86 protein-coding genes and 2 pseudogenes (2 of these 88 cut by a window edge) are annotated in these 115,343 nt (G+C 45.0%); 55 read left to right on the forward strand and 33 right to left on the reverse strand.

What is annotated here, in order from left to right:
- Window positions 1–43: pseudogene (locus tag AC6H3C_RS01600) on the forward strand (IS630 family transposase); it begins 1,110 nt to the left of the window's first position.
- On the opposite strand, the gene AC6H3C_RS01605 reads toward AC6H3C_RS01600, so the two are convergent.
- Entirely contained in the window at window positions 15–1,589 is a 1,575-nt protein-coding gene (locus AC6H3C_RS01605) for an IS1634 family transposase (protein WP_497516599.1), read from the reverse strand. The pseudogene AC6H3C_RS01600 and the gene AC6H3C_RS01605 overlap by 29 nt on opposite strands.
- 119 nt (window positions 1,590–1,708) lie before the next feature.
- On the opposite strand from AC6H3C_RS01605, the gene AC6H3C_RS01610 reads away from it, so the two are divergent.
- Window positions 1,709–2,170: a hypothetical protein gene (locus tag AC6H3C_RS01610; RefSeq protein WP_497518815.1), complete on the forward strand. Its 462-nt coding sequence runs from the start codon at window positions 1,709–1,711 to the stop codon at window positions 2,168–2,170.
- Window positions 2,171–2,192: 22 nt separating this feature from the next.
- Here AC6H3C_RS01610 and AC6H3C_RS01615 read toward each other — a convergent pair whose 3' ends face one another.
- Both AC6H3C_RS01615 and AC6H3C_RS01620 read right to left on the reverse strand, forming a co-directional pair.
- Window positions 2,193–2,648: a VOC family protein gene (locus tag AC6H3C_RS01615; RefSeq protein WP_497518816.1), complete on the reverse strand. Its 456-nt coding sequence runs from the start codon at window positions 2,646–2,648 to the stop codon at window positions 2,193–2,195.
- A 243-nt stretch (window positions 2,649–2,891) separates the two neighbouring features.
- Window positions 2,892–3,824 carry a hypothetical protein gene (locus AC6H3C_RS01620; RefSeq protein WP_497518817.1) on the reverse strand — a complete coding sequence of 311 codons (933 nt, stop codon included), beginning with the start codon at window positions 3,822–3,824 and terminating at the stop codon, window positions 2,892–2,894.
- Window positions 3,825–4,593: 769 nt separating this feature from the next.
- Between AC6H3C_RS01620 and AC6H3C_RS01625 the strand changes: the two genes are divergently transcribed.
- The 4 genes from AC6H3C_RS01625 to AC6H3C_RS01640 all read left to right on the forward strand — a co-directional run bounded on the left by AC6H3C_RS01625 (window position 4,594) and on the right by AC6H3C_RS01640 (window position 13,249).
- Window positions 4,594–7,755 carry a SusC/RagA family TonB-linked outer membrane protein gene (locus tag AC6H3C_RS01625; protein ID WP_497518818.1) on the forward strand — a complete coding sequence of 1,054 codons (3,162 nt, stop codon included), beginning with the start codon at window positions 4,594–4,596 and terminating at the stop codon, window positions 7,753–7,755.
- Between the two features lie 21 nt (window positions 7,756–7,776).
- Entirely contained in the window at window positions 7,777–9,375 is a 1,599-nt protein-coding gene (locus tag AC6H3C_RS01630; protein ID WP_497518819.1) for a RagB/SusD family nutrient uptake outer membrane protein, read from the forward strand.
- Window positions 9,376–9,397: 22 nt separating this feature from the next.
- Window positions 9,398–10,225 (forward strand): hypothetical protein, encoded by an 828-nt coding sequence (locus tag AC6H3C_RS01635; protein WP_497518820.1) that lies wholly within the window; start codon window positions 9,398–9,400, stop codon window positions 10,223–10,225.
- 141 nt (window positions 10,226–10,366) lie between these two features.
- Window positions 10,367–13,249: a M16 family metallopeptidase gene (locus tag AC6H3C_RS01640; RefSeq protein ID WP_497518821.1), complete on the forward strand. Its 2,883-nt coding sequence runs from the start codon at window positions 10,367–10,369 to the stop codon at window positions 13,247–13,249.
- Between the two features lie 28 nt (window positions 13,250–13,277).
- Here AC6H3C_RS01640 and AC6H3C_RS01645 read toward each other — a convergent pair whose 3' ends face one another.
- Both AC6H3C_RS01645 and AC6H3C_RS01650 read right to left on the reverse strand, forming a co-directional pair.
- Window positions 13,278–13,472 (reverse strand): hypothetical protein, encoded by a 195-nt coding sequence (locus AC6H3C_RS01645; RefSeq protein ID WP_497518822.1) that lies wholly within the window; start codon window positions 13,470–13,472, stop codon window positions 13,278–13,280.
- A gap of 55 nt (window positions 13,473–13,527) precedes the next feature.
- The gene (locus AC6H3C_RS01650; protein ID WP_497518824.1) at window positions 13,528–13,875 is read right to left on the reverse strand and encodes a DsrE family protein; all 348 of its coding nucleotides are present in this window, start codon (window positions 13,873–13,875) and stop codon (window positions 13,528–13,530) included.
- A gap of 254 nt (window positions 13,876–14,129) precedes the next feature.
- Here AC6H3C_RS01650 and AC6H3C_RS01655 point away from each other — a divergent pair, with 254 nt between their 5' ends.
- Window positions 14,130–15,032, forward strand: a complete 903-nt coding sequence (locus tag AC6H3C_RS01655; protein WP_497518825.1) for an OmpA family protein — start codon at window positions 14,130–14,132, stop codon at window positions 15,030–15,032.
- A gap of 113 nt (window positions 15,033–15,145) precedes the next feature.
- On the opposite strand, the gene AC6H3C_RS01660 is transcribed toward AC6H3C_RS01655, so the two are convergent.
- The 8 genes and pseudogenes from AC6H3C_RS01660 to AC6H3C_RS01695 form a co-directional block, all read right to left on the reverse strand.
- Window positions 15,146–15,937: a T9SS type A sorting domain-containing protein gene (locus tag AC6H3C_RS01660; RefSeq protein WP_497518827.1), complete on the reverse strand. Its 792-nt coding sequence runs from the start codon at window positions 15,935–15,937 to the stop codon at window positions 15,146–15,148.
- A gap of 365 nt (window positions 15,938–16,302) precedes the next feature.
- A pseudogene (locus AC6H3C_RS01665) lies at window positions 16,303–16,707 on the reverse strand (carbohydrate binding domain-containing protein); the annotation flags it as partial.
- Window positions 16,708–17,187: 480 nt separating this feature from the next.
- Window positions 17,188–18,576, reverse strand: a complete 1,389-nt coding sequence (locus AC6H3C_RS01670) for an alpha-amylase family glycosyl hydrolase (RefSeq protein WP_497518828.1) — start codon at window positions 18,574–18,576, stop codon at window positions 17,188–17,190.
- A gap of 6 nt (window positions 18,577–18,582) precedes the next feature.
- Window positions 18,583–20,427, reverse strand: a complete 1,845-nt coding sequence (locus AC6H3C_RS01675; RefSeq protein ID WP_497518829.1) for a glycoside hydrolase family 13 protein — start codon at window positions 20,425–20,427, stop codon at window positions 18,583–18,585.
- Window positions 20,424–22,742 (reverse strand): family 65 glycosyl hydrolase domain-containing protein, encoded by a 2,319-nt coding sequence (locus tag AC6H3C_RS01680; protein WP_497518831.1) that lies wholly within the window; start codon window positions 22,740–22,742, stop codon window positions 20,424–20,426. The genes AC6H3C_RS01675 and AC6H3C_RS01680 overlap by 4 nt, the downstream gene beginning before the upstream one ends.
- Before the next feature lie 35 nt (window positions 22,743–22,777).
- Window positions 22,778–23,431: a beta-phosphoglucomutase gene (gene pgmB, locus AC6H3C_RS01685; protein ID WP_497518832.1), complete on the reverse strand. Its 654-nt coding sequence runs from the start codon at window positions 23,429–23,431 to the stop codon at window positions 22,778–22,780.
- A 9-nt stretch (window positions 23,432–23,440) separates the two neighbouring features.
- Window positions 23,441–24,958 (reverse strand): MFS transporter, encoded by a 1,518-nt coding sequence (locus AC6H3C_RS01690; RefSeq protein ID WP_497518833.1) that lies wholly within the window; start codon window positions 24,956–24,958, stop codon window positions 23,441–23,443.
- A gap of 370 nt (window positions 24,959–25,328) precedes the next feature.
- On the reverse strand, window positions 25,329–26,342 hold the full coding sequence (locus AC6H3C_RS01695) for a LacI family DNA-binding transcriptional regulator (protein WP_497518834.1): 1,014 nt from the start codon (window positions 26,340–26,342) through the stop codon (window positions 25,329–25,331).
- Between the two features lie 333 nt (window positions 26,343–26,675).
- Here AC6H3C_RS01695 and AC6H3C_RS01700 point away from each other — a divergent pair, with 333 nt between their 5' ends.
- The 4 genes from AC6H3C_RS01700 to AC6H3C_RS01715 are packed head-to-tail and all read left to right on the forward strand — an operon-like array spanning window position 26,676 to window position 34,370.
- On the forward strand, window positions 26,676–29,645 hold the full coding sequence (locus tag AC6H3C_RS01700) for a SusC/RagA family TonB-linked outer membrane protein (RefSeq protein ID WP_497518835.1): 2,970 nt from the start codon (window positions 26,676–26,678) through the stop codon (window positions 29,643–29,645).
- Window positions 29,646–29,663: 18 nt separating this feature from the next.
- Window positions 29,664–31,229, forward strand: a complete 1,566-nt coding sequence (locus AC6H3C_RS01705) for a RagB/SusD family nutrient uptake outer membrane protein (protein WP_497518836.1) — start codon at window positions 29,664–29,666, stop codon at window positions 31,227–31,229.
- Window positions 31,230–31,248: 19 nt separating this feature from the next.
- Entirely contained in the window at window positions 31,249–32,337 is a 1,089-nt protein-coding gene (locus AC6H3C_RS01710; RefSeq protein ID WP_497518837.1) for a SusF/SusE family carbohydrate-binding protein, read from the forward strand.
- Between the two features lie 2 nt (window positions 32,338–32,339).
- Window positions 32,340–34,370, forward strand: a complete 2,031-nt coding sequence (locus AC6H3C_RS01715) for a DUF8037 domain-containing protein (protein ID WP_497518839.1) — start codon at window positions 32,340–32,342, stop codon at window positions 34,368–34,370.
- Window positions 34,371–34,541: 171 nt separating this feature from the next.
- Here the strand turns inward: AC6H3C_RS01715 and AC6H3C_RS01720 are convergent, their stop codons facing one another.
- Entirely contained in the window at window positions 34,542–35,789 is a 1,248-nt protein-coding gene (locus AC6H3C_RS01720; protein WP_497517007.1) for an IS4 family transposase, read from the reverse strand.
- A 111-nt stretch (window positions 35,790–35,900) separates the two neighbouring features.
- Between AC6H3C_RS01720 and AC6H3C_RS01725 the strand changes: the two genes are divergently transcribed.
- Window positions 35,901–38,651 (forward strand): alpha-amylase family glycosyl hydrolase, encoded by a 2,751-nt coding sequence (locus AC6H3C_RS01725; RefSeq protein ID WP_497518840.1) that lies wholly within the window; start codon window positions 35,901–35,903, stop codon window positions 38,649–38,651.
- A 170-nt stretch (window positions 38,652–38,821) separates the two neighbouring features.
- Entirely contained in the window at window positions 38,822–40,021 is a 1,200-nt protein-coding gene (locus AC6H3C_RS01730) for a PAS domain-containing protein (RefSeq protein WP_497518841.1), read from the forward strand.
- 105 nt (window positions 40,022–40,126) lie between these two features.
- Here the strand turns inward: AC6H3C_RS01730 and AC6H3C_RS01735 are convergent, their stop codons facing one another.
- Entirely contained in the window at window positions 40,127–41,497 is a 1,371-nt protein-coding gene (locus AC6H3C_RS01735; RefSeq protein WP_497518843.1) for an NAD-dependent succinate-semialdehyde dehydrogenase, read from the reverse strand.
- A 159-nt stretch (window positions 41,498–41,656) separates the two neighbouring features.
- Here AC6H3C_RS01735 and AC6H3C_RS01740 point away from each other — a divergent pair, with 159 nt between their 5' ends.
- The 19 genes from AC6H3C_RS01740 (at window position 41,657) to AC6H3C_RS01830 (ending at window position 70,010) form a co-directional block, all read left to right on the forward strand.
- A complete protein-coding gene (locus tag AC6H3C_RS01740) occupies window positions 41,657–42,253 on the forward strand; it encodes an RNA polymerase sigma factor (RefSeq protein WP_497518844.1) in 597 nt (198 codons plus the stop codon).
- 90 nt (window positions 42,254–42,343) lie between these two features.
- Window positions 42,344–43,360 carry a FecR family protein gene (locus AC6H3C_RS01745; protein ID WP_497518846.1) on the forward strand — a complete coding sequence of 339 codons (1,017 nt, stop codon included), beginning with the start codon at window positions 42,344–42,346 and terminating at the stop codon, window positions 43,358–43,360.
- A gap of 93 nt (window positions 43,361–43,453) precedes the next feature.
- Window positions 43,454–47,029 (forward strand): SusC/RagA family TonB-linked outer membrane protein, encoded by a 3,576-nt coding sequence (locus AC6H3C_RS01750; protein WP_497518847.1) that lies wholly within the window; start codon window positions 43,454–43,456, stop codon window positions 47,027–47,029.
- An 18-nt stretch (window positions 47,030–47,047) separates the two neighbouring features.
- Window positions 47,048–49,207, forward strand: a complete 2,160-nt coding sequence (locus AC6H3C_RS01755) for a RagB/SusD family nutrient uptake outer membrane protein (protein WP_497518849.1) — start codon at window positions 47,048–47,050, stop codon at window positions 49,205–49,207.
- Between the two features lie 159 nt (window positions 49,208–49,366).
- A complete protein-coding gene (locus AC6H3C_RS01760) occupies window positions 49,367–50,470 on the forward strand; it encodes a glycoside hydrolase family 88/105 protein (protein ID WP_497518850.1) in 1,104 nt (367 codons plus the stop codon).
- A 168-nt stretch (window positions 50,471–50,638) separates the two neighbouring features.
- Window positions 50,639–51,214 carry an RNA polymerase sigma-70 factor gene (locus tag AC6H3C_RS01765; protein ID WP_497518851.1) on the forward strand — a complete coding sequence of 192 codons (576 nt, stop codon included), beginning with the start codon at window positions 50,639–50,641 and terminating at the stop codon, window positions 51,212–51,214.
- A 58-nt stretch (window positions 51,215–51,272) separates the two neighbouring features.
- Window positions 51,273–52,295 carry a FecR family protein gene (locus AC6H3C_RS01770; RefSeq protein ID WP_497518853.1) on the forward strand — a complete coding sequence of 341 codons (1,023 nt, stop codon included), beginning with the start codon at window positions 51,273–51,275 and terminating at the stop codon, window positions 52,293–52,295.
- A 102-nt stretch (window positions 52,296–52,397) separates the two neighbouring features.
- Entirely contained in the window at window positions 52,398–55,886 is a 3,489-nt protein-coding gene (locus AC6H3C_RS01775) for a TonB-dependent receptor (protein WP_497518854.1), read from the forward strand.
- A 10-nt stretch (window positions 55,887–55,896) separates the two neighbouring features.
- Entirely contained in the window at window positions 55,897–57,366 is a 1,470-nt protein-coding gene (locus AC6H3C_RS01780) for a RagB/SusD family nutrient uptake outer membrane protein (RefSeq protein WP_497518855.1), read from the forward strand.
- Between the two features lie 98 nt (window positions 57,367–57,464).
- Entirely contained in the window at window positions 57,465–59,594 is a 2,130-nt protein-coding gene (locus AC6H3C_RS01785; protein ID WP_497518856.1) for an MGH1-like glycoside hydrolase domain-containing protein, read from the forward strand.
- 144 nt (window positions 59,595–59,738) lie between these two features.
- On the forward strand, window positions 59,739–60,698 hold the full coding sequence (locus tag AC6H3C_RS01790; RefSeq protein WP_497518857.1) for an IS110 family RNA-guided transposase: 960 nt from the start codon (window positions 59,739–59,741) through the stop codon (window positions 60,696–60,698).
- Between the two features lie 74 nt (window positions 60,699–60,772).
- Window positions 60,773–60,976, forward strand: coding sequence for a hypothetical protein (locus AC6H3C_RS01795; RefSeq protein ID WP_497518859.1), 204 nt, complete (start codon window positions 60,773–60,775; stop codon window positions 60,974–60,976).
- A gap of 395 nt (window positions 60,977–61,371) precedes the next feature.
- Window positions 61,372–62,847, forward strand: a complete 1,476-nt coding sequence (locus tag AC6H3C_RS01800) for an IS4 family transposase (RefSeq protein ID WP_497516226.1) — start codon at window positions 61,372–61,374, stop codon at window positions 62,845–62,847.
- A gap of 112 nt (window positions 62,848–62,959) precedes the next feature.
- On the forward strand, window positions 62,960–64,825 hold the full coding sequence (locus tag AC6H3C_RS01805; RefSeq protein ID WP_497518861.1) for a glycoside hydrolase family 172 protein: 1,866 nt from the start codon (window positions 62,960–62,962) through the stop codon (window positions 64,823–64,825).
- 65 nt (window positions 64,826–64,890) lie between these two features.
- On the forward strand, window positions 64,891–66,093 hold the full coding sequence (locus AC6H3C_RS01810) for a hypothetical protein (RefSeq protein WP_497518863.1): 1,203 nt from the start codon (window positions 64,891–64,893) through the stop codon (window positions 66,091–66,093).
- Window positions 66,094–66,214: 121 nt separating this feature from the next.
- Window positions 66,215–66,832, forward strand: a complete 618-nt coding sequence (locus AC6H3C_RS01815; RefSeq protein ID WP_497517310.1) for a DUF4372 domain-containing protein — start codon at window positions 66,215–66,217, stop codon at window positions 66,830–66,832.
- The gene (locus AC6H3C_RS01820) at window positions 66,804–67,379 is read left to right on the forward strand and encodes a transposase (protein ID WP_497517312.1); all 576 of its coding nucleotides are present in this window, start codon (window positions 66,804–66,806) and stop codon (window positions 67,377–67,379) included. Before AC6H3C_RS01815 ends, AC6H3C_RS01820 begins: the two co-directional genes overlap by 29 nt.
- A gap of 28 nt (window positions 67,380–67,407) precedes the next feature.
- Window positions 67,408–68,286 carry a hypothetical protein gene (locus AC6H3C_RS01825; protein ID WP_497518864.1) on the forward strand — a complete coding sequence of 293 codons (879 nt, stop codon included), beginning with the start codon at window positions 67,408–67,410 and terminating at the stop codon, window positions 68,284–68,286.
- Between the two features lie 257 nt (window positions 68,287–68,543).
- Entirely contained in the window at window positions 68,544–70,010 is a 1,467-nt protein-coding gene (locus tag AC6H3C_RS01830; protein WP_497516513.1) for an ISNCY family transposase, read from the forward strand.
- Window positions 70,011–70,252: 242 nt separating this feature from the next.
- On the opposite strand, the gene AC6H3C_RS01835 is transcribed toward AC6H3C_RS01830, so the two are convergent.
- The 8 genes from AC6H3C_RS01835 to AC6H3C_RS01870 all read right to left on the reverse strand — a co-directional run bounded on the left by AC6H3C_RS01835 (window position 70,253) and on the right by AC6H3C_RS01870 (window position 83,896).
- Window positions 70,253–71,599 (reverse strand): IS5 family transposase, encoded by a 1,347-nt coding sequence (locus AC6H3C_RS01835; RefSeq protein ID WP_497517013.1) that lies wholly within the window; start codon window positions 71,597–71,599, stop codon window positions 70,253–70,255.
- A 407-nt stretch (window positions 71,600–72,006) separates the two neighbouring features.
- The gene (locus AC6H3C_RS01840; RefSeq protein ID WP_497518865.1) at window positions 72,007–75,150 is read right to left on the reverse strand and encodes a glycosyl hydrolase; all 3,144 of its coding nucleotides are present in this window, start codon (window positions 75,148–75,150) and stop codon (window positions 72,007–72,009) included.
- Between the two features lie 77 nt (window positions 75,151–75,227).
- Window positions 75,228–76,763: a RagB/SusD family nutrient uptake outer membrane protein gene (locus AC6H3C_RS01845; RefSeq protein WP_497518866.1), complete on the reverse strand. Its 1,536-nt coding sequence runs from the start codon at window positions 76,761–76,763 to the stop codon at window positions 75,228–75,230.
- Window positions 76,764–76,795: 32 nt separating this feature from the next.
- The gene (locus tag AC6H3C_RS01850) at window positions 76,796–80,116 is read right to left on the reverse strand and encodes a TonB-dependent receptor (RefSeq protein WP_497518867.1); all 3,321 of its coding nucleotides are present in this window, start codon (window positions 80,114–80,116) and stop codon (window positions 76,796–76,798) included.
- A gap of 188 nt (window positions 80,117–80,304) precedes the next feature.
- Window positions 80,305–81,345 (reverse strand): FecR family protein, encoded by a 1,041-nt coding sequence (locus tag AC6H3C_RS01855; RefSeq protein WP_497518868.1) that lies wholly within the window; start codon window positions 81,343–81,345, stop codon window positions 80,305–80,307.
- A gap of 84 nt (window positions 81,346–81,429) precedes the next feature.
- Window positions 81,430–82,128, reverse strand: coding sequence for an RNA polymerase sigma-70 factor (locus tag AC6H3C_RS01860; RefSeq protein WP_497518869.1), 699 nt, complete (start codon window positions 82,126–82,128; stop codon window positions 81,430–81,432).
- A gap of 11 nt (window positions 82,129–82,139) precedes the next feature.
- Window positions 82,140–82,988, reverse strand: a complete 849-nt coding sequence (locus AC6H3C_RS01865) for an endonuclease/exonuclease/phosphatase family protein (protein ID WP_497518871.1) — start codon at window positions 82,986–82,988, stop codon at window positions 82,140–82,142.
- Window positions 82,989–83,182: 194 nt separating this feature from the next.
- On the reverse strand, window positions 83,183–83,896 hold the full coding sequence (locus tag AC6H3C_RS01870; RefSeq protein ID WP_497518872.1) for a hypothetical protein: 714 nt from the start codon (window positions 83,894–83,896) through the stop codon (window positions 83,183–83,185).
- Between the two features lie 47 nt (window positions 83,897–83,943).
- Here AC6H3C_RS01870 and AC6H3C_RS01875 point away from each other — a divergent pair, with 47 nt between their 5' ends.
- Both AC6H3C_RS01875 and AC6H3C_RS01880 read left to right on the forward strand, forming a co-directional pair.
- Window positions 83,944–84,657, forward strand: coding sequence for a M48 family metallopeptidase (locus tag AC6H3C_RS01875; RefSeq protein WP_497518873.1), 714 nt, complete (start codon window positions 83,944–83,946; stop codon window positions 84,655–84,657).
- A complete protein-coding gene (locus AC6H3C_RS01880; protein WP_497518874.1) occupies window positions 84,641–86,032 on the forward strand; it encodes a deoxyguanosinetriphosphate triphosphohydrolase in 1,392 nt (463 codons plus the stop codon). The genes AC6H3C_RS01875 and AC6H3C_RS01880 overlap by 17 nt, the downstream gene beginning before the upstream one ends.
- Before the next feature lie 27 nt (window positions 86,033–86,059).
- On the opposite strand, the gene AC6H3C_RS01885 is transcribed toward AC6H3C_RS01880, so the two are convergent.
- Window positions 86,060–86,719 (reverse strand): hypothetical protein, encoded by a 660-nt coding sequence (locus tag AC6H3C_RS01885; RefSeq protein WP_497518875.1) that lies wholly within the window; start codon window positions 86,717–86,719, stop codon window positions 86,060–86,062.
- 126 nt (window positions 86,720–86,845) lie between these two features.
- Between AC6H3C_RS01885 and AC6H3C_RS01890 the strand changes: the two genes are divergently transcribed.
- On the forward strand, window positions 86,846–88,021 hold the full coding sequence (locus AC6H3C_RS01890) for a carboxypeptidase-like regulatory domain-containing protein (RefSeq protein ID WP_497518876.1): 1,176 nt from the start codon (window positions 86,846–86,848) through the stop codon (window positions 88,019–88,021).
- Between the two features lie 147 nt (window positions 88,022–88,168).
- On the opposite strand, the gene AC6H3C_RS01895 is transcribed toward AC6H3C_RS01890, so the two are convergent.
- Window positions 88,169–90,454: a family 20 glycosylhydrolase gene (locus tag AC6H3C_RS01895; RefSeq protein WP_497518877.1), complete on the reverse strand. Its 2,286-nt coding sequence runs from the start codon at window positions 90,452–90,454 to the stop codon at window positions 88,169–88,171.
- A 5-nt stretch (window positions 90,455–90,459) separates the two neighbouring features.
- Window positions 90,460–91,302, reverse strand: a complete 843-nt coding sequence (locus tag AC6H3C_RS01900) for an ROK family protein (protein WP_497518878.1) — start codon at window positions 91,300–91,302, stop codon at window positions 90,460–90,462.
- A 150-nt stretch (window positions 91,303–91,452) separates the two neighbouring features.
- On the opposite strand from AC6H3C_RS01900, the gene AC6H3C_RS01905 reads away from it, so the two are divergent.
- Complete coding sequence (locus AC6H3C_RS01905; protein WP_497518879.1) at window positions 91,453–92,574, forward strand: Sb-PDE family phosphodiesterase; 1,122 nt, start codon at window positions 91,453–91,455, stop codon at window positions 92,572–92,574.
- Window positions 92,575–92,615: 41 nt separating this feature from the next.
- Here AC6H3C_RS01905 and AC6H3C_RS01910 read toward each other — a convergent pair whose 3' ends face one another.
- Entirely contained in the window at window positions 92,616–93,527 is a 912-nt protein-coding gene (locus AC6H3C_RS01910) for a helix-turn-helix domain-containing protein (RefSeq protein ID WP_497518880.1), read from the reverse strand.
- A 186-nt stretch (window positions 93,528–93,713) separates the two neighbouring features.
- Between AC6H3C_RS01910 and AC6H3C_RS01915 the strand changes: the two genes are divergently transcribed.
- The 12 genes from AC6H3C_RS01915 to AC6H3C_RS01970 all read left to right on the forward strand — a co-directional run bounded on the left by AC6H3C_RS01915 (window position 93,714) and on the right by AC6H3C_RS01970 (window position 106,024).
- Entirely contained in the window at window positions 93,714–94,916 is a 1,203-nt protein-coding gene (locus AC6H3C_RS01915; RefSeq protein ID WP_497518881.1) for an alpha/beta hydrolase, read from the forward strand.
- 30 nt (window positions 94,917–94,946) lie between these two features.
- Window positions 94,947–95,999, forward strand: coding sequence for an alpha/beta hydrolase (locus AC6H3C_RS01920; protein ID WP_497518882.1), 1,053 nt, complete (start codon window positions 94,947–94,949; stop codon window positions 95,997–95,999).
- A gap of 65 nt (window positions 96,000–96,064) precedes the next feature.
- Window positions 96,065–96,511, forward strand: a complete 447-nt coding sequence (locus AC6H3C_RS01925; protein WP_497518883.1) for a nuclear transport factor 2 family protein — start codon at window positions 96,065–96,067, stop codon at window positions 96,509–96,511.
- 25 nt (window positions 96,512–96,536) lie between these two features.
- Complete coding sequence (locus tag AC6H3C_RS01930) at window positions 96,537–97,736, forward strand: aldo/keto reductase (RefSeq protein ID WP_497518884.1); 1,200 nt, start codon at window positions 96,537–96,539, stop codon at window positions 97,734–97,736.
- A 35-nt stretch (window positions 97,737–97,771) separates the two neighbouring features.
- A complete protein-coding gene (locus tag AC6H3C_RS01935) occupies window positions 97,772–98,503 on the forward strand; it encodes a carboxymuconolactone decarboxylase family protein (RefSeq protein WP_497518885.1) in 732 nt (243 codons plus the stop codon).
- 109 nt (window positions 98,504–98,612) lie between these two features.
- The gene (locus tag AC6H3C_RS01940; protein WP_497515887.1) at window positions 98,613–100,010 is read left to right on the forward strand and encodes an IS1380 family transposase; all 1,398 of its coding nucleotides are present in this window, start codon (window positions 98,613–98,615) and stop codon (window positions 100,008–100,010) included.
- 251 nt (window positions 100,011–100,261) lie between these two features.
- Entirely contained in the window at window positions 100,262–100,777 is a 516-nt protein-coding gene (locus AC6H3C_RS01945; protein WP_497518886.1) for a cupin domain-containing protein, read from the forward strand.
- Window positions 100,758–101,876, forward strand: a complete 1,119-nt coding sequence (locus AC6H3C_RS01950) for an aldo/keto reductase (protein ID WP_497518888.1) — start codon at window positions 100,758–100,760, stop codon at window positions 101,874–101,876. The genes AC6H3C_RS01945 and AC6H3C_RS01950 overlap by 20 nt, the downstream gene beginning before the upstream one ends.
- 14 nt (window positions 101,877–101,890) lie before the next feature.
- Window positions 101,891–102,418 carry a flavodoxin gene (locus AC6H3C_RS01955; RefSeq protein ID WP_497518889.1) on the forward strand — a complete coding sequence of 176 codons (528 nt, stop codon included), beginning with the start codon at window positions 101,891–101,893 and terminating at the stop codon, window positions 102,416–102,418.
- Complete coding sequence (locus AC6H3C_RS01960) at window positions 102,418–103,422, forward strand: aldo/keto reductase (protein WP_497518890.1); 1,005 nt, start codon at window positions 102,418–102,420, stop codon at window positions 103,420–103,422. The genes AC6H3C_RS01955 and AC6H3C_RS01960 overlap by 1 nt, the downstream gene beginning before the upstream one ends.
- A 10-nt stretch (window positions 103,423–103,432) precedes the next feature.
- A complete protein-coding gene (locus tag AC6H3C_RS01965) occupies window positions 103,433–104,599 on the forward strand; it encodes an iron-containing alcohol dehydrogenase (protein WP_497518891.1) in 1,167 nt (388 codons plus the stop codon).
- 108 nt (window positions 104,600–104,707) lie between these two features.
- Entirely contained in the window at window positions 104,708–106,024 is a 1,317-nt protein-coding gene (locus AC6H3C_RS01970; RefSeq protein WP_497518893.1) for an outer membrane protein assembly factor BamB family protein, read from the forward strand.
- Between the two features lie 28 nt (window positions 106,025–106,052).
- On the opposite strand, the gene AC6H3C_RS01975 is transcribed toward AC6H3C_RS01970, so the two are convergent.
- Both AC6H3C_RS01975 and AC6H3C_RS01980 read right to left on the reverse strand, forming a co-directional pair.
- The gene (locus tag AC6H3C_RS01975) at window positions 106,053–106,946 is read right to left on the reverse strand and encodes a helix-turn-helix domain-containing protein (protein WP_497518894.1); all 894 of its coding nucleotides are present in this window, start codon (window positions 106,944–106,946) and stop codon (window positions 106,053–106,055) included.
- A 154-nt stretch (window positions 106,947–107,100) separates the two neighbouring features.
- Complete coding sequence (locus AC6H3C_RS01980; protein WP_497518895.1) at window positions 107,101–107,445, reverse strand: winged helix-turn-helix transcriptional regulator; 345 nt, start codon at window positions 107,443–107,445, stop codon at window positions 107,101–107,103.
- Window positions 107,446–107,668: 223 nt separating this feature from the next.
- On the opposite strand from AC6H3C_RS01980, the gene AC6H3C_RS01985 reads away from it, so the two are divergent.
- The 4 genes from AC6H3C_RS01985 to AC6H3C_RS02000 all read left to right on the forward strand — a co-directional run bounded on the left by AC6H3C_RS01985 (window position 107,669) and on the right by AC6H3C_RS02000 (window position 110,724).
- Window positions 107,669–108,085, forward strand: a complete 417-nt coding sequence (locus AC6H3C_RS01985) for a hypothetical protein (protein ID WP_497518897.1) — start codon at window positions 107,669–107,671, stop codon at window positions 108,083–108,085.
- A 32-nt stretch (window positions 108,086–108,117) separates the two neighbouring features.
- Window positions 108,118–108,720: a Crp/Fnr family transcriptional regulator gene (locus AC6H3C_RS01990; RefSeq protein ID WP_497518898.1), complete on the forward strand. Its 603-nt coding sequence runs from the start codon at window positions 108,118–108,120 to the stop codon at window positions 108,718–108,720.
- A 191-nt stretch (window positions 108,721–108,911) separates the two neighbouring features.
- Entirely contained in the window at window positions 108,912–109,721 is an 810-nt protein-coding gene (gene ygiD, locus AC6H3C_RS01995) for a 4,5-DOPA-extradiol-dioxygenase (RefSeq protein ID WP_497518899.1), read from the forward strand.
- 160 nt (window positions 109,722–109,881) lie between these two features.
- Window positions 109,882–110,724, forward strand: a complete 843-nt coding sequence (locus AC6H3C_RS02000) for an SDR family oxidoreductase (RefSeq protein WP_497518900.1) — start codon at window positions 109,882–109,884, stop codon at window positions 110,722–110,724.
- Window positions 110,725–110,822: 98 nt separating this feature from the next.
- Here the strand turns inward: AC6H3C_RS02000 and AC6H3C_RS02005 are convergent, their stop codons facing one another.
- From AC6H3C_RS02005 to AC6H3C_RS02015, 3 genes are all read right to left on the reverse strand, one after another.
- The gene (locus AC6H3C_RS02005; protein ID WP_497518901.1) at window positions 110,823–111,365 is read right to left on the reverse strand and encodes a DUF4405 domain-containing protein; all 543 of its coding nucleotides are present in this window, start codon (window positions 111,363–111,365) and stop codon (window positions 110,823–110,825) included.
- 68 nt (window positions 111,366–111,433) lie between these two features.
- Window positions 111,434–111,694 (reverse strand): 4Fe-4S dicluster domain-containing protein, encoded by a 261-nt coding sequence (locus AC6H3C_RS02010; RefSeq protein WP_497518902.1) that lies wholly within the window; start codon window positions 111,692–111,694, stop codon window positions 111,434–111,436.
- A gap of 67 nt (window positions 111,695–111,761) precedes the next feature.
- Window positions 111,762–112,307 carry a Crp/Fnr family transcriptional regulator gene (locus tag AC6H3C_RS02015; protein WP_497518903.1) on the reverse strand — a complete coding sequence of 182 codons (546 nt, stop codon included), beginning with the start codon at window positions 112,305–112,307 and terminating at the stop codon, window positions 111,762–111,764.
- Between the two features lie 323 nt (window positions 112,308–112,630).
- On the opposite strand from AC6H3C_RS02015, the gene AC6H3C_RS02020 reads away from it, so the two are divergent.
- The 3 genes from AC6H3C_RS02020 (at window position 112,631) to AC6H3C_RS02030 (ending at window position 114,754) form a co-directional block, all read left to right on the forward strand.
- Window positions 112,631–113,779, forward strand: coding sequence for an iron-containing alcohol dehydrogenase (locus AC6H3C_RS02020; protein ID WP_497518904.1), 1,149 nt, complete (start codon window positions 112,631–112,633; stop codon window positions 113,777–113,779).
- Between the two features lie 110 nt (window positions 113,780–113,889).
- Window positions 113,890–114,030: a hypothetical protein gene (locus AC6H3C_RS02025; RefSeq protein WP_497518906.1), complete on the forward strand. Its 141-nt coding sequence runs from the start codon at window positions 113,890–113,892 to the stop codon at window positions 114,028–114,030.
- Window positions 114,031–114,073: 43 nt separating this feature from the next.
- The gene (locus AC6H3C_RS02030) at window positions 114,074–114,754 is read left to right on the forward strand and encodes an NAD-dependent epimerase/dehydratase family protein (protein ID WP_497518907.1); all 681 of its coding nucleotides are present in this window, start codon (window positions 114,074–114,076) and stop codon (window positions 114,752–114,754) included.
- A 256-nt stretch (window positions 114,755–115,010) separates the two neighbouring features.
- Here the strand turns inward: AC6H3C_RS02030 and AC6H3C_RS02035 are convergent, their stop codons facing one another.
- Window positions 115,011–115,343 carry the 3' portion of a sugar phosphate isomerase/epimerase family protein gene (locus AC6H3C_RS02035; protein WP_497518908.1) on the reverse strand. The gene runs 666 nt beyond the window's last position, so 333 of the gene's 999 nt are visible here — the last part of the coding sequence; the start codon falls outside the window, past its right edge — the gene reads right to left on this strand; the stop codon is at window positions 115,011–115,013.

The following is a 115,343-nucleotide window of genomic DNA, read 5'->3' on the forward strand; positions in this document are numbered from 1 at the left end:
GGGACACCTAAATTTCAATTTACAGTTTTGGATTGGATTATAATATCATATAGTTCCTGTTGCTCGCTATCCATTCTTAACATTCGAGCTTTGGTATCTTTCGAGTAGGGTAATTGATAAAGGATTTGGTACATATTGTGCGTTATTTCTTGTGCCCTTTTCAAACTAATGACCGATTTTTTGGCCTTGAGCAATCTTTCCAATTCGAGCATTACCGTATATGCAGTGAAACAGATGCAAATGTGGGCTTCGATCCTGTTATATAGCCGATGGTATATTGGACGTACCCTAAGATCGGTTTTGTTCATACGAAAAGCACGTTCAATAAACCATAAGTTCCTGTAATTTGCGATCACCTGTTTTGCCTGAAGGGCAGTGTTGGTCAAGTATCCTTTTATGCCATCCCAGGCGGCATCGGCATTGAACTTTTCCAAATCAATAGAGATGGTAACTATCCCTTCCATCTTTAAATACTTGTTGTATCCCTTGTTGTTGATGTTTGATTTGGTCAGTTTTCCGCTGTTCAGGCGCTTGGTCAGCCTGTCCAATCCACGTTTGCGGTTATGGGCATCTTTGGACATCCGCTTGTTTGTCCGGGACAAAACCAACCGGGTGGCCCCTGTTTTCTTTATCGTCCGCACATCACCGTCTTTTAAATCAAAGGCAAGAATCTTTTGCTTGATCAAGTCGTTTTCGTTTTTGGGGCGTGCCCCAAGGATATATTCATACCCGTTCTCTTCCAATGCCAAGATGTTTTTCTTAGACAAAAGGCCAGAATCGGCAATGACAACGGGTTTTCCAAGGTTATACCGCTCTTCCATGCGTTGCAGTACCGGGATAAAAGTATTTCCCTCGAAAATATTCCCTTCAAACAGTTCATAACCGATGGGGTTCCCGCCCTGGCCAACCAACAAGCCAAGAAAAATCTGGGGGCATTGATGTTTGCCGTCCTTTGAGAAACCGGTTTTCCGAAGATCGTCTTCGTCGCTTGATTCAAAATAGAGCGTGGTCATGTCGTAGAAAACCACATCGATCTTCCCTCCCAGCACACGAAGCGTATGGGAATAGGAGATATCTTCCACCTGCTTTTTTATGTCGGGGATCCCATCTGGTTGGCTTTCCACTGCCTCCCTGCGGAAGCACAGGTTGTCCAGAAACCGGTAAATCTTACTGATGTTATAGACAACGCCTTGATAACGGAAAAGGTAATCGATCGTTTTCAGCTTGCTGCCCGGATTAAACAGCCGGGTTATAACCAGGTGCCGGAACAACTCATTGTGGATACGGCCATAGCCGATCCGGTCATAAAGTGTCCCAAATATGATTTCAGGGCCTATGACTTGTATCTGTGAGTTGGAAATGGTTGATAGGAAGTCCTCCAGCTTGATTTCATCTTCATCCTCAAAAAGAGACCTGTTTGTTCCGGTAAGTTCGCGTACATGTTGGCGAGCTTTCTCTTCTAAACGGACAACTTCCGCCTCGGTCCTCCCTGCACCCAAACTTTTGATTACCCGGTAACGCCCATGGCTCTTGTCAACAACCTGGACACTGACCGATCCCGTTTTATTTGCTTTGCGACGAACAAACATGCAACAAAAATAGCCATGGGACACCCAAAATCAAAATAAAACAAGCCTATTTTATTCTGCTTCAATTAGATATAAATTATCGGAAAAAAAGTGACGAAAACAGGAAAAGTCTGCTTCCTTTGCTGACCGGAAAGGAAAACAACCGGCACGAACTGATATTTGCAAGCCACACCGGCGATGGCGCAATTAACCAGGCGCCGATGAGGATGATCCGCAGCAGTCGTTACAAATACATCCTCAACCTGGCGCCCGACCTGCTTTATAATACACACATTAACCTGGCAAAAGATCACGATGGCGGCCGCCAGTACTGGCCCTCCTGGTTAAACCGCTCGTTTGCCGACGAACATGCCTCGGCTGTTCTGTGGAGGTATCATCATCGTCCGGACGAAGAACTGTACGATATCCTGTCAGATCCGAACGAGCTGCACAACCTGGCTTCCAATCCCTCTTACGAAAGTATCATGAATGATTTTCGGTCGCGGATGACCGGGTGGAGAGTCCGGCAGGGAGATACCGAAACGGGAGTTTATACCGAGACCCGGAACCCAGGTGAAGGTTTGCAATACATCTTCAAATGATTTTATTTTTATGAAACATTCGCTACTCGTCATGACCGAGTTGTTCGGCCAGCCCGATGAGAATTCCTTCGGGACCGCGGATGTAGCAAAGCCGGTACGAGTCTTCGTACTGAACCACCTCGCCGACGAGCTGCGCGCCATGCTTGCCGAGCCTGGATACCATCTCGTCAATGTCTTCAACAGTGAACATGACGCGTAAGTAGCCAAGAGCGTTCACCGGGGCGTTCCGATGATCGGCAATTACAGGCGGGGTGAGAAATCGCGAAATCTCGAGCCGGCTGTGGCCATCGGGGGTCACCATCATGGCAATCTCGACATGCTGGGAGCCCAGTCCGGTGACACGCCCGGCCCATTCTCCTTCGATTGTGACCCGCCCTTCGAGCGTCATGCCAAGCTCGGCGAAAAAAGCGATGGCCTCATTGAGGGATTCTACCACGATGTCGACATTGTCCATCCGAACTAATTCATTCTTTTTCATCGTTTTATCTCCTTCTGAACTAAAAGTATATAAACCTTCCTCAATTAAGTTTACGTCTAAGCGTTTCTGTCATAAAATTACCCGGTAGCTTAGCCAGCCCGTTCAATGTTCAGTGCATGTAAATATACAAATTAAGGGTTTACTGTCATTTCTGTTATCTTCCTCCTCTCCCCTGCAACCCGCCGTCAGCTCTTGCCGGGCGCTGCATGTTTTACGGAGAGAGGGTTATTATAGCAGGCGCTTCTATCTGCCAGGTTTGCTTGCAGGTTTTATTGTCAGTTTTTTATCTTTAAGAATGAACAAGATCCAAACCCATATAAAGAAAGCTAGGACAAATGAAATCATTGTATTCTTATAAAGTAAATCCTTCGCAACTTCGTTTGTTTGAATTTCTGCCAACGATTGGTTAAAGGTCAGTCCTTCGTTAACGAGCAATACAATAATTGTTGTAATGTTGGCAATTAAGATGCATGCCATGTTTGAAAGAACAATGACATACTTTGTTAATTTGCCGCGTCGTCCTTTAAAATAATCATAACCTTTAAGGCCCAGGAATGCGATTACAATTGCCATGGCAGAAGCAAGTCTTTCCAAATAAACGGCAACTAACACCCAAGCAATTATTCCGGGAATTGAAAAGAGGACAGAACCAAAAAATCCTGTCAGATAATTTTTCTCTTCCAAAAATTTTTCTCTTTCAATCTCGTAGTAATTGGTCTCTGTTTGGCGAAAGCATGAATTACAAAGTAATACCCCGCTGTCATTCAGCTCATAATACCAGATATCGTCTTTTGCTCCGCAGTTGTGACATTTGTTTTGTTCGGGAATACTAAGTTTTTTAAATATGTCCACCAAAAAGTCAAACAACGAGTATACGGTCTTGAGTTTTGTAAAAGTCAGGTTTTCGAGGAACTGAAAAAAAATGTCATGGTCTCCGATTTCAAAGCTTGAGAACTTTAAAGATTTCTTATTGGCTTCCAACTTTGTTTTGATTTGTAATTTTTGTTCTTCGGTTAAGATGTCGGTTGTCGCAGTCACGTACTTGAATTGAGGATTGCTTAATAAACTTCCGTCGCCTACGTTAAAAAAGTAACCTTTGTAAAGTCCAAATACACCGTTCTTTGTTTTGTGCCAGTCAAGTTCTCTGGCTATTTTTTTAGCTTTTGGAAAAATCATACTTGTCTGTATTTTAGCATTTGTCGTTTGGGTACTGCCCGTTCAAAAATGATTGACCGTAAATGTACAAATTTATTCTCCTCCTCATTCCATTCTCCCGCCAACTGCTTCTGCCGGTCGCTGCATACGGTAATAGCTCCTGGTTATTAGGCACAGATATTTTATTTCTGAGATATAAAACGCTCGATTGCCTGATTAAACGCGTTCATTTCTAAATACATCTTTTTTACACCGGCTGGTACGGGTCTGTGCCCCATGTCTTGTTTTGAAAAAGCAAAAATTTGCCCTGATGCGCAAGGCACAAATTGTAAATTTGCGCCAACGGAGGTGTCTTCCCACCCCCGATCTCCCGTTAGACTGTGAATCTGCCTCCCCCGCTGCGCGGGTACTCCCCGACCGGAGGAGAAATCCAGGCAAAGCCTCCGGTGTCAGGAAAAAGATCCCGTGAATTCTAGCTCTACCTGGCCAAAGTCTCTGAAGCAGAGAAAATAATTTCCGCCTCCCTGGTTATTTTTAAAATATCTTTCAGGAATGTAGTAAATCACTTTTCTGATTCAACAAAATTCTTATTTTTGTGTAAGTTAGTATATTTTAACAATTGTGTTAAAAATATTAAAATACAAGGGGGACTTATTAAAACATTCCACAGGAACATCAGATCAGCAAGGGGAACGATCTTATGTTTTAATATTCCGATTATTTAACAAAAACTGACTTTAGAAGAGAGAAGTCTTAATACGTTTTTTAAAAATTGTTTAAAATTATTTCTATGAAAAAAATCACATTACTACTTGCAATTTTTGCAATTGGTTTGCAGTCGGTACTGGCTCAAACCAAGGAAATTACAGGTGCTGTAACTTCTGCGGACGACGGGAGTCCAATTCCCGGTGTTGCAGTATCGGTAAAAGGTACGACCATGGGTACCATCACTGATATCAGTGGTAACTTCCGGCTGCGTATTCCGCAAGACGCGCAAACGCTGGTATTCTCTTTCGTAGGTCTGGCAACCCAGGAAATTACAATTGGCGACCGTACCTTCATTAGTGTTGTTATGGAAAGTGATGCTGTGAATGTAGAAGAAGTCATGGTTGTTGCATATGGAACAGCGAAAAAGGCGTCTTTCACTGGATCAGCTGCAACCATCAAAAACGAAACACTTCAAAAACGGACTGTTGCCAGTGTAACGAAAGCTCTCGACGGAACAGTTGCCGGGATTCAGAGTACTTCAGGGGGAGGACAACCTGGATCCAATGCCAGCGTAATCATTCGTGGTTTTGGTTCAATCAATGCCAGTAACTCACCATTATACGTTGTCGATGGAATTCCGTACGATGGTGCATTAAATGCCATTAACCCCAATGATATTGAGACTGTCACCGTTCTAAAAGATGCTTCGGCTGCTTCATTGTATGGTTCGCGGGCTGCTAATGGGGTTGTGATGATCACAACGAAAAAGGGTCTGGAACGGGGAGACACAAAACCGGTTATTAATCTAAAAGCATCATGGGGCGTTGCTTCCCGGGCAATAAAACCTTATGATACCGTAGATGAAAAAGGTTTCATGGAGGTGATGTATGATGCCTACAAAAATGATTTGATTTATGAAGAAGGTATGGCGCCATCTGCTGCCGCAGTCGAAGCACTTAACCGGATGGGATCTGCATCGGCCGGATTCTTGGGTTCTGGTCAAAGATACAATCCGTTTAACTATCCTGTCACAGAATTGATCGATCCGACCACCGGAAAGGTTCGTTCAGATGCCCGTTTATTATACAGTGAAAGCTGGTTGGATGAAATAACTGCCGACAACCCATTGCGTCAGGAATATCAACTACAGGTTCAAGGAGGAAATGCTGAGAAAACAAAATATATGACCTCTCTTAGCTATTTAAGCGAAGAAGGTTTATTAAAAACAACTGCATTCGACCGTATCGGTGGCCGTGTTAGCGTTGATCATAAACTGACAGATTGGGCAAAGTCAGGTTTAACGGCCAACTTCAGCCAAACAAAAAGCAACTACGCTTATGGCACCGGATCACAAACGGCTAATGTTTGGTACTCTGCCCAGTTTATGGGGCCTATCTATCCTGTTTATCTAAAAGACGCAGAAGGAAAAGATGTTTATGATGCTTTAGGTGCCAAACAATTTGACTATGGTATTTCCCGTCCGGGTGGCGCTCAGCCCAACTGGAACTCAATTGCTACTTTATACGACGACAAGGCAGAACTGGTATCTGACGGAGTTGGCGGACGTACATTCTTTGAGTTGGCCCCTGTTGACGGTCCGCTAAAAGGATTAAAATTTACCACCAATCTTGGTTTTGACTATACTACCCAAAACCGGATGGTTTACTACAATCCCTATAACGGTAATGCCTCTTCGACCAACGGGCGCCTGACAAAATCAAACAGCCGTACCATGAGTTATACGTTCAACCAATTATTGAATTACGTAAAAAAAGTAAATGATTGGGAATTTGATGTATTAGCTGGTCATGAATATTATGCTTATAAATATAATTACCTGACAGCTCAAAAAACAGGTTTCCCCTTTGGAGGTTTGTATGAATTGGCAGCCGCTTCAACCATTGCCGATGCTAACTCTTTCGAAGATAACTACAAAATTGAATCATACTTGAGTCGAATCAACGTTAACTTCCGCGAAAAGATCTATTTAAGCGCCAGTTATCGTACTGACGGTTCCTCTCGCTTCCATGAAGATGCCCGTTGGGGAGACTTCTGGTCAGTTGGCGCCAGCTGGAGAATAAGTGAAGAATCATTCATGGATTCATTCGACTTCATTGATAACCTAACACTAAAGGCCAGTTATGGAGAATCGGGTAACGACAACCTGTTAGACAGTGACGGCAACCGGATTCTATATGCCTGGCAGTCCCTTTACGACCTGGGGTACCCGAATGCTAATATGAGTGGCGCTGTCATTTCCTCGTTGGAGAATAAAAGCCTGAAATGGGAAAAGAATAAAAGTTTGAATATTGGCTTTGAAACCCGATTATTCAGTCGCCTTGATGTTAGTTTAGATTATTACGAAAAAAAGACTTCTGATTTGTTGATGGAAGAACCAATGGCTCTTTCTACCGGTTTTGCTTCGTTCCTCAACAATGTGGGGGTTATGAAAAATTCAGGTGTTGAATTTAATATTGGTACCGACCTGATCAAAACCAACGATTTTGAATGGAGAATCAATCTGTTAGGAACAACGAATAAAAATGAAGTCCTTGAACTGGCCGGTGGTAAAGAAGAAATGACTACCGCTAACTACATTACCAAGGTTGGCGAGACTCTCAATTCTTTCTATGTGGCTAAATCAGCAGGGGTAGACCCCTTAACCGGTGTTCAACTTTACTATGGACTCGATGCCGATAAGAATGAGTATGTGACCAGCGACATCAACGTTGCTGCAAATAGCCGTCAGATCGCCGGAAGCCGTATTCCTGACATTTACGGCTCAATTACAAATGATTTCAAAATCATGAAACATTTTGATCTGTATGTATTAACAACGTATTCAATCGGTGGAAAAGTACTCGAGGGCATGTACTCCGGATTAATGAAACCGATGTATCCGGGAACATCATTCCATTCGCATATCGAAAGGAGATGGAGAGAACCGGGAGATATTACAGACGTTCCCAGGGCAAAGGTAAATAGCACCGACCGGATAACCGATCGTTATTTGGTAGATGCATCCTATTTCTCCATTAAAAACATAACCTTTGGATACACACTACCTCAGCGGTATGCCCGGAAAGCTAGTTTTGAGTCAGTCCGCGTATTTGTAACCGGCGATAACCTGAAACTTTTCTCTCACCTTGACGGAATGGATCCTCAGTATAACTTCACCGGAGGTGTTGATTATGTTTACTCTCCGAACAGGACTATTTCATTAGGTATCGATATTAAATTTTAACCACAGGAAAGAATTATAAGTATGAAAAAGTATATAAGTCTATTATTAATAGTTGGAATCATTGTATTTAGCTTCTCTTCCTGCCAGGATGAGTTGGATACTTTTCCAACGGAAAGTGTTGGTGGGCCAACCATATTCACCGATGTTGACGGCGCCTTTGTTGCACTTAACGGATTATACCGGTTAATGTATTCCACCGGATGGCAGGCAACAGGCAACCACCATCAAAACTTTGGTGTAAAATCTCAGGTACTCACAGCAGAACTTATGGGTGATGATTTTGTTCAGATGGCCCAAGGTAGCGGTTGGTTCTGGTACGATTACACATTTAATGTCCGCACACGTTACACAGCCTCAACCTGGAGGTCATATGCTACCTGGAATTATTATTACAAGCTGATCTCCAATGCAAACAATATCATTGCAAATGAAGATGTGATTACAGGCGATCCGAAACGGATCAATTCAGTTATCGGCCAAGCCTACGCCCTGCGCGCCATGAGTTATTTTGAACTGGCTCAATTCTTCCAGCAAACATATGTCGGAAATGAGAATGCTCCCGGCGTTCCTCTTTATACCGAACCTTCAACACCAGAAACTGAAGGTAAACCCAGAGGAACCCTAACAGACGTATATAATCAAATCAATGATGATATTACAAAAGCAATTGAATTGCTTGATGATGCACCTGCTCAAGAACACAAATCGCATATCGACTACTATGTAGCCAATGCGCTTGCTGCCCGTATTTATTCTGTTCAGGAAAGATGGACAGATGCTGAGAATGCAGCAAAAGAAGCGTTGTCGAAATATGGTTCTATCAGCGGAGCAGTTGCTGAAAATTCTACATTAGTAAGCGGATTTAACTCGTTAACAGGAATCAGCACGGTGATGTGGGGAGCTGAAGTTATTGAAGATCAAGCCGGTATTTATGCCAGTTTTTTCTCGCATATGGATGCCCGTATTGCTGTAGGACGTTATGCCAGAACCTCGCGTAAAGCAATCAGCACCTTCCTCTATACCCAGATCGGTAGTTCTGATATTCGGAAACAATGGTGGAGAGCCCCTGATTTCCCGGTTGGCGCTGACCCGACAATAGGAGACTCCATTGCTTACAATCAGATCAAATTCAGATACGTAACTCCCGGTGTTGAAGCCGCAGATTACATTTATATCAGGGCAGAGGAGGCCTTGCTAACATTAGCTGAAGCCCAGTGTCGTCTGAAAAAATACGGCGAAGCAAGGACTACACTTACAGCATTAGGTTTAAAACGTGACCCGAATTACGAAACACGTTTAGGTACTGTTTCTGATTCAGACATACTTACGGTCGATGCTAATCAGACACAATCGGCTGTTTCTCCTGTTACCTTGCTTGACGAAATTATCATGCAACGTCGCATTGAGCTTTGGGGCGAATTTGGACGTCTATTTGACATCCAGCGCTTAAAGATAGGTTTCACCCGGAAATTTGCAGGAAGCAACCACCCCACTGGAGCTCAGGAAAATACAACGAACAGAAACTTCTCGAAAGCCAGTAAGGAATTTATTATGACCATTCCTCAGGCTGAATTTGACGGCAATGTAAATATGAGTAGTGAAGATCAGAACCCAATGTAGAAACGATTAAAGAAATCAGACGATGAAAAAATTAATATATCTTTTAATTATCGTTATCGGAACCGGTCTCTTGTTACCCTCCTGCGATAAAGATCAGGAAGGTTCAACATATATCCCCTCCGATTTTGAAAATGGATTAACCTTTCAGGTAGCAACTTCCAGCGTTGCTATTCAGCCTGAAGACCCCGAGTCATTAACTATATCTGTCTACCGGATTAATCCAACAGGTTCATTCTCAGCAAATTTTGACGTTACAATTTCTGATGAAAACGTATTTTCGACAAGTACTGCATCGGTAAATTTTGCTGTAGGAGAAACCGAAACCAATATCGTGATTGACTTTGACTATGAGACAATGCAGTTCAACACCGATTATGTGATTGACATTGAACTTAGCACTGAGTCAAAAAACTATATTCCGGAACACACGCTAAATGGTACAACCGTTGCTGCCGCTAAAAAGTTAATAACGACAACCAAATTAAACGTTACCAAGGCGCTCACCTGGACTAATATCGGTAAAGTATATTGGATATCGGAATGGTGGGAAGACGAAGGTTTGCGGAATATTTGGCGGGCCGATCAAATAGAAGCATACCGGGTTGAAGACATTTTTTTTGTTGATAATGGAAAAATGTTTGAGTTTACGGTAGCTGCAGATGGCTCAATATCAGCGGTTCCATCGCAGGAAATTTGGTTTTATTCTTCATACAGCGCCTGGGTTTGCGCCGAAAATATCTCAGGAACAAAAGTAGGTAATACCTTCAATATCCTTGTTGGCAGATATTACATGCCAAATGTTGGTGGATGGAATGGTCCATGGAAAGAAACCGGAATTTTGCAAGATTAATTGCGACATATATTTTCTTATAAAAAGAGGCTGACACAATGGGGTTCAGCCTCTTTTTTTACAATTCTTCCATATTCAGAAAATAATTGGTCATCATAAACAGATTAGTTAACTTTGGATAAAACATTATCCTAACCTGCAATGAAGACAACAACAACTTTACTCTTTGTATTATTCCTTTTTTTACCGGCTTACCTGGCTGCTCAGGGTCTGAAGAGTTTTCAACTCAATAACGGCCTCACGGTTTTTGTGTGGGAAGATGCCACTCAACCTGACATTTTTGGCATGGTTAGCGTGAAAACCGGTTCGGTAAACGATCCGGCCGAATTTACCGGTCTGGCACACTACCTGGAACATTTGATGTTTAAAGGGACCAACCGCATCGGTTCGCTGGATTGGAATAAAGAACAGGCCGTGTATGAGCAAATTATTGCCAAATATGATGAACGCGCCCTTGAAACCGACCCGGCAAAAAAAGCCGCGATAGACCGGGAAATTAACCGGCTGACCGTGGAGCAATCACAGATCAGCCTGCCAAATGAATTTTCAAACCTTGTTGAATCGATTGGCGGTACCGGTTTAAATGCCGGAACATCATACGATTACACGGTTTACCTCAATGCCTTCCCGAAAAATCAGCTCGAGAAATGGCTCGACTTATACTCCGTGCGTTTAATGAATCCCGTATTCCGGACCTTTCAAACGGAGCTGGAAACAGTGTATGAGGAGTACAACATGTACATGGACAACCGCATGAGGCAAACCAGCAACTTCATCCTCGAACAAGCTTTTCCCGGCCATCCGTATGCCCGCCCGATTATCGGACTCGGAGATCACCTGAAAAATCCGCAGATCAGCAAACTGATTGAATTCTATAACAACTGGTATGTTCCCGAAAATATGGCTCTCATCCTGGTGGGAGATCTGAAGACCGAAGAACTGGTTCAACTGATTAATCGTAAATTCGGACGCCTTCCGGCGGTTTCAGTCCCCGAAAAGCCAACCTATGTAAAGGAAGAACTGAAAGGGAGAAAACAAGTAACTGCAACAGTAGGACAATTTCCAAGAGCTGTTCTTATTTATAATGGTGTAGCTTCCGGCCACAAAGACAAGATTGCGCTCGAAATCGTCGGCGAAATGCTTTCGAACCGAAACAAAACCGGTTTGTTGGATAAATTAAGTCTCGACGGCGATCTGATGTATGCCTCGGCCAGCCTAGCTTCATTTGCCGACATGGGACGTTTTATCATCGAAGCGGTTCCGGCATTCGATTACAACCAGCGCCGTTTTGAGTCGCACCGTATGGTAGAACGAATGTTGCTTGACCAGTTAAAAAAACTGGCCGATGGCCAGATTGAAGACTGGTTACTGGAATCGGTGAAAAACAACATGATCAGAACCTATGATCTGATGCTGGAATCATCGCGGGGAAAAGCCAACGTGCTGTCGAATGCTTTTGTTTCAGACCAGGGAATTGACCAGGTCCTCGATTACGAAGAACTCGTCCAATCGGTGAGTATGGACGACATTAACCGGGTGCTGAAAGAGTTCCTCAATAACAATTACCTGGCCCTGCATATCAGCGAAGGGAAAAATGCAAAAACAGAAAAAATCAGCAAGCCGAAATTCGAACATACTGTTGATATGGCCCTGAACGAAAAGTCGCTTTACGCCTCTTGGCTGCAAAATGTTCCTACCAGTGAGTTAGAGGTAAACTATGCCGATTTTAACGACGTAACCATTAAACCGGTAAACGAAAAATCACAACTCTTCTATTATCCCAATCCGGCAAACCAGGTATTCAGCATGACCATTAAGTACGGCATTGGCGAACGGGAACTCCCCAAATTGGCTTATGCCACGCAATTAATGAACAATGCCGGCGTATTGGCAGCTTTCGACCCGCAGGAATTCCGCAGCGCTTTAAGCCAGCTTAACGCCGTTTGCTCTTACAGTTCGGACGACGATTACACTTATGTGCGCGTGGAAGGGACAGAGGAACAACTCAGCCTTATTTGCAACCTGATTACGCGCCAGATACTTATGCCAAAACTGGATGAGAAACAATTGAATAACCTGAAAGGACAGCTCGTCCAGGCAAGGCGGATTGAAAAAGAAGAGCCGGACGCCATGCAGGACGCCCTGAGCCAATATATCCGCTACCAGGACCGTTCCGATTATATAAACCGGATAAGTGAATCAGAGGTTACCGGCCTGACCATTTCAGAATTGACGGGTGAATTTCAACGCGCAACCGACTATGCGGCAGAAATTCATTATACCGGTAAGTTGTCATTTGACGAGGTGTACGATATTTTAAGCAAGAACCTGCCCTTAAAGGCGAACGAACTCGACAGCCGTTCTCCGCAGGTAAAAGAACCTGTCAATTACAAGGAAAGCAAAATCTTTTTTCTGCCAAATTCGGATGTACAGCAAAGCCGGATTGTTTTTTATGCCGAAGGGCCGGTGTTCTCGCCCGGAAACCACCCGCAATTGTATGCCTTTAACCAATATTTTGGAGGCGGTTTTGGCGGTTTGGTCATGACGGAGATCCGCGAAAAGAATTCGATGGCCTATACCGCCACCGGTACATTGGTCACTCCCCCTTTAACAGAAAATAAATCCTACTTCAGCGGGTTTATTGGCACACAAGGCGACAAAACGGTTGAGGCTGTTGAACTGTACATGAAACTACTGACTAATATGCCTGAAAATCCGGATCGGATGGGGAACATTCAAAGCTTTATCCGACAAGCTCTCATGACCCGGCAACCAGGGTTCAGGAATGCCAGTCAAACCTACGAATCATGGAAACGCCAGGGATATTCAACCGACCCGGCACAAACCATCATTCCGGCAATCGATCGGATGACCTTCAACGATATTGTGAAATTTTATACAGAGAATTTGAAAAACAGCCCGGTGGTCATCGGCATCGTGGGCGATCCGCGCCAGATCGACCTGAAAGCCCTGGAGAAGTTCGGTCCGGTTGAGCGGATAAATACGGCAAAAATTTTCAAGTAAGCCAAATAAGGATCATATGAAACAGATGCTACTGATTTATTTTCTCCGACACGGCCGTTACGGCAACAACCGGTTCAACCGGTTCGAAGCTTAAGCAAAGTTTATCCGGCTTTTCCTTCATCCGGCAGGTGTTCGGGTTATGTTGCACGTACTGCAATACCCGGGTAAATGTTTCCGACTGGTAGTAAGCCGACTGCTGGTCGGAAATAAAATAGCAAAACATCTTTTTGTTTTTCAGGACGTCGTTTAAAAAAGAAGGGTCCACTATGGAATATGTTTTACAGGTTAATGACTTTTCCGGCTATTTTTTGAAGCTCGATGATGTCGATCATGGTTCCGGCAATGCCCACTTCTACCCGATCGGTTAAGCCAAAATAGTTCAGACAGGTTTTGCAGGCAAGCAGTTTAACTCCTTTCTGCTCAATTGTTTTAAGAATATCGACAACGGGGGATCCGGTACAAATTAGTTTTACTCCGCCATTGTAAAAGGCAATAACTTTGGGCAATTCGCTTTCCTCGTTTAACAGCCTCAGGTAGTTTGTAAACAACTGAAGGCCCAGGGTTTCGTCGCCTGTTCCCATGCCGTATTGTGTAATCTGAAGTAATACGTTTTTAAAGTCTTTCATATAGATGCGCATATTGTGTCACGGGCAACAAAGATAGCAGTAAACACCGGCAAGCTGAACGGCAGATGAACGATTTTTGCCGGAAATAAAGCTACTGCTTCCGTTTTATCCGGGAACCAAACCTGTTTTTCCCGGTTATTGGTCAACCGATAAACAGATGGTGCGAAATTTGTTATGAATGGCGGGAAAAACTGAATTCTGAAACCCGTGATAAATTTTGAGCGTAATTTTATGAAATCTTAATCCACATGAAAATGAAAACAAACAATCTGATTCTGATTATTAGCGTATTTGCCTTAATAACCAGCTCATGCAACCCATTTTACCAGTGCGGACAGGCCAGGCCGGAGAAAAAGCTTCTGGTGTCGAAGCGGGTCAACGCGGTGATCGATGAACGAGATAACCTGTGTCAAACACTCGATCAGAAAGAACGCGAGATTAATTCGCTGAATAAAAATATCTCGGATCTGAACGGAGAAATTGCCAACCTCAACCAGTCAGTTAAAGACATTGAACGCAGGTATAACGACCTGGTTGGAGAAAATCTTTCGCAGTCGGAACAATTTAATATGGCGCTGAAACAAAAGTCGGACGAGCTGGCAGCAAAAGAAAAGCTGATTGAAGAAAGAGAACGGGCATTAAACGAGCTTCAGCAAGTGATTGCACGGCAGGATTCGATTACCCGACGGTTGAACGATATTTTGCGAAACGCCTTGTTGGGTTTTCAATCGGATGAACTTTCGGTGGAAATTAAAAACGGAAAAGTTTATGTTTCCATGTCGGATAAGCTCTTGTTCAAATCGGGCAGCGCTGCCATCGAATCCAAAGGAAAGGAAGCCATCAAGCTTTTGGCCGATGTGCTGGATAAAAACCGCGACATCGACATTCTTGTTGAAGGGCACACCGACAGCATTCCTATCCGTACCGCTGTTTACCGCGATAACTGGGACTTGAGCGTAGCCCGCGCCACCTCCATTGTGCGGATTCTGACCGACGAGTACAAAATTACCCCCACCCGCTTAACCGCATCGGGCAAAGGAGAATATGCACCCAAAGCTTCCAACAAAACCCCCGAAGGAAGGGCCGTCAACCGGCGGACAGAGATTATCCTGTCGCCAAAACTCGAAGAAATTATGCAGTTGCTGAAAACGAACTAAAGCAAATCAGCCCGGCAGAAAATCTTGTCAGAGATTGGGCTCTTACCAACAGGTAAGCCTGGTATAACCAGATTTTCTGCCGGGTTTCTTATGACATTAATCAACCAGCTACCTTATTGTTTCACCAGTTTAATTTTGTCCGCAAATTCTCCCTGCCTGATGGTAAGCAGGTATATTCCGGGCAACAGGTTATCGCCGAAAGTAAACAACTGCCTCTTCGTCCCGGTCAGTTCAATCATCACCCTCCCGGGCATGTCCATCACCGACAGTTTAATTATTTCAGCCGAATTACTTTCAACCTGAACATTAAAATTCGCTGAACTTGGATTTGGCCATAATTTTACATGAAATGGTAAAGTAAGCGGGTTGTCTTCTGTTTTAGCCGACTTGGAAGTTGAAGCGTCGGTTTTAGTCAATATTTCAACTGTACCAATCTTTCTCGCCCGGTTCCGCTGATCGTGCGGAATGGTTACCAGGGCTGACTCAAAGGCATAATTATAAGATGCATCATGGCACACAAAATAAATGTAATACGACCTGTCCTCTCCGAAACCGGTTCGTTCGGCCCTTAAAAGCACCTGGTGTTCGTTTAGGATCTCCCAAACGTCCGTACGCCCGGCACCCGTCGTGATAGAATCCTGATTGCTGAATACATAAATTTCGGGAATAATCATTGTGTCGCAATTATCTGAAATCGTGTAATTCAGGTTTAAAAGCGCCATCTGATGGTTTGGCGGCCACGGCGATTCAAAAACAGCTGTAAAGTTTTCAATCACCGGCGGTTCGATATCGTAAACAAAAACATCGGAACTGCATGCCGACAGTTTACCGGTTGAGTCTGACAGGATTTCACATAAGCGCCGCACAAACCCGGCGAACTGGCAGCCCATAGCTGCTCCGGACATTCAATCCGGCATTCGGTCGACTCAAAGAAGTATTCTCCCGAATACAGGTTAAACGTTACCTGATAATTACCGGCAGGAACCGGGATATTGGGCCCCCCCTGATAACCGTATCCCGAAGGAAATGTGTAATTTCCCCAGTTCACATTCCAGGAATCGTCCTGCCTGAATTTAGCCGAACCATGAAAAAACAGCTGATTTGACAGGGAATAGGTCACGCCGTCGGTCGTATTCATGTCCACATCCGTATTCCAGTCGAAAAAAGGAGAGACTGCTGTTCCGATAATTCCGATACTTGGGTACAACCCCAGGTCTTCCAGAAAGATGTGATCAAAATACATCCCCACAGCTGAACCACCCACTTCAAAACTGAGTTTGTGGGAATCAAAAATGCTGTCTGCCTGAAAATCGACCGACTTGATTTGCCATTCAATTGTTGCATTCTGATAATAACTTTCGTATCCGACCAGATTGGTCCCACCGTTTCCTTCTTCACCCAGAAAAAGGCCAAACCACCGGCCGGCATCCGCCTTTACCGCAAAGGACAAGCGATACCAATGCCCTAACGTAAGCGGGAAATCCCTTTGAATTAACTGAATTTCCCACATTTCAAGGCCTCCATCACTTATTTGCAGGCGACAGGTTCCGTCAGTTACGGTTGCGTTTACTGCAGCAACATCAGACTGCCAAAAGCTCCATACATTGGAAGCGCAGTTTCCGTTTATACAAGGTAAAATTTCGGTGGTCGTGCTAAAGTCGCCATCGGTTAAGATGTTTTGGGCCTAACTAAAATTAAAGGCCATAAACATAATCCCCAGAATGAGTGGTGTAAAGATTTTTGATTTCATTGGTTTTTTTGATTTCTGATCCGGGACATCAATGTATACACGTACCTGAATTAATTTTTACATCCAGTAAGAAGATCGGATTAAAAATCCGGATTGAATCTGAACTGCCTGCGCATTCAGTTGAAAGTGCGGAAAAAAGTTTCATTCGTATCGAAAGCAGAGGTTGATTCGGCTGAGGATCATGATGCGATACGAAAATGTACCTGCAAACTGAATGAACGCCAATCAGATAAGGTAATAAAATAAGCACATACAAATCAATCCGTTATATCCCTGATTTTTTTCGTCTTTTTCGGTCCGGAGAGATAAAAGGATTGATTCGGAGAAATTGTATCCACAAAAAAAGGGCCGCCAAAGCGAACCCTTTTAACTAATAAACCAACTAAACCTAAACTAACCTGAATCTTATCTGCTTATGTAAATTTTATATTCCCAAGAAAGAAGTTCGACATTCACCTTCTCTCCGCTAACCAACTTATCTTTTCCTAACCAATCTTCAAACTCATCGTGAACATCGAACTCAACCAATCCAACAAGCGGATCGGGTGAAAGGTTCATCATGATAACCAAAACATTATTATTTTTTTCACGAACATATGCCAACAACCGGTCATCGTGACTGGTTTCGAGAAACCGGATGTCGCTGCCAGCCAAACCATTCCAAAGGGCAGGGTTATTTGTTTTCAGGCTAACCAGATTTTTATAAAAATCCTGTTTTTTTAAATCCGACCAGTCAATTTCATCTTTTTCAAAAAATAACAGGCGTTTGTCGAGTCCGGCTTCCTGTCCGCTGTAAATTAACGGAATGCCCGGCACGGTAAACGAAAACACAGCAAAAGCATCGGCGGCAGCGCCCATTCGTTCGTTAAGGGTGCCAGCCCACGAGTTTTCGTCGTGGTTGGTGATAAACTGCATCGGGAATGAACCTGCTGCATATTTACCGGTAGCATTCTCAAAATAAGCCTTCAATTCTTTCGCGGTTTTATTTCCCCGGGCCACGTCGTTCATGATGTGATGCAGTTGCCAGGCATAATTCGACTCGAAGGCCATTTCGAGCAAGGCAGGGTGATCTTCGTCCTCGGCCAGCATATACACCGGCTTGATTGAGTCGAACGAAGCGCGGGCTTCCTCCCAGAAATCCTGAGGAACCCCCCAGGCCACATCGCAGCGGAATCCGTCAATATCCGTTTCTTCCAGCCAGTAATCCATCGCATCGATCATGGCCTGTCGCATGTGCCGGTTATCAAAGTTCAGGTCTGCAATGTCCGACCAATCCGGGTTAGGGGAAATAATGGTCCCGGTTGAATCGGTAGTGTACCATTCCGTATGGTCAAAAATCCACCGGTTGTCCCAGCCCGTATGGTTCGCTACCCAGTCGATAATTACTTTGAAACCCATCCTGTGCGCCTGATTGACCAGGTGTTTGAAATCGTCGAGCGTACCGAACTCGGGATTGATGCCGGTATAATCCTGTACCGCATAATAGGAGCCCAATGTCCCTTTTCTTTTTTCTTCTGAAATCGGATGAATGGGCATCAGCCACAGCACATCAACGCCCAGTTCTTTCAGCCGGGGCAAGTGCTCAACAAAAGCGTTGAATGTGCCTTCGGGAGTATATTGGCGAATGTTCACTTCGTACAGCACGGCGTCTTTCAGCCATTCCGGCTGAAGGCGGCTGCCGGTTTGTTCGGCCTGCTCCGCCGCTTTTTGTTTGGGTTGACAGGCAACCAGGCCCATCCCGATGACTGCCGGGATGACGAACGCCAGTACTTGATATTTGAGTTTGTTGATCATGTTCTCTTATTTTTCCAGTTGAATAATCATGGCCGAGCGGGCCGGAACGGCAATCGCAGTCAAATCATTAATCCGGGAGGCCGAAATAATTTCAGTCCCGCTGCTGTAAGCTTTCATCACCCCGGCAAAACGTTTGGCCGACAGGTTTTTAGCTTCCCGGTTTTTGTTGAGGACAACCATCACCGCACCATCGTTGTTATAGCGGAAATATACGTAAATGCCGTCCTGCGGAACAAAGTGCATGAGTTTGCCCGAGTGGATAAGCTCGTTGTTTTTACGCCAGTTTTGAATGGTGCGCAGGTAATGCTGCATGTCTTTTTGTTCGGCCGAAAGTCCCTCGCCGGTAAAAGCATTCACCCGGTCGCCGTCCCATCCGCCGGGAAAGTCACTTCGGATCAGGCCATCGTCTTTCGGTTCAGGACTTGACATCAACACTTCTGTTCCGTAAAAAATTTGCGGAATACCGCGAATTGTGAGGAAGTAGGCTAATCCCATCTTCAGGAGGCTGATGTCTTCATTCACCTGGGTGAAAAAACGGAGCATATCGTGATTATCGGGGAAAACAACCAGGTTCCCGGCGTCGGGGTACAAAAAATCGTTTGAAAGGGCATCATACAACTCCTGTAATCCTTTTTCCCAGCTCTCTTCGTTCTTCAAAGCTTGTCCGGCCGCATGCTGCAACGGAAAATCCATCAGGCCGGGCAGGAAACACCGATAACCGTCCGCATTGATTTTTCCTTTCTGCCAGTACGACACAATCGCCGGGTTCAGACTCCACTCTTCGCCCACAATGTTGAAATTCGGGTATTCGTCCAGTACCCGCTTCGTCCAGACAGCCATCATCTCTTTGTCGGGATACGGCCAGGTATCCTGCCGGATGCCCTCCAATCCGACCAATTCAATCCACCAGATGCTGTTTTGAATCAGGTAGTTGGCCATGAATGGATTCCTCTGGTTCAAATCGGGCATCGTGGGAACAAACCAGCCGTCGGCCATGTCTTGTTTGTCAGCTTCAGCGGCATAAGGATCCTGATTAACCGTGCGCCGGTGCGAGGTGATCTTGTACTCCGGGTAATTGTTGATCCAGTCGGTCATGGGCATGTCATCCATCCACCAATGTTCCGACCCGCAGTGGTTAAATATCATGTCCATGATGAGTTTCATGCCGCGTTTTTTCAGTTCGTCCGAAAGCTCCCGGTACTCTTCATTGGAGCCGTAACGCGGATCGACCCGGTAAAAATCGGTCGTTGAATAGCCATGATAAGAGGTCCGGGTCATGTTGTTTTCGAGCACCGGGTTCAGCCAAACGGCCGTGAAACCAAGGTCGTACAGATAATCCAGGCTATTGATAATGCCACGCAGGTCTCCGCCGTGCCGTCCGTCTTTATCGTCGCGGTTGGGTTGTTCTTTCATGCCGGGCATCGCATCGTTGGTTGGATCGCCGTTTACAAACCGGTCGGGTGTAATCAGGTAAATCACGTCTGAACTGTTAAAACCTTCCCGCCCGGCCGAACCATCTTCGCGGGCTTTCAGTTCGTACACATAACGGGCTTCTGTTTTCTTTTTCGAATTGAAATAAATCGTGAATGATCCGGGCCGGGCCTCTTCCGAAATTTTCAGGTCGATAAACAGGTAATTCGGATTTTCGACCCGGGTAACGGCCTGGAGCGTCACACCCGGGTAGGCCAGTTCCACATTTGTTCCGGCAATGTTTTCGCCGTGTACCATCAGTTGCAGGTTGGGGTTCTTCATACCTGTCCACCAGAACATCGGTTCCACGCGGTCGACGCCAATCGCGAACAAGCCGGCAGTATGGATAAAAAGAATGGATAGAAAAATGAATCGTTTCATACGTGTTGTTTTCTTTTTAAGGTTAGTTCCCGGTTTCCGCCCAGGGTATATTCGTCGCCCCAAATCATGAGGTTTACGCCCCCGGGATTGTGATTAATGATCTGCAATACATCTCCCATCCGGATTTCGAGGTGCGATTCGTGGAAGTTAATCCGGAACGAATAGGCTTCCCACGATTGGGGCAGAAAGGGGTTCAGGTGCAGTTGCCCGTTAATCACGCGCATTCCGCCAAAGGCTTCCACGAAAGCCATCCAGGTTCCGCCCATGCTGGTAATATGCAGGCCGTCAGCCGTATCGTTGTTATAGTCGTCCAAATCGAGGCGAGCCGTGCGCAGGTACATCTCATAGGCTTTTTCCTCCCGCCCGATACGGGCCGCCAAAATCGCGTGAATACAGGATGAAAGCGAAGATTCGTGCACCGTAATCGGTTCGTAAAAATCGAAGTGACGGCACAAACTATCGCTGTCGTAATGATCCTGAAACCAATACATACTTTGCAGAGTATCCGCCTGTTTGATGTAACACGATCGCAGGATCCGGTCCCACGACCAGTTTTGATTAATGGGCCGTTCAGCCGAATCGAGATGGGCCGCGGGGATAATTTCCTTATCGAGGAAGCCGTCCTGTTGCAGGTAAATGTTAAGCTCTTCATCATAGGGAAAGTACATGTTTTCAATGATGTCTTTCCAGTTGATGGTTTCCTGTAATTCGTTGAACTTCCATTTTTCCACCAGCTCTTCCCACAAATAAGGATGTTCCTTCTTCACGTAAGCAATCGCCTCCAGGGTATAGTTTAGCGTCCATACCGCCATGTTGTTGGTATGAAAGTTATTGTTGACGTTGTTTTCGTACTCATTCGGACCGGTGACGCCCAATAGCACATAGGCCTGTTTCGCATCGGACCAGTTGACCCGTTGCGCCCAAAAACGCGAGATGGCCAGTAAGACCTCGAAACCGTAAGGAGCCAGATACGCTTCGTCGCCGGTATAGTTAATGTAATTGTAAATGGCGTAGGCAATGGCCCCGTTCCGGTGAATTTCTTCGAAGGTAATTTCCCATTCGTTATGACATTCTTCGCCGTTAATCGTCACCATCGGATACAGGGCAGCGCCATGGTTGAAGCCCAGTTTTTCGGCATTCTCAATGGCCTTTTGCAGGTGTTTATGACGGTAAATCAACAGGTTTTTGGCCACCGTCTGCGGGGCTGTTCCGAGAAAAAAGGGCAGACAGAAGGCTTCGGTGTCCCAGTAGGTTACGCCGCCGTATTTTTCGCCGGTAAAGCCTTTGGGCCCGATGTTTAGTCGTTCATCATCGCCGCTATAGGTTTGCATCAGCTGGAAGATGTTAAAGCGGATACCTTGCTGGGCGGCCACATCGCCTTTGATCACGATGTCGGCTGTTTCCCACTTTTCGTCCCAGATTTTGCTGTGTTCTTCAAACAGCCGGTCAAAACCCGCGGTCAATGCTTTTTGGATTGATTTTTCAGTTTGCTGCATCAACTCATTCCGGCCCAAATACAGCGATGAATTGATGGCGGCAAATTTTTCAATCAGCAGCTCCTCCCCTTCCTTTAAGTCAACGACAAAGACATTTTCCACATACTTTTCTTTTTCAACTCCAGGGCCGGATACGAACTGCTCTTCCCGGCTTTTATACAAACGGGTGGCCATACCATGACAAACCTGGAAAGCGGTTTTCCGGGTTTCCATCAGCAAATAGGCCTCATTTCTACTTGATTTTTTCTCCAATTCCACCCAGAACTTCTCGTCGTAGTTGGAATCTTCGTTTTTCACATCGCCGTCAATCAGCGAGGTAATCTTTACCGGGGCCGAAAAATTCAGGCTTTTTAGCTGGTAGCTGATGGCGCCCAGCTCTTTATCCTTCATGCTTAAGAAACGCCTGGCATGTACTTCAACCTTCTTACCTGATGGGAGCGATGCCGTAAACGACCGGGTCAACAGCGCATTTTTCATGTCCAGCTGACGCCGGAACTCATGTACCTGCGCTGTTGCCAGATCGAGTTCTTCCCCCCCAATTTCAATGCGAATGCCAATCCAGTTAGCGGCATTCAGTATTTTGGCAAAGTATTCCGGGTAACCGTTTTTCCACCAGCCCACCAGGGTTTTGTCGGGATAGTACACCCCGGCTACATAGTTTCCGGAAAGGCTGTCGCCCGAATATTTTTCTTCGAAATTTGCCCGTTGACCGGTATGCCCGTTACCAATGCTGAACAGGCTTTCGGAAATCCGGTTATACTCCGGATAAAAGCTGTTTTCAATGACCTTCCACTCGCTGTGAATAATATAATCTTTCATATCACTCTCTCATTAAAAATGTAGATAACATCCTTTTACATGCTGCTAATCAGATTTTCAAACCTGAAATGCTCAAATCCGGGGATAACCAGATCGGCTGCTTTCAAGGTATTTTTATCCCCTACACCGATGCAAAACATCCCGGCATTTTTTGCCGCTTCAATGCCGGCGATGGCGTCTTCAAACACCACACAAGCATCCGGGGATACGTTTAGTTCTTCAGCTCCTTTCAAAAAAACCTCCGGATCGGGTTTGGCTTTCGAAACTTTATTGCCGTCGACTACCGCATCGAACAAATCTTCGATTTCCAGTTTTTGAAGGATCAATGCTGTATTTTTACTGGCCGAACCCAGAGCCACCAGCATGTGGTTGTTTTTCAGTTCGCTGATAAAAGATCTCACCCCGGGCAAAATCTCGCTTTTTTCCATTTTCAGGATCTGGCTGAGGTAGATTTCATTTTTTTTATCCGCGTAAGCGATCTTTTGATCGTCGGTCAATGTCTTTTTCCCCAGTTCGAGTAGGATATCCAGCGAACGCATGCGGCTTACCCCTTTAAGCAATTCGTTATGTTCTTCGGTAAAATCAATCTTCAGTTCGTCAGCCAATTGTTTCCAGGCCAGGAAATGGTACTTCGCGGTATCTACAATCACCCCGTCCAAATCAAAAAGACATGCTTTAATATTTTTCATTCAACTTAATTATTTAGGACTGTCAACATCATCAACAAACAACACGGCAACCGCAGCAATCAGCATGGAGGCCCCTCCCACTTGCAAAGCCATGATTGCCTGACCTCCAAATAAATGGCGCATAAAGAAACCCAGGATACTGGCTGCCAGAATTTGCGGGATGACGATGAAAAAGTTGAAAATTCCCATGTAAGTCCCCATTTTATCGCCCGGCAACGACCCGGTGAGGATCGCGTATGGCATCGACAAGATACTGGCCCAGGCCACCCCCACGCCAAGCATGGAAAGAACCAGCAAATTCGGGTCGCGCACCACATAGAAGGAAGCTAAGCCGAATCCGCCCAGCGCCAGCGAAATGGCATGGGTTGTTTTCCGGTTGGTATGCTTTGCCAATACAGGCAGCAGGAAGGCCACAATCGCGGCAAAACCATTGTACACCCCGAACAAAACACCCACCCAGTTGGCGCCCTCGTTATACAGTTCCGAAGTCGTGTCGGAAGTCCCGTAAACATGACTGGTTACCCCGGCTGTGGTGTAAATCCACATGGCAAAAAGAGCAAACCACGAGAAAAATTGTACCACCGCCAGCTGCCCCATGGTTTTGGGCATATTCAGCATGTCGGTAACAATCTCGACCAGCCCGTTTTTGGTTTTGTTGATTTTTGCAAGCCCGGCCGTCAGCAACAGGATGAAGCCGAAGATCAGCAGACCGCCACTCAGGATGTACAGTTCTTTTTCGAGATCGAAATGAAAAAAGACATAACTGAGCACGGCCCCGGCCGTAACAAACAGGAGCCCGTTGCGCGTAAACTTACCGGTCAGTTCGACGACCGTCCGTAACAGTAACCTGGCCGATGGATTGGATGCTATTTTTTCCTCTTCAAACGATTGTAGTTCCTCGGGCCGGTACTCTTTGGTGCGGATCACCGTCCAAAGCACCGCCAGAAAGAAAACCCCGCCGCCAATGTAAAACGATAATTTTACCGATGGCGGAATCAACCGGCCGGCTTCAGCAACATTTGCTACCCCGAACCAGTTGGTCATGATGTAAGGTAAAACAGATGCAACAATCGCTCCCGCCCCGATGAAGAAACTCTGCATGGCAAAACCCTGGGTTCGCTGCTCGCTGGGCAGCATATCGCCTACAAATGCCCGGAATGGTTCCATCGAAATATTGATGGACGCATCCATGATCCAAAGAGTACCAACGGCTATCCATAACACGGGCGAATTGGGCATGATAAACAAAGCCAGGGATGCAAGGATGGCGCCTGCCAAAAAATAAGGACGGCGGCGCCCTAAGCGGCTCCAGGTTTTATCGCTGTAGTGTCCGATGATGGGCTGGACAATTAAGCCGGTAACCGGAGCTGCCAGCCAATACAAGGCCAAACGGTCGACATCGCCGCCAAGACTTTGGAAGATACGCGAAACATTGGCATTCTGGAGCGCGAATCCAAACTGGATCCCCAAAAAACCAAAGCTCATATTCCAAATCTGCCAAAAACTAAGAACAGGCTTCTTTTTCATACGTTTATTTTTTCAATTTAACTAACTGCAACTTGCGTATCACACGTCATCACTTTGATGACACTACCAACGGTATGGAACTCGCCAAATAAACATTCTCTTGTGCAAAAGCTGAACCTTTCACGGCTCGTTTCATAAAAAGTAATTTTAAGATACGACAACGGAAAGCGCCTGAGAAAACCCAGACTAACATGGAGTAATTTCGGAGTAAAAAATCGGATGATCAATGCAAATATAGGGAGGTAATTCTGATAATTACAAGTTTTCCCGTTTGTATTTGGATGACCAAACCACAGGAAATAAGGCAAAAAGACGCTGAAGATCTCGTTTCAAACGTTTGCAGAAGAAATTTAAAAAAATGAAAAAAAATTTACATGGATGATCCCCGTACAATCAGGTTGGCATTCAACACCTTTATTTTAGGAACATAAATCTCTGCCGGGTCAATCAGTCGGTCGAGCAAAATCTGCGTGGCGATGGTCCCCATCTCGTAGCCGTGCTGATCGACTGAAGTCAGATTGGGCTCGGTAATTCCCGAAAAGCGTCCGTCGCTAAAACCAACCACTGCTACTTGTTTCGGTATTTTAATTCCTTTCTTCAGCAGGGTTTGCATGGCTCCAATGGCTGTCAGGTCGTTGGTGGCAAAAATACCGTCGGGCGGGTTGCCGGATTCCAGCAAATGGTTGGTCGCAATTAAGGCCTTTTCAAACGTATCGGCGTCAACAATCAGTTTCGGATCGACTGGTAAACCGGCCTCTTTCAGCGCTCTCAGGTAGCCGTCTTTCCGGTGGCGGCCGATCAGCAGGTTTTGCGGCCCTGCAAAATGAGCAATGCGTTTTTTGCCATTCGCAATTAAATGTTTGGTGGCCTTGTAGGCGGCTTCTTCATCGTCAATAATCACCTGGTCGGCCTGAATCTCGGGCACAATACGGTCGAAAAACACCAAAGGCAGGCCGCTTTCCTGCAACATTTGCAGGTGTTCGAAGGAGGTAGTTTCTTTTGAAATTGAAACCAGAACCCCGTCAACCCGGTGAGACAGCAGCATTTTGGCATTGGCCACTTCGCGGTCGTATTTTTCGTTCGACTGACAAATCACCACCGTAAAACCGGCGTCATAAGCCACATCTTCAATACCGCTGATTACTGAGGAGAAAAAGTAATGCACAATTTCGGGGATAATCACCCCGATCGTATAGCTGCGGCTGTGTTTTAAGCTAAGCGCCACCGCATTGGGCTGGTATTTGAGTTTGACCGCCAGTTCATTAACGGCCATTTTGGTCTCCTCACTGATATCGGGGTGATTTTTCAAGGCCCGCGAAACCGTAGACGCCGAAATCCCCAATATTCGGGCAATATCTTTTATGGTAACCTGATTGCTTCTCATAGTATGAACAATGATACTTACAATAATAAAAATAAATGTATGAATAATATCTGACAACATCGTGTGGGATGTATCTGAAACAGGTAATTCACTGAAAACAAACCCACCGGTAACCACCTGTTTTATAACATGTTTGATGCAAACGTCACCGCAAACGTTTGCATTTGAACACATGTTAAAAAACAAAAACAAATCTTAATAAAAACGATATCATTGTCCCATCGGATCGAAAAATATGGAGTAAAAACGGATTAACGTGAAATTAAACTATGAAAGAAATCGTGTAAAAAACGAGATGACTTAATTGAATTAAAGAACTAATAACCATGTAAAATGAAGATTATTCGCAAAAACTTGAAAGTCCTGCTAATGGTCCTGGGATTGATGCTGACTTCAGTATCCTACGCCCAGGTAATTAGCCTGTCCGGCAGGGTAACCGATCATTCTACCGGAGAACCGCTTCCGGGGGTAACTGTTGTTGTAAAAGGAACAACAATCGGCACCATCACCAACTTCGACGGAGAGTATACCCTTGTTGTTGACAAAGAGGCCATCATCCAGTTCTCTTATATCGGTTATGCCACCACGGAGCAACGCGTCGGAGCGGCCACACGACTTGATATTGCCTTAAAGGTTGACATTGCGCAACTGGAGGAAGTAGTGGTCATTGGCTACGGTCAGGTGAAAAAAGGCGATGCCACCGGCGCTGTTACATCGGTATCATCAGCCGATTTTAACCAGGGAGCAACAAGCTCGCCCCAGGATTTAATTATGGGCAAGGTGGCCGGTTTACGGATACAAACGGAAGGCGGCGCTCCCGGTTCAGCAGCTAAAATCCGCATCCGCGGAGGTTCATCCATGTCGGCCAGCAACGACCCGTTAATTGTTATCGACGGCATGCCGATTGATAACCGGACCATCGACGGGATGAGCAATGTGCTGAGCTCGATCAACCCAAATGATATCGAAACATTCACTGTTCTGAAGGACGCCTCATCAACTGCCATTTACGGATCGCGCGCTTCAAACGGCGTCATCATTATTACCACAAAGGAAGGTTCGAAAAGCCGCGATCTGAAAGTTCAGCTTGATTCAAAAGTAACCATCAATGAAGTGACTGATTACATCGATGTACTTTCAGCCGGTGAATACCGCGCCCTGGTTAACCAGCGAGCTACGGTCAGTTCGTCTGTAAATCCGGCATTGATGGGTACCGCCAATACCGACTGGCAGAAAGAAATATTTCAGACTTCGGCCGGACACGACCACAATCTGAGCGTTTCAGGCGCCATCCAGGATGTTCCGTTCCGCGCTTCGGTGGGTTATACCGACCAGTACGGGATCCTGCGGACCTCTTCCATGGAACGAAAAACGGGAACCTTCAAGGTCACTCCAAGCCTGTTTGATAATCATTTAAAAATTACCGCCGGTATCAAATACATGAATATCGACAACCGGTTTGCCGACAAAGGAGCCATCGGCAGCGCACTACGCTATGACCCCACCCAATCGGTTTTTAACAAAACCGGAATTTACGGCGGATACACCACCTGGCTGATGAGCGACGGCTCCCGTAACGTAAACGGAACCCGTAACCCGGTGGCCCAGCTCCAGCAAAAAAAGGATATCTCTGATGTTGACCGTTATATTTTGGATGCACAGGTGGATTATAAACTGCATTTCTTCCCCGACCTCACCGCCACCCTGAAAGTGGGCCTGGATAAATCGGACAGTGAAGGCAGCGTTGACACCGATCCGAAAGCAGCCTGGGTGCAGACCGCTTCTTCGGGTGTTGCCCGGGATTATACCCAGGAAAGGAAAAATGAGCTTTTCGATTTTTATCTGAACTACAAAAAAGATCTGCCCGGAATCAGCAGCAAAGTGGATGTGATGGCCGGCTACGAATGGCAGCATTTCTGGTCAAGCGCTTCGGCCTACGAAGTTGACCGCTTCAATACCGCTATTGAAGATTCGAAAGATGAAACGGAAAACTATCTTGTGTCGTTCTTCGGAAGAGCAAATTATTCTTTCAAAGACAAATATTTACTGACAGGAACGCTTCGGTACGACGGTTCGTCCCGGTTTCACAAGGACAACCGCTGGGGCTTCTATCCTTCAACGGCGCTTGGCTGGCGCATGACTGAAGAACCTTTCATTAAAAACCTGAATGCCTTCAGCAACCTGAAACTCAGGCTGGGATACGGGATCACCGGACAACAGGAATTAAACAGCGGCGATTATCCCTACATGGGAATTTACCAGCTAAGCGACAACAGGACGCAATACAAAATCGGCGATCAATATTACACCCTCATCCGCCCCAATGGTTACGACCAAAGTTTGAAGTGGGAAAAAACCACCACCTATAACATTGGTCTTGACTTTGGCTTCCTGGACAACCGCCTGACCGGAACCATTGATGCCTACAAACGGGTTACAAAAGACTTGCTGAACACCATTCCGGTTCCGGCAGGTACGAACTTTACCGACCGTCTGCTAACCAACGTGGGCGACCTTGAAAACACCGGGATCGAGTTCTCCGTAAACGCGATTCCCGTCAGCAGAAAAGACCTAAACTGGGAAGTGAGCTTCAACCTCACCCGGAACATCAATGAAGTGACCAGACTGACCAATTACGACGATCCTTCGTACAGAGGCGTTGAAACCGGCGGCATCAGCGGCGTTGGTGTTGGCAACAACATCCAGATCCATGCCGTAGGCCATGCCTTGAATACTTTCTACGTATATGAACAGGTTTACGACGCCAACGGGAAACCCATTGAAGGCTTGTATGTGGACAGAAACAAGGACGGCCAGATCACGGTTGACGATAAATATTACGCCGACTCGCCGGTTCCGGATGTGTTTATGGGCTTTTCGTCGATGTTGAATTACAAAAATTTTGACTTTGGCTTCAACGCGCGGGCAGCCATTGGCGGACAGATTTACAACAACGTGATTGTTGGCGCACGTTACCAGGAAATGACGGTGAACGAATACCTGACCAACATGCCGTCTGAAATCAAAAAATCGAAGTTTGAAACGGCCCAGCAGTATTCGGACTATTTTCTGGAAGATGCCTCCTATTTCAAACTCGATAATGTGACACTGGGATACAACTTTAAAAAAATGCTGAAAGAAAAAGCAGGAATTGATCTGAACCTCCGGCTTTATTCGTCGGTACAAAATGTATTCGTCATCACCAAGTACGGCGGGCTGGACCCGGAAGTTGACAATGGCATCGACAACGATATTTATCCGCGCCCGCGGGTTTACCTGTTTGGGCTAAGCGTGAACTTTTAACCAATAACCTTTTACATCATGAAAACGAAATATATTTTCAACTATAAAATCCTGGCCGTGGTGATGATGCTTTTTGTCTTTGCGTCCTGCATCAACGACCTGGACACCTTGCCTCTTGATGAAGACATGCTAACAGAGGACAAACTCACCAATGACGCGTCGTACAAAGGCATGCTGGCCAAATGTTACGCTGCCCTCGTTGTGGGAGGACAAACCGGCGTGGACGGCAATCCCGATATCAGCAGTATCGACGGCGGCTTTTCATCATACCTGCGCCAGCTCTGGAATCACCAGGAACTGACCACCGACGAGGCCATTTGTGCCTGGAACGACGGTAACCTGCGCGACCTGCATGATATGGACTGGACGGCGTCCAACGAGTTTATCACGGCCATGTACTACCGCATTAATCTGGAGATTGCTTATTGCAACAACCTGATTAAGCTGACAAACGATAAAGAAGAATTTGAAGCCTACAACACCGAAGCCCGCCTGTTACGGGGCCTGGCCTACTGGCACCTGCTCGATATGTTCGGAACCGGCCCGTTCGTGACCGACGAAGACCCGATAGGATCTTTCTTCTTTCCGGAACAGGCAACAGCCCGGCAACTTTTCGATTATATTGAAAGCGAGCTGACAGCCATCGAAGATTTGCTTGCTGAACCACGTACCAACGAATACGGGCGGGCCGACAAAGCCGCCGCCTGGATGATTTTGGCCAAACTGTATCTGAATGCTGAAACTTACGTCGGCACCGCACAGTACACGGAAAGCATTACCTACATCAAAAAAATCATTGCCGCCGGCTACAGTCTCGAACCGAACTACCTGAATCTGTTTCTGGCCGATAATCACCAGCGCACCAATGAGATCATTTTCCCCATCGTTTGCGACGGCGAACGCACCCAAACCTGGGGCGGGATGACTTTCCTGATCCATTCAACAGTAGGAGGCGACATGCCGGCTTCGGAATCGGGCATTGACGGGGGCTGGGGCGGAAACCGCACCACAAAAGCATTTGTCAACCATTTCCAGGATATCACCGGGGCCACAGATAGCCGCGCCCTGTTCTGGACGCAGGGACAAAACCTCGAAATCGGCGATATCTTTAACTTCAGGGATGGTTATGCCCTGCGTAAGTTCAGAAACATCACCTCCGGCGGTGTAACAGGCAGCAACCTGTCGCACCCCGATACCGATTTCCCGCTGTTCAGATATGCCGATGTTTTATTGATGTACGCTGAAGCTGTCCTCCGCGGCGGATCCGGCGGCGACCTGACTACAGCGCTTAATTACGTCAATTTGATCAGAGCAAGGGCCTATGGCAATGATTCCGGCAACATCGCTGCATCTGCCCTGACCCTCGACTTCATCCTGGCTGAACGCGGACGCGAACTGTATTGGGAATGCCACCGGAGAACGGATTTAAGGCGTTTCGGGAAACTTGCCGGCGGCGATTATACCTGGCCCTGGAAAGGCGCAGTTGCTGCCGGAACTTCAGTTGACGCCAAATTCAACCTGTTCCCGATTCCCGCTTCCGATATTAGTGCAAATCCAAACCTAAAGCAAATTGGAGCTTATTAACCTCATTAATGTGAACCACATGAAAAAACTAAGATATATACTCATGATATTCATCGCTGTGCTGATTTTCTCCTGCGAAGACGATGATATTGTAAAGTTAAATGATTCAAACTATGTCCCCGCAACCAACATTCAGGGGTTTGGTACCACCTTGGAAATATCAAAGGCTAAAAAAACCGAAACGATTACGGTATCGTATGCTCCTGCATCGTACGGAGTGGATATTGTGAAAACCCATAAAATTCAATTTTCCACGACAACCGACTTTACAAATCCGGCTACTTTTGATGTGAATGCATCCAACAATTCGTTCGCGTTCACCGTGGGCGCATTTAATGAATTCCTTACGGAGACATTGGAGTTGCCCGTTGACGAAGAAGCTACGGTTGCAGCACGGATCATGACCTATTCGCTTAAGGGTGTCGACACCTTGTACTCTTCCGTAATAAGCTTTAAAACAACTCCTTATCTGGACATTTTGTTTGCTCCGAACACCTTCTACCTGTTTGGCGATGGCGTAGGACGCGTTGCACAAAACAATAAACTCAAACTTAGAAAAGTTCACACCGAACCGGACGATTCCTGGATAATTGTATGGATGGAAGCTACCGGAACCTTCAGGCTTTGTTCGGATGTTGACTACAAAGGAGTTATCGGAAAGATTGGAAATCCTGTGAACGGCGAGTACACGCTGGGAGACGTTACGAATCGGGGTGAAGATATTCCGGTGCCGGGAACCGCCGGATACTATACGGTTGGTGTCAACCTGGCAACGAATAAACTACTGATTGAACCAGCCAATATTTATATCACCGGACCTAACGTGAATGCATGGCCTGTGAGCTCTGTTACCGAAGATAACAGGTTCAAACAGAATACGGAAAACAAGACCATGTATCTGACCAAAAGCCTTTTAGGTGGCGAACTTCGGCTTCATGTAACGCATCCGTACATTTCGGCTGCTGACTGGTGGCATGCCGAATTTATATTCCTTGACGGCAAAATTGCATACCGCGAAGATGGCGGCGATCAGGACCGGCTTAATATTAGCGGAGGTGAAAAAACGATTGAGCTTGACTTCATTAATCAAACTGGTAAAATCAAATAGATATGAAAAATATAAGCTATTTCCTGGTTCTGATTCTGGCGGTTTTTGCCTTCTCCTGCGAAGAAGATTTTATGACTCCGCCGGTCACATCCGTCGTTCAGGGGACAGCCCCGGTTTGGGAAACCACTCCCCCAGCTGATCTTGATACGGTTCTCTTCAAACGTTACGAGAATGAAACCCTGTTTTCACTAAGCTGGTCGGCTGCAACTTATGCGGATAAAATGGGTGTCAGGTATTACCTGCAGGTTGATACCAAAGGCAGTAACTTTGCCAACCCGCTCGAGTTTGCACGTATTTCAGCAACAGAAATGAATGTAACTATTGGCGGCCTTAATGCTGTTTTATCCAATCGTTATCCGCCTGCCGAAAAGGTTGAAATCGAATTGCGCGTCAGGGCCGCGGCCAATGAGGACCTGGCAAATCTTTACACTTCGGCCTTTTCAATGAAAGTGACGCCCTACCTCGACGTTCCGGTTCCTGCTGATTTGTTTATATTCGGAACTGCAACTCCGGTCGGGGCTAACAGTTCCGGTGCGTTGGCAACAATGAAAGACGGCGATGTATTCCTCAAATACCTGAAGTTGACGAAAGACGGCTTGTTCCGTTTTTCCGACAAAACAAGCGACGGATACAATTATAACTTTGGAAAATTCGCTACGGTTTCAAGCAACATCTCAGCCGCCGGCGACGACGACGGAAACTTCAAATTCACGGGCGAAACCGGTTGGTACGAAGTAAAAGCCGACTTTACCAACAGCGAATTGACCATTGCACCGTATGTGGAGGGAGCCACAACCTATACCTTCAACCCGGCAAATGTTTACCTGGTGGGCGATTATAGCGACGCCGTAGCAGGTTGGAACCCGGAGAATTCGCCGGCGATGATTAAAAAGTCGGAAGGTGTGTTCACGCTTGAAACGACTATTAAAGACGGTGCCATGCTCAAATTTGTCGGCCAGCCAAGCTGGGGCGACCTGGATTGGGGCAACCTCGGAGGCGACGGTTCCAGTGGCATCGTCGGCCCCAAAGGCAAAAATGGCAACATCACGTTTGACGGCGGAGACAAAACTTACTTCGTAACGCTTGACCTGAATAAAGGCACCTACAAAATCGAAGAAGCCGCAATATACCTGGTGGGCAGCGCAACTGAAGCTGATTGGAATATCGACAACGCGATTGAGTTAAAATGGCGTCCGGGGCACAATGCCTACATGGGATATGTTCCGTTAAAGAGCGGAGACTTTAAATTCTTCCCGGTAAAAGGTAGTTGGGATAACGGAATGGGCAGGATCAACGATTCAGAAGATCCCAAAGGCGGTTCGCTGGGAGGAGAAAACAAAGATATTCCAAGCAGAAATACTTCATCTGACTTTAAATTATACAGAATCGCTGTTTGGTACGACACAAGCGTCAGCTCTTATAAATATTCAGTTTTAGATGCTGAGATGACCCTCGTTGGAGATGCTACCCCCGCAGGCTGGTCTATCGACAACGGTTTTAACATGGTCTATGCAGGAGAAGGGAAATGGGTAACTTATGTTGACATGAATGCTTCCGGAGGATATAAATTCTTCTATGAAACCGGGAACTGGAACTCAGGTTATAAAGAGTTTGATGCAGCAGGTAAACCTGGCGAATTATCTCTTGAAGGTGGAGATCCAAATATTTCAACTCCGGGAGAAGGATATTATAAGTTGACCATCGATACGTATAATATGGCTTACACCAAAGAACTCATTGCGACCAGAAAAATGTATCTGGTTGGTTCTCCCAACGAATGGAATATCAATGCAGGTATTGAAATGACCTGGAACGATACCAACAAAGAATGGACCCTCACTACAAATTTGTCGGCCGGCGATGCTTTCAAAATTTTTGCTGAGGCCGGCAATTGGAATAGTGGGTTTAAATTCAAATACGGAATGCTTAATTTCGAAGGTGGCGACCCGAACATGTCAACTCCGGATGGCGCCGGAAACTACACCATAAAGTTTAGTTTGGCGAAACGCACTTTAACGTTTACAAAAAACTAAGCTTGCGAAATTTCTTTTATCAAGGTTGCCCGGGATTTTCCGGGCAACCTTTTATTTCAGCTTCTGTATAAACAATCACTATTATCCGACTAACATGCAGATTTGAGATTTTTGATCTTTAATTGCATGATAATCAATTGTTATTATTTCTATTTCAAAAGTCACCCCCTGCTAAAAAGCAAGACTGGTTTGCATATTTGATATTGGTGACCCTCTTTGTTTCAAGTATTCTCGGTTAGTACTTCGAAGCAATTCAAATACATCAAGCAAACTAATCAGATGTATGCGAACTAACGAAGCCACAACTGAAAATGCTTTTTTTGTTTGGGCCATCTTTTGAATCACTGTCATTAGCAATTGTGCAATTAAGGTGCACCAAACCTGTGTGCGAATGGCATTCTCGTTTTCCCCGTAAAAGTAATGAAGCTGAAAGTTCTGTTTCATTTTTTTGAACAGCAGCTCGATGCCCCACCGTTTTTTGTATAAGAACGCTATTTCTTCGGCCGTACTATCCATGCTATTGGTGATAAACTCATAATACCGGTTCTTTTCATCCTGATAGCATACTTTTTTCAGGCGAAGGGTTTTCTTCTGCTTTGTTTGTTTTTTGCCATTTTCATCTTCAGGAGAGTACTCAATTTCTATGATTTCCTCCCGAAGTACCATTGCTTTTCCTTTCTGTTTTTGATGTTCCTGCAACACTTCAATGACCGTATAAAGGGCATTTTTCTTGATCCGGGTAACAAAAAAGACCGATTTACTTGTCCACAAGGCAAACTGATGGTAATAGTTATAGGCCCGGTCGAAAACAACCATACTGTACGAGATCAGTTCCAGTTCCTTCAAAAAGTTTTTGTCGTGTACTTTGGCTTCGGTTATTTTAATAAACCGTCCAACCGATTGTACTGCATCAATGAGCATATGAACCTTTAGCCCGCCTTTCTTTTTGCCATCGTTCTTGGGATTGCGTCCAACTCCTTTCAGAATATCACTGAATAACCGGATCGTGGTCGAATCGATCAGTAAGACTTCTTTAAAGGTGAGGCCAAAGGTTCGGCTGTCCGACAAAAAACTTTGATAATGGTGTACCAATTTAAAATAAACATCTTCAAAGAACTTGTTGTCCCGGTTGCGCATCCCATCGCAAGCGGTACTTTTGGCTGGCGCTTCTTCAAGCCCCAAATGGTTCAGCTTTCCGCCCAAAGCCCGCAGCCCTTCACATATCTCGGTCATCGAGTCGCACCGGCTAAAGATGCCAAAGAGAACCGTGATCAAATGTGTCTTTGCCTTAAAAGCTTTATAGTAATAATCAGCATTGTGCTTCTTTACTATACTGGTCAAACTGATGCCCTCTATTAAACTAATCACTTGTTTGAAAATCGGCTGTCCGACAAAATTTATTTCTGTATTTTTGCTCATGTTGAAGTTTTTTCGCAAAACAAACTTACAACATGGGGCCAAACCTTCGGGGAGTAACCCCTATTTATTTTTTTCCCCGTTCAGTAGTGATAAATTTTTAAAATAAACGCCATGGGAACCCGGGTTTTACTCCTTTCAATATTGTTTTTCTTCTTTTTTCAAACTCGTGCGCAGGTCACTACCGAGCCGGTTTTTCCGGTAGCTTCCCAAAGTGTAACCATCACGTTTGATTCATCAAAAGAAAACAGGTTGGGAAAGTTTACCGGCGACTTATACGCGCATACCGGTGTTAAAATTGAAGGAAACCCGGATTGGCAGCACGTCATCGGGACCTGGGGAAATAATACCACCCAGCCCAAACTGACCAACCGGGGCGACGGCATTTACGAACTAACCATTACGCCCGATATCAACTCGTTTTACGGGGTGCCGGCAAACGAAAAAATACTCCAACTCGCTTTCGTTTTCCGTTCGGCCGATGGCTCAAAGCAAACCAACGATTTGTTTACCGGTGTTTTTGAAGAAGGTCTTTTCGTAAACCTGACCAGCCCGGCCGAATACGCCATTTTAAAAAAAAATGAAGTTATCCCCGTTTCTGCCATCTCCTCCATCGAAGGAACAATCTCGTTGTATATTAATGACACACCATTAGCCGAAACCACCGGAAAAGAAATCACAACAAACTACCTGCCCACTGAATCGGGGAGAAATTGGCTGATCGCCAAAATTACGGCGGGAGACGCAACTGCTTATGATTCAGTTTCGGTTTATATCAAGGAAGACGTTACGCTGCAAGCTAAACCGGCCGGTTATAAAAAAGGAATCAACTACCCGGATGACCATTCAGCCGGATTCGTCCTTTGGGCCCCGGAAAAAGAATTTGTTTACGTGATCGGCGATTTTAATGATTGGCAGGTCGACGAAGCTTACCAGATGAAAAAAGATGGCGACTACTTTTGGCTGACTGTTGCCGACCTGACCCCCCGACAAGAGTATATTTTCCAGTATTTTATCGATGGTGAGATCAGAATCGGCGATCCGTACTGCGATAAAATCAGCGACCCGTATGACGATCATTATATTTCGTCAACCGTTTATCCAAACCTGATCAGTTATCCGGCCGGAAAAACCGAGGGGCGGGCATCGGTATTACAAACCGGGCAGGTTGCCTATCAATGGCAAACAAATGCTTATCCCATTCCTCCCAAAGAAAACCTGCATATTTACGAGCTTCTGATCCGCGATTTTACCGAAGAAAAAACCTATACCTCAATTCGCGAAAACCTGGATTATTTCGACAGCCTGGGTGTGAATACCCTCGGATTTATGCCTTTCAGCGAGTTTGAGGGAAACAGCAGTTGGGGCTACAACCCAAATTATTATTTTGCCCCGGATAAGGCTTACGGAACAAAAGACGATTTGAAAGAACTGATCGATTCGTGCCATCGCCGGGGTTTTCTTGTCATTCAGGACCTGGTGCTCAACCACGCGTATAACTCCAGCCCGATGGCTCAACTCTACTGGGACGCCACCAACAACCGCCCGGCAGCGAATAACCCGTGGTTTAATGCGAGTTCCCCCAATCCGGTTTTTTATTGGGGATCAGACTTTAACCACGAAAGTACCCATACCCAGGCCTTTGTTGACAGCGTAACCAGTTACTGGCTCACCGAATACAAAGTAGACGGTTTCCGCTTCGACTTTACCAAAGGCTTTACCAACACCCCCGGCGACGGAAGCGCATACGATGCTTCGCGCATCGCCATTCTGAAACGCATGGCCGACCACATCTGGAGCGTAAACCCGGAAGCCGTCATCATCCTGGAACACTTCGCCGACAATTCTGAAGAAAAAATCCTGACCAGTTATCAGAACGGGATGCTGGTTTGGGGAAATGCCAATTACAATTTCAACGAAGCAACCATGGGGTATCACGACGGCGGTAAATCAGATTTCTCGTGGGCCTCGTGGCAAAAGCGGGGTTTTACGCAGCCCGGTTTGGTGGCCTACATGGAAAGCCACGACGAAGAACGGCTGATGTACAAAAACCTGACTTACGGGAACGCTTCCGGAACTTACAACATTAAAAACACCGCAACCTCATTAAAACGAAACGCCCTGGCCGCTACCTTTTTTTTCTGCCTCACCGGACCGAAGATGATCTGGCAGTTTGGCGAGTTTGGCTACGATGTTTCCATCGACTACAACGACCGGGTAGGCGAAAAACCCCTGAAATGGGAATATCTGGACGACCCGGATCACCAAGAACTTTTCAAGATTTATTCCGCCATGATGGCACTGCGAAAACAATTCCCGGTGTTTACCTCGGGCACCGAAACCCTGAACCTGGCCGGTGAAATGAAATCCATTCAACTTAACCTGGAAAATCACCATATCAGCCTGATCGGTAATTTTGGACTAAGCCAAAAAACGATCAGCGCACCTTTCAAACATACCGGCACCTGGCACGAATTTTTCACCGGTCAAAGCGTTGAGATCGCTTCCACTTCGGTATCCATCCCGTTGGATGCCGGAGAATATCGCCTGTATTCCGACCAGAAACTGCCTGCTTTTAAAACCCCGGAACCTGAAGAACCTGAAGAACCTGAAGAACCCGAAGAAATAACGGACTTATTCATTTACCCCAACCCGGTTGGCCGGCTCCTTCACATCCGGTCGCCGCACGAAATGAAACAAATCAGTATTTACACGCTTGACGGGAAATTGCTCATGCAAATTCAGACGAACCGGGATGAGCTAAGCCTGGATGTGGCCTCATTCAACAGCGGTCTTTACTTCATTCAGGTATTTAGCGATGAGGGCATTGAAACCCGGAAGTTCGTAAAAAGCCATGCGGATTAATCCCGGTTTCACAACTGAACCTGAAAAACCGGTGTAAGCTGTTTTTTATACCATTCAACCTGATTTTTCGGGATTATATTCTAAATTACAACCATGTTTCAAAGAAACTGAAGAAATCGGGTTTGTGTGCATGAACCTGAAAAACAGAAAACGGTAAAAAGAAAAAAGATATGTCGGAATTTACCCATAAGCGAAAAGAACGCGTACAGAGGCTGGCCGAATTCGCGCGACAAATGATGGAAACGAATGATAAAGCCCAGCTGGTGAAGGCCAATGAAAAATTAATCGCTGAGGTTGTGCCGGCAGAAGTCATCACGCTTTTTGACGTGCTGGTGGGCGAACAAACGGATTTGAATGCGTTGAAAACCACTACCAATAAGATCCTGCATTTATTTCATATTCCGCTGATGGCTTACCCGGCTTTAAAACCCACGGCAGACAGTTTTCTGGATTTGCTTACCCGGAATAACATGGAAATGGAAAACCTGCTGAAATCGATGAAACCGGCCATCAGGCTCTTAAACCAGAATCCCCTTGATGCCGAAGCCCGCAGTGATTTAAACGACAAGCTCAACCGGCTAAAACTATTCCATAAACACTACCAAATCAAAGAAAACGTGCTCTTCCCTGCCCTCGAAACCCATTGGCCCGACTTTCGTTGCGTGCAACTGATGTGGTCGTACCACGACGATATTCGCAGACAAATGAGCGAACTACAAAAATTGCTTGAATCCGGCGACTTTGAGCTGAAAGCATTTAACCGCCTGACCGGCGACCTGTTTTTCAACCTCTTCGCCATCCGTTTCCGCGAAGAGCGCATCCTGTTTCCGCATATCCTCGAAACCATCCCGCAGCCGGTTATTGAGCAAATGCTGACAGACAGCCTGGAGATTGGTTTTCCCTACGTGTTTCCCGAAAAGGCCGAAAGCCCCTCGCGACCGGTTTTTGCCGAAGGAACAAGCATCAACCTGGGAAGCGGAACGATTGCCCCGGAACAGATCAGCCTGATTTTTAACCATCTGCCCGTTGATATCACCTTTGTGGACGAACACGATACGGTCCGTTATTTTTCGAGCCCGAAGAAACGTATTTTCCCCCGGACAAAAGCCGTTATTGGCCGCAAGGTGCATCACTGCCATCCACCCGAAAGCGTGCATGTTGTCGAAGAAATTGTATCGGCCTTCCGGAATGGCGAAAAAGAGGTCGCCAGCTTTTGGATCAACTTTAAAGACGAAAAAATACTGATCCGGTACTTTGCCCTGCGCGATGAAAACGGGAGTTACAAGGGAGTGATCGAAGTGGCCCAGGAAATCAGCGCTATTCAGCAACTACAAGGAGAAAAACGGCTGCTCGACTGGGGCAACGAATAAAAACCACTTCATCTCACGAATGTCACGACAGGTTTAAACTGGCGGTCTGAGTCAGAACGAGAGACTCACCCTTTCGTGAAAATTAAACTCCTGCCTTCTGCCTGTTTACGGTTGACCTGACACGACCACCGTTTTGATATTTACAAACTCGCGGATCCCGACAACCGATAGTTCGCGGCCATAGCCACTTTCCTTCACCCCGCCAAAAGGCAGCCGCGGATCGGATTTCACAAAGTCGTTGACAAACACGCAACCGGCTTCCAGTCCTTTTTCGGCCAGCTTTTTCCCGGCTTCTTTGTCGGCCGTAAAAATGCCGGACCCCAGCCCAAAAACCGTATCATTCGCCATCTTAACTGCTTCGTCAACGCTTTTCACCTTAAACAGCGAAGCCACCGGGCCAAACAATTCTTCGTGATAAGCCGGCATGCCGGGTTTAATATTTTCCAAAACAGTAGGAGGATAGAAGGCCGGATCGCCTTCGGGAATATAACCGCCACAAAGCACCGTGGCCCCCTGCCCTATACTTTGCATGACCTGCTGATGAAGCTCGTCGCGCAAATCTTTACGGGCCAGCGGACCAATAGTAGTACCGGCAGCCATCGGGTCGCCAAAAGTAGCTTGCTGCATTAAGCGCAGAAATTCAGCTTTAAAATCATCATAAACCTTTTCGAGCACGATAAAACGTTTGGCGCCAATGCAACTTTGCCCGGCATTCAGCAAACGGCTCGATACGCACAGACGTGCAGCTTCATTAATATCGGCGTCGTCGAGAACGAGGTAAGGGTCGCTGCCTCCCAGTTCCAGTACCGATTTTTTTAGCGCTGCCCCTGCCGCCGATGCCACAGCCTTTCCGGCCGGGGCGCTGCCGGTAAGCGTCACCGCTTTGATTGCCGGATTGGCAATGATGGTTTTTACCGCCGAACCGTCCACCAAAACCGTTCGGAAAACATTTGCCGGGAAACCCGCTTCGCTAACCAGTTCTTCAATTGCCAGGGCACAACCGGGTACATTGCTTGCATGCTTCAAAATTCCGGTATTCCCGGCCATGAGCGCGGGAGCCAGAAAGCGAAAAACCTGCCAAAAAGGAAAATTCCAGGGCATAACAGCCAAAACCGTCCCAATGGGCCGGTAGCAGAGATACGATTCGGAAGCTTCGGTTTGAATGGTTTCGTTTTGAAGAAAAGCGGCTGCATTTTCGGCATAATAACGGCAAACCCAGGCGCATTTTTCAACCTCGCCAACTGCTTCCCGGATCACTTTTCCCATCTCCGAAGTAATTAATCTTCCCAGGTCTTCCTTCCTCGAAACCAGCAAGCCGGCCAGCTTAACCATCCATTCCGAACGCTTTGCAAAAGAGCTGTTTTTCCAAGACTCCCAGGCCAGATCAACTTCGCGGATCATGTGGTTAACTTCAGCATCGGTGTGGTTGTTAAAGGTCTCGATGAGCTTATTTGTATACGGGTTGATTGATTGCATAAGATTGAAATTTCGTATTCTTTCAAAATTATAAAAAAATGAGGCTTACCATTCTTTGCGAGATCGTTCCCAAGGAATTTCGATCCGAAAAATCGGCAAACCATTTCAAAATCGCAAAGAATCTTTACTTTTGGCATCAGTACCTAAACCTGTTTTAGCTTGAAAAAGATACCTTTTCATAAAGACGACGACACCTTAATTAGAAAACTGCAAAAAGGCGACCCGTTTGCTTTTGAAGAAATCTTTTCAAAATACAGCCATAAACTCCATCAGTTTTCGCTCGCCTACTTAAAGTCAGAATCTGACGCCGAAGAGATTGTTCAGGAGGTTTTTCTGAAACTTTGGGAAAAGCGGAAAGACATTAAAACCGAAACCTCTTTTCAATCTTACCTGTTTACCATCACCTTAAACTTCATCAAGCGTTTTTTTAACCGAAAAGCCCGGGCAGATCAGTACAAACACGAACTGGCCACCCAATTTTTCGAAGGAAACGATCAGGTGGAGTCTTCGGTCACCTACCAGGACCTGCTAAACAAACTGGAGACCCTCATCGATCAATTACCTGAAAAACGAAAGCAGATATTTATCGAACGCAAACAACACGACAAACCGGTCAAACAAATTGCCGAGGAATTGGGAATCACACCAAAAACCGTTGAAAACCAACTGACCAGGGCATTGAACTTTTTAAGGTCGGAGTTGCAGAAAGATCATTTCGGAGGTTTTCTTTTCTACCATCTTTTTATCCGCCAATAAAAAAATTTTCTCCTTGTGGGGGATACGCTTCCCTCAAGGATATAATAAGCAAACAAGGCAGACCGGCGTCCATCCGTAAAGAATTTAACCGTGAAAAAAGAAATTGACAGCGCAATTTTAAACAGGTACCTTAAAGGGACTTATACGCCTGATGATTATCGGCAGCTAAAATCCTGGTTTGAAAAAAACGGGCAAACGGAACAGCTTGACGAACTGATTCACCAAAACTGGCTTGAATTTAAAGAACAGCAAGCCGGGAAAGATTTAAATTTCATTTTGCAGAAAATCCAGCGGCAAATTTATCTGGACGAAAAGAGCAGAAAAAGGAACCTTTGGCATTTTTACCGGCAGGTTGCCGCCGTACTATTATTTCCAATTCTCTTGGTTACAGCTTATCTGTTAATCAACAGCAACCAATTCCACGAGGAAGCCTGGGTACAAATTCATTCTCCGGCAGGAGCCCGGACCCGGTTTATGCTTCCCGACGGGAGTTCCGGCTGGCTCAACAGCGCTTCAAGCATCCAATACGCGGCTGATTTCAAAAACAGGGAAGTAAAAATCAGCGGTGAGGCCTGGTTTGAAGTGACCAAAAAAAATCATCAAAAATTCGTCGTGAAAACCCCCGCCCTGGATATTACCGTATTGGGAACCAAATTTAATGTTTCAGCGTACCCCGAAGACCATTTTGTTGATGTTGTTCTGGAAGAAGGCGAGGTCAGGCTGGATGGCAGAAACAAGGTATTTTCAGAGATCCTTTCACCGGCAGAGCGCTTTGTGCTTTATTCCAATCAAAAGAAAGGGGAAATATCGAAAGTTGATGCCGGCATCCATTCCGCCTGGAAAGACGGCAAGCTGGTTTTCCGCGACGAACCGCTTTCGGGCGTGCTAAAAAAGATGGAACGCTGGTACAACGTGCAGTTTGTGATGGAGGATAAGCAATTAAAGAATCACCTCTACCAGGCCACTTTTAAAGACGAAACACTGGAAGAAGTACTGAGATTGCTCGCTTTTACAGCGCCAATCCATTATGAGATACAAGAGCGAAAATTAGGCATCGATGGAAGCTATTCAACAAAAAAGATCATGATCCATAAGAAAACAAAATAGGCAGATACAAAATCAGGAAAGCGCTGACACACTTTCCTGACATACTTAATGATTAACAATAATATATTATTAACCGTTTTGAATTGTAAATTTATGAAAAAAAATCGGAAACGATGGACATACCTTTGGTGTGCCCTTAAAAAACCATTACGCATGATGAGATGGAGCTTATTCTTATTCATTCTGAGTATTTTCCAGGCCCAAGCCATTTCGGGCTATGCCCAGAAAACCCAACTGTCACTGGACTTTAAAAGCGCCAGCATCGAAACAATCCTGAATGAAATCGAGAATCAATCGGACTTTTATTTCCTCTACAATAAAAACCTGGTTGATGTGAAACGTAAAACGGATATCCAGGTAAAGGACCAGCAAATCAGTGTCATTCTTGACCAGCTATTCCGGGAAACCAATGTTACCTACCGGATTATCGAACGGCAAATCGTGTTGTCGTCTGAAGTAAGTCAGCAAAACTCGTTCGGTTCACAAAACAAATCGGTTTCGGGGAAAGTAACCGATGACTCCGGTATGCCTCTGCCTGGTGTAACCGTGGTTATAAAAGGCACTACGCTGGGAACAATTACCAATGGCGAGGGGAATTATTCGCTTTCAGGCATTCCTGCCGACGGGGTGTTGGTGTTTTCGTTTGTGGGGATGAAAAGCCAGGAAATCCCTGTCGGAAATCAATCTTCAATCCATGTCAGACTCGAAGAGGAAGCAATTGGCATTGGCGAAGTAGTCGCCATTGGCTATGGAACCATGAGAAAGAAGGACCTGACTGGTTCTATCACGCAAATTCGTCCCGATCGGATTGCGAACGAAAATCCAAAAACGGTGCAGGATATCCTACGGGGTACGCCTGGTTTGCAGGTCGGCTACGACGCTTCGGCCAAAGGTGGAGGTACCATGCAAATACGCGGACAGCGTTCGGTTTATGACGAAGGAGGTCACAACAACCCACTGATCATTCTTGACGGAATGCAATTTTACGGAGAACTTTCCGAGATCAACCCCGACGACATTGCTCAGATCGACGTACTCAAAGATGCTTCGGCTGCAGCCGTTTACGGGGCTAAGGCGGCAAGCGGTGTGATCATTATTACTACCAAAAAGGGGAAACAGGGGAAACCGGTTATAAATATTAGTTCGAATTTTGGCTGGACCCAGGAAAGCGATTACCGGAAACGGTTCAGCACAAAAGATTATTTACAACATCGTCAGGATTGGCTTACAAAGAATACCTATGGTGTAAATGCCTCAACAGGTGAATATGAAGCCTATCAAACCGGCATCTATGCCAATCAGCCCGGATTTTTTATGCGATCTGACCAACTTCCTGCAAATGTTTCTGTTGATGCATGGAGGGCTTATACCACTAACGAAAGTGGAGACTCTGACCTGAGCATCTGGGCAAAGAGGCTTGGATTCCAGGGAAATGCGCTCAGAAATCTCCTTGCCGGCAAAACCGTCGACTGGGCGAAGCACACCTACAGGACAGGCATAAACCAGGACTACAATGCCAGTATCAGCGGTGCCGGCGAAAAGGTTAACTACTATTTTTCGATGGGTTATTTGAAGAATCAGGGCGCATTGGTCAGCGATGAATACCAGGCAATACGCTCCAGCATGAAGGTCGATGCGACTGTGACCAAATGGCTCCAGATCGGCGCTAACGTAAATTTTCAGGATCGGTCGGATGGTAGCGTTGGCGTAGATTTGGATTACCAGTTGCGCAACAGCCCTTATGCCGATTACGCCGACGAGGCAGGAAATCCGGTGCAGTATCCCCTGAGTGGCGAATACAGCCAAAGGGGTTATAACTACGCTTTCCAGAAAAAATACCTGGAGTTGGAAAAGGGCTATACCGTATTAAACAGTATTTTGAATGCCAAAGTAACGTTGCCTTTTCATATCACTTACACGTTCAACGCCTCGCCGCGTTACCAGTTTTTTTACGACCGTTATTTTATGTCGGCCGATTTACCGGGCTCCGATCCCGCGTCACGTGGTGTAAACCGCGAGCAGGCCAAGCGTTTCGACTGGTCGCTCAACAATACCATCAATTGGGACAATACATTTCTTGAAAAACATCACGTAATCCTGACCCTTGTACACGAAGCCGAGGAACGCCAGTACTGGCAAGACCGCATCGAAGCCAGAAATATCTTACCATCCGATGCTTTAGGCTTCCACAACACCAAAAACGGCACCAAAGAAAACAGTACTTTTTCATCCAGTGACACGCGTGAAACAGCAGATGCTTTACTGGCCCGCTTGTTTTATTCGTATGACAATCGCTATATGCTCACCACGTCGGTCCGCAGGGATGGATATTCTGCTTTCGGTTCATCCAATCCGTACGCCACTTTCCCGTCGGTCGGGCTGGCATGGGCATTTACAAACGAAAAGTTCTTCAAATGGGACCATGTGATGAACAACGGTAAATTGCGTGTATCCTACGGTAAAAACGGTAACCGCTCGCTGAGCAGTCCTTACCTGGCGCTGGCAAACCTTTATGAAGGAGCAGGTAAAATGCAGGGATACATCAACTCATCGGGCGAATTGGAACTTTACCGCTATTTAATGGCTAACCGGATGGCAAATCCAACGTTGCAATGGGAAAAAACTGCTTCCTGGAACGTCGGGCTCGATTTTGGTTTCCTAAAAGACCGCATATCGGGAAGTATCGAATATTACGATATGAGAACCCACGATATGATTATGCCGCAACGTTTGCCCGAATTCACCGGATTTTCGAGCATTACCACCAACCTGGGACAGGTGGACAACCGTGGAATTGAGATTTCGATAAACTCGGTTAATCTGAATAACAGCAATTTGAAATGGACGACCACATTTGGTTTCTCCTACAACAGGAATGTGATAAAACACCTTTATTACGAAAACCAGGATATTTTGGATGTTGATGGAAATGTAACCGGAACAAAAGAAATGGACGATAAAACAAACGGCTGGTTTATCGGACAACCCATCAGCACTATTTGGAACTACCGGGTTACCGGAATCTGGCAAAAAGATGAGGTAGAGGAAGCAAAAAGATACGGTCAGGTGCCCGGCGACCCTAAAGTAGCCAACAACTATACTGCCGATGATGTTGTAAATGCCGACGGCTCTGTGAAGCCCGTGTATAACGACAACGATAAGGAGTTTCTCGGACAAACAGCGCCGCCTTTCCACTGGTCGTTGCGTAACGAGTTTGAATTGTGGAAAAACCTCAGCATATCATTCAACATTTACTCTTATATGGGACACAAAAGTCTGGCAACCTTCTACCGGAATAATGATGATGACGGCGGACGAATGAGTTATGCCCTGCAAAACGTGCCTGCAAAGGAATATTGGACGATCGATAACCCGACTAACAAGTATGCGCGTATTGAAGCCCAGGGCCCCACAGGAGCTGCCAATCCCGGAAAATTGTACGACCGTTCGTTTATCCGTTTCGAGAATATTTCAGTAGGATATACACTGCCCGGGCAGTGGACTTCGAGATTTGACCTGGAGCGTGTCAAAGTTTACGGCTCTGTCCGCAACGTTGCCACTTGGGCAAAAGACTGGGAATACGGCGATCCTGAAACGAACCCGGCCTTTGATAGTGGCGGCGGATTGGCCACACGCATTTATACATTGGGATTGAATTTAACTTTTTAACCTCTAATTACAACAAATATGAAAATTGTGAATGAGAGAGAGCAAAGCCAAACTTGTTTGAGCTTTGCCAAGCGCGAGCAATTTGCCGGCCTTAGCCGGAAAATTACGAATAAACAAGAGCAAAGACAAGCTTGTTTGGGTTTGCCGGGCATGAGTAATTTGCGCGGAGCGAAACAGATCACTCAAAAACTGAATCATATATGCCTTGTCTTATTTATAGGTAGTATCATCTTACTCGGCGGATGTTCGCAGGATTTTCTGGAGCCCGACCCGTTGTCATTTTACGAACCCGGAGCCACATTCAGTACCGAATCAGGTTTGATGTCGGCAATGGCAATCTGCGACCGCCACCTCAAGCTATATTGGGCGACAGACCATAATGAAATGCTGAGTCTGGGGACAGAATATATCTTCTCCGATTTGATGGTGGCCAGTGCGACCGACAAAACTGCCATGCTTGACAATGTGGCCAATATGCTTACTCCTACGAGTGAAAGTACAAGTAATGTGAACCATCTCGACCGGACAAACAGTATCTGGTATTTTTGGAGGGAAACCTATAATGGTATTCTTTATGCCAACACCGTCATCCAATATGTGGATGGCGTTGAAGAATTGAACGAAGCCACAAAAAATGCCTACAAGGGCAGAGCCTATTTTCACCGTGCTTTCCGCTACATGGCCCTGGTGTTTCAATTTGGCGATGTGCCGCTTGTAACCAAGGTGGTAGATGTGCCCAAGCAAAATTACCGCAGCACAGAACGCGAAGCGATCCTGCAAATGATAACCCGGGATATGGAGTTTGCCGTACAATGGGTACCCGACCAAAAAGATATGCCCCTGACAGGCATGGTAAATAAAGGTGCCTGCCGTATGTTGCTTGCCAAATGTTACCTGGCATTGGGTGAATATGCCAAAGCCAAAGAGCAAACGGATATATTAATTGAAGGATCGGGATATTCGCTCATGCAGAATAATTTCGGAACATTCAACGATGGAGGCGAACCTGCCACCTGGCCGATTACCCGGAATGTGATCTGGGATTTGCACCGCGCCGAAAATAAACTTATCTCTGCCAATAAAGAGGTCATCATGGGTATGCCTAACCGTGGCGCCGAAGCTGAATCGTTTGTTAAAATGCTTACCATGCGTATCTTATATCCGTTCGTTTTTAACAGCGCGATACAATCAAAAGATGGAAAACAGGCATTGATGAATATCAAGCGAAACAGTGGCGATTACAATTCAAAGTATGATTATATGAGGGCATTCGGGCGCGGCATTGCTACATTCCGTCCCACATACTTTCAAACTCATACTCTGTGGGAAGTTAATGGCCGGATGGATGAAACCGACTTACGTCATAATTCAGTAGTAGGTAACTGGGTGCGTATGGAGGATTACCGCGTCAACAACAAAGCATCTTCAGAATTTGGAAATCCGGTCACTCTTTTTAGTGACAACGGAAGGTTATTGTGCAGCGATACGATCCGCCGCTGGTTTGATGTTCCCCATTACAAGTTCTATTTGGACGATCCCGTGAACGAGGCCAACATAAGCGGCTCTGACGGAAACAGAGGCGCCACGAACGGGGGAATAGCCGATTGGTATCTTTACCGTTTGGCAGAGGCATATTTGCTGCGGGCAGAGGCTAAATTTTACCTGGGCGACGCTGCCGGAGCTGCCGAAGATGTAAATGAAGTGAGAAGTAGAGCAAAATGTACTGAATTGTATGATGGCTCCGTCACAATTGGTGATATCATGAACGAGCGCGCCCGTGAGCTGTACTGGGAAGAATGGCGCAATGTGGAATTAACCCGCGTGTCGCTGTGTCTTGCCCGTAGCGGAAAGCCTGACGAATGGGGTAATACCTACAGTCTGGACAACTTTGACAAACAGAGCGGCACCGATTCCAATGGCGGAAGTTATTGGTACCAGCGCATTATACATTACAGCATGTACAACAAAGGCCCTATCCAGGTTGTTGCAACAAAAAATAACATCAACTACACGATGGACAAAAAGAATATTTACTGGCCTGTTTTTAATGCCTCAATTACCGCTAACAATAAAGGTGAATTGAGCCAGAACTATGGCTACGACGGATATGACCCCAATACACCGAAATGGGATAACTGGGAAGATGCCGTAGCCGACGAAGACAGAACAACGAATTAATTTCCAAATAAATTTATCTCCCCAAGATTAGATTTTAAAGACAGCTAAGGATAAGAATGAATGAAAAGAGGGTGTTTCAGGCTTCTGAAGCGCCCTCTTATGTAATACACATTACTTATCAGGAGAACAATTTCTTATTAACCAGATAAAAACATGACCATGCGTAAACCGATATTTATCCTATTAATCCTTTTCCCTTTCCGGTTTTTAACCGCCCAAACAACTCTGTTAACCGATTTACCCGGCGGATATACTCCCGAGGAGGTAGGAAAACTTGTCGCATACCGTTTTGTCGATGCCAAACATGCACTTCATGCCGGAAAATGGATCAGTTACCCGGAAACGTTTTATTGGAATGGAGCTCTTCAGTTTGCAGCAATAACGAACGACAAAGAGCTTCTCGTGCTTCTGCAAAACAAATTTGAGCCACTGTTTTCGACCGAAAAAGAGCTATTACCGATAAAAAATCATGTCGACTTAAATATGTTCGGCAGCTTACCTCTCGAACTCTATAAACTTACAAAAGAGAAACGGTATTTTGAGTTGGGACTGCCGTACGCAGACACCCAATGGGAAGTTCCCGATAACGCAAAACCGGAGGAAAAAGAATGGGCAGAAAAAGGCTATACCTGGCAAACACGCCTATGGATCGATGACATGTACATGATTACCATTGTGCAAACCCAAGCCTATAAAGTGACCGGAAATCCAAAATATATTGACCGGGCAGCAAAGGAAATGGTACTTTATTTAGATGAGTTGCAACGCCCGAACGGTCTCTTCTACCATGCTCCGGATGTTCCGTATTATTGGTTGCGGGGCAATGGATGGATGACGGCAGGTGTTACCGAATTGCTTCGTTACTTACCCGATCATCATAAAGACTACCCCCGTATTATGCAAGGCTATCAAAGGATGATGGAAAGTTTAAAGAAATATCAGTCGCCAGCTGGTATCTGGAATCAACTGATTGATGAACCGGACTGCTGGCCCGAGACATCCGGATCAGCCATGTTTACTTATGCACTCATTACAGGAGTCAAAAAAGGGTGGCTAAACGCCGAAGAATATGCTCCGGTTGCCCGGAAAGCCTGGATGGCTTTAGTGCCTTATGTCGATGAAAAAGGCGCTGTGGCCGAGGTTTGCGTCGGAACGAATAAAAAGAATGACAAACAGTATTATTATGACCGCCCGCGCAGAACCGGCGATTATCATGGGCAGGGACCTTATCTTTGGTGCGTGGCTGCTCTTTTGGAAAAATAACAGAGTACCTGCCACCACAGGCAGCGCCATTGTCATCACGGCAACCAACGATTCTGCAGTTTCTTCTGTTCACGGATAGATTGAAAAACTTTACATGATTGACCCCGAATGGGTCAATCATGTAATTTTATCTGTAATTTAGCACCCGACACCTATACAATTCAGGATTTGACCAAACCTTCACATACCAACGCATTCCCCGGAGGCGATCTTCTCCTTGAACGGTTAAAGGCAGGCGACCGGAAAGTCTTCAGCCTGCTTTTTGAATATTATTACACCGGCTTGGTTGTTTTTGCCGATCGCTACCTGCACGACATGGAACTGGCCGAAGACATTGTCCAGTCGGCATTTATCCGGTTATGGGAAAACCGGAAGGCCATCAAGTCTCCGTCTGTCAGGTATTATCTGGCAAGCGCTGTCAAAAACAACTGCATCGATTTGATCCGGAAAAACGAAACCCAAAAAAAATATGCCCAACGTCAAACGTACCAGGAAACAGACCACGGGAATGATTTTTGGGCCGAAAGCGAACTGAAACAGATGATCGAAACAGCAATCGATCGTTTGCCGCCGCGCTGCCGCGAAATATTTACTTTAAGCCGGTACGACGGTTTAAAATCACACGAAATTGCACAAAAACTTCAACTCTCGCAGCGCACCGTTGAAACACAAATTACGAATGCACTGAAAATCCTTCGTAAAGACCTGAAAGACTACCTTTTCCAATTTTTCTTCACATTTTAGTTCTTCACAGTACGTGTAAAAATAGGTTTCTCCGTCTTATCCGTACAAACACGAAAAGATGGAAGAAAACAGCACCTATTTCGAATTGCTTTTTGTAAAAGAAGCGGAGGGAACCTTAACCGAACCAGAAAAGACCGAACTGGCCGGATGGTTAAATAACCCTCAACACCGGATTGTTTACGAAGAACACAAAAAACTGTGGGCATCGGTTGGTGACCTGCAGAAAATGAAAACGATAGACCAGAAAAAGGCCTTGAAAAAAGTTGAAGCCCGCCTTTTTGGCCGCTTCCCTGTTCTTTATCTGAAAAAACTCGAACGGGTTGCCGCTGTGCTGTTTATCCCGCTGTTGTTATCCGCTCTGTGGATGCTCTACTACCTGCCCGGAAACTTTATAAATGAAACGGTTTTTAATACCATCGAAGTACCCCCGGGAACCAGGTCGTCATTCACCTTGCCCGACGGTACGTTCGTGAGGCTGAACTCGGGTAGCAGCCTGAAATACCCGGTCTCCTTTGAAAATCGGGAACGACAAGTTGAATTAAACGGTGAAGCCTGGTTTGAAGTAAAAAAAGATGAGCATCGTCCTTTTATGGTCTCCACCTCCGATATCAATATCAAAGTTCTGGGAACATCGTTTAATTGCAACGCTTACCCCAATGCCGGACAAATTGAAACTGCGCTGGTGGAAGGAAAAATAGAAATCTCGGGGAAAAGCGGAAAAAACAAGTTCCTGATGGAACCGGGCGAACTGGCTGTTTTTTCCAAGCAGGAAAAGACCATGGAAAAGACGCAAACAGATCTCGACAAACACATTGCCTGGACATCCGGAAAATTAATGTTCCGCGACGACCCGATGACGACCGTCATTGAAAAACTGGGGCGGTGGTACCGGGTGGAGTTCCGGGTGGAAGACCCGGAAATTCTGAATTACACCTATTCGGCCACTTTTTCGGGCGAAAGCCTCGACCAGGTGTTAAAAATGCTGGCCCTCTCCGCCCCCATCAATTTTCGCATCCTGCCCAGAGAAAGGTTAGACAGCCTGGAGTATGAAACCCAAATCATAAAACTTACAAAAAAATAAAGGAGGAAAACGATCAAAAGGAAAAAGGAATGTTTGCACCATCCCTTTTTCTGAAATGAAAATAAATAGTCTGTATTTATTAACACTAATTGAATCAAAAGTATGAAAAAAAACTTTTTGTTGAAACCGTTACAAGGGCAAATGCCCCTGTACATTAAATTTTTAAGGGTTATGCGACTCACGCTGTTTTTATTTTTTGTCTCCCTGATCCAGGTCTTGGCGGGAGGCGCCTATTCTCAGGCCACCCGCATCAGTTTAAACCTGAAGAACACAACGGTGAAAGACGTACTCTACGACATTGAATCGAAAAGTGACTATTATTTTCTGTTCAATAGTCAATTAGTCGACGTTCAAAGGAAAGTCACCATTGATGTTTCGAATGAAAAGATCGAACAGGTTTTGGACCGTTTATTCGAAGGACAGGACGTAGGATACACCATCATGGGCCGGCAGATCATCATTCAGCCGTCTGCTATGGTCTCCGCTTCGAACACCCAGCAACCCAAAAGCATTATTGGGAAAGTCACCGATTCGTTGGGTGCCCCGCTTCCCGGAGTAACGGTAGTTGTAAAAGGTACCACCCAGGGAACTATTACCGATGCTGACGGAAGCTATTCGCTTCCGAATGTTCCGGCAGATGGAACTTTGGTGTTTTCGTTTATGGGGATGAAAGCTCAGGAAGTAACAGTAATAGGAAAAACGACAATTAATATAATTTTTGAAGAAGAAACGGTTAAAATTGAAGAGGTTGTCGCTATAGGCTATGGAACATCAACAAAAAGAAAACTATCGACAGCGATTTCGAGTATGAAATCGGAAGAAATCTCAGAAATCCCGATTTCAAATATTGGGGATGCCTTATCAGGAAGAATATCCGGAGTAGTTGCAGACAATGGAAATGGAGCTCCCGGCGGAAAACCTGTTATCAGGATACGAGGATATGGATCGATTTATGCGGGAAGTGAACCATTGTATGTCATTGACGGAATATTAGCAAGTTCGGACCAATTTGCTGCGTTAAACCCAAAATCAATTTCGAAAATTGATATTCTGAAAGATGCAGCAGCAGGAGCTATATATGGTTCGAGGGCAGGTAATGGTGTTATCATTGTTACTACTAAATCCGGAAATTCAGGACAGGCAAAAGTATCGGTTAATACAACGCTGGGGGTCCAACAGTTGGAAAAGAAAGTAGAAGTACTGGATAGGGACGAATGGTTGCAAATGGCTAAAGAGGCTTATACCAACGATAAACTTACAGTCCCGGATTTCTATTTGCGAGACGCTGCAACTTATGCCAATACAGACTGGCAAGATGAAATTTACAGGTTAGCATCATATCAAAATCATCAGGTTGCGATAAATGGAGGTACAGAAAAGGTCAAATATTATGTGTCGGCAAATTATCTGGGCAATGAAGGTATTATGAAAACAACCTATAATAATAATCTGTCGACGAATGGCAATTTTGAGATAAAGGTGAAACCGAACCTTACAGTAGGGACAACATTTAATACAGCACGCATAACACAAAGGACCAATCAGGCCATCCCAGGTTTTGGACATACAGGAAACGGATATGGAGTAGCAGGAGGAATTATCCAACAGTCCTTGTGGACTCCACCGATAATCCCGGTATATACAAGTACAGGCGATTATGGACAATTAATGCAGGGAGAATTTGTTCCTCCATATTTTACACAAGGGTACGACAATCCTGTTTGCGGACTAAATGAAATCTACGACGTTTACATCAATAACAATGTAATGTCGAGAATTTATTTTACATACAAACCGGTTAAGGGGCTGAGTCTTAACGCCAGCTACAGTTGGACATTGTATTCCCGGTTTCGTGACTACCATACCAGTCCTTACCTTGCCGGGAACGGAAGCCCCTACGCAAATTTTTCAAATCCAAAGTACGATAAAATGAGTGCCGGACAGGAAAATTATATGGGTACTTCGTGGATTACAGACGGATATGTTGACTATGAACCAGAGATTAATGAAAATCACCATCTAAAAATATCTGTAGGCGGAAGTTTACAGGAAAATAACTCACGCAGTACAACTGCATCATCGAGTGTAAATGACCGAGGAACAGCAAATGCACTTAAACCCCTTCCAGCATTTGACAATTATTTTCGACCAAACATTTATGGTGCAGCTCTGGTTTTGGGGGGTGGAGCGTATGGCCGAAGTAAGTTTGAGTCAATTTTTACACGTGTAAATTACGATTTTAAAGACAAGTATATTCTAATGGCCTCTATAAGAAGAGACGGATCTTCGAAATTTGCACCCAATGGGCGTTTTGGTTTATTCCCAGCTGCATCGGGGGCATGGCGTTTGTCTCAGGAGTCATTCATGAAAGGTATAAAATTTGTCAATGAATTGAAAGTCAGAGCAAGCTATGGTTTGTCAGGGAATGATCAATTTGGTGATTTTGAATGGAACGGCACTGTGGGATATTCTGACATATATACCTATGGGCCGATCGCCAGTGGCGGCGCAGGAGCAGCAAAAGCTTTAGTTCCGTCGTCAATCGAAAACCAAAACCTGAAATGGGAAGTAAATGAACAAGCCAACTTCGGTGTCGATTTCAGTGGGTTCAATGACCGGGTAAACCTTACCCTTGATTACTTCATCCGCAACACTAAAGACATGCTTCTTTATCGTGACTTGCCATTGGAAAATGGTATTGCTACGAGAATATTTGATAATTTGGGGAATATGACTAATAAAGGGGTTGAAATAGCATTGAATACGATAAATGTCAAGACCAGAGATTTTCAATGGGGTACAAGTTTTAATTTCACAAAAATCAATAATAAGGTACAATCGGTATTCACTTCAAGCGGATATCTAAGCATGGGTTGGAACGGGATGATCCGAATTATGGAAAATCGCCCAATGTTTGAAATATATGGTTACAAAGTAATCGGTAATTATACTGATGCAGACCAATTGAAAAATATACCGGGATTAAACAACCCGCGGGTTGGAGATCCAATGCTTGAAGATTATAAAGCAGATGGAATAATCAATGGTAATGACTGGCAACCGCTTGGGCATGCATTGCCTGATTTTATGTACGGCTTTTCTACGGCATTAATATATAAGAATTTCGATTTGCAGATCATATTGGATGGTAGCTATGGTGCCTCTAAAGTTGTATCGGCACTCCGTCAGGCAACACTACTCTACTATGCCTCAAATGTTTTCAAACCTTATTGGGAAGATCGTTATATAAGCGGAGTACAGAGTGGAAGTGGAGTTGCGTTCCCATCAAAATCAGTGACAGGTCCGCGACACATGGAAACTTCACGTCTGGTTTATGATGCTTCGTATGTAAGAATTAAAAACCTGATTATTGGATATAACATTCCTAATCGTGTATGTCAATCTATTGGTATTGAAGATATAAAACTAACCCTAGGGGTACAAAATCTATACACATTTACAAGTTATCCTTTGTATAATCCTCAGGCAAATACTGCCCGCGGAGAAGCCGGAAGTGCACAGTTTGGTTGGGACGAAGGAGTATATCCGTTATCCCGTACCTATACATTAGGACTTAACTTAACTTTCTAAATCAACTATTATGAAAAAGATAAAATACCTAATTATTGGAATAATTGTATTGCTTTCAAGTGGAGGATGTGATGAAGCATTCTTGGAAACAAAGCACCCCGGGACCCTTACCTATGATAAATTTTATCAGACTGAAAATGATTTTCAAATTGCATTAAATGCGTGTTATCTATCGCTGAAAGGGCAGGTTCAAAATTTGATTGCTTTTAATGATTTGATTTCGGACAACTGTTTCTTAAATTCATTAAACAGTACTTTTGACACCTATCAGTTCGATGCTGTTACTATCAGTTCAAATTCATCGACTATTTCGAACTTCTGGTGGGCCTGTTACAGGTCTGTTGCATTATCAAATCTCGTGATTACTCGCATCGAAAATTCTTCTGTATCTGAAAATAGCCGTAAAGTGTTTGTTGCTGAGGCAAAATTTATCCGCGCATATTCCTATTTCAACTTGGTTCGAATCTTCGGAGGTGTTCCAAAGTATGAGAAAGAGGTAGAGGACATGAATCTGGTCTATTCAGTTAGCCGTTCTTCAGCAAATGAAATATACGACTTTATTATCAACGACCTTAAAGCAGCGAAGGAGGTTGATTCATACAGAACTGCTTCTCAACTGGTAATGTCAAAAGGAAAAGCATCTGACCTATCAGTAAAAACCCTTTTAGGAAAAGTCTATTTGCAAATGCATGATTATGCCAATGCGGCAACTGAGCTAAGCAATATCATTTCAAATAAACCTGCCGGATTGGACTTAGAAGAGGATCTGACTAAATTATATGATGCCGATAATCCGTTTAATAAGGAAATCATTTTGGCAATAAATTATGAAAGGGTAAGCGGACAGAACAGCCCTTTTACATATTCTACTCTCCCTAAATTCTCAAAAGAAATACTGCCCAACGTGACATCAAGCGATAATGGAGATGGAAGTAATAATATTGAACCTGTTATTTATAGTAAATTTTCAGATAACGATAAGCGTAAAGCCATGATAGGAAGCTATGATGTTTTAGGAAGTGCAGGCGGAACCTATTACTATACAAAAAAATATCTTGATTTACAGACAACGCAGGCCGGACTTTCTGCAGCTGATTTCATTATCCTCCGATATGCAGATGTATTATTGATGTATGCCGATGCTTTAAACAACACAGGAAAAACAGCTGAAGCATACACATATATCCAAAAGATAAGGGACAGGGCAGGATTACCTCCTTTGCCAAATGGATATTCCAAAGAGCAAATGAATGATGCTCTGGCACAGGAAAGACAATTTGAATTTATACTGGAAGGTGACAGATGGTTTGATTTATCGTATCGCGGATTTTCGTACCTGAAACAAACGTTAAACAATTTTTATCCAAATTCAGCTTACGTAAAAACAGCTGTTATAAACGATCATGAAATTTTATTCCCATTACCTTTTAATCAGGTTAAGGCAAAGCCGGGAGTACTCGATCAGAATGAGGGATATTAATTTTAACAGAAATACAAATAGACCTGAGTGACCTTCAAGTATCTTAGGTCTATTTTCCTTATAGGTTTTGGAAACAGGAAGTTTAATCAGGAAAGATAATGATGCAACGAGATTGTTTGAATAAATCAGTATATAAAAATTGTGATATAATCACAAAAGTTCTTTATTGTCTGTTAATTTCTACTGTTTTATCAGGCACTTTATTGGCAGGCGAAAAATACAAATTGGATGATTTCTCCATGTCGTTGGAGAAAATCACTTCAGGGCCTAATCATACATGGGTCAGCAGTGGAAGTACAACTGTTAATCCTGAAAGTCAGACAGTAATGGGTGTTAATGAGTTTTATTCGCCTCCATTGGCTGCAACAAAATTCAATTTCAGTGTCACAATAAATGTAGAGGGAGTCATCATTCCTGACAAAATAAATTACGGAAAGGGCGATGTTGGTTTTCTTTATTCACGGGGTACATGGTATCCTCACAAAATTGTCAGGGAAGGTACTTATCATCATATTAAAAACGGAAAACTTATTTCATTGGGTGTTGTTTCAGAGTTAGTTCCTTTGTTCGGGGAAAATGGTTTTGTCGAAAAAATAACTGTTTCAAACCGATCAGGCCACCCTTTAAGCCTGCATTTAACCGCTGTTGTTAAACCCGGTAATCCGGTCAACCTTCCGTTAGAAAAATGGAATTTCGGTCAACCTGTTTCAAACCAGCCGGATGCGCGATTGATATCTGAAAATACCTGGAGTAACGAGGCGGTTACCATTCTGTTAAATCAGGAAAATACACAGATACAATTGAAGGAAGGTGAAGCAAAGAGTGTCTTTTTTACAGTATTTATGACTAAAACAGGGGGGGAGGGAATTCAGGAAACAGAAGGAAGTAGTTTAATCTCTTTGTCACAACAAGCGTGGGAGAAACGTCTGGCTGATCTAACGAAGAATATTCCCGTTCTCAAAAGCGACATCGATGGTTTGGATGAATATTATAAGCGATCAATACTAACCGGGTTAGTTTGTGTTTGGGAGAATCCGGCTTATGCTTTAAATCCATTTCCTTCAGAATGTGGAATGGATGGCGGGGCAACCTGTTTGTATCCCTGGGGTATGGCATATGTTCCCAATATGGTTTCACTTATGTTTGGTAATCATGCGATTACCATAGCTCAGAAATTAGCGGAAGTCGATTTGCAAAAATATTACGCATACACTCTTAATGGTCAAGGTGTTGGGGTAAAATATTCCTATGATATGTATGCTTATGCTATCATTAGCAATACCATTTTCAATTTTTTTGGGCCTCAAAAAGATTTATTTGATGAAGCGAAACGAATCATTAGTGAAGACGAGAAACGACAACAGGAAGACTTTCTGATAGACTATGGAGAACAACATAATATGCTTGAAATGCGTAGCACCGGTTGGGAGCATTTTGTGGTTAGTCCTAATGCCGAGAGAGTCGTTTATCTGCAAGCTCTGGCGAACATGGGCAGGCAGGTTGGCTACAAAGCAACAGAGATTGAAAATTGGAATAAGCAAGCAGAACAAATAAAGCTATCCATACAAAAAAACTTATGGGACGACAGCGTAAAATGGTTTGCCAGTATATATCCCAATGGTTATAAGGATTTTGTCTACTCGATTCAGGTATTTGATGCTTTACGTGCAGGAGTATGCACTGCGGATATGAAAGAAGCAGTTCTTTCACATTTAAAAGATGGGGCTTTTTTGTCTGAATATGGTGTAGAAAGTATTTCAAAAGAGGATAGAGTGCACCACGAGGTGGTAGATACCGATTGGTCAGGTGGTGGAGCCTATTCCGGCGATGGACCGCAGGTTGCACTTACCATGTATGAACAAAATGAACCCGAAAAAGGATGGGATGTATTAAAACGTCATTTCTGGATGGGGAAACAGCTTCTTTATTTTCCACAGGAGCATTTGGTCGATAATCCGATAACCCCACGTCATAAGCGTTCAACTATTTTTGCCGGGCTAATCGGAGCAGAGACGATTCTTTTCGGACTAGCAGGATTTCAACCCGACTATAACGGGCAATTATTTATCAATCCTCATTTAACCGTTGACGGTAATATTTCGATAACAGGTTTTGGTTTCGGTGGATCTTTTTTCGACGTATATTTTTCAAAAAATCAAATGAAGGTCATCAAAAACGGAGTGCTATTTTACGAAGGGGCTCCCCAAAAAATCAAAATTCAGGGATAAGCTAGAAGCGAAATTCGTAAAAGTCGGGAAAATTAATTGGTACATTGTTATGAAACCCCCATTATAGTGCACGAGCACAAACACGCATGAAAATTAAGTTGCCAGCGTTGTACCTTTGAATAGCGATAATCAAAAACAAAGCATATGGCACGTAACAGTATTGAATTTGAACAGGTCATCGAGCGGGGTTGTGGTCTGGATGTACACCGGGATACGGTTGTTGCAACGGTCATGGGAAAAGGGGTACAAACGGAAACCCGCACCTTTGGAACCACAACGAGTTCTTTGAAAGAATTAGGCGAGTGGCTCGCAGCTTTAAAAATAAGCGATGGGGCAATGGAAAGCACAGGGATTTATTGGAAACCCGTTTTGCACGTATTGCGGGAATATCCCATAAACCTGATCGTTGTCAATGCCAGGCACATTAAAAATGTTCCGGGTCGCAAAACCGATAAGGCGGATAGTCAATGGATCTGCAAACTTCTGATCAGCGGTTTGCTCAAAGGCAGTTTTATACCCCCAGAGAACATCCAGGAATTGAGAGATTTGCACCGTTATAAGAAAAAGCTTGTCGGTACGATAGCTTCCGAGAAAAACAGGATTATCAGGGTATTGGAGGATGCCAACGTAAAGCTGTCCTCTGTGGTTTCAGACACGTCTGGGGTAACAGCTACTTACTTGATAAACGGTTTGATCGAAGGCCGGAAGGATTTGGACAAGCTCATTTCAGAATGTTACCACCGAAAACTTCAGGCAAGCCGCGAACAAATCAAAGAGGCCATCAACGGACGATTAACGGCCCACCACGGGTTTATACTCAGGTCTATGCAAAAACATATTGCCTCTGTCGAAGCTCAGATCACCGAGATTGACACAGAAATAGAAAAATACATCAAAGACTTTGAGAAGGAGATTGAACTGCTCCAAACGATTCCCGGAGTGGGAAAAGAAGCGGCAGTTGGCATTGTGGCCGAAATAGGGGTTGATATGGATGTTTTTCCCAGCAAGCATCATTTAGCATCGCATTCAGGCATGTGTCTGGGCAACAACGAGAGTGCCGGTAAAAAAAAAGTTCAAGAACACGACAAGGGAACAAACATCTGAAGGCAACACTAACAGAATCGGCATGGGGCGCCACTCGCACCAAGAAAAGTTATTACAAGGCCAAGTACGAAAGTATGGTGGCCAGACGTGGCAGGAAACGGGCACTAATAGCGATAGGACATAAGATCCTTTGTGCATCTTACCACATCATCAAAAACAAAGAACCGTTCAAAGAACTTGGCTACGAATATTTGGCCGAACGAAAAAGGAAAAACAGGTTGGAATATTTGAAACGGGAACTAAAAGAGCACGGATATAAAATAGAAAAAGCAGCATAAAGAAAAACAAAGGTCGTTTTTTACTGGTGGTTAAACCCCGGAAATGAAACTGACATCAACAGATAAGCACAAATACATGTACTTCGAGTACGCGGATGAAATTTTAACTTCTTATCTGTTCCTTTTTAATATGCTGATATTTATTAATTTACTAATTATTTACGGATGAAAACTTCAATCACTAAAGTTGGATTAATAGCGCTTCTGTTTTGCCAAAGTCTGTTTTGTCTGGCTGATTTTAAGGATGAAATATTAAAACCTAAAGTTTCCCACGTTGGGAAGTGTTGATTTATATGAGGATTGAAATTAAATAAGTAGTGGTAAAATAGAATTTAAATTGCTATATTTGAGTTAGTTACACATCAAAAAGCAGTTTATTCACAAAACCACTACTTATGGGATCAAAAATAGCATATTTAAGCGAATTAGAGAGCGTTCTTTGCAATGATGAAAAAACCAATGAGGGGATCCTCCATTTCTTTTCGGCCTTCAGGGTTGGCCGGTTTTTAGGCTCCTTCAATTCTTTCAAGAGCAAAGGGTACGACGTTTCTGTACTTTTACTTTCACTTCTGGTTTTCAGGTTACGCAGCGAAAGTATTTGCAGGATGCAAAACCGGTGCAAAAATTTTCTTGAAAGCATTGACGACAATACCTTTTATCGTTTGATGAACAACCAGTGGATGGACTGGCGAAAATTACTGATGGGCTTTGCCAAACAATTTGCCTGGCAGGCAAAGGCCAAGGGCGGTCCTGTTTCAGGGACAACTTGTTTTGTTTTGGATGATACGGACATTGAAAAAACGGGCAAAACAGTCGAGTTTATCGGCAGGGTTTTCAACCATGTGACCAAACTTTACCCGTTGGGTTTTAAAATGCTCCTGCTTAGTTTTTGGGACGGAAAGACACTGGTTGCAACCGACTTCTCGCTCCACCGGGAGAAAGGGCAAAAGGGGACTTACGGTTTGTCAAAGAAAGAGTTGCAATCGCAGTTCAGAAAAAAGCGTGACGGCAAATCTCCCGGGCAAAAAAGGGTCGAAGAATTGGACATGAAGAAAGGCGAAGTTGCTGTTTCAATGCTCCGGCGGGCTGTAAAAAATGGGATTATAGCCAGTTATGTTTTGATGGACAGTTGGTTTGTGAACGATTACATGATCAAAAGTGTCCGTGCCATCAAAAAAGGGGCCATGCATTTACTGGGGATGTGCAAGCTTGACAGGCGAAAATACATGGTTGGCAACAAGGAATTGAACGCCCATCAGTTGATCACTAAAAACCAGAGGAAGAACAGCAAGTATTCCAGAAAATACAAGTCAACCTACATCTCCACCGTGGTCGATTACAAAGGTGAGAAAGTCCGGCTCTTCTTCATACGTTACAATAATGCAAAGAACTGGACATTGCTATTGACAACCGATTTGACCCTGTCTTTCGTACAGGCGGTTGAACTGTACCAAATCCGTTGGACCATTGAAGTCTTGTTCAAGGAATGCAAGCAGTACCTGCGTTTGGGCGCAAGCCAGAACACTGATTTCGATGGACAAATTGCAGATGCAACTATCATCTTGGCAACCCATACGATATTGTCGCTGCAAAAGCGGTTCAGTTCTTATGAAACCATGGGCGAGCTGTTCAGGGAAACACAACAGCAACTGCTCGAACTAACTTTGTGGGAACGCCTGGTCAAGGTATTCTTTAAAATGTTGACCCAGATGGCCGCGATACTAAACATTGACAGTGAAGCATTAATAGAAAAACTAATGCAAAGCGACCAAACAAGTAGGCAACTACTGGCAATGCTCAAGGCACTGGATGAATTTGATGATAATGACCAAAATAACAACAAAACTGCCATCTGCCAGGTAGTAGCTTGATAACATGATAATTAGTTGCCAACTGAACAGATAATTATGAAATTTAACATGCCCAATTATAGGGCTTAATATATGTGGGAAACTTTAGTTAAAACTTACCCGCATTGATTTATTGCCTCAGTTTCAGAAGGATATTATCGTAAAGCAACTGTCGAGTTATGACACGACCGGTGGCAACGACGATGGTTTTTCGGGTCGGTTTTCCGTTTTAAGGAAAGAGAACGGGAATTCAGTCATTGCCGACCTGAAAGGTTCCGGGGTCATTCAGCGGATATGGACACCAACGCCTACCAATGATACGATTCAGTTTTATTTCGACGGAGAAATAACTCCGAGGATCGAGATCAAATTTATCGATCTGTTTTCAGGAGAAAAGTACCCGTTTTTGAGACCTGTGGTTGGTAACGAAGTTGGCGGATATTATTGCTACCTGCCGATTCCGTACGAGAAATCCTGCAAGATTGTCTATAAAGGAGAACGGATGCAGTTTTTTCAGATTCAGTATCGCGAGTTTGGTGCGCATCAGCCTGTTTCCTCCTTTCCTAAAAAGTTTTCCAAAGAAGAAGATGAAACCCTTTCGTCGGTTCTCAGCATTTGGAAACGAAGTGGGGATAATTTGATATCAATCTTACCGGCAACACAAACGAAGATTAATAAGATTACTAAAAATGTGGTTTTAGAACCCGGCGAAATCAAGTCCATTTTCAGCAGGAGCAGCGGGGGCCGGATTGTCGGGATTGAACTAACACCACAATTGCAATTAAATGACCAGTTTAAAGATTTGATTATGAGGGCAAAATGGGATAATGAACCCATTGCCGCCATCAACTGCCCGTGTACCGACTTTTTCGGATATGCGTTTGGAAAACCTTCCATGCAGTCGATGCTGGTTGGCGTGAAGGATGGAACTCATTATTGCTACATGCCCATGCCATTTGGGAAACAGGCAAACATCGAACTAGAGTTTTTAAAAAATGCACTGAATAAGTCAACCGAAATTTCTGTTAATGTAACCGTTTATTACAGTGACACAAAGCTTTCCGAAGATGAAGGAAAATTTTACACGGAATGGAAAAGAGAAAATCCTGAAACGGGAGAACCTTACCAGATCCTCAGTAAAACCGGACGAGGGCATTATGTGGGCACTTTACTTCAGGCACAAGGTATTGATTCGGGTATGACCCTCTTTTTTGAAGGTGATGACCAATGTTATGTTGATGGTGAATTAAGACTGCATGGTACAGGTTCTGAAGATTATTTCAATGGTGGCTGGTATGCCCTTGCCGACAGGTGGGATCAGGCATTCAGCTTACCTGTACATGGTTGCCTGGCTTATTCCATTCCGCTGGCACACACGGGAGGCTATCGTTTTCTGGTAACAGATAAAATTTCGTTTGAAAAGGACATCAGGCTATCGATAGAACATGGCCCGGATAATAATAAAATCCCGGTTGACTATACTTCAGTCGCTCTTTATTATTGCGATACGCCTCCGGTTTTGAATAATCTTCCACCCATTGAATTACTCAAAAAAGTAAATACGCCAAACCTGCTCGAATACTGGATCGCATTGCTTCCGGTAAAAGCACTTAGTTTTGGAGCCGGCATCTTGTATGAAGATTGTAAGGATGAAAACAGCGGTCAAAACTATAATATTTTAAAGCTTGAAGCTGGTAATGACGGGTTTGCCAAATTTGAACTTGAAGTTCCGGCAAGTGGGGATTACAAATTGTATGTGTCGTATTTCAAAAGTCCGGAGAGTTGTCAGTTTGTAATCAACCAACGCCAGATTCCGGTAAGTACAACGCTGGAAGGGTATGCTCCTAAAAATTCCTTGGTTGAAAAGCAATTGATCGGGACTCTTTCAATCAAAGAAGGAACTAATACGATAACAGTGGTGCTTAAAAATACGGATAAGAAATCCGGAGTGAACAAGTTTTTGTTGCACCGGATTTATCTCGAAAAAAAAGTAATTTGAAATGGCTCAAATACAGTTGTTTAATGGTAAAACTAACTTGATAAATATCTTCTCATAAAAAACAAATGAATATAAAATCATTAGGGACACTAGCTCTTGTTATGATATTTGGTATTAATGGTGCAGCAAAAAATCAATCAACCCTGCCGGATTTATACCATAATTTTATAGGTTCAATCAGCTATGGTACACTGGGGCCAAATAAAGCACAGATCAATTATACCGAAGTATCCGAAAATTGCTTGAAAGTGTCGGTAACTTTTAACTTAAAGGATACTATCCGGCAAAACGAATGGCAGATCAATATTTCTCCGGCCTTTTCTCCGGTTTTCAACTGGGCGCCGCATCTAACGCCAACTGATAATCATATAATAGCCCAACATGTATTTCGGTCACCGGCATTGGTTGTGGCTTCAGATAAAAAACTATTGGCCATTATCCCCGACCTTGACCTGTTAAAAAAAGGCAGCCCGGTTGATTGGTACATGGATATGAATGCAGTTGAAAACGTCCTGACATTGGGACTAAGTAAATCAAAAGTTCAGGAGCATGTGCTCTTTGTAAGGGAATCCGGCGCTGTTTTCCCATCAGGGAAAATAGAATTTGGTTTTTATATTCTTGTTTCCGATAAGCAGGACAATCTTTTTAATCCGTGGCGTAATGTACTTTCTTTTCTATGGAGTAAATGGGGTACGCCGGAATATAAATCGATTGGATCAATTTGCAAAAACCTTGAAAAATATTCGGAACACACCTACAACTGGGCTTTTAAATCGTGGGAAGAAAGTGTGTGGCAGGAATTTAATTTAAACGGGAAAACAGTAGGTGCGCCTGTTTTTATTGTCAATACAACCCAAAGCCCTAACTATCCGGATGAAGTAAACGAAAGAGAATTCCGTTCCGTTTGGAACCAGGCCTGGTTTAATTCGTTCCGTTCGGCTCAGGGATTATACAGGTATGCAAGACGGGTAAATAACAGTGAACTAATCAACTATGCGATAAAGACGAAAGAACTGGCATTGTCTTTTCCGCAAAATCATGGATTTTTCCCCGGGCTCATTGGTACTGAAATGCAATCCGTTGATATTGAAGGTAAAAAGTACAACCGTTCCAAGGGCTGGAATACCTTTTATTTCGGAAATTCAAACCGGAACCCCTATACCTGGGATGCCCGGATTGCACCTTACCATATCCTTGATATGAGTTTTACAGCCAATCAAATGCTTTTATGGTACTCGGAACTGGAAAAGGACAAGCGTTTACACTAGTGTCTATTAATTTTTGTTAAAATGCCTCATATCTGTTTTATGCACAGCATGCTAGCTTTTCAAAACCTTGTCGCCCTTTTGAAATTTGTTCCTTTGTACTCAGGTACAAATTGGAACAAGTATGAACGTTGGCAAATATGTTTTCGCACAGATTGTGGAGTTTCTCCCGAAACGTTACTTCGAACGACTGGTAATAAAACACAAAGACAGGACAGTCAGAATGGCACCATCCTACTGGAGCCATATGCTGGTTATCATGTACGGCCAGCTCATAGGCTGCCATAGTCTTAGAGAACTCACAGATGTCACTATTGCTCATGCCAAAAGATCTTTTCACCTCGGGTTTGGAAAGGTTCCCATCAACAGAAGCGTTCTTTCCAAAGCAAACAGCCTTAGAGACCATGGGATCTTTGAGAAGTTTGCCTTTTACATTGTGTCTATTGCCCAGGCCAAACGTATCACCAAAGAGTTTGAACTCCACGGAAGGTTCTATGCCATTGATTCCACTACCATCGACCTGTGCATGTCGGTCTTTAGATGGGCAAAGTTTAGGAGCACAAAGTCTGGCATCAAGATTCATACCCAGATTGATATTGCCACTGAAATACCGGTCTTCTACAGAATCAGCCATGCAAATGTGCATGACACCAAGTCTATGGACTGGTTTACATACGAACGGCACGCTTGCTATGTGTTTGATAGAGGCTACTTTGATCTCTCCAGGACTCTACGCAATTGAGCTGGCCGGAGCTTTCTTCATCATACGGGAGAAGTCCCGCCCTGATTATGAAATTACGGAAGGAGATGACATGCTTGAAGGAGATGACAATGTCCTGCGGGACCAAACGGTTAGGTTTACAGGAAAGCGAAACAGTGGAAACTATCCGGTTTCGCTCAGACGCATCGTATTCTATGCCCCTGACCTTGGAAGGGCCTTCACCTACTACACCAACAACTTCTACCTCAAAGCAAATGAAATTGCTCTTCTTTACCGTTACAGATGGCAGGTGGAGCTGTTTTTCAAATGGATCAAGCAGCATCTCCGTGTCAAATCCTTTTGGGGAGAATCCGAGAATGCGGTCCGCATACAGATACATGTCGCCATCATCACGTACTGTCTTGTCGCTATTATTGAACACGACCTCAAACTGGGCAGACCTGTTGTGGAGGTCATGCGTATCCTTGGTAATTCCCTGCTGGTCAAGGATCCCATTCAAGAACTCTTGGCTCCGAGGGAAAATAAGGCCTATGATGATAGCGATTGCCAACTGCATTTGGACTTCTAATTGAATTAACATTTTTTAATAGACACCAGTGAAGCGTTTACTGGATTATACCATTGCGTATGCAGATGCCCTTATCCAAAAGCAAACTCCCGATGGTTTTTATCCGGCATGGTTATCGCTTGATTCGCTGGAACCAATGGCTCATCTGAACAAATCTCCTGAATCGGCCATGTCGGTAACATTTCTTTTAAATTTGTATCAAATTACTCATAATGAAGCTTACTGTCAATCGGCACTAAACGGTATGGACGCTATTATTAAAAATATCATCCTGACAGGTCAATGGGAAGATTTTGAAACATACTGGTCATGTTCACGATATGGAAGCGAAAATCTGATAGGGAAAAAGGTGAAACGAAATAATCAGTTTAAGCAAAACACCCTATCTATTTACTGGACCGCTGAAGCCCTGTTGAATTGCTACAAACTTACTGGCGATAAAAAATATTTGAAGTATGGAGAACGGACCATCGACGAGTTGCTCATGTATCAGGCCTCTTGGCAGCCTCCATACATTTATATCCGGGCACTGGGCGGTTTTGGTGTAATGAATGTTGACGGCGAATGGAATGATTCACGTCAAAGTCTTTTTGCTGAACTAATTATCCAATATGGTGAAGAATTAAATCTCAAAGAGTACACCCAACGCGGATTAGCAGCCTTGTGTGCGTCGTTTGAAATGATGTATTGCCCTGAAAATAAGACATCTAAAGTACAATGGGAAAAAGCGTGGCCCTTCTTGGGCAAAGAGGATTACGGATTTATGATGGAAAACTACGGACACGGCGGAGTTACCAGTTCGGAAGGAATCGGAATAGGCGAGTTTACCATATATGATTGGGGTAATGGGGCTGCCTCTGAAGCATATAATCGAATTATCGATCATTTTGGGAAGAAGTTTTTTTAACTATGCGTAAAATCTCTTTTTGCAAGTGTAATGTCATCAGTCATATAACGAATAAAGTCTTTTAAATTTTATTCTGCTATGTTACGTAGTGTCTCTAAGAAAACCTGCAATAATTTATAGATCAACAATATAGTATTGATATCTTTTTTGAATCTTTTGGGTTAATTGTTTTGATAAGTTGATTATAGTGCAGATATTCAGGGTATTATTACATGAGGATAGGATATTTTGACCACTTGACAAAAAAAGATTGAACCATGAGAAAAAGATTCGAACAACAATTGGGGTTAGGGCAATTGCCAATCGAAGCTACTTATATTAATCCCAAAAGCAAGAATGCTTTAGATCAACTTTTAGCAGCGTTGAAGGCGATCTATTGCAACAAGAAATACAACGAAGAGATATTCAGTATTTTGGAAGATCATATCAATTCCGGGAAGAAAAATACGGGAAGGACAGGAATGGACCTATGGAGTATTTTTGTTTTGGCCCAGGTTCGCTTGTGTTTGAATTTAAGTTATGATGTGTTGCACGATCAGGCAAACAACCACCACAATATGCGGTGTTTGATGGGCGTAGAAAAGGGCTTTGGTTTTGAACGTATCGAGTTTGAATACCAGAATATTTATGACAATGTCGCCCTGCTTAGCGATGAAATGGTTTGGGAATTAAACAAGGTAATCCTGGATTTTGGGCATGGAGAGGTGTTTAAAAAAAAAGAACATACAGCATTGCGCTTAAAATCAGATAGTTTTGTTGTTGAAAGCAATGTTCATTTCCCCACAGACTACAACCTGTTGTGGGACTGTGCCCGAAAATGCATCGGCACCGTTTCAAGGATAATGAACAAACATAAGGATATTGGAGGTTGGCGCAAGATCGGCAATTGGCGTACAGAGTTGAAAAAGTTGATGCGCAATTTGGGCCATGCCAACCGTTCAGGAGGCAAAAACAAGAAAGAAAAAGTAGTTGCCGCGGCCGAAGAATACCTCAATAAATCAAGGTTATTGCTCAAAAAACTAAACGAAGAAAAGTCCGGTTTCCCGCTAACGGACATGGGCGATCTGGTATTGATCATTACGTTGGAGCACTACATGGAACTTCTTGAAAAGCATATTGACCTGGTCGACAGGCGTATATTAAAAGGCGAAACCATTCCGCATGAAGAAAAGATGTTTTCGGTATTTGAAACCTACACCGAGTGGATTACAAAAGGGAAGATGAACCCCAGTGTTGAACTGGGCAAAAAACTGAACATCACCACCGACCAGTGGGGGCTGATCGTGGATTACCAAATAATGGAACAACAACAAGACCGGGACATTGTTATCGAAATGGCCGACAGGATTTTAACAGAACATAAAGTCGCATCGTGGAGCTTCGACAAAGGCTACTGGTTAAAAGAAAACAAGGAAACCCTTCAGTTGGAAGTTGACCAGGTTATCATCCCCAAACTTGGGAAGCGCAACAAAAAAGAGAAAAAGGAAGAACGCAGCAGGTCATTTAAAAAACTGAAAAACAAGCACAGCGCGATCGAATCAAACATCAACGAATTGGAACACCGGGGGCTCGACCGTTGTCCCGACCGGAGTTATGCGCATTTTAAAAAGTACATCGGGTTGGGCGTGTGCGCCTACAACCTCAAGAAAATTGGGAAACAAATCCTGAAGTTGGAGCGTGAAGCGCTTGAAGCGCCCACCAAGCAGATTAGGAAAGCTGCTTAGTAAAATCGGTTCAAGGAAAAAACATGAAAATTAAACATGAAAGGGAGAATTATGCCTGGAAACTAAAAAATTACACCGAAAACCCAATTTTCGGTGGCGAAAATTACGGCAACCAATTAACAGGCTAAAAAATTTAGTGGTAGTAACCGAAAAAACAAGCCGATTACATATAATTATGTACACCTTTCGAAAAAAACGGGTAGTTTTCTTAAAGACACTAAGTAGTCAAACGTGAAAAACCCTCATTTTTTTTCAAAAAGCGTAAAAATCAGGTTTCTGTTGAAGAGAAAAACTAAGTTTTCAAATAGCTCAAAAATATTTTTTGCTTCGGATTTTAACCTCCGGAGCATTTTTCTCAGGTTGAAACCCACTGCCGCCAGGATTGAGTTCATATTGTCCCCAATCTGGTCGAGCAGGTAATTCCGAAGCATCCGGTGGTCGTGTTTCACGTGGCCAATGACGGGTTCTATCCCGGCCCTGGCCCTGAAGCGTTGCCTTGTTTTTTGTCGTTGGTATTTGTTGTGGCTTTCAAGTGGTTTCCCCGGGCAAATAATTTGTGTGCCATTTACTTGTTTGCGGCCCCGGTATCCCCTGTCAACAATTCCTGTTTCGGGCTTGTGGCCGGTGATCCTTTCCACTTGCGTCAGTTGGGGAGAGAGGGTATCTCCATCGAAGGGGTTTCCGCAAAAGCTTATGATCCCGATAATGATTCCCGATTGACGGGTCTTTACGATTGATACTTTGTTCCCAAATTCGTATTTCTTGTGTTCTTTGCCTTTGGCAATGCAACTGACCTGTGGTTGATGAATGCTGTAAACCTTGTTCTTCGAACCCCGGGTTTGGGTCAGTACCCGTTTAAAAATACAGAACTGGTTTTGGTATTTCATTTTTTGGGCTTCTCCCATCTTGCGTTCCAGGTCACGAAAAATCTTTCCCGCAATCACTTTTATCCTTCGCCTGGCGGCCAACGCCTTCTTCTTTCTCCGGGGATGGTCATGGAAGCGCTGGTCGATCAGCAGTTGCTTTAATTCGCGTTGGTAGGTCTGTCTGAGCCGGATGCCTTCTTTCTTTGAGATTTTCCGGCACTTTTCGATGATTTTCTTCTGAAGTTTTACATCGGTGGGGAAGGTGATGTTTTTCTCCTGTACCGTGGTATCGATTAAAACTTCTTTTTCCCGGATTTCTTTGCTCCCAAACAAATCCACTGTTGCCTTCAAAATCTGTTCGGCTCCATTTTCCCCGATACGCCTGCGAAACTTGATCAACTCGGTCCGGTCGAAGGGAAAATCGTGGCGGAAATACACTTCGCCACAGAAATATTGCCAGTACGGGTTTTCAACCCAACGGTCAAGCACGCTTTCATCGCTCTGGTTATACATCCTGCGCAACATGACAATCCCAACGATCAACCGGATCGGGACAGATGGACGCCCGTTGTCGGCACAATAATAAACACTCAAACCATCCTCCAGACTTTTCCAGTCTATTTTCCCGGAAAGTTGAACCAGTTCATGGCTTTCATCAATAAATTGTTTCAACGGGACCCGGAACATACTTAATTGCGGATTTTTTTCTTTTTGACCTATCATTTCTACCAGCTTTTTCTCAAATTTGGCAAAAATCCGGTAGATTTTACTCCCCCAAAATCAAATTTAATCAACAATATTGTATTGATTATCAACAATGTGGAAGCATTATTTTGATTTTTCACGTTTGACTATTTACCGGTTTCTCTTTCGCCACAGGTTGCCCCGCCATTACCGGAAGTGTATGGCTGCCATCGCCAAGGCCGTTACCCCGGTTTTGTATTTCTCGATTTTTATCATGTAACTGATTTTGAGTTTATATTTACTCCTTTCCTTTTGAATGAAATTTTATTTGCTAAAGATGCAAAGGCTGTCTCAAAAAATAAAACTTTTTAAGACAGCCTTTTATACTCTGATGCAAAAAATATTTTTGAGTTATTTGAAAACTCTATTTTATATAAGGAAAAATATTACTCCGAAAAAAGACGGATGTCTCCTGTTAGTCCATAATCCGGTAATTGATAATGTTCTCCCGAGGAATATTCCCTGATATTCCTCCAATGCCATGGACTAACGAGACCCAGTTGAGGATTTTTGTGGTGTGGCCCAAGCAAACTCTTCAGGCTTCCTGTTATCCGAACTTCAATCTGATTGTCTCCTTCCCTGATCAAATCTGTAACAGGAATACGATCGGTTGGAAGAATAATGGTCCCTGCATGTTTCCCGTTGGCATAGACTTCGGCCACTGTTCCCTGCCAGTCATCCAATCCAACTTCATAGTAAGTTGACATGGACCGGATGTTAAAATTTTTCCTGTAGATCATATCCCAGGAATAGAACGGAAGCCCCTGCGTCTTCCAGCTTCCTTTTTTAACCGATGCAAGCGGAGGCCGAATGCTCCAACCCTTTTCGGTCGGGACAACTGAAAATTCTCCCAGAATGTAAACCGGCTCTGTTTCTGCATGTATTTTCATCGGACGGCAACTTAGACTGACGATATTTTTGCCCGTTTTAAGCTGTCTGTCGATCTGAAAAACTCCAAACGAATGGTCGAGCCACCATTGTCCCGGTAGTGGGTTTACTTTTAATCCATTAATCTGCACGGTCCATAGCTCCGGTCGTTCCGCAACAAGTTTTACCCCTGACCAGTCGAACTTCTGATCGATGTAAAAAGTATAACTTACCTCGAATCCGCTGTTTGGTGGGAAACTGTCCCGGTCGAGAATTGCCGTTTTATATTGGACCGAATGATTCCACGGATTTCCGTCGGCAAAACCATATTGTTTGTAAACCAACTGGGCAGCCTCACCCACGTGAATGTTTCGGAACGTTTTTTCCCCAAGTTCCATATCAACAAAATCGACCGGAAGTGCATTCTCCCGTTCCTTTTCAACTGTAACTTCACCATCTGACTGTATTTCCTTCAGATTTTTCTTTTTAACGTATTCCGGGAAGCCTTTTATTTTCTTTTCGGAAACGAACAACAACAGGCTCTCTGCCGGCTGAAGAGAGAACTCAACCTCAAGTTTCTTCTTTGAATCACCGGAATTTGCAACTTTGGAAGGATAATGGAAAATATCACCGGTAAAGGCATCCATTATTACAACATCAGTACCGTTAGCTGTCAATGTTCCCTTTGTTGTTTGTTCCAGATCGGCATTGGCCAGGAATATAAGCTGACCGTCTTTGAAGACTCTCCGGTGATGGTACAAATCTCCACCGTTTTGTGCTGAAAAGCTCAAATCCTGATTGGCTAACAAAAGTCGAATGGCTTCCTCGTTAGGTTCATTCATTTTAACCATGTTCCCAGATTGGTTCTCAAAGAACTGCTTAATTTCAGGAGAAGAATGCCCGTCAATCAGGCGTGGTTTGGAAAAGGTGATCAGCTTTCCCCCGTTCTCTGTAAATTCCTTTAGAAGATCGAAGGTCCTGCGGTTGAGGTTTTCGGTTAGCGGAGGGATAACGACAGTTTGATAACGGCAAAACCCGACCCGGAAGTCTTTTCCTTCCGTGCCTCCTTGGCTTTCAATAATATACTCGGAACCAAGATCGTATTCCAGCTGTTTTTTTTCGAGCATGGTCACAAACTGCTGAAACTGGTTCCCAACCTGCATCAGGCTGTCGTATCGTCCTTCCGTCAGATAAGAATCGTAGAGCCAGGCCGTTGTGGTCGGTTCCAAAACCAGCACGGCATTTCGCTGAACCCCGGACGATAAGGCCAGTGAAAGCCTCGCGTAGTAGGAATTCAGCGTACGATAGCTCTTCCACCAGGGATTGTGATAAGAAAAAGAAGGCGGATAGTCATATTTCCTGGCGCCGGCAATCGTACTGAACGATAGGTGTTGGTTCATCAGATTAACGCCCAAGACGTACTCCCAGTCGCCCAACCGTTTTAAATCCTTAAAGGTCACCTCCCATCCAGCTCCCCCGTAAGTTTCAGACAATACCCGGGGCCTTCCGTATTGATTGGCAACGCTCGCCACTTCTTTGACCGACCGGATATTCCCAAACTGGGCATTGGGCGATTTTTCGTCAAACTGATTGAAGAGCATATCGATGCCAGGCACAGAATGCCATGCATACATGGCCATATTGTCCGGGCCGAGCTGCATGGATGGCCACCCATGTTCCCAGTAATGGCCGGTAAATTTCAATCCATACTGTGCATAGTACGTACTGGCAGGCTTCGACCATCTTTCAGTGAACAACCACAGCATCGTTTTGGCATAATTATGCCTGATTTTTTTCCAGTCGCCGACCTGCCTGAATAAAGATGGCAAATTCTCTTTTAGATCATATCCCCACTGTTCCCTGAAAACATCGAATAAGTCAGGGGTCCATCTTATTCCTCCCGGAGAATTGATTTCGGGTTCATCGGTAAAAACTCCGGGAATTGTCTTTCCGAAATCATCACCTGAAATCTGTTCATATTTGCTCATCGTTACCTGGAGAAACTTTTCAGTTACCCCGGGATAAAGCAGGTCCACATAAGAATACCCACCGAACCAGCCCGATTTGGGGTAAAATGTTTTTTCAAAAAGGAAATAAGATCCTTGCTTCCCCATCTCGTCGTCGGCCGCTGATGTAATATCCTGAAAGTTTTCCTTTTCCTGCTTCAGAATAAGAAAATATTTCTTGTAGTCGGGAGAAATAACATCTGTTTCGAGTGGTTTTAATCCTTGCCCCTGGTTATATGATTCTGGCATTTCAGCAGGCACATGTCCTCCGGCAAATCCGCTTGGGTAAGAATTTTCGTCATAGATCCAGACTAACAGCCCCAGTTCTTTTCCCTTTTCCACCGTGTAGCTGAAAAGGTCGAACCAGTCGTCCGAAAGGTATTCGGTGATCAATCCGGGCCGAGGATGTACAATCACACCTCCACAGGCAGCATCTTTAAAATCCTGCATACTTTGGGCAATTTCTTCTTTGGTCATCTTATCATTCCATACAAAAAAAGGAATTGTTCCGTATTCTTTTGTCGGTTGTCTGAATACCTTCTGAAGAATTTCAAAATCTGTAATCCGATCAGTAGGAAAATCCATAACTTCTTCTGAACAAGACATATTCAACAGCAAGGCTCCAATAATGAAGGTGCTTTTAACTTTGTTCATCATGATTAAACTTTCTATCAATTAATAAAAATTCCGGCACCTAAAAAAAGGCAGGAGAAGTACTCCTGCCCTTTACATGATCAGTATCCCGGATTCTGATCTATATTAGTATTAATTTGCATTTCACGGTATGGAATGGGGTAAATGAATCGACTTTCAGTAATGTCAAAAGCAGATGGTAATATCCAGCCATAAAGACTCTTCATCGTTAACCCAAAAGCTGTCATCTTTTCAATGGCCTGCCCGGTCCTGATTAAATCAGTCCAGCGATGGTTCTCCAAGGCCAATTCATGGCGACGTTCTTCTGCAATATTCATCTTCGTTGCTACATTTAAATTGCCCAATCCAGCTCTTTCCCTCACCGCATTCAAGTATGGCAAGGCTTCATCAGCCTTGTTTTGTTCTACCAAACACTCTGCCAGCAGAAGCAAGGCATCTGCATAGCGGAAAACAGGCCAGTTTGAGTCGGTGTTGAATTCCTTGGCATAAGGTGGCCATAAATACTTTCTTACAAAATAATAATAGGTCTTACCCAAAGTTGGCGTATAGCCTACAACATTCTTCATTGATTCAAAAAAGAAGTTATCCCCAGTCTGAATACCTTCGGCAACAGCAATTGAGGCATCTAACCTTTTATCTCCTGTTTCATATGAATCAACCATTTCCTGAGTCGGCACATTCCATCCACCACTTGTATAGGCATAATTGTTGGCTTTTATGCCCAACAGATCGTCGGTATTATCCATTTTAGGGATCAATCGCCATATAAAATCACTTTGCTGACCAGCGTCCCCTTCCATATATTGAATTTCAAAGATTGACTCTTTATTATTCTTATTATCCGGATTGAACACATCAAGGTAATTATCCAACAAGTCGTAGTTCATTTTGGTAATATCCAGCAATTCGGTTTCTGCTTTTCCATATTCTTTTGTCGGTTTTGACATATATACGTATGCCAGAAGCATTTTTGCTGCTCCTCTAGTTGCACGACCAGACTGGGGAAATGTAGTTGCAACAGGTAAAGCTGGAATAGCAGCAGTCAAATCCGTAATGATCTGAGCATACACTTCAGCTTCAGATGATCTGGGAAGAAATGCTCCTTCTTCTGAAGTAATTTCCTGTAATTGCAAGGGAACCCCCCCATAATGCTGGACCAGGTCATAATAATAGAAAGCTCTAAGGAAAAGAGCCTCTCCCTTAATTCGAGTTTTCATATCTTCGGAGAATTCGACCCCGTCAATTCGCGATAATATGGTATTAACTCTTGAAACGCCATTAAAATCCTCATTATACCTGGCAGCTGTGTGAGCAGTATTGGTCTCATCGTCCAGAAAAAGAGCAAAAACTTCAGTAGATAAATACGGACCGCGGTCTCCTGCATAATAAGTGTAAAACGTATTATCAGAACGCATTTCATCCATAAAGATACCATGATAGGCAATCGGACGCAAGCGTTCATAGGCGGCCGCAAGTGCTTGTTCAAAATGAGCTTCCGTTCTGTAGAAAGTAGCGGAACTTAGAGAAGTCTCCGGGCTCAAATTCAGGAAATCTTCGCTGCAGGAGAAAAGAGAGAGCAAGCCGGTGATCATATATAGGATATATTTCTTCTTCATATTCTGTTGTATTAAAAATTAAAATCTACATGTTAGAAATTCATGCTCAACCCCAAGGTATATGTTCTGGGAACCGGATAGAAAGTTTCATCGACGCCAAAATGTAATCCGTTCAGTCCGTCACGGCTAACCTCAGGATTCATTCCATCATACCCCGTGATCACAAAGGCATTTTGAACACTCAGGTAAACACGTGCATTTTTGATCAAAGATGAAAACTTCATAGGTAAAGTGTACCCTATTGTAATATTCTTAGCCATCAGGTAAGAACCATCGGAAACCCAACGGGTGTTATTGTAACGAAACAATTCGGTTGTACCAGCCCGTGTTCGCGGAATATTGCCTTTACCGGGATTTTCTTCCGATCTCCAGCGTTCGGCTACCTCCTTCGTGACGTTAAACACTCCATCAATATTCTCCGTCCATTCCAGAACCCGGTTCATAATATCGCCGCCAACTGATCCTGCCAGTACTAGAGAAGCATCAAAATTCTTCCAGCTAAAGCTGTTGGTGATTCCGTAAATAAAATTCGGATTCGGATCGCCAATAAAGGTCATATCATCCATATTGATAATCCCATCAGGAACACCGTTAGGACCACCAACATCTTTCATTCTTGCCGTTCCGACCATGGAAGATGCATGTTTGGGTTGTGATTCAAGTTCCTGCTGAGTCATGTAAACTCCGTCAAAAACATATCCCCAGAACTGACCCAGTGGTTGTCCAACCTCTGTCCTGTTCTCGTCCCCCTGATTGGCATATCCGCCAATAGGCGTATCGTTTGTTCCAAGTTTAACAGCTTCGTTCCGGTTGAACGAAATATTCAGGCTTGTGTCCCACTGAAATTTGCCAACCATATTGCGGGTTTCCAGTCCAAATTCATGTCCCCAGAACTTAAATTCACCAATATTCGAATCAATGCTTCCAAAACCTGACTGAAACGGAATATTGGTAGAATACAGCAATCCTTCTGTGGATTTCCGGTAATAATCATAAACGAAGAAGATACGGTCGTTATATAGCCCTAAATCAAAACCAATATCAAATTGTTTGGTGGTTTCCCAGGTCAGATTATCATTCCCAAGCTTGGAGATTGTTCTTCCCGGAATAATCGTATTATTAAAAACATAATTTGATGTCGATACAGTTGCCAGGTACCTGTAATCACCAATATTATTATTCCCAACTTCACCGTAGCTGGCACGAAGTTTCATCCATGACAACTCAGCAATATTCTTCATAAATGTTTCATCTGAAACCACCCAACCAACTGAAACAGAAGGGAAGTTGGCCCATTTGGCGTTTGCCCCAAACCGGGAACAGCCATCCCGTCTATATGCAAGAGACAGCAGATATTTACTTTGATAATTGTAATTTAGTCTGCCAATATATGAAAGCATTGACCATTCTGTATTAGATGCATCTCCAACCCTTGTACTGGCGACATTGATCCATTCAATTTCATCGTCAGGATACTGGGAGGCATTAATGATGCTGGATTCATATGATGTTTTTTGTGCAGAATACCCAAGGAATGCACTGATGTTGTGTTTTTTTGCGATTGTGACATCATAGTTAAGCGTATTCTCTAAAAGCCAGGATAAATGGTTGTTGGTTCCGTAACTTCCTACCGGAGGTAGAGGAGGTGCCGAAAACATACCTCCCCGGGAAGTTGACGGCTGAAACATTCGATTAACTGTATTTCCAAGGTCAGCATTTGCACTAATCTTATATTTCAAACCATCGATAATCTTTAATTCTGCAAATGCATTGGCCAGTAAGTTCATCTGTTTAGTTGGGTTCACCCTTTGCTTGAGTACCAAATAATAATTAGCATTGGCAAACATACCTGGAGCACTGAATGAAACAGGATAAGTCCCGTCGTCATTCTTGTACTTCAGGCTGGGATCCATTAAGAACGCTGAACCAATAATGTTGCGTCCATTCCCCAAGCCAGGAGTGATTTGACTTTTCCGATAAGTAACTCCGAGGTTCAGTCCAAATGTAATCCGATCAGATGCAGTATATATATTGTTCGCCCTGGCATTAAACTTTTCTGAGTAAGTATTCAGAATTACACCTTCCTGTTTGCTGTAATTTAGGTTAACAGATGATTTGAGATTAGTCATGCCCGATGACATGGAAAGGTTATAATTTTGGGTTAACGCATCCTGAAGAAGAATGTCGAACCAGTCAGTCCCATCGTGAATTTGTTCAGGATGCTGATATTGTTCCGGCACTCCGCCCGTGAAACCTTCATACCGGGCTTTATCTTCATAATATTCTTTTTTAAACTGAGCAAACTCCCGGGCATTCATCACATCCGGCCTACCACGGTCAGGAACAATGTCAACGCCGGCATATGCGCTGAACTCGATGTTGGTTTCACCACTCTTCGCCTGTTTGGTCGTAATCAGTATTACCCCATTGGCTGCCCTGGATCCGTAAAGAGAAGTTGCAGAAGCATCTTTCAATACTGTAACTGACTCAATTTCAGTCGGACTTAAGGCATCAATTCCAGTTCTTGAAGGGAATCCATCAATAACAATCAACGGACTGTTACCTCCATTCACAGAAGCCTGTCCTCTAATCCTGAATGACAAGCCGTTTCCTCCGGGCTCGCCCGAAGTCTGGTAAATTTGAACACCCGCAAATTTTCCCTGAAGCTTTTGTCCAATGTTATTTGTTGGCATATCTTTGAGCTGTTCTGTATTTATTGAACTGATAGATCCAGTCACTTCACTTTTCTTCTGGGTTCCATAGGCAATGGCAATAACTTCGTCTATTCCAATGGTTTCTTCAGTCATAGTAACATTGATTGTTCCTTGACCCGCTGTGAAAATTTCAAGTGGTTTCATCCCTACAAACGAAAATATGAGTGTTGCATTAGTAGAAACACCCGAAATAGAGTACCGACCATCACCATCGGTAATCGTTCCCTGAGTTGTTCCTTTAACCACCACGGTTACACCGGGTAAGGGTATTCCTGAAGCATCAGAAACCTTCCCTGTAACCGGACGATTTTGCTGTGAGGACAACACCGAGGGAGACGACGACGACAGAATAATCTTACGTTCATCAATGGCGTATTTTACACTCTGCCCTTTAAATATTTGGTCCAGCAGTTTATTGATGGTTTGATCTTTTACATGAAGATTAATCCGCTGGTAAACATCTACAAACTCGTTGTTGTAGATGAAAAAATAACCGCTTTGGTCTTCAATTTCCCTGAGAACATCTTTAATCAGCACATTTTCCTTGGCAATGGTAAATGTTTTATTCTGGGAATAGCTTCCCGAAGCAATCAACGTAAAGGTTGACAGAAAAAAGAAAAAAGTAGTCAGTTTCATCATAAACAGAACTTTAGTCCTTAGAATACGGTGAAGTATTCCATTCTTGTTAGTTTTTTTCATAAATTCGAATTGTTTAATTTTTTTAAACTCTATTGATGTCTGTTCGTAGCAGACATTTACAACAGGAGGGTGGTGGTACACCTTCCTGTTTTTTTTACAGTTCTTTGGTGTTTGGGTTAATGTTTCATTTATTCCATTTTAAGTTTGATGATTCGTTTTGAATACCTGTTCTGCCCGTCTTTTTCGGCCGGTATTATTTCGTAGCTTAACGGCGAGGTCATGCTGAATACGTTGAGGATCTCTTCTACCGGTTCGTCGATGAAGGTCCCTGTAAACCGGTAATTGGCCAGGCGCTGGTCGGTCAGTTCGATTTGAACATGGTACCAGTGCTCCAGTTCGCGGATGACTTCGCGGATCGGGTCGTCCAGAAAAACCATTTTCCCGTCGATCCAGCCCGTGTGTTTCTCCAGCTCCCGGGTATTTTCCCTGATCAGTTTGTTTTCTTTTACATCGAAACGGGCCAGTTCATTCGGCTCCAGTACCATCAGGTTTTCACCTGCTCCGGAGCTGACGGCGTTGATGGCCACTCTCCCTTCCACCAGTACCACATCAATCGTTTCATCCGGCTCGTAGGCATCCACATTAAATTTGGTTCCCAACGCTTCCACCTCAATGGTCCCTGCCTTTACAACAAAAGGGCGTTGCGGATCTTTGGCCACATCAAAGTAAGCTTCTCCTTTTAGGCTAATCAGGCGTTGTTTTTGAGCGGCAAACCGGCTGGAAAATTTCAGCGAACTCCCCGAATTCAAATAGACGGTTGAACCATCGGGCAACTCGACCTGCGAACGTGTGCCGTAAGCGGCCAGCACTTCTTCGAAATATTCGTCCGAAGGCCGACTTTGAGAAATGAAATAGTTGTACAAACCCGAAAAGAGAACAGATAACAACAGCACCGCTGCCACCTGATAGACCAGACTCAGACGGAATGTGTTGACTTTACGGATTCCGGCCTGCTGGCGAACTTTTCCGAGCGCTGCCAAACGGTCGATTTTTCCGGGAAAACGAAGTTGTTGCGATTTTTTCCAGAGGGTAGCCAGGTCGTTGAATTCGGCCTGGTTTTCCGGGCTGTCGCTCAACCATTGGTCCAAAATGGCGGTTTCGCCAGGGCTGATGTCGCCGGTCAGTTTTTTGGAGATCAGGATATAAATGGTATCGGAATCGGGTAACATTTTTCTGCTTTTAACCCGATGACCCGAAAAGCCGGCCACAACCCTACATCGAACATGAAAAAATGTTGATTTTTTTTTTGAATCTCAAGTTACCCCGGGCCGGAACACCCGTTTGGTCATCCACATAAAAAACAGGACCGGATTGATTTTCTGTTTAAACGAAGGTAAAAACTCGCGCAACTCGTCCCGCAGGGTTTTCAACGAGCGGGCGATCAGCGCTTCCACCCCTTTCACCGAAATATTCATCTCTGCCGCAATTTCTTTATTGGTCAGATTTTCGAAACGGCTTAGCTCAAAAGCCTGCCGGCACCGGGGAGGAAGCTGGCCCAGAACAACGACCAGCCGTTCTTCAAAATCGCGGCCTAATATTTCATTTTCGGTCGAATTATCGACGATGCTTCCCCGGTGTTCGTATTTCAGGTTCATTTTTTTCAGCTCGGTCAGGTAATCTGAAACCTGGTTGCGCACCATCGTGGTGAGGTAGCCTCCCAGGTTTTCAATTTTCGCAAGCACAATGCGCCGTTCCCATAATTTCACAAAAACATTTTGCACCAAGCTTTGCGACATGTCGGTGTCGTGAATAAACGAAAAAGCAAAGCGGCAAAGGTTGTCGTAATATTTGCCGAAAATAAGATCGAATGCCCGGGTATTTCCCTGATTGAGCTCACGAAGCAACAAATGGTCGGAACTGGAACTATTTAATACCGGGCTTTGCATCTGCGATTTATTTTCCGAATCCAAAAATACATGTTCGGCGGAAAGGAAAAAATAAATCGAAGACATTTGAGAACAGGTTATTTCTTTTTGATTCTTGCCTTAACTACCACCGGCTGATGGTCGGAGGGGTATCGCTGATTTTTACTGTCGGTTAAAACTCCGTATTTCAGAACCTCGATCTGTTTGCTTACAAAAATGTAATCAATCCGTTTGTCCAGGGCGGCATCAAACTTAAAGCCGCTGAAGGTACCTTCGGGTCCGTATGCAGCCATAGCCGATACCTCGCGGGAATCGTTCAGTAACGTTTTCATGGTTTTTACCTGCTCTGTGTCGGGTGTCGAGTTTAAATCGCCCACGCAAAACACGGGGGAACCGCCCGCTATCTCTTTGATCTTTTTCACCATCAGCTTCCCGGATTCTTTTCTGGCCTCAACGCCTTCGTGGTCGAAATGAACCGAGAAAAAGAAAAATTCGGCGGAGCTGGTCAGATCGCGGAACTTGGCCCAGGAGCAAATCCGGTTACAGCAGGTGGCATCCCAGCCAAGCCCCGGCACATCAGGGGTCTCGTTTAACCAAAAATCACCCGAATTGAGCAGTTTAAACCGGTCTTTCCGGTAAAAAATAGCCGAATGTTCGCCGGCTTCTTTCCCGTCTTCACGGCCATGCCCGGTATAGGCAAATTCTTCCATCTCCAGCAAATCGTTTAACTGGCCAATAAACCCTTCCTGGGTTCCAAACAAATCAAACTCGTGGTAACGGATCAGGCTTTTTACCTCCTCTTTCCGGTTGGGCCAGGCGTTGATCCCGTCGTTTGGCGTATTCAGACGAAGGTTATAGGTGGCAACATTCAGTGTTTTATCCTTTTGTGCAGAGGTAAATTCAAAGGTTACCAGCAAAATTGCCAGTAGTAAGGTTATTTTTTTCATATTTGTTTTACGTTTTAGCACCTTTTGTGAAGGAAGTTTGTCTGCAAAGTTAAACTCATTCCGGTTCTGACCAAAAGGAAATGACCACATTTACAGTTACCGGGATTTGATATAAATAACGTTTATCCTTCCCGTTTGAAACAAAAAATGCCATCTCCCGAAGGAAATGACATTTTATTTGAATTTACTATGTGCTATAAACTTACTTGCGTTTTTTCGATGTAGAGCTTTCGCAGTTCGCGGAGGTAAGCCAAATTGAGCTTATTGGAATAAATACGGACAAACTCGTGCAATTGCCCCTGGTAGTAAAAAGCTCCGATGGCTGCGTCAAACTTACTTTCTTCCCAGTTGTATTTTACCCGGTTGGTCAGGTCGTTAAATTCTTCCCAGCAGTATTCTTTCGGAATCTCCAGGTAGGCATGAAACTCTTCTTTTTGATCCAGATAAATGCCTTCGTCAATTTGGTTGAGATGAAAAAACTTAACGATTTTGATCTGAGCGGGTTCTTCAAGCCCCTTCTTCATTTTATGCAAAAAGAAGATGCCGTTATCCTGGTATGCCTGTTGCAATTTCCCGATCATATCATACCGCTGTAAATGACGGACACGCAATACATTGTACCGCTCGTCGTAAAACCGCAGGAATCCCTTTCCCGCGTCAAATGTTTCGTCGAAAACCTTCTCCACCTTTTCAGTCGCCCGGATGACGTCAACGAGTGGATATTGTTCACTTAAAGCCAGATACATGTACCGGGGAACGGTTGACAGATGCGCTTCGTGATAATAGCCCGGGAAAGGTGCCAACGCTTCAAACACCAGGGTTCCTCCCAGAACTTTATCATCAATAGTCAGAACTGTTTCCTGCTTGGTGATTGTTCCGAATACCTCCATTGCATTTTTTGATTCCATATATTAATATTTGTGAGATTCACTATCTTCGCCATCATTTCTGCACAATGACTGTTGATAAAATCTATCAGATTGAACCCATCGGTGCGGTCTGTATCACAAAAAGCAATCGTTCCCGCCGAATACGCCTCCGGGTAAAGCCCGACGGCCAGGTTCAGGTATCCATGCCAGTCATGGTTTCCGAGCAAAAAGCAATCGACTTTGTCAACTCAAAACTGGAATGGATACTAAAACAACAACAAGATATCAAAGCTGGTTTAACAATCTTTAGTTCAGAAAACTGTTTTAAAACAAAGTTTCATGCTTTGAAAATCGTAAAAGTCGATCATTCCAAGGTCAGCGGCATGGTTGGCAACGGCATCATTCAAATAAATATTCCAAGTAAATACGACCATCAACAAGCCGGGATCCAGCAGTTTATACGCCGGGTGATCGTGCAGGTTATGCGCCAGGAAGCGAAAATTTATTTGCCGGGACGTTTGGCCGAACTGGCTAAAAAACATGGGTTGAAATTCGAAAATGTGTATGTAAAACATGTAAAAAGCCGCTGGGGAAGTTGCTCTTCGGCAAACAACATCAACCTGAACCTTCACCTGATGCGGCTGCCCGACCGCTTGATTGATTACGTGCTGCTGCACGAACTGGCCCACACGCTGGAAAAGAACCACGGAATCGGTTTTTGGCAATTGCTCGAACGAATCTGCCCCGGATCAAAAACACTTGACCGGGAGCTTCGGAAATATCATGTCGATATTTTTTAGCTGTGCCCTGACCGAAAAGCATTATTTTTACACGATGATGATGAATTGGAACCAACTGATATCGACCCGGCGCCTGGGAAAAGGCCCGGAAACAGGTGAAGCCGATCTGTACAAACGTACCCAGTTTCAGCGGGATTACGACCGGATCATTTTCTCGTCGCCTTTCCGCCGGATGCAAAACAAAACGCAGGTTTTTCCGCTGCCGGGAAGCATTTTTGTGCACAACCGCCTGACACACTCGCTCGAAGTTGCCAGTGTGGGCCGTTCGCTGGGAAGCATGCTGTCGGAAAAGCTGATTCAGTCCGGTGAAAAAAATCCATTGGTTTACGAGTTGGGCGCCGTAGTCTCGGCAGCTTGCCTGGCTCACGACATGGGCAACCCGCCATTTGGCCATGCCGGCGAAGAAGCCATCTCGAACTATTTTACCGAAGGGAACGGAAAAGGACTGAAAGAACTGGTCAGGCTGGAAGAATGGAGCGATTTTGTTTATTTTGACGGGAACGCGAATGCCCTGCGTTTGCTTACACACCAGTTTCAGGGACGCCGGCGAGGAGGTTTCGCTCTCACCTATACCATGCTGGCATCCATTGTCAAGTACCCGTACGAGTCGGTCGGCGTCAGCAAATCAAAATTTGGTTTCTTCCAGTCCGAAAAACAACTTTACAGCGATATTGCGCAGGAGCTTGGACTGATCCGGCTCAACGATCAGCCAATGGCTTTTGTCCGCCACCCGCTGGTTTTCCTGGTTGAGGCAGCCGACGATATTTGCTACCAGATTATGGACCTGGAAGATGCGCACAAACTGAAAATTCTCGACTTTGAAACAACGAAGAAGCTGTTCCTGAACTTCTACGACAGGCAGGATGAAAAAGGAGTCCGGGATCAAATAGAAAAAACCTTTCGGGCGGTGACCGATCAGAATGAACAGATTGCGTACCTGCGCGCCGGAGTGATCAATAAACTGGTGAATGAATGTATCCGTGTTTTCGATGAAAACCAGGCAGCTATTCTCGACGGAAGTTTTCAGACTCCATTGATTAAAGGGGTTGGAGCTACCTCAAAAGCAGCGATGGCCGAAATCGGTCCGATTTCCGTGGAAAAAATTTATCGCGACCGTTCGGTGGTTGAAATTGAAATGGCCGGATATCAAATTCTCGGCACCTTGCTCGATGAGTTCATCCAGGCAGTGCTTCGTCCCGAAACAGGACTCTCGCGCCGCTTGCTGTCGCTGATTCCCCAGCAATTCAGGGGGGAACATCAAAGCAACTACGAAAAAATTCTCTCGGTCATCGACTTTGTTTCGGGAATGACCGACCTGTATGCCTTGGATTTATACCGGAAAATCAAGGGAATTAATCTGCCGGTGATTGGGTGAAAGGCCGGAAGCTTCGTCCCGACGCTGTCACTTTTTCCCCAACTCGTTCTTTAACAGGGTAACATTGTTTTTTAAACGTTCAATCGTTTCGTCTTTTTCCTGGCCTTCCAGTTTCAGTTTCTGGATATCAGCTTTCAGCGCTGCAACCTGCGCAGCTTGCTCTTCAAACTTTTTATCGGCCGAGGCAACCTGAGCATTTATCCGGTCGACATCCCCTTTTTGACGGGTATAATCAAACTGAAGGTCGGCCAGTTTATTTTTTGTACTGCCCAACTCTTCCGATAGGTTTTCGTTCTGTTCCCTCAACCGGGTTTGCAGGTTTTTGGCGTTTTTCAGTTCTTCTTCCAACCGGCGTTTTTCGAATTCAAAGGAATACAGTTTTTCAGCCAGGCCTGCATCTTTTTCTTTCACATTCGAATTTAAGGTATTGATTTGCCCGGTGAGGTTTGCAATCAGCTGATCTTTTTGGGCGTTGTTTTCCATCAAATCCAGTTTCATCTGCTCAAAATCGGCAATCATCTGCTCAATGCGACCGGCTTTGGCTTCATTTTCGTCGGTCAGTTCACGCACGCGTTGTTCTGCGCGTAATTTCGATGATTCCATGTCAAGATACTTTTTTTTAGAAACGCAGGATGCCAGGCTGATTGCCAATATAGTTATCAATAGAAACAGTTTGTTTGTTTTCATCTTTTAACGATTTTTGTGAAGTCCTGTACTCTGTTCTATAACGCCGGTATGATAAATATGTTATCCGCTTAGTAATTTTTAACCATCCCGGGCGTTATCATTAAGAGTTAACTAAAATACGTAAAAATGATCATGAAACCGGTTACATTATTTTTATTTCTGCTGATGGCCCTCCAAACGTTCGCACAACCTAAAATGATAAAGGGCCGTATTGTTGACTCAAAAACCCAGCAGGGCCTGGCTTACACCAATATCGGCATTGAAGGAACTTTTTACGGCACCGCCAGTAATGCCGAAGGATTTTTTGAGCTGAAGGTCCCGAAAGAATTTCTAAATGAAACCTTATACATTTCGGCCGTAGGTTACGGGAATGTCACTTACGCCATCAGCAAACTGATTGATCAGGAGTTTACGCGGATTCCACTGGAAGAACAAACTTACAGTATTGAAGGGGTGAATGTGGCTGCCGAATCGCGCGTGCTTTTCCGGATTGTAAGAACAGCAGCAGAGCGGGTTTCTCAAAATTATCATTACGGGCCGCTTAGTTTGAAGTTCCACTACCTTGAACGAACAAAATACGGCGACAAGGAATCGCTTGACCGGGAAGCTGTTGTGGAAATGTATGATGAAAACGGCTACATGGAACCCTCGATTGCCGACGCCTTTAAAAAGCGCCACTACAAGTTTATCCAGGTGAATAAAAACTTTGCCCCTTACTCGTTTCAAGGCGGAGAAAGCGGATTTGACGAGCTGCTCGAAATGGACCTGGCCCGGCTGTCGAACACCTTGTTTGATGAAGAACTGCTGAGTGATTATGATCTGTACCTCGAAGACGTTAGCGCCTACGAAGGCGATTCGGTATGGATCATTTCCTACAAAGCCAACGAGCCTGATCTGCCCCATACCGGCGATTACTACGCGACAAAAATGGAGGGCAAAATGTACGTTCTGAAAAAAGACTACGCCCTCATCCGCAACGAATGTGTGATTGAAGCCAGCCAAAACAACAGCCATAACCGCTCGTTATACGTAAAAGACCGTGGACAGCAGGAAGTTCGCTATCATTTCACCTGTGCCTACAAACAGCACGACGGGCTGTACGTGATCAGTTACCTGGACTGCGATAAAACATACATCAGCGAAAAGGGCGAAGAGGTTTCCAACTCGCGTAAAGCTGCTGTTCTGGAACTAAATAAATCGGCAAAAATGACCAAGGTGGCCGGACGTAACTATTTTGAAAACACAGCATTTGTTGAAAAGTTCTGGAAAGGATTTCATGCGTTACAGGAAAAAGAACTCTGACTGTTACGTATTTCTGAAGAATCAAATTTTCTGATTGATTAACCGCAAACGACTGTTAAGTCAACCGTAAACAGGCAGAAGTTTAATTTTCACGACCGGGTGAATCTCTTGTTCTGGTTCAGCCATCAGTTTAAACCTGAACTGACACTACCTGTAATATTTCTCGCCCGGGAATACCTCAAATTTATCTTTCCACGACGGCTGGTAATACAGGCGGATACGCTGCCCGGCGATTGTACTGAAATACTTCACCCTTACCGGGTAAAACCCGGCTTTCAGTTCAACCAGTCCCGAGCTCACATTGTCGTAGTTAAAGCCGTCATTATCTATCACCAATTCGTTGTTGAGGTATAAGCCGGAACCACAGGCGCTGCTCAGTTGGAAGCGGTAAAAGCCATCTTTATAAATAGACATGTAGCCATCAAAGATCCAGCCTTTCAGGTTACTCATGGTTTGAACAGGGATCACCAGCCAATCAACCGTTCCCGACAATTCAGGCTCACCCTCAACCTCATTATACGAACGGAACGGCCCGTCAAAAAACCGGTAATTCAATCCTTTTTGCAAATTTCTGACTTTCACCGGTTCCATACTCCGGTTTTTCAACAACGAACTTACCGGGTAACTTTTGGTTCCGTCGGCCAGAATGGTAACTGCCCTTAGCGTTTTGTCCTCATCAAACTTTATCCGGAGTGGCTTTACATATGCTGCCGAACTTTCGGTTGGCTCCGATCCATCAAGCGTATAACGGATTTTGGCCGAAGGAACCGGGCAGCTCAACGCGATGATTGCTTCTTTTGCGGCATACGTATGGATGGGATCGAGTCCCCCGGGAGGCGGAACACGAAACCGGACGCCATCTCTCGTCATCCGCAGGTACTGTTGGTCCATGCGTTGTTCAAAGCCGGCAAAATCTTTGGTGCCGGGTTCGGTCCACATCACTTCGGCCAAAGCGCACAGACGCGGGAAAATCATATATTCAAGCTGTTCGGCTGTAGAAATGTATTCGGTCCATACGTTGGCCTGTGTCCCCAAAATAAGCTTCTGTTTTTCCGCATCCAACTGAGCGGGTACCGGTTCGTAGCCGTACACTTTAGCCAGGTCGGTGAGGCCGCCAATTGCAATCGGCTCGTTGGGATTGGCCGACTGGAAATAATCGAAATAACACCATTCTCCCGGGGTCATCACCACCTGGTGCCCCGTCTTGGCCGCGTCGGCGCCGCCTTTCTCACCCCGCCACGACATCACCGCCGCTCCCGGGGCCAGACCACCTTCGAGTATTTCGTCCCAGCCAATCAACTTCTTTCCTTTCGAACTCAGAAACCGTTCCATACGCCGGATGACGTAACTTTGCAGTTCGTGTTCATCTTTCAGGCCTTCTTCCTCAATACGTTGCCGGCATGCTGGGCACTTCTTCCAATGCGTTTTCGGACATTCATCCCCGCCAACATGGACAAAGGTTCCCGGAAACAGATCAACCACTTCGCTCAGCACATCTTCCAGAAACTGAAACGTACTTTCTTTCCCGGCACAAAATACTTGTTCCGAAACACCCCAAAGCGTCCAAACCTCCAGGGTATCGTTGAAACAACCCAAACCGGGATAAGCGGCGATGGCCGCCTGCGCATGCCCGGGCATTTCAATTTCGGGAACAATAGTGATGTGCCGTTGCTGCGCATGAGCCACCACTTCCCTGATTTGTTCCTGCGTATAAAAGCCCCCGTGTTTTTGTCCGTCAAACCGGTGCGGATAATCGGCCATATGCCCGATTTTGGTTTCTTTCCGCCAGGCGCCGGTTCCGGCCAGTTTCGGGTATTTCTTTATTTCGATGCGCCAGCCCTGATCATCGGTTAAGTGCCAGTGAAAGGTATTCAGTTTCAGTTTGGCCATCTCATCCAGCAGTTTCTTGACCACCTCAACAGAATAGAAATGACGGCAAACATCGAGGTGCATGCCGCGCCACCCGAAGCGGGGTTCATCGGCAACCGAAACCAGCGGAAGGTTGATTTCGGCTGTTGCATTGACGGGGATCAGCTGCAAAAAAGTCCGGATTCCATAAAAAACGCCTGCTCCCGTTTTCCCTGTAATTTCATAACGATTCCCGTTTGAACTGATCCGGTAAGCTTCGGCTCCCTGAATCGCCGGATTAAGTTTCAACAAGATACTTCTTCCTTCTGCCGGAGCTTGAAAAAGCTGCAGTTTTACGGATGCAACATCAAAAAGCGCGGCCTGCAGGTACTCGGCTTCCTGTTCGAGCCCGGCGTCTGCCCGAATGTTCACCAACTGGTTTAACAGGAAATGTCCCTCATAAACGGTCAGTTGTTGTGGTTTGGGAATCAGGCTGATTTCGTCAGAAAATGTTGCAGCTTGTCCCGAAAATCCGAAGACATTCAGGATAAACAGAAATGACAGGAACGTGCCGGGTTTATTCATAACGTTTAATTTAAGGCATCAAGCACCAGAGAGGAGGCCCCTAAAACAGCGCTGTTTTTCAAATCTGAGATTTCAATTGCTAACGCCCTGTAAAGCCGCTGATAAGGGAATTCATTTTCGAGCACTGAGCGCATTCCCTGTTCAAACAAAGGAAAAGAGCGGCTGGCCGAGCCCCCCAGCACAATGGCTTCGGGAGCCAGAGCAAACAGGATATTGGCAATGGCATGTCCAACGTGCTTGCCGAATTCATGAAAAAGCTTTTGGGCTTCCGGATCTCCGGCCGCTGCCTTTTCAGCCATCTCGGAGCCGTTCAGGTGCTGGTCTTTGAAAAACTGTCCGCTGGCATAGGCTTCTGTGGTTTTATCGAGGTAGTACGCGCTTCCAAACTCGCCTGCCCCGCAAAAACGGCCCGAATACAGGTGGTCGTTGATGATGATGCCGGCGCCAAGTCCGGTACCCAGCGCAATGCCCACAAAGTTCCGGTAGGCTGCCCCTTTGCCGAAATATTTTTCGCCAACAGCAAAGCAATTCGCATCATTATTCACAAATACCGGTTTTCCGAAACGGTTTTCCAGTATTTGTTTCAACGGCACACGGTTCCACGACGGAATATTAATCACGTCGATGACCTCGTTGGTGTCCAGATCAACCAGACCGGGCACGCCAATGCCAATACCTTCAACCTCAGGCAAAAGCAATCGTTCAATCACATCGCCAACAGCCTTTGCTACAAACTCCTTCGGTTGGTCGGCCGGAGTGGGAGACGTATCCATCCGGATGATCCGGTTTCCATCAATCAAAGCGGCTTCGATTTTTGTGCCGCCAATATCAACTCCAATAATCTTCATACTATTTCGTTTTGGTTCGGAACTTTTTTTGGGTTCATGTAAAATTAACTTTTCATGAATGAATTTAAGCTTATAAAATACAATTCTTTAACAGACTTAATGTTATCAACCCAAAGGATTTATATACTTTTGCGTAAAAAATTGCGGATCATGAATTTGCTAAAACCAATCTTTATTCTTTTTATCGCTTTTCTCATCACTTCACAAAACAGTTCTGCACAAAGTCGCAGGGAAATTTCCATTCCCGATATTTTAGGCTACCAAACGCTGAAATGCGACTTTCATATGCACACGGTATTTTCCGATGGTGATGTCTGGCCAACCGTCCGGGTAGAAGAAGCATGGATGGACGGACTGGACGTTATCTCCATCACCGACCACATCGAGTATCTTCCTCATTCGCAGGATATGGATGCCGATCATAACCGTTCGTACGAAGTGGCCAAACCCCTGGCCGACCAGATGGGTATTTTACTTATTCGCGGAACCGAAATTACCCGAAGCATGCCCCCGGGACACCTGAATGCTATTTTTATTAAAAACGCCAACCTGATCGAACGCGAAGACTGGTGGGAAGCCTGCGTGGAAGCCAAGGAACAAGGCGCTTTTATTTTTTGGAACCATCCCGGATGGAAAGCCCAGCAACCCCAGGAAACCCTTTGGTGGAAAGAACATACCCGGTTACTGAATGCCGGTATTTTAAAAGGAATCGAAGTTTTTAACGACCGCGAATACTACCCGGAAGCGCTCAGGTGGGCCGACGAAAAGAACCTGACAATCCTGGCCAATTCAGACATCCATGCCCCGGCGGGAATGGTTTATAATGCTGACAAGAATCCCCGGCCGCTCACCCTGGTTTTCGCAGTGGATAAAACAGAGGAGGCTGTAAAATCGGCTCTTACCGATCAACGTACCGCCGTTTATTTTAAAGACACCATCATGGGCGAAAGGCGCTTTCTGACACCTATTTTTATCAACTCGATCAAAATAAAAAACAAAAAAATAGGACTAAAAAACCAGGAAGTGAGCCGCCTGCAAATATACAACAACAGCGATATCCCCTTCCGGCTGAAACAACGTCAGCCTTCTGTCGGATTTTCATGCCCGCCGGAAATTGTGCTGGAGCCCCGGCGTACCATTTCCATCGAACTGACCGGCACCTCGGACGAAGTTGCCCAAATGAGTACCTTGAAAATGTTTTACGAAGTGACCAACCTGATCACCAAAAAAGGAGAAGCCCTGCCCGTAAATATTGACGTTCCAAACAGATAGAGTATAACCTGCAAAACCTGAGAGGCACAAATTGTTTGTACTTAATTCAATAACCTAAATTCGTTGGGCGATAGTCCGGTGTTCTTTTTGAACATCCGGGTAAAATGCTGCGGATATTTGAAGCCCAATTCGTAGGCAATCTCGCTCACAGTTTTATCAGCATCAAATATCTTGTTTTTGGCTAAATCTATAATTTTGTCCTGAACATACTCTTTTGCCGATCTTCCTGTTTCCCTTTTTATCAAATCTCCAAAATAATTGGCTGACAAACGAAGTTCATCAGCAAAATAAGCCACCGAAGGCAAACCAAGCCGTTGGGGGTTGTCAGTTGAAAAATAACCGTTCAGCAGCGCTTCAAACTTCTCCAGTATTCCCTTGTTAACATTCTCTCTTGTTATAAATTGGCGATCATAAAATCGGTTACAATAATTTAGGAATAATTCGATATTCGAAGTAATCAGTTTTTTACTGTGCTTGTCGACGTTTTGCTGTATCTCAAATTTAATTTTCGAAAAACAGTCCAAAACAAGTTGCCTTTCACGTTCAGAAAGATGTAAGGCTTCATTGGTATTGTAACTAAAGAAATTGTAATCATCGATACTTCGGGCAAGCGATGTTCCGCGTATCAAATCGGGATGAAACACAAGCGCATGCCCTTTGGGCTGATACGCCTGGCCGTCGGTTTCAACAACAACCATTTGCCCCGGCGCAACAAAAACCAGCGTTCCTTCCTGATAGTCGTAATAATCGCGACCATATTTTAAATCGCACCCTTTCACATCCTTCAAAAAAATACAATATAAGCCATAATGTATCCTTACATTCTTTTGCCCCTCCCACGACCGCGGGTTGGCTTTTGAAAAGTCGATGACGCTCACTAATGGGTGAAGTGTTTCATGATTGTTCAGGGCATTGTAGTCGCTCACCGTATCAAATTTGAATCTTTGTTCCATACCAGCTAAATTATCTGAACCAAAATTAATCATTCCTTTCGGGTAGTCACTGCATGGAATTTCAAATCAGTAAAAGTGGTAGGACAAACAGTAATTTATATCCTCTTCGTATGAATTGATTTCCAGATATTTGTATTCTGAATTGGTTTGCGTCCGGTAGGAACAAAGGCCACAAAAAAATGGAATATGAAACCACGAAACTTAGGAAGTCAGGGATTGGAAGTGTCGGATTGGGGTTTAGGCTGTATCGGCCTGAATTCCGGATATGGAACGATAACAGACAAAAAAAAGGCTATTAAATTGATCCGGAAAGCGCACGAACTGGGCGTACTGCTTGTGTGTGCCGGCTTGTTGCTGCTGGCCTCGTGCAGTGGAAGAAAACCGGATTTAAACAGCGATGTGATCATACTTACCGAACAGGGCAGTTTTGCCGTTGGCGGAACAGTCATTAACAATCCCGGAACATTTGATGCCATCAGTCGCACTCCTGAGGGACAGACCTTTCATGGCGACCATGCCTACGTTTTTTATCAGATTCCGGCTGATTCCCGTCGATATCCTTTGGTGATGTGGCACGGAATCGGACAATTTTCGAAAACCTGGGAAACTACACCCGACGGAAGAGAAGGTTTTCAGACGATATTTTTGCGCCGGCATTTTCCGGTTTATGTGATCGATCAGCCACGACGCGGAAATGCAGCACGAAGTATGGCAGAGGGCACAATTTCGCCAATTCCCGACGAACAGTTTTGGTTTAATACATTCCGTGTAGGGCTGTGGCCGGATTATTTTAAGGGAGTACAATTCTCCACAGATCCCGAGGCGCTTAATCAGTATTTCCGACAGATGGTTCCTAACATTGGCCCCATCGATATTCAGGTAAATGTGGATGCTGTTTCTGCACTTTTCGATAAAATCGGTGAGGGAATTCTGGTCACTCATTCCCATTCAGGTGGAATGGGTTGGCTTACCGCAGTCCAAAATCAAAATGTAAAAGCGATCGTTTCTTATGAACCCGGGAGTGGCTTCCTTTTTCCTGAAAGAGAAGTACCTGCTCCGATAGAAAATTCGGCTGGTCCGCTGACGGGTACAGGTGTTTCATTGGAAGAATTTATGAAGCTCACCAAAATCCCGATCATCATTTACTATGGCGACAATATCCCAACTGAACCCGATCCAAATCCCGGAACTGACGGCTGGCGCGCTCGCCTCGAAATGGCAAGATTGTGGCGCGATGCCGTCAACAAACATGGCGGCGACGTGACGGTGGTGCATCTGCCTGAAATCGGGATTAAAGGCAATACCCATTTCCCCTTTTCCGATTTAAACAATATTGAAATTGCCGACCTGATGTCGGAATGGCTAACAAGTAAAAAATTAGACAATTAAGAGCAAAACAAGTTAAAAAAACAGGAAGGTATGAAATCTGAAAATAGAAAACAATTATTGATAGCCATGTTTGTGACAACAAGTCTGATTACATCAGCTCAACTCCAAATCAGCAATCCGTTTGGCCTCGTCTATAACGGTGCGATTACCGAAAATGTACCAGGCAAGGTAAATATTCATCCGGTGAGCTATCAGCTGAATGGCATTGAAGTCGCTGCCAACGTGTACACACCAGCAAATTACGATCAGTCGAAAAGCTACGCAGCGATTGTTGTGGCTCATCCGAACGGTGGAGTGAAGGAGCAGGTAGCCGGATTATACGCACAGCGCCTGGCCGAATCGGGTTACATCACCATGGCCGCCGATGCTTCCTATCAGGGAGCCAGCGGAGGACAACCGCGGAATGTAGATAAACCCGCATTTCGTATCGAGGACATTCGCGGAATGGCTGATTATATCACACAATATGCCGGCGTAGATCCTGAACAACTCGGCGTACTGGGTATTTGCGGTGGCGGCGGTTACTCGTTAGCGGCGGCACAAACCGATAAACGTTTTAAAGCTGTGGCCACCTTGAGCATGTTCAATTCGGGTGCTGTCAGACGGAACGGGTTTAGAGACTCTCTGCGAGAGACAATTCAAGAGCGGTTGAAACAAGCATCGGATGCGCGGGCCTTGGAAGCCGCAGGCGAGAAAGTACGCTACGCCGCCGATACGGAAATAACCGATGAAATGGCCGATAAAATGCCCTTTGATTTGTATCGCGAAGGCCATTACTACTATAACCGAACCCATGCTCATCCTAATTCGACATTCCGGTACACCACGAGCAGTTTGATCGATTTGATGGCATTCGACGCAACCACCAACATGGATTTAATCAACCAGCCTTTGTTGATGATGGCTGGAAGTAAAGCCGATACCTTTTACATGACAGACCGGGCATTTAAGCTTGTGACTGGCGTCGGGGAGAAAGAATTATTCCTGATTCCGGGAGCTACGCATATTCAAACTTATTATGTTCCTGAATATGTCGACCAAGCAATGAACAAACTCAACGAGTTCTTTGGTAAATTTTTATAAACAAATACGCTTTTTTCAAGCCTCCCCTCTCGGGGGAGGTTTGAAGGGGACTTAAAATTATCAATATGAAAAAAATACTTATCGGACTATTTCTAATCCTTTTGAGTGCACAGTGGTCTTTCTCACAGAATTCAGCCGCTGAGCAGGAGATCATGAACCTTTCAAAAGAAAAATGGCAGTGGATGTCAGATAAAAATGTCGACGCTCTGAGCGGTCTCTTTCACGAAAAAGCCGAATTTGTTCACATGGGTGGACATTGGGGAACCGAACAGGAACTTGCTATCATCAAAAGTGGCGGAATTTGGTACAAGAAAGCGGATATTCGCGAAGTATCGGTCAATGTGATTGACAATACGGCAATTCTTCTGAATCGAATTGATTTGTTGGCTGAAGTTGGTGGAAACGAGGTTACCAATCCGTTCGAGGTGACTGAAGTGTATATAAAACAAGATGGTCGGTGGAAGTTAGGTTCCCTGTCATTTACCCGGTTGATGACACCAGGTGGTCATTAATTTTCTCATCTTAAATCAGATCGAAATGGAAAATTCAAATAATAAGGACGTAAGCCTGGGATTAGATCGTCGCAAGTTTTTCAAAACAGGTGCTGCGTTAGCCGGAGGTTCATTCTTCGCGTCTACCCTTGGTGCAAACACACTGATGGGACAAAGCAATTCCGGAATTTCGTCGAAGCGTAACGGACATTCCGATTCCCAACCATCCACCCTTAGCCGTCGAAAACTTGGCGGAAGTCTGGAAGTTTCGAGCATTGGGCTGGGAGTTCAGAATATGCATCGTAAACACAATACAATTGTGCCGTATCGTCCTGAAATGATTAAGATTCTACGAGCCGCATACGACCGGGGTGTGACATTTTTCGACTGCGCAGAAGCTTACGGACCGCACGAAAATGAGAGAATACTTGGTGAGGCGATTCAGTCATTCAGGGACAAGGTTGTAATTACTTCCAAATTCGGTTGGAATATCGATTTGAAAACTGGAGAGAGACTGCCAGGCCTAAATAGCAAACCTGATCATATAAAGCTCGCAGTTGAAGGAATGTTAAAGAGGTTCCGTACCGACCGTATAGATTTGCTCTATCAACATCGAGTTGATCCGGAAGTTCCTATTGAGGATGTAGCAGGGACGGTTAAAGATTTAATGGATCAGGGTAAAGTGCTCCATTGGGGCCTCTCTGAACCTGGACTCCAGACAATAAGACGTGCACATGCAGAACTTCCACTAACCGCCATTCAGAACGAGTACTCGATGATATGGCGTGACCCGGAGAAAGACGTAATCCCCATCTGTGAGGAGTTGGAAATTGGATTTGTTCCATGGTGGCCGCTTGCCTGCCAACTTCTCACAGGGGAAATCGATGCTAATACGCGATTCGCTCCTGGTGATATCAGGGCAAACACTTCACGATATTCTCCTGAAAATCTGCCTCAAAATTTGAAGTTGGTTGATTTAATCAAGACATGGGCAATACAAAAGCAGGCTTCTCCTGCACAGATTGCAATAGCATGGTTACTGGCACAAAAAGCTTGGATTGTACCCATTCCGGGTACTACACAAATGGCACATATGGAACAAAATATTGGCGCCGATGCAGTTAAATTCACCGCCGGGGAATGGCAGCAATTCAACAACGAATTGGAATCAATCCAAATAGCCGGAGAACGATTGCCGGGATTTGTGTTGCAGTTTTCAAAAGTAGAAGCCCCGTTAAAAAAATAGATTCCGATGTGCAGAACAACTAAAAACAGATCAGTATGAAGAAATCGGTAAAATCCAATGTACTTATGGCGTTAATTATTTTTAGTTGCCTATGCCTTTATGCTCAACGCGATGAAGAACCCCGTGTGTCCTTATCTGCAAAGCAAGTATGTACAATTCCCATTGCAGTTTATGCAGCCAAAGGGGAACTTCAACAATTAAAACCGGCACTGAACAAAGGCCTCGATGCCGGATTAACCATTAATGAAATCAAAGAAGTGATGGTCCACCTGTATGCTTATTGCGGATTTCCACGCAGTATCCGTGGTTTGCAAACCTTTATGGAAGCGCTTGATGAACGCAAAGCCAAAGGCATAGTGGATAATGAAGGTGCGGATGCTTCACCGATAAACGATGAACGCAGTAAATATGAACGGGGAAAAGCGAATTTAGAGGAGCTATTAGGAATGCCACTAACCGGACCACAAACGGGCTATGCTGCTTTTGCCCCGCCAATCGAGGTATTTCTGAAAGAACATTTGTTTGCCGACATCTTTGAGCGCGACGTTTTAACTTATGGTGAACGGGAATTGGTTACCATTTCGGCAATCAGCGCAATTGGTGGAGCCGAACCCATGCTTCGCAGTCATTTGTCCATTTGTCTGAATGTCGGTTTCACGGCCGGACAGCTGAACGAATTTGTGGACATCATTAAATCAACAGCCGGTAAAAAGGAAGCCAAAGCCGCTCAGGCCGTTTTAAATGAAGCGCTCAAAAACAAGAAGTAATCGATTTACAAATTATCTTATTAAACCTGAATAATTCACAAAAACGAAGAAAAGCTCACGAAAATTAAAGATAAATTACTATCTTACAGCGTCTTACAACCGTATTTCCATGAGCTCTTCAGAAAATAAAATTACCGAAAAAACTCTGGACAAGCAAACAGACGTTGCAATTTGCCAGGGAAAACTCTTCGATTTACAACCAATTGACAATAAGCGTATTGAGGTAAGTTTTACTGCATCTGAGATTTCTTCAGATGGTGGTTTGCTGTTGGTCAAAGATATCGAGAGCCGGATTGGCATCATCAAGTCGCTGGTTACTTGTATTGAGGACACCCGGCATCAAAGCTATGTTGACCACTCTTTGGAAGAGATTGCTGCACAGCGGGTATATCAGATTGTTGCTGGATATGAAGATGCCAATGATTGCAATACCTTGCGCGATGACACGATCCTGAAAATGAGTGTTGGACGTTTGCCCATGACAGGGAATGCCTTGGCATCTCAATCAACTATGACCCGTTTTGAGAACACCCCAAGAGCCAGTGAACTGTACAACATCGCGTATGCCTTTGCCAATAAGTTTATTGAATCCTACCCTTCGGAACCTCCTGTGATTATTATCGATTGCGATGACACCAACATTGATACCCACGGGGGGCAGCAGTTAACCCTGTTCAATAACTATTACGGAGAGTATTGCTACATGCCCCTTCACATTTATGAAGGCTTGTCGGGAAAACTGATTACCACCATACTCAAACCAGGCAGGCGCAGCAAAAGTGCCAATGTTTTTGGGATACTCAAAAGGCTTGTTGCCCATTTGCGCAAATCGTGGAAAAATACGGTGATCATTGTTCGGGGCGACAGCCACTTTTGCAGCAAAGAGTTGATGGACTGGTGCGTTGGACAACCCAATATCCATTTTATAACTGGCTTGACCGGAAACAGCGTATTGAATTCGAGTGTTGAAACTCTTGTAAAGAGTTGCGAAAATGAATTTGCCAGATATGCCAAACCCATAAAGCGTTATCACTCATTTGGCTACAAAGCGGGTAGTTGGGAAAACCAGCAACGCGTGATTGTTAAAATCGAAGTGACAAGCAAAGGATCCAATATTCGTTTTATTGTAACCGACCTTTGGGAATACCGGACAAAGGCACTTTACGAACAAGGGTACTGCGGACGGGGCAGGATGGAACTCAATATCAAAGACCACAAAAACTACCTGCAATCAGGCCGGATGTCGTGCAATAGCTTTTATGCCAATCAGTTCAGGTTATTCTTGCATTCAGCCGCTTATGTGCTGATGCACTCGTTGCAGGAGAACATGCTAAAAACAAAGGGGTTGGCAGCTGTTACGATGAAGACATTACGTGAAAGGTTCATTAAAATTGCTGCCCAGGTTAGACAAATGAAGACAAAAATAAAAGTGGAATTTCCAGCTTCATGCCCGCAAGCCAAACTGCTTGAGAATTACTTCCTCGAAATCGGACAGTTGCGCCGTTAGCAACAACCCAACTATATTCAAAAATACATATTAATCAGGCACTTGCAAAGCACAAGATAAAATACCTATGTTCTGTGAAGAAAATACACACAATTTTTGGTCTAAAACTAAACAGGCCAACCTCTAAAATGACCAATCGAAAACAATCGCAGACAACAAATTTTCTTTTCAGCATATGGGTTATTAAATCCCACGGCTGAAAAAATCAAATATTCACCTTTTTAAAGTTTATGAATTATTCAGGTAAAAACATGAAAACAAAATTAATCGTCATCACAATTTCAGCAGCAGCCTTATTGCTCGCTTGCACTTGTCGCCAAACGGACACGACAAAAGAACCTGAAACAACAACTGTTTTTCCCAAAGGAGAAAAAATTACCAGCAACAATTTCTCAGGTACAGCATGGCTACAAATGCTTTTAACCAGCGACCGTACATTCAATACCTCAATTGGGAACGTAACTTTTGAACCCAAAGCACGGACAAACTGGCACAAACATCCGGGAGGACAAATCCTCCTGGTAACCGATGGGAAGGGATATTATCAGGAAAAAGGCAAAGCCGCTCAGCTCATTCAGAAAGGCGATGTTGTAAGAATTCCGCCGGATATGGAACACTGGCACGGTGCAGCGCCCGACAGCGGATTAACGCATATTGCCATGAGCCTGAATACAAACAAAGGAAGCGTGGTTTGGTTACCCCCTGTTACGGAAGAGGAATACAACCAGATAAAAAATTCAACACATTATGGCAGAGCTAGAGAATAAATCAGAAGGACGCCGTCAATTTTTAAAAGTTGGGACGCTATTGGGTGCAACTGCAATTGCTGCACCCTTAGTAACATTTGCAAACAACGAAAGCTTTGGTACGAGGACTAAAGGTTTGAATCCAAAAATTGTAAACAAAACCCGTACGCTTGGAACCGGGGAGCACAGCCTACATGTTTCGGCACTTGGCTTGGGATGCATGGGCATGAGCTGGCACCGAACCTTTATCCCTGAGCGTAAGTTAATGGTTGATCTTCTTCGGAAAGCCGTCGACATGGGTATTAATTTTTTCGATACGGCTGAAGCCTACGGCCCTTTCAGCAATGAAGAATTAGTGGGCGAAGCTTTGGCTCCGCTACGTAAAGACATCATCCTTTGTTCCAAATTCGGATTCAATATTCAGGATGGAAAATTGGCCGGCTTAAACAGCAAACCGGCACACATCCGTGAAGTGGTTGAACAATCGTTAAAGCGATTGAAAACCGATTACATTGATTTGTTGTACCAACACCGGGTTGATCCCAATGTACCCATCGAAGATGTTGCCGGAACGGTAAAGGATTTGATTCAGGAAGGAAAAGTGCTCCACTTCGGGCTAAGCGAAGCCGATGTTGAAAATATACGCAAAGCTTATGCTGTGCAGCCTGTTACTGCACTCCAAAGCGAGTACTCGTTGATGACCCGTGATCCTGAAATCTTAAACGTATGCGAAGAGCTTGGAATTGGTTTTGTACCGTACAGCCCTTTAAGCAGGGCCTTAATTACCGGTTACTTCAACGAACGAACCCGGATTGACCCAAATAACGACAACCGCCACACCTTGCCGCGTTACCAGCCCGATGCGATCAAAGCCAACTGGACTCTGATTCATGTGTTGGAAGACTTTGGCAACCAAAAAGGATTAACCGTTGCACAAGTTGCGCTGGCTTGGCTGCTTGCCCAAAAACCGTGGATTGTGCCTATACCCGGCACAACCAAACAGGCGCACTTGCGGGAGAACCTGTTGGCTGTCGATTTTGAGTTTACAGCAGAAGAGCTGCAAACGCTGACCGATAAAATTTCAAAAATAGAAATTGTTGGAAGCCGGTATAATTCATGAATTGAAGAAACAGCATGAGTAAAATTTTAATTGCCTACTATTCGCGAAAAGGCCAGAATTACCGCAACGGCAATATCGTCAACCTCCGCACCGGAAACACCGAAGTGGTGGCAAAAAAAATTCAGGCCATCACGGGAGGCGATTTGTTCGAGATAGATACCGTACAGGCCTACCCGGTCGATTACACCGAAACCACGGAGGTGGCCATGACCGAAAAGCGCCAAAACGCACGTCCTGAGCTCACCTCCCGTGTTCACAATATGGACGGCTACGAGGTGGTTTATCTTGGATACCCCAACTGGTGGAACACATTCCCAATGGCCGTCTTCACTTTTTTGGAGTCGTACGATTTTGCGGGCAAAACCATCATTCCCTTTTGCACTCACGAAGGCAGCGGACTAGGCAGTAGTGTGCAAGATATAAGAAACTGTTGCGCCGAAGCTCTTGTTGAAACTGGATTAGCCCTGCGGGGAGGTTCGGTTTCGAAAACGGATAAAGTGATAAAAAACTGGCTGCAAAAGCTAAATAAAAATTTAAAGTGATGGAAAAGCGAAAATTAGGAACTCAGGGAATGGAAGTTTCAGCATTAGGTTTAGGATGTATGGGACTTCATTTTGGATATGGCCCTGCAACCGATAAACAGGAAGCCATTAAATTAATCAGAAAAGCCTATGAATTAGGTGTTACATTTTTTGACACCGCTGAGATTTACGGGCCTTTTACCAACGAAGATGTTGTTGGCGAAGCCCTTGCACCATTTCGCAATGAGCTTATTGTTGCTACTAAATTCGGTTTCAATATTCAGAACAATGCAATGGCCAGACTGAACAGCAAGCCGAAACAGATACGCGAAGCAGTTGAAGGTTCGTTGAAACGGCTAAGGGTTGATACCATCGATTTATTATATCAACATCGGGTTGACCCCGGGATTCCCATTGAAGACGTAGCCGGAACAGTTAAGGAATTGATCCGGGAAGGAAAAGTAAAATACTTTGGTTTATCGGAGGCAGGTGCTAATACCATTCGTAGAGCACACGCGGTGCAACCTGTTTCGGCAGTACAAAGTGAATATTCGCTTTGGTGGAGGGAGCCGGAAACGAAAATATTCCCAACCCTTGAAGAACTGGGAATTGGGTTTGTGCCCTTCAGCCCGCTTGGCAAAGGTTTTCTTACCGGTAAAATTGACGACAAAACCTCCTTCAACAATAACGATTTCAGAAACAGCGTACCCCGTTTCTCTCCTGACAACAGAAAGGCGAATCAGGTATTGGTTGACCTGTTACTACAAATAGCTAATAGTAAAGAAGCTACCCCGGCACAAATTGCCATTGCCTGGATTTTGGCACAAAAGCAATGGATTGTACCCATACCTGGAACAACCAAACAGCATCGTTTAACAGAAAACATCGGTGGTGCGGCTATTCAACTAACAACTGAAGAACTTCAGAAAATTGAAGCTGCGGTTGCAACCATCAAGATTCAGGGAGAAAGGTACTCTGCAAGCAGTCAGAAGATGGTTGATAATGATTACAATACAAAATATTAAAACAGTAGATATGTTCAACTTTGATTTTTATAATCCTACACGGATATTGTTTGGAAGCGATCGGCTTGGAAGTATGGATCCGTTGATTCCTTCCGATGCCAAAGTCCTGATCACCTATGGAGGTGGAAGCGTTAAAAAATTCGGCGTTTTCAACAAGGTCTCCCAAGCTTTGGGCAACCGCACCATTTTCGAGTTTGGCGGCATTGAGCCCAATCCACGCTACGAAACCTTGATGAAGGCTGTTGAGGTGGTTCGTACCAAAAACATTGATTTCATTTTGGCAGTGGGCGGCGGGTCGGTTATCGACGGAACCAAGTTCATTTGCCTGGCCAGCCATTACCAGGGGGATGCAACCAAGTTGCTTGGATTTGGGTTCAGCCCCATTACTTCCAGTGTCGTCAAAAAAGTAGTGCCGTTTGGTACGGTATTAACCCTTCCGGCAACAGGTTCTGAAATGAACAACGGGGCGGTGATCAGCTACAACCACGGCAAGTTTCCGGTCATGAGCGAGATGGTCTATCCGAGATTTTCAGTTTTAGATCCGGCCTACACCTTCACCTTGCCCAAAATTCAGGTTGCCAACGGTATTGTGGATGCATTTGTGCATGTGGCGGAGCAATACATCACCTATCCGGTGGATGCTCTCGTACAAGATCGAATGGCTGAAGGTATTTTGAAAACCCTGATTGAAATTGGAGAAAAGAGTGTGGAGGAACCTGAGAATTATGCAGCACGGGCCAACCATGTTTGGAGCGCAACCATGGCTTTAAACGGAATTATTGCAGCGGGTGTGCCCCAGGATTGGGCTACGCACATGATCGGCCATGAACTCACGGCCTTGTTCGGCATCGACCACGGACAAACCCTGGCCATTGTTTACCCGGCATTACTCGAGGTTTGTAAAGAGCAAAAAAGGGTCAAGCTGCTTCAATATGCCCAACGGGTTTGGAACCTCAACGAGGGAACAGATGACCAAAGGATTGATACAGCCATTGCCAAAACAAGAACCTTTTTCGAAAGCCTGGGCATCAATACTCGTTTGTCGGGATACGGAATTCATGCCGGCCAGATTCCTTCGGTAATTGATCAATTGAAGGCCCACGGCATGGTTGCACTTTCAGAAACACAAAACATCACGCTGGAGGTCAGCCGGAAGATACTCGAAAGCGCACTATAGGAATACTCCGTTTACAAATTGGGGGAGACAGAGTTTATACACGCAAACTGCCCGGCTACGGGAATTTTTTCCTGTTTGCCGGACTTTTTCACCTAAAAATGAAGCTATATGACAAGAATGAACTTTTTTATCGTACTGTTTTTGTGTTTCGCTTTCCCAGGCATTGCACAGGACTGGCCACAATTTATGGGGCCAAATCGCGACAATACGTCGCCGCAAAAAGGGATTTTGCGCACATGGCCTGAGACGGGTCCTGAAGTGCTGTGGACGGTAAATATTGGTATTGGGTACGGAGGTCCCGTAGTCAAAGATGACAAAGTTTATTTCCTTGACAGGGATGACGATGTTGGAGATAACCTTCGTTGCATAGACCTTAAAAGCGGAGCAGAACTCTGGAACTTCAGATACGACGCTCCCGGAAAGGTAATGTTTCCTGGCTCAAGGAGTGTCCCCATTGCCGATGACAACCATATATATTCCTGCGGCCCCTACGGTGATCTGTACTGCATTGATACCAACACCCATGAGCCGGTTTGGTATAAAAATGTATGGAAGGATTTTGGGGGAAAAGAAATTCCGATCTGGGCCATCTCGCAGTGTCCGATGATCTATGATAATCTGTTAGTAATCGCTTCAATGGCCCCTGAAGCGGGCGTTGTAGCCTATGATAAATTTACAGGTGAGGTCGTTTGGGGAACACCCAATCTAGGTAATGAAACTTACGTAAGTCCTACAGTTGTGAAAATCTATGGGCAGGATCACATTGTCATGGTTACTTCATCAACAAATCCTATCGGACATCCGGATTTGCCAGAAACGACCGGCAATATTGTGGGATTAGAGCCAAAGTCAGGTGAAATATGTTGGCAGTTCACCGGCTGGGATTGTCATATTTCAGTAGCGCCTGCCGTGGATGCCGGTGAAAACAGAATTCTTGTGGTTGGCGGCTATGAACATGGGGCTCTAATGATACAGGTAGAAAAAAACATAGATGGCAGCTACCAGACAAAAGAAATCTTCAGAACCGTGGAGTTTGGCGACCAGACTAAGGCGCCTCTTCTTATCGACGGTTATGTCTATGCACAATACGGCACAAATAATCGCCGCGACGGATTGGTTTGTATGAATATGGATGGCGAAATTATGTGGAAAACCAAACGCAATCCCGATTTCAATAAAGGTAGTATGATTTTCGCCGAAGGGTTGATTTTGGCTACCGATGGTGCAAAATCATTATATTTAATTGAACCTGATCCTGCTGGGTTTAAACCGCTGGCATCGGCTGAACTACTCGCAGCGCCACCTGCAGGAGAAGGAATGGCTGCCAGATTTGGAACCCAAAATTGGGCGCCCATTGCACTGGCCGACGGCAAATTGCTGATTCGCGACCAAAACAGGATGATGTGTGTGAAGGTCGCGGAATGATAAATTTCCCGATACTTTTTCACATCTTTTAATTCAATAACCTAAATTCGTTGGGCGATAGTCCGGTGTTCTTTTTGAACATCCGGGTAAAATGCTGCGGATATTTGAAGCCCAATTCGTAGGCAATCTCGCTGATGGATTTAACGGGATCGAAGATTTTCTCTTTAGCGATTTCAATCATTTTTAGCTGGATATGCTCCAGGGCCGATTTGCCGGTTTCCTTTCTCAACAAATCGCCCAGGTAATTAGGCGACAGAAACAGCTTGTCGGCGCAGTAACGCACCGTGGGCAGGCCCGTCTCGCCGGGCAAGTCTGATGCGAAGTAGTCGTCGATGACCTTTTCGAAACGCGCCAGAACGTCCCTGTTGGTAAGGTCGCGGGTAACAAACTGGCGGTCGTAAAAGCGCTTGCAGTAGTTGAGGAACAGCTCGACGTACGACACGATGAGCGTTTTGCTGTGCTTGTCGATAGCGTGTTCCAACTCGTATTGGATCTTCTCGAAGCAGTCGTTCACGATAGCCCTTTCGCGCACCGACAGGTGGAGCGCCTCGCGCACGTCGTACGAAAAAAACGAATACTCTTTGATGTTGCGCCCCAGGCCGGTGCCATGTATCAGGTCGGGGTGGAACAACAAGGCCCTGCCTACCCCCTTTTGTTTGGTTGCATTTTCCACACCGTACACCTGGCCTGGGGCGATGAAAACCAGCGTACCTTCCTCGTAATCATAGGTGCTCAGCCCGTAGGTCATGTTGCCGCACTTCACGTCCTTTAAAAAAATAGCGTAAACGCCCAATTGCCTTTTGAAGAAGCAAAAGGGTTCGCTCTTCTCAAAATCAATGATGCTGATTAGCGGATGCAGAGTTTCTACGCCCACCAGGTGGTTGTATTCGGCTACGGTGTTGATGCGGGTTATTTCGTTCATGACCTTTATTTTTCGTGTTGATGAAGCAAAGTTAATCAACTATTCGCATGATGTTGAGCGCTTTGGCGTAATTCCGTAATAATGGTAGGAGAACCCGTAATCCGGGTAATTCCGTATGTCAATTAAGAACTGCACGGCGACAGGATTAGCGCCTTTACAATGTTTGCCTGGTAATATGATCGAAATGCGTTTGGGCCCAATGGATCATCATCTGAAGCACCGGCATCAACTCTTGCCCCATTTCTGTGAGAGAATACTCTACACGGGGAGGGATTTCCTTGTACATCGTGCGGGTAATCATCTGGTCTTCTTCCAACCGCTTGAGCGTTCCCGACAGCATTTTCTGGGAAATATCGGGAATGGCCTTCAGCAGGTCTTTGTACCTCATCACACCGTTGCCTTGCAAGGTGTACAATATCAGCAACGACCATTTGTCGCTCATTCGGCTCAACACGTTACGTATGGGGCAGGTGGGATATTGCAAATCTAAATCTCTCATATCTTTTTCATTTTATGGTTTTTCAAAAATACAAAAATCTCTCATGGAGAGCAACATTCCTTTCAGATCGTAACGTTCAAAAAAATATAAAAAAGAATCACATCCATCACATTGGTAATCAATAATTTTAACCCTATTGGTGCGTTTCTAACCAACTTGCACAGCCTGCACTGACCATCTACTTTTGAAGCGTTAAATCATTAATTGTATAAAAAAAGGAAACATGAAGACGTTAGTATCTGCATTCGCCCTACTGTTTGTGGCGATTTGTGCACAGGCGCAAGGAAAATTTGAAGTGAAAGACTTCGGCAGGTTTAAATTACATTCGTACGTGACCGCCGACCCGCTTGGCGACATCAATTGCCTGATTGAAGGCAAAAAAGGGGTGGTGGTGGTTGAGCCGCCTGCATTTTACGACAATATTCAGGAAATGAACGGTTACATTGCGAAACTGGGCAAACCGGTTGTAAAAGTTATCTCCAACTATCATGTGGCCGGGTACAGCGCTTTCGAAGCATCAAAATTTGTGATGGTGGAAGGGATGCCCGAATTTTCAGAGGGGCCGGTTTATGGCGGCATGATGGCCCACTTTGGCAATGTGTTCAAGGACAAGATGGACGTAAGCGTGCATAAATCCTGAACAAAAGCGCCCTGCGCGGGTTTCTTTTATTGATGTCAAACCAACTCAATGCTTTATCGATGGACCACGACAGCAAGCTACTCTATTATTTAAAAAAATGGACCGATTTAACGGAAGCTGATGAAGCCATCATCTTGTCGGCATTTGAACCTTTAACCATCAGGAAAAAAAAAGATTTGCTGGTTTCGGGGCAAGTGTGTCATCACCTCTATTTTATCACCCGGGGGTGTCTGCGGTCGTTTTACATCGACACAAAAGGTGTTGAGCACATTTATCAAATCAGGATGGACAACAACTGGATTAGCGACCTGGAAAGCTTTTTTTCGAAAAGTCCTTCGAAATACAACATCGAAACCTTGGAAGACTCTCATTTACTTCGGATTTCGCACGAGCGGATGGAGCAACTGCTCATTGAGGTTCCCCGCCTGGAAAGGTATTTCCGCATCCTGTTCCAAAAGGCTTATGTGAACGCGCTGAACCGGCTCAATGCCACCATGTGGGAAACGGCCATGGACCGTTACAACGACATGCTCAAAGAGCATCCCGAAGTGTTTCAGCGCGTGCCGTTGGTTTACATTGCATCGTACCTGGGCATCACGCCCGAAAGTCTGAGCCGGATCAGAAGACAGAAATAACCGTGGGGCATTGTTGACAGCATCCTGACCTACATCAACGCCATTTCTTACCATAGGTCAAGTATGCAGATCCGTATCCCCATTTATCTTCGTATCGTAAACATTCACAAAAACAATTGGACAGAAATACATTCATAAAATCGTTATTAACCACGTCCTTTGGGATAGCCATTGGCACAAAACTCAATGCAATGAACCTATTAAATCAACCATTGGGCAACACGCCCAAAATGGCGGTACTTTTTTTGGGACATGGCAGTCCCATGAATGCCATTGAGGAGAACGAGTTTGTGCGCGGGTTCCGCAATGTGTCGATGGAAATTGAAGCGCCCAAGGCCATCATGGTGGTATCGGCCCATTGGGAAACCAAAGGAACGCAGGTGACAGCCATGGAACAGCCAAAGACCATCCACGATTTTGGCGGGTTCCCCAAAGCGCTGTACGAAATTCAGTACCCGGCGCCCGGAAAGCCTCAACTGGCCAAAGAGGTGAAGGGCATGGTCAAAAGCGCCGAGGTGGCGCTCGACGAGAAATGGGGTCTCGACCATGGGGCCTGGACGGTCATCCGGCACATGTACCCCCAGGCCAACATCCCGGTAATACAGCTGAGCCTCGATTATTACAAACATCCGAAACAGCATTACGAGCTGGCAAAAGAACTTTACGAGTTGCGGCACAAAGGCATCCTGATAGTTGGGAGTGGCAATATGGTGCACAACCTGGGCATGGTTCACTGGCAAAAGCTGAACGAAAACTACGGCTACAATTGGGCCATTGAGGCCAACGAAAAGATGAAAAAATTCATTGGCGAGGGCAACCACAAAGCGTTGATTGACTTTCGGAAACAAGGCAAAGCCTTTGAAATGGCCATCCCAACGCCCGACCATTATTTGCCCTTGCTGTATGCCCTGGCGTTGCAGGATACAAAAGACGAGATAACCATTTTTAATGATGAGCCCGTAGGCGGTTCATTAACAATGACATCGGTAAAGATTGGATGAGCATCTAAATGAGAAAAAGGGGAGGATAGACTATCAGACAGCGGATTAGACGAAGAAAGGCAATCATGTCTGTATATCTCATTGGTCTATTCTGTCTGTCTCCTGTCGAACAATCTTCCTATCTGAGAATACTAAAATTTTAACTTTTAATACGTATAAAATGAAAATTGCAGTTACAGGAGCAACCGGCCAGTTAGGAAAACTGGTGGTTGAACAATTGAAAAGGAAAGTAGGCGCGCAACAGGTTGTTGCTTTGGTGCGCAACCCCGAAAAAGCACTGGAATTGGGCGTGGAAACGCGGCCGTTCGACTACACCCGGCCCCAAGAGCTGGCCGAACAGTTAAACGGCATCGACAGGCTGTTGCTCATTTCGTCGAACGAAATAGGCCAACGCGCCATCCAGCACAAAAACGTGATTGACGCCGCCAAAGTGGCAGGCGTACAATGGATTGTTTACACCAGCTTGCTGCATGCCGACATTACCTCGCTGAACCTGGCCGGCGAACACCTTGAAACCGAAAAGATGCTGAAGGAGTCGGGCATCGACACCACCATTTTGCGAAACGGCTGGTACACCGAAAACTACACCGGCTCCATAGGTGGTGCATTGGCCGGCGGCGCATTTATTGGCAGCGCGGGTAATGGAAAAATATCATCGGCCGCGCGGGCCGACTTTGCCGAGGCCGCCGCCACCGTTTTGGCCCATGAGCAACACAAGGGCCACGTTTATGAGCTGGCGGGCGACACGGCCTATACGCTCGCCGACCTGGCCGCCGAAATATCGAAACAAACCGGCAAGGACATCCCCTACAAAAACCTGCCCGAAGCCGATTATGCCAGCATCCTCGAGAGCTTCAACCTCCCCAAAGCATTTGCCGAAGCCATTGCCAGCTGGGATGTGAGCGTATCCAAAGGCGATTTGTTCGACAACGCCCAACAGCTTTCAAAACTCATTGGCCGCCCCACCACGCCGATGGCCGAAACGGTGCGATTGGCGTTGTAACCATCCAGTGCGTTCTCAAAAAACTGCCCAGCACGCCATGATTGGATGTTGGGCAGTTTTTTTAGCAACTACATTGCAGATGATTGAATATCAAACTTCTAAATAAATGCATCCTCATTGCACGATGACGCCTTTTTTTTCGCGTGACGCGCCGCGATTGGTTTTTCAATGGCCGATATAAACCACTTTGCCCTTTTGCCAACATGCAGAACAAGGTAAATGCAAAGAACCAACGCCAATTTATCGTGTATTTCTACCAATGCCCGACGAATTACATGGCTTCCCTGCCACCATTGAACCATCCACGGAACAATACCGGTCACCGCCACCACAACAAAAAGAACTGTTAGCGTTATGACCTGCGCGTTTTTTGCAAAAAGCCTTTTTTTGATGACCGTACGGTACCATTGCCAATGCAGGTAAAAATGGCAAAACATGGCCATCGAGAACAAAACTATTGAACCCTTGTGGATGCCTGACCATCCATGATCATGGATGGTCAGAACAATTTTATTGATTGGAACGCCGGCATGGTTTCCCATGTGGTATTCTACCTGAAGCAACAACCCCGAAAACATGGCCATCGACCCAAATAGCAGCAAGGCTAGGTTGATGGTTAAACTTTTGATAGCGTTTTTCATACTTTTTTGCAGATGAATGGATTCGGCACAAAAGTCCGTCATCACCCATTCCCGGACAATAACAATTGTTAAGAAACACCGCCCTGCCGCGCGTGGCGACTGTCAATTTTGGTGATAGCCTGTGCCTGACAAGCCTTGATGCATTTCAAGCAGCCAACACAAGCATCGGCACTTACAACGCGGGCATGCCGGTGCCACAAGATATTTATCTTTCCAAAAACACGATGTGGACATGCGTTTTGGCATTGCCAACATGCGGTGCAACGGTTGGTATTTAACAATATGAATTTGGTACGTGATGCCGAGGGACGTGTGCGTTTGCGGTTCATGGCCGATGCTTTTTATCGGCAAAAAACATCATTAAACGCAACAATGACGATAACAATCGTTAATAAATCAACGCGGTTTCCTGTTTCTAATCCTGCTGAGCGAAATGGGCGTTATCCCCAAAAAAGAGGCAATGTAATGTTGTGGCACACGTTTGATGATTTCGGGATGGTGGTTCAGCAAATCCAGATATCGCTCCTGCGGCGTGTCTTTTATTCTCGACAGAAACAATTGCCCATAGTTTCGGAATCGCTGAAAGATGAATTGCTGAAACCCGTTGTTAAATTGGGGATGAGTTGTCAGGACATTGTCGAAATCGGTCTTTGCAATCGACAACACGGTGGTCGGCTCGATGCTTTCGATGGTGAAAAGACTTGGCGTTTGGTTCATGAAACTGTCGATGGATGCCACCGGTTGCCCTTCGAAAAAGAATTGAAACGTGATGTCTTTCCCGTCCTTGTTGAACCATTCGCGCAAACACCCCTTTTTAATGACATAAATGTTTTTGGCGATGTCGCCTTCGCGCAACAAAACGGTTTTAGAGGCAATTTCCAATTCAACAATACTCTCGTGAAATAGTGTCCTGATTTCCTCGTTAGACATTATCGTATTCATCAGTGTATTATCCATTTTAGTGCTGTGCAGGAGGACTCATTGTGCATTTTGACTTCCGTTAAAACCCGATTCAATAATATAAACCCAAATTTATCGATTTGCTTGTCGATTCTTCTCTCAAGTCCCGGTTTTCTTTTTTGAACGAGGTCGGAATTGCCTTAAATCAAAAGTTCATTTTCTAATTGCATGATTATTTGCTATTGAGGTCGATTCAGTAATTATGGTAGCCAAACCCGTAATCCGGGTAAAGCCCGTTCGGTTTTTTACGCCGATGTTTGCAATGTGGATTTCCGTCCCATTGTAACATTAAAAACCAACATAAAATGAGAGCATTTACTTACCACAATCCCACCCGCATTGAGTTTGGGCAGGGCAAAGAGAAACTGATTGGCCAATACATGGCCGAATACGGCGTGAAGAAGGCGCTGATTGTTTACGGCTCCGAAAGGATTAAGCAAAGCGGGCTGTTCGATAGCGTGGCCCATTCGCTGGCCGAAAACGGCATTGCTTACGAAACCTTGGGCGGTGTGGTGAGCAACCCCGTGCTGGGCAAAGTGTACGAAGGCATCGAAATTGCCAAAACCAAGGGCGTGGATGCCGTGCTGGCCGTGGGCGGCGGCTCGGTGCTCGACTCGTCGAAGGCCATTGCCGCAGGGGCCAAATACGAGGGCGACGTGTGGGACTTCTTTATCGGCAAGGGGTTTCCCAAGCAGGCGTTAATGATTTTCGACATCATGACGCTGGCCGCCACCGGCAGCGAGATGAACAACTACGGCGTGGTGACCAACGAAAAGACCCGCGAAAAGCTGAGCCTGGCCGGCCCTACCACCTACCCCACGGTGTCGGTCATCAACCCCGAACTGCAAGCCACCGTCACCAACGACTATCTCGCCTATTCGGCTTCCGACATCTTCGCCCACAGCCTCGATATGTACCTGTCGGCCACCTACCTGCCCCAATACATGGCCGGATACGTGGAGAACATCCTGAAAACGGTAATGCGCACCACCGAAACACTGCTGGCCGATGCCACTAATTACGATGCACGCGCCGAATTTGCCTGGGCCGCCACGCAGGCACTCAACTTCACCACTTTTTGCGGCGTGGAAAACAACCGCTTCGACACCCACTTTTTGGAGCATACCCTGTCGGCCGAGTACAACATTGCCCACGGCGCGGGCTTGTCCATCATCATGCCGGCGTGGATGAAGTGGCAAAAACAGCATTTGCCCCAACGTTTCGAGCAGTTTGCAAAAAACATGTTCGGTGTAAATGGTGCCGAACAGGGCATCGAAGCGCTAAAGGCATGGTATTCGAAAATCGGCGCGCCGGTTACTTTAAAAGAGGGGAACATTCCCGAAACCGACATCCCCATGTTGGTGGACAAGCTATTGGCCGTGGCCAAAATGTGGGGCGCCGAGGCGCTTTACACCCGCGAGATGATTACCGGGGTGTTGGAAAATGCAAGGTGAGGCAAGTCGGTATCCAACGAAGAGGCACGGAGACACAGAATCTTTTTCTCGAAAGGCGTAATTTGCTAAGTCTTTGTATCCCTGTGCCTCTGCTTTAAAAATACAATACCATGGAAAAGAGAATACTTGGCAACAGCAACTTAGAAGTCTCGGCCATTGGCTTGGGCTGCATGGGCATGAGCTTTGGCTACGGCCCCGCCCGCGACAAAAAGGAGATGATAACCAGTAGATGGTATGAATTCTCAAATTAATCAGATTGTTTTGTCTATGGTAAGGTTTTAAAAAATTGCATTCATGAAAAAGCTCAACGTCATCATCACCGGTTCCACCGGCATGATTGGAGAAAGCGTGTTGGACCAGTGCCTTAAGCACGGCTCCATCGGGAAAATACTGGTTATCAACCGTCGCCCATCGGGTTTGCAACACCCAAAACTCGTTGAAATGGTGTTGCCCGACTTGTCCGGCGCCTCGTCCCTCAAGGACGAATTACAAGGTTACGACGCTTGCTTCTTTTGCATCGGCGTATCGTCGTTGGGCATGGACGAAGCCACCTACACCCGCCTGACCTACACGCTGACGATGGACTTTGCGAAACTCGTTTCGGAAGCCAACCCCGCCATGACCTTCTGCTATATCTCGGGCGTCGGCACCGACAGCACCGAAAAAGGGCGCACGATGTGGGTACGCGTGAAGGGTAAAACCGAAAACGATTTGATGAAACTGCCCTTCAAACAGGTCTATAATTTCAGGCCGGGAGCCTTAATCCCCTATTTAAAGGTGAAACCCAGCCAGACCTACCAATCGGTCAAATGCCTAAAATGGCTGTTGGTGCTGTTGCGCCCCGTTTTCCCAAACGCCATCCTTAAGCTGTCCGACTTTGCAAATGCCATGATAAACAGTGCGTTTATCGAATCGTCGGTTCGGATTCTTGAGCCGAGGGACATCAAAAAACTGTCGGAAAAGAAATTGGGATAAACCATCCATGCCGTCAATTGCATCAAACAGAATATGATTCATGGAAATGACGTTCCAAACAAATAGAAAAGCGGTGGGTCCTTCCCACCGCTTCCCTCTAAACAAACAACTAAAATTACCTTTTTTGCTTTGCAGTTGCTCAACCAATCAACCCCAGATAAAATTAAGTATGAAAAAAATCTGCAAAGCTGTATTGTTCAATACGTCCATCATGAACGCATAGTTTCATTTTCAGGGATAATTATCGGGTATTGCTTTACGATTTTCCGGTATACTCGCTCCTAACCTTTTCCAATAATTGTTTGGTAGCCAGGATCCCTTCGCGTGGAGGCAGTTTGCTTCCTTCGTACTCAATCCCGATATAGCCGTTATAACCCGCTTCCAACACAATCTCAATCATCTTATAATAGTCGGTTTCAATTACCTGCCCAAATTCATCAAAATCGTACGATTTTGCGCTTACGGCTTTGGCATAAGGTATTAACTCGGCCATTCCCCGGTAGCGGTCGTACCACTTTTCGGGTTCATGACTGATCCGGAAATTGGCAAAATCGGGTAAGGTGCCAACCCTAGGGTGATCAGTCATTTT

The sequence above is a fragment of the Gaoshiqia sp. US2 genome, from assembly GCF_059705485.1.

Bases quoted from the DNA above. Each gene is read 5' to 3' on its own strand.
- AC6H3C_RS01605 (WP_497516599.1), bottom strand. From the start codon at position 1,589: ATGTTTGTTCGTCGCAAAGCAAATAAAACGGGATCGGTCAGTGTCCAG.
- AC6H3C_RS01615 (WP_497518816.1), bottom strand. From the start codon at position 2,648: ATGAAAAAGAATGAATTAGTTCGGATGGACAATGTCGACATCGTGGTA.
- AC6H3C_RS01620 (WP_497518817.1), bottom strand. From the start codon at position 3,824: ATGATTTTTCCAAAAGCTAAAAAAATAGCCAGAGAACTTGACTGGCAC.
- AC6H3C_RS01625 (WP_497518818.1), top strand. From the start codon at position 4,594: ATGAAAAAAATCACATTACTACTTGCAATTTTTGCAATTGGTTTGCAG.
- AC6H3C_RS01630 (WP_497518819.1), top strand. From the start codon at position 7,777: ATGAAAAAGTATATAAGTCTATTATTAATAGTTGGAATCATTGTATTT.
- AC6H3C_RS01635 (WP_497518820.1), top strand. From the start codon at position 9,398: ATGAAAAAATTAATATATCTTTTAATTATCGTTATCGGAACCGGTCTC.
- AC6H3C_RS01640 (WP_497518821.1), top strand. From the start codon at position 10,367: ATGAAGACAACAACAACTTTACTCTTTGTATTATTCCTTTTTTTACCG.
- AC6H3C_RS01645 (WP_497518822.1), bottom strand. From the start codon at position 13,472: ATGTTTTGCTATTTTATTTCCGACCAGCAGTCGGCTTACTACCAGTCG.
- AC6H3C_RS01650 (WP_497518824.1), bottom strand. From the start codon at position 13,875: ATGAAAGACTTTAAAAACGTATTACTTCAGATTACACAATACGGCATG.
- AC6H3C_RS01655 (WP_497518825.1), top strand. From the start codon at position 14,130: ATGAAAACAAACAATCTGATTCTGATTATTAGCGTATTTGCCTTAATA.
- AC6H3C_RS01660 (WP_497518827.1), bottom strand. From the start codon at position 15,937: ATGTCCGGAGCAGCTATGGGCTGCCAGTTCGCCGGGTTTGTGCGGCGC.
- AC6H3C_RS01670 (WP_497518828.1), bottom strand. From the start codon at position 18,576: ATGATCAACAAACTCAAATATCAAGTACTGGCGTTCGTCATCCCGGCA.
- AC6H3C_RS01675 (WP_497518829.1), bottom strand. From the start codon at position 20,427: ATGAAACGATTCATTTTTCTATCCATTCTTTTTATCCATACTGCCGGC.
- AC6H3C_RS01680 (WP_497518831.1), bottom strand. From the start codon at position 22,742: ATGAAAGATTATATTATTCACAGCGAGTGGAAGGTCATTGAAAACAGC.
- pgmB (WP_497518832.1), bottom strand. From the start codon at position 23,431: ATGAAAAATATTAAAGCATGTCTTTTTGATTTGGACGGGGTGATTGTA.
- AC6H3C_RS01690 (WP_497518833.1), bottom strand. From the start codon at position 24,958: ATGAAAAAGAAGCCTGTTCTTAGTTTTTGGCAGATTTGGAATATGAGC.
- AC6H3C_RS01695 (WP_497518834.1), bottom strand. From the start codon at position 26,342: ATGAGAAGCAATCAGGTTACCATAAAAGATATTGCCCGAATATTGGGG.
- AC6H3C_RS01700 (WP_497518835.1), top strand. From the start codon at position 26,676: ATGAAGATTATTCGCAAAAACTTGAAAGTCCTGCTAATGGTCCTGGGA.
- AC6H3C_RS01705 (WP_497518836.1), top strand. From the start codon at position 29,664: ATGAAAACGAAATATATTTTCAACTATAAAATCCTGGCCGTGGTGATG.
- AC6H3C_RS01710 (WP_497518837.1), top strand. From the start codon at position 31,249: ATGAAAAAACTAAGATATATACTCATGATATTCATCGCTGTGCTGATT.
- AC6H3C_RS01715 (WP_497518839.1), top strand. From the start codon at position 32,340: ATGAAAAATATAAGCTATTTCCTGGTTCTGATTCTGGCGGTTTTTGCC.
- AC6H3C_RS01720 (WP_497517007.1), bottom strand. From the start codon at position 35,789: ATGAGCAAAAATACAGAAATAAATTTTGTCGGACAGCCGATTTTCAAA.
- AC6H3C_RS01725 (WP_497518840.1), top strand. From the start codon at position 35,901: ATGGGAACCCGGGTTTTACTCCTTTCAATATTGTTTTTCTTCTTTTTT.
- AC6H3C_RS01730 (WP_497518841.1), top strand. From the start codon at position 38,822: ATGTCGGAATTTACCCATAAGCGAAAAGAACGCGTACAGAGGCTGGCC.
- AC6H3C_RS01735 (WP_497518843.1), bottom strand. From the start codon at position 41,497: ATGCAATCAATCAACCCGTATACAAATAAGCTCATCGAGACCTTTAAC.
- AC6H3C_RS01750 (WP_497518847.1), top strand. From the start codon at position 43,454: ATGAAAAAAAATCGGAAACGATGGACATACCTTTGGTGTGCCCTTAAA.
- AC6H3C_RS01755 (WP_497518849.1), top strand. From the start codon at position 47,048: ATGAAAATTGTGAATGAGAGAGAGCAAAGCCAAACTTGTTTGAGCTTT.
- AC6H3C_RS01760 (WP_497518850.1), top strand. From the start codon at position 49,367: ATGCGTAAACCGATATTTATCCTATTAATCCTTTTCCCTTTCCGGTTT.
- AC6H3C_RS01770 (WP_497518853.1), top strand. From the start codon at position 51,273: ATGGAAGAAAACAGCACCTATTTCGAATTGCTTTTTGTAAAAGAAGCG.
- AC6H3C_RS01775 (WP_497518854.1), top strand. From the start codon at position 52,398: ATGAAAAAAAACTTTTTGTTGAAACCGTTACAAGGGCAAATGCCCCTG.
- AC6H3C_RS01780 (WP_497518855.1), top strand. From the start codon at position 55,897: ATGAAAAAGATAAAATACCTAATTATTGGAATAATTGTATTGCTTTCA.
- AC6H3C_RS01785 (WP_497518856.1), top strand. From the start codon at position 57,465: ATGATGCAACGAGATTGTTTGAATAAATCAGTATATAAAAATTGTGAT.
- AC6H3C_RS01790 (WP_497518857.1), top strand. From the start codon at position 59,739: ATGGCACGTAACAGTATTGAATTTGAACAGGTCATCGAGCGGGGTTGT.
- AC6H3C_RS01795 (WP_497518859.1), top strand. From the start codon at position 60,773: ATGGTGGCCAGACGTGGCAGGAAACGGGCACTAATAGCGATAGGACAT.
- AC6H3C_RS01800 (WP_497516226.1), top strand. From the start codon at position 61,372: ATGGGATCAAAAATAGCATATTTAAGCGAATTAGAGAGCGTTCTTTGC.
- AC6H3C_RS01810 (WP_497518863.1), top strand. From the start codon at position 64,891: ATGAATATAAAATCATTAGGGACACTAGCTCTTGTTATGATATTTGGT.
- AC6H3C_RS01815 (WP_497517310.1), top strand. From the start codon at position 66,215: ATGAACGTTGGCAAATATGTTTTCGCACAGATTGTGGAGTTTCTCCCG.
- AC6H3C_RS01830 (WP_497516513.1), top strand. From the start codon at position 68,544: ATGAGAAAAAGATTCGAACAACAATTGGGGTTAGGGCAATTGCCAATC.
- AC6H3C_RS01835 (WP_497517013.1), bottom strand. From the start codon at position 71,599: ATGATAGGTCAAAAAGAAAAAAATCCGCAATTAAGTATGTTCCGGGTC.
- AC6H3C_RS01840 (WP_497518865.1), bottom strand. From the start codon at position 75,150: ATGATGAACAAAGTTAAAAGCACCTTCATTATTGGAGCCTTGCTGTTG.
- AC6H3C_RS01845 (WP_497518866.1), bottom strand. From the start codon at position 76,763: ATGAAGAAGAAATATATCCTATATATGATCACCGGCTTGCTCTCTCTT.
- AC6H3C_RS01850 (WP_497518867.1), bottom strand. From the start codon at position 80,116: ATGATGAAACTGACTACTTTTTTCTTTTTTCTGTCAACCTTTACGTTG.
- AC6H3C_RS01855 (WP_497518868.1), bottom strand. From the start codon at position 81,345: ATGTTACCCGATTCCGATACCATTTATATCCTGATCTCCAAAAAACTG.
- AC6H3C_RS01860 (WP_497518869.1), bottom strand. From the start codon at position 82,128: ATGTCTTCGATTTATTTTTTCCTTTCCGCCGAACATGTATTTTTGGAT.
- AC6H3C_RS01865 (WP_497518871.1), bottom strand. From the start codon at position 82,988: ATGAAAAAAATAACCTTACTACTGGCAATTTTGCTGGTAACCTTTGAA.
- AC6H3C_RS01870 (WP_497518872.1), bottom strand. From the start codon at position 83,896: ATGGAATCAAAAAATGCAATGGAGGTATTCGGAACAATCACCAAGCAG.
- AC6H3C_RS01875 (WP_497518873.1), top strand. From the start codon at position 83,944: ATGACTGTTGATAAAATCTATCAGATTGAACCCATCGGTGCGGTCTGT.
- AC6H3C_RS01880 (WP_497518874.1), top strand. From the start codon at position 84,641: ATGTCGATATTTTTTAGCTGTGCCCTGACCGAAAAGCATTATTTTTAC.
- AC6H3C_RS01885 (WP_497518875.1), bottom strand. From the start codon at position 86,719: ATGAAAACAAACAAACTGTTTCTATTGATAACTATATTGGCAATCAGC.
- AC6H3C_RS01890 (WP_497518876.1), top strand. From the start codon at position 86,846: ATGATCATGAAACCGGTTACATTATTTTTATTTCTGCTGATGGCCCTC.
- AC6H3C_RS01895 (WP_497518877.1), bottom strand. From the start codon at position 90,454: ATGAATAAACCCGGCACGTTCCTGTCATTTCTGTTTATCCTGAATGTC.
- AC6H3C_RS01900 (WP_497518878.1), bottom strand. From the start codon at position 91,302: ATGAAGATTATTGGAGTTGATATTGGCGGCACAAAAATCGAAGCCGCT.
- AC6H3C_RS01905 (WP_497518879.1), top strand. From the start codon at position 91,453: ATGAATTTGCTAAAACCAATCTTTATTCTTTTTATCGCTTTTCTCATC.
- AC6H3C_RS01910 (WP_497518880.1), bottom strand. From the start codon at position 93,527: ATGGAACAAAGATTCAAATTTGATACGGTGAGCGACTACAATGCCCTG.
- AC6H3C_RS01915 (WP_497518881.1), top strand. From the start codon at position 93,714: ATGAAACCACGAAACTTAGGAAGTCAGGGATTGGAAGTGTCGGATTGG.
- AC6H3C_RS01920 (WP_497518882.1), top strand. From the start codon at position 94,947: ATGAAATCTGAAAATAGAAAACAATTATTGATAGCCATGTTTGTGACA.
- AC6H3C_RS01925 (WP_497518883.1), top strand. From the start codon at position 96,065: ATGAAAAAAATACTTATCGGACTATTTCTAATCCTTTTGAGTGCACAG.
- AC6H3C_RS01930 (WP_497518884.1), top strand. From the start codon at position 96,537: ATGGAAAATTCAAATAATAAGGACGTAAGCCTGGGATTAGATCGTCGC.
- AC6H3C_RS01935 (WP_497518885.1), top strand. From the start codon at position 97,772: ATGAAGAAATCGGTAAAATCCAATGTACTTATGGCGTTAATTATTTTT.
- AC6H3C_RS01940 (WP_497515887.1), top strand. From the start codon at position 98,613: ATGAGCTCTTCAGAAAATAAAATTACCGAAAAAACTCTGGACAAGCAA.
- AC6H3C_RS01945 (WP_497518886.1), top strand. From the start codon at position 100,262: ATGAAAACAAAATTAATCGTCATCACAATTTCAGCAGCAGCCTTATTG.
- AC6H3C_RS01950 (WP_497518888.1), top strand. From the start codon at position 100,758: ATGGCAGAGCTAGAGAATAAATCAGAAGGACGCCGTCAATTTTTAAAA.
- AC6H3C_RS01955 (WP_497518889.1), top strand. From the start codon at position 101,891: ATGAGTAAAATTTTAATTGCCTACTATTCGCGAAAAGGCCAGAATTAC.
- AC6H3C_RS01960 (WP_497518890.1), top strand. From the start codon at position 102,418: ATGGAAAAGCGAAAATTAGGAACTCAGGGAATGGAAGTTTCAGCATTA.
- AC6H3C_RS01965 (WP_497518891.1), top strand. From the start codon at position 103,433: ATGTTCAACTTTGATTTTTATAATCCTACACGGATATTGTTTGGAAGC.
- AC6H3C_RS01970 (WP_497518893.1), top strand. From the start codon at position 104,708: ATGACAAGAATGAACTTTTTTATCGTACTGTTTTTGTGTTTCGCTTTC.
- AC6H3C_RS01975 (WP_497518894.1), bottom strand. From the start codon at position 106,946: ATGAACGAAATAACCCGCATCAACACCGTAGCCGAATACAACCACCTG.
- AC6H3C_RS01980 (WP_497518895.1), bottom strand. From the start codon at position 107,445: ATGAGAGATTTAGATTTGCAATATCCCACCTGCCCCATACGTAACGTG.
- AC6H3C_RS01985 (WP_497518897.1), top strand. From the start codon at position 107,669: ATGAAGACGTTAGTATCTGCATTCGCCCTACTGTTTGTGGCGATTTGT.
- AC6H3C_RS01990 (WP_497518898.1), top strand. From the start codon at position 108,118: ATGTCAAACCAACTCAATGCTTTATCGATGGACCACGACAGCAAGCTA.
- ygiD (WP_497518899.1), top strand. From the start codon at position 108,912: ATGAACCTATTAAATCAACCATTGGGCAACACGCCCAAAATGGCGGTA.
- AC6H3C_RS02000 (WP_497518900.1), top strand. From the start codon at position 109,882: ATGAAAATTGCAGTTACAGGAGCAACCGGCCAGTTAGGAAAACTGGTG.
- AC6H3C_RS02005 (WP_497518901.1), bottom strand. From the start codon at position 111,365: ATGAAAAACGCTATCAAAAGTTTAACCATCAACCTAGCCTTGCTGCTA.
- AC6H3C_RS02010 (WP_497518902.1), bottom strand. From the start codon at position 111,694: ATGAACCGCAAACGCACACGTCCCTCGGCATCACGTACCAAATTCATA.
- AC6H3C_RS02015 (WP_497518903.1), bottom strand. From the start codon at position 112,307: ATGAATACGATAATGTCTAACGAGGAAATCAGGACACTATTTCACGAG.
- AC6H3C_RS02020 (WP_497518904.1), top strand. From the start codon at position 112,631: ATGAGAGCATTTACTTACCACAATCCCACCCGCATTGAGTTTGGGCAG.
- AC6H3C_RS02025 (WP_497518906.1), top strand. From the start codon at position 113,890: ATGGAAAAGAGAATACTTGGCAACAGCAACTTAGAAGTCTCGGCCATT.
- AC6H3C_RS02030 (WP_497518907.1), top strand. From the start codon at position 114,074: ATGAAAAAGCTCAACGTCATCATCACCGGTTCCACCGGCATGATTGGA.